The sequence below is a fragment of the Paenibacillus phytorum genome (assembly GCF_013141715.1).
Classification (GTDB): Bacteria; Bacillota; Bacilli; order Paenibacillales; family NBRC-103111; genus Paenibacillus_E; species Paenibacillus_E phytorum.
In genome coordinates this window covers 1-115,343 of the sequence record NZ_WHOA01000030.1, presented here as the reverse complement: position 1 = coordinate 115,343, position 115,343 = coordinate 1, and the positions used below count along the sequence as shown (strand labels likewise).

The window sequence follows — 115,343 nt, the reverse complement described above, 5'->3', positions numbered from 1 at the left end:
ATCATATTCTGGGCAGACCCGATGTGAAATTGACAGAGCTGGCGGTAGATACCATTTTGGAAGCTGAGATGGATTATTTAATGAAAAAGGGATTTGCCGGATACATCGATTAAATATGTGATAAAAGGAACGGGACACCTCTGAGATGAGGTGTTCTTTTTTTATCGTAACTTGAAAGTTAATTGAATAACGCATATTGACATTAGATGGGCTTGATATGATAATAATCTAAGAGTTATTCATGTTATTTAGTTAACTTTTAAATTAATTATATGGAGGCAATGATGACCGATGACCAACCAACCACGAGCTGAGTACCCTAGACCTCAATTTGTAAGAGATAGCTGGATCAACCTGAATGGCGAATGGGAATTTGAATTTGATGATGATCGTGTAGGCAGTAAAGAGAAGTGGCATTTAGGGAATAGAAAGTTATACAAGACCATTCAAGTGCCATTCGCTTTTCAAAGTAAATTGAGCGGCATTGGGAGCAATGAGTTTCACGATGTTGTATGGTACCGCCGAGATCTAACTTTACCCGATGATTTTCAGAATAAGCGGATTCTGCTTCACTTTGGAGCGGTGGATTACGAAGCTTCGGTTTGGGTGAATGGGGTGCTGGTTGCTAAGCACGAAGGTGGTCATACCCCTTTCCATGCAGACATCACGGATGCGCTTCAAGCTGGGACGAACAAGCTGGTTGTCAAAGCGGTCGATTATAGCAAAGATGTTACGCTGCCGAGAGGAAAGCAATATTGGCATACGGATTCCGCAAGTATTTTTTATACAAGAACGACAGGCATTTGGCAAACCGTATGGATGGAAGCGGTATCTAACGACGGCTATTTGGACAAAGTGAAAATTACCCCGGATATCGATGAGAAACAAGTGGAATTCCAATTCTTTATCCAGGGTTCTGATTCAAATGCTAAGCAGCAGATGAAAGTAGAGATATCTTTTAATGGAGAACTCGTGTCGGAAGATACGTATGGGATGAGAAGCAGCTCCGGTGCGAGAAAAATTCGTCTTAATGATTTCAACGATCATGGGCTCGGTGCTTGGTGGACACCGGAGCATCCGAATTTATATGATGTCACGTTCACGCTGCTGGTTGATAATAAAGCTGTAGATGTGGTAACGAGTTATTTCGGCATGCGTAAGGTATCCATCGAAGACGGTAAATTATGCTTGAACAATCGCCCTTATTTTTTGAAAATGGTTCTGGATCAGGGGTATTTCCCAGATGGCAATTTGACGCCGCCAAGTGATGAAGCGATCAAGGAAGATGTCGAGCTAACGAAGGCAATGGGCTTTAACGGCGCACGGAAACATCAAAAGCTGGAGGATCCAAGATTTCTATACTGGTGCGATAAGCTCGGATTGGTCGTTTGGAGCGAGGCGGCTAATGCGTACGAATATACAGAGAAATATGTTAGTCGATTTACGAATGAATGGATAGCTTCTATCGATCGCGATTACAATCATCCTTCGATTATTGCCTGGGTTCCCCTCAATGAGAGCTGGGGAGTGCCTAATATTCAAATCGATAAATTGCAGCAGCAGCATGCCCTGACCATGTATCATTTGACCAAATCGCTTGATCCGATGCGTCCGGTTGTGTCTAACGATGGGTGGGAGCTAGTGAAAACGGATCTGTTCACCATTCATGACTATGAGTGGCGTGAAGGTGTGCTGGAAGAGCGCTATAGTTCTAGCGATAAAGCTGTTCATGCGATGCCAGCGAATCGCCGCTTATTTGTTGAAGGCTTCCCTTATGAAGATCAGCCGATTCTTGTAACCGAATTTGGCGGTATTGCTTACAAGAAAAGCGAATGGGAGGGTTGGGGATATTCAGGAGCGGATAATGACGAGGATTTTGAGAAAAAGCTTCGCGTCGTCATACGTCCTCTGCTAAACTCAGGCGTTGTACAGGGATACTGTTATACGCAGTTAACCGATGTTGAACAGGAAATTAACGGTCTTCTTACGTATGATAGAAAGCCGAAAATTCCAGTAGAAATCATTAAAGCTATTAATGATCGTAAGTAATCTGGCTTACGCTGATTAAGAAACAAGGGAATCTTTAGGGGTTCCCTTGTTTGCTTTTAACCTTGTTGACAAAAGCAAATAAAGGGAATAAATTCATTTTATATATGTCTAATAGACATGTCTACAAGAAGCAAGAGGAGGTCCATCATGCAGGACAAAATCATTCTGGGTTTGCTGCTGGACGGGGATAAGTCGTCATATGATCTTAAGAAAAGCATGGAGACAAGCACCGGATTTTTCTATAATTCCAGCCAAGGGAGCATACAGCCAGCCTTAAAGAAACTCGTTCAGAATGGGCATGTTCATTTAACGGAGGTGCGTCAAGGGGGAAGGAACAAGAAGGTTTACTCAATCACCGAAGAAGGAGAAAAGGAATTCTTGAGTTGGGCAAGTGAGCCGATCGCATTAGACAAACCAAGGGATCCGGCACTCGTCAAAATGTTCTTCTTCAACTACGTCGAAGATTCCAGAAAACTCGAACTCATTGAAACGTACTTGAATGAGATCGAAACGGTCCGGTCCACTTTGAAGATGTTTCAGCAAATGAATCGGGAACAACTCGGGAAAAACCAAGAGCTACTCAACAACCCGAGGGTGAGAAGTAGGTTGGATACGCTGGATTTCGGAAGTGATTATTATGATTTCTTGAAGGCGTGGTATGGGAAGTATGCACAGAAAATAATAGAGGAGCTGGGACCTTGAACGTAAAGAATAACAAGACGCTGAGAAACGTGATTATTTTCTCGCTTGTTGCGTTAAGCTGCGGCTGGATCGGACGACTGGTTGATTTGCAGGCCAGAACGGATGAAAATGGCAGTCTTGGACAATTGATTTGGATTGTTTCTCCCCTCCTGATGATGGTCATTTTGCGCAGTTGGATGGGAGATGGGTGGAAAGATTTCGGCATCAAACCTCGAGTCAAAGGAAATGTATTTCTCTATATATTCAGCCTGCTATTCTTTCCCTTCATGACCATGGTGATTGTCGGAATCAGTTCAAGCTTGGGGTGGACGGATATGTCCCCAATGTCTTCTCACTATTTGACGGCAGTCGTTTTAGCTCTTGTACCAAGCCTCATCAAAAACATTTTTGAGGAATTTGCATGGAGGGGCTATTTGGCTCCAAAGCTTTATTCGCTTGGTTATCATCGTGTTGTCGTTCATATTGCCGTGGGGTTAATTTGGGGCGTGTGGCATTTTCCTTATTTATTTCTATTCGTGGAGACTACAGAAAGCATGATCACCTATATCCCTCGCATGATGCTTGGTGTGATTGTTATGGCGGTTCTGTATGGTGAGATTCTGCTGATGACTCGAAGCGTTTGGCCAGCCGTCTTCATGCACATGGCTGGAAATGCCTTCATTGATACATTGATTCTAAAAAAATTCGTTCTCGTGCAAGCGGAATTTAGTTATTTGGCTATGCCTAGTCCGGAAGGAATCCTCGCCATTGTCTTAACGGCACTTGCCGGACTATGGATGTATAAAAGAAGAAAAAGAGCATCGCTACGGCAAAGTCCTCCTGGCTTCCCAAAACAACCACAGTTCCCGGTTTAGCACAAAGCAATCGCCGTTACCTCGTTTAAGAGGCGTACGGCGATTTGTTTTACCCTTTGACAGCGCCAATCATGACGCCTTTGACGAAATACTTTTGCACGAAGGGATACAAGATCAGAATAGGCACAGAGGCTATCATGATAGTTGCATATTTGATCGTTTCCCCTATTTGAAATTGTTCGGCCGCATTAGCCCCTGATGACATGGAATCGGTATTATTCGCTATTAGTATTTCTCGCAAAGTGAGCTGGAGCGGGTAGAGGTCACGATCCTTCAAGAAGATAGAGGCATAGAACCACCCGTTCCATTTCTCAACAGCATAGTACAAGATCATTACGGCAATGACAGGCATAGAGAGTGGAATGATGATGCGAAAAAGAATTACGAAATGATTGGCGCCGTCCATTTTCGCTGATTCCTCTAAGCTTTCAGGAACAGCCATGAAGGCTGTACGCATGATGATCAGATTAAATGTGTTAACGGCAAAGGGCAAAATGGTCGCCCATAGAGAGTCGATTAAACCGACGCCTTTTACAACCAGATAGAGCGGAATAAGTCCACCGCTGAAAAACATCGTTAATACGACAACGAAGATGAAGACACGATTCCACATCACATTTTTACGGGAGAGCACATAAGCGCCTAAAGCAGTAACAATAAGATTCGTAATGACGCCGAAGAAAAGGATAAACAACGTATTTTGGTAGCCTTTTAGAATAGCAGGGTTATGAAAAACGCTTTTGTAAGCTTCTAAACTGAAGCCCAGAGGCTTAATCAGGAACCCTTTATGCGTGATCAATTGGCCGGCGTCGCTAAACGAAGCAAAGGTGACATAAAGAAGAGGATACAGGGTAACAACAACAAGCATAAGCAGCAAGACGTGGATTAACGTGACGAATACTCTGTCCGAATAGCTCGTTTTCATTTCAACATCACCTCCATCACCATAAGCTGTTTTCACTTATCTTTTTACTTATTTTGTTTGCTGCAATGAGTAAGGCTAGATTAATCACAGAATTGAACAAACCAACCGCTGAGCTGTAGCTCCAACCAAATTCTATGAGCCCTTTACGATAAACGAAAGAAGAGATGACGTCCGCCGTATCGTAGGTGCTGGGGTTATAGAGTAAAATAATTTTCTCGAAGCCTACGTTCAACAAATTCCCCATGCGTAGAATGAACATGATCGCAATGGTTGGGAGAATACCCGGCAAGGTAATATGCCAAATTTGCTTGATTCTGTTAGCCCCGTCCATTTTCGCCGCTTCGTACTGCTCCTGGTCAATGCCCATGAGTGCGGCTAGATAAATAATGGATTCCCATCCGATTTTTTGCCATATTTCAGATAAGATATAGATTGTTCGGAACAATTCCGGTTTCTGCAGCATAGCCGTATCATTGAAGCCAAAATTAGTCAGAAAGTTATTAATTAAACCGCCGTTATTTGTAAAATCTTTGATCATCCCGACAATAACGATGAGTGAAATAAAATACGGCATGTAGGTGACCGTCTGAACGAAGCGTTGAAACTTTTTATTCGTAAGCTCATTAATAAGAACAGCCAAAATAATCGGAGCTGGGAATTCAAAACATAGCGAGTAAAGGGAAATAATGACGGTATTCTTGAGTATTCTCCAGAAATAATAGCTGCTGAAGAAATCATTAAAGTGCTGGAAGCCAACCCAGCTACTACCCAGAATGCCTTTATTAGGGGTATATTCTTTAAACGCAATCAAGGCTCCATACATCGGCGCATAATGGAAGATAAAGTAGTAAGCCAGAACGGGAACCATCATCAAGTATAAATATTTATTCAGCAGAAAATCGCGCTTGAAGCGTATTTGGAAGGTTGCTTCCCCTGCTTTACGCATGATATCTCTCCTTTCGCCGTGAGATTCTAGTAAAGTGGGGAGAGCCGCTGCCCTCCCCCTGGCCTGTCATCTACCTTTTGTTATAACGATCTAAGGATGCCTTTTTAATTTCGAGAGCACGGCTTAGCTTAACGGATTTGAATTTTTCCATGTATTTATCAAAGCTATCGACTGGCTCTGTTCCTAAAATAATTTTGAGCGTCATTTCATCGACTAGTGTATTGAGGTCAGTCATGATTTTGGCAAGCTCTGTGCTTTCTTCCGGTGTAGCTGTAATAGGAGGCAATTTGTGTTTATCAACATCCGTTTTTTGCCAAGTGGAAACGGCATCGCGTTGTGTTTGCAAAGCCAGATATTGCTCGATATAGCGTTTATCCTGAACGAAAGGACCATTATAGTTACCGCGGATGTACAGTGACAGGGCTTGTGCCGGTGCCAATTTATCCGGGTTTTTCATGAGAAGGTCCGTATATTTCGGGTAACCGTTCTCTAATTTATGAGCAACGCCTTCCGTTCCGAAATTGAAGAACATATGACCTTCTTCGGAGTAGCCATAGTCAAGAAGCTTCGCTGCGGTTTCAATATTTTTGGAAGACGCAGTGATGGCAACCATACCTCCGGGCGCACTAGCGGGATCCTTCTGGCCGTACATCGGGATGTCGCCTTTTTTGAGAACCGGATATGGAGCTCCGATGAGAATGCCTTTAGGATCTTTAGCTGTAATTAGCGGCTGCCATTTACCGATGCCTCCACCGGCGTTCTGTACGGTCACACCAGTCGCACCGGAAGCCATGTTGGCGTCTAAGGATTTGCCATCCGCAGTTGCGAAGTTTTTATCAATCAGCCCTTCTTCGTACCATTTGTGGAAGGTAGCTAGGAAATCTTTGTAGCCTTTTTCAGCTGGGCCAAACTTAATTGTGCCATTGTCGATAAAGAAATCACGCGTCACACCGAAGGCACCGGCAAAAGCGCCGTTTGCTAATTCATTGAAAGGTCTGGGAACACTTACGACGGAGAAGGCAGCCGTTGCGCCTTTTTTCTCCTTAAAGGCTTTGAGTGTTGTGTACCACTCATCGATGGTTTGAGGAATAGGTAGACCCAGATCATCCAGCCAATCCTTCCGTACGATGGGTCCCTGGAATACACGCAGGTAATCATCGCCGCGGATGAAAGGGAAGACATAATAGCTGCCATTATCGGTTTTTACTTGTTTATCAACTTCCGGATGCTCTTTGAGGAACTTCTTCAAATTCGGTGCAAATTTATCGATCGTATCATTAAGTTTAAGAATGTACCCATCTTTGATCGCTTTTTCAGGCCCGCCGGGAAATGCTCCCTGCCAATCAAACTCAATCATATCGGGCAGATCACCTGAGGCAAGCATGACATTTAGGGTTTGTGCGGCTTGGTTTGTTGGCGGAGCACTGAACTTTAAATTAACACCCGTTTTCTTCTGCCAATCTTGGAAAAAAGGTACATCTGCATGGGCTGCTTTTACTCCCGTTAGGTTACCTGAAAGCTCACCCCAGTAGGTTAGAGTTTTGTCCACTTTTAGCGGATAAGTGACAGCGGCTCCGCTCGGAGCGGTCGTGCCCCCAGTTGTTGCTTTAGGACTAGCGCTGTTGACAGTAGTCGGTGTGTTGGATGAGCATGCAACGACTAAGGTCCCCATCAATGATGTTGCAACCAGCATGGTGAACATTTTTTTTCTGTTCTTTTTCATAGGTTGACCTCCTAAGAGTTTTTCGCCAGAAAAACTGGCATCGAAAGCGATACTGATTTTTCTGCTTATCTAACCCAACTATATGACAACGCTTCCATTTTAACTATCTGCAAAATATCCAATTGCTTCTCGAAATCTGTGTGTAGACTCTACAAAATATCCAATTGCTTCATCAAAATAGCCAATATTCCGTCGATGACCGGCAGAATTGCCTCGTTTAAGCCAAAATAGTAGGCATTGAATAGATCAATGAAGGAGTGGAATACTACTGATGAAAAAAGGGATGGTCAATATTTCCAACCTGTAAATTCAAACATAAGGAGAGTGCATCAAGTATGTTTACTGAAATTGATAACTTAACGAATAAGCTTCATCAAATGGAAATGACTTGGTGGCTTAATCATACTTTATTCACTTTTAATTGGTGGTTCATTTTATTGGTTAATCTATTTTTTTTCATAGCATTTCTTATTTTTATGGATAGAGGTAGTGTTCTAAGAATCACATTAGCCTTATTGTTTTGCTTTATAATCGTAGGAACAGTTGATCAAATAGGGCAATTCATTTCGCTCTGGAGCTATCCACATGAGTTCTTTGTATTTACTGAGAATTTCAACGCAGTTGACTTTCTTGCTGTGCCAAGTATCTTCGCTCTGATGTATCAAATGTTTACAACTTGGCGAATGTTTTTAGTCGCAAATTTATTCATTTGTTTGATTAATGCCTATATAGCCGAACCCATTTTTGTTGCGCTCGGTATCTACAAATTAGATCATTGGAGCTATTTTGGATCATTGGTTACTTTATTCTTCATCGCCATCGTGGTCAAAGCTTTAACAGACTTAGTCGCTAATAGTAGAGATAACTACACCAGAGAATACAGCCCAACTCAAAAGGTATGGAATCGTAAACAAAAAGCACGTTAAACAAACAAATATTGGCCTAGAAATTGTTGTGCATCATATCGAAAAAGGGCGGCCTTACGGCTGCCCAAATAAAAATTTTGCATCTTAAATGTGGTTCATTTATTTTTCAATCAGCTCTTTGTATTTCCCCGGTGTGATGCCCTCTACCTTTTTGAAAACCCGAATAAAAGCATTAATATCATTGAAGCCCACACCGTAAGCCGCATCGCCGACCGATTGTTCTTGCCGCCCCAGCAGCTGCTTGGATTTCTCGATTCTGACCTTATTAATGCGATCGAGCAGCCCCTCTCCCACATAATCCTTGAATAGCTTCGAGAGGTAGGTGGCTTTGCGGTTAAAGTGGCTGCCAATCATCGTGACATTCAGATTAGCATCTGTGTAGTTATGTTCGATGTAGGCATTCACTTCATTTACCAATTGCTCCAGCGCTTTCTGTCGTGTAAGTGAAATCGTATGCTGCCGTTTGGCGGATGTGTAGACACACACTTGTTCGAGCATATCACTGAGCTGAAGCTGCATGTCATGAACGGTTTTACTGCATAGAAGGCGGTCGAGAAGCTTAGGGTTGCGTATAAAGAAGCTTTCCTGGATATCTCCGGTTTCGCTAATGCTTTTCATCATGGTGGTTACCAGGTTGAGCATGAGGCACTTCGTTAAGGAGACGGAAATGCCAGGATTATCAAAGTTTTTATTCATAATCTCAGTAAGAATCATCTGCGCTTCTTCAAGTTCCCCCAACTTCACGGCATACATGAATTGCTGCTCAATCTGCGCCGGATAATAATAGCCGGTATTAGACTCGCAAGTGGTACTTGTTTGCAAATCGTCATACGATAGAATCTCTGGCCCACCCATAACAAGCTTAAAGGCCATGGAATCTAGAGCTTCTAAGAAAGCTTGAGGTACATTAGCGAGGTGTTCATGGATACTGCTTATTGAAATTGTTAAGTTTATGTCGTAGGTGGAAGAGAGGAAAGTTTGCGCTTTGTCTGCGATTCTAAGTAACTCCAACTTGGAGCTATTTCCATCTTCCATAGTTAAATTGACTAAACAGGCGAGGGTATCATCAATCTCGGCTGCATAACCGCGGTGCCTCTCCGATATCAGATCCTCCACGACATTCATAATAATAAATTGAAGAAGCTTCCATTTATCCTCTTCAGGCGTATGGTTAATTCGTTCAAAGAAGGGTTCACTCTTATCGACAACAAAAAGCATGACGGCAAAATCCTGCCGATCTAGCTTCATTTCAAAGGTGGTTAAGGCCTCATCGATAGGAATCTGGCTGTCTAATTTTCCTTTCAGCAGCTTTTCGATAAAGTGGGAGCGGACAATGTGCCGCTGCTGCTCCATTTTACTCTTGAAATTGGCAATTTCGATCAACGTACTGTCCACGGCTTCTTGTAGGAAATGAAATTCATTGTATCGTTTACTAGATTGTAAGGTCTGTTTTTTGGAAAATGCATGAACTAAGCGACGTACTGGATTGTAATTTCTTCTTAGAAATACGTAGGTTAGTATACCCCCACCAAGCAAACTGATCGCCATGCTCGTATAAGTCAGGTTACGGATGTGAGCGGCTTTTTTCCAATATACGGTGCTGGGCATCATAGACACATATTTTAGTTTGGAAAGAGGTGACTGGATGTTGAAAACTTCATATTTCTCGGCATTAGAATCGGTGTAATAGAAGTTAGACGAGCTCTCTAATTTATCAAAAGGAAAATCGGCAGGAAGTGAATCTGCGGAGTTGGAAGCTAGAATTTGATTTTCATTATTTAGGATAAGTACGTGACCTTTGTTGAAAATTTCCATATTTTGAATGGCGCCAATTATACGTGACTGATCGACCATAATGACATTGGTAGCAAGTGGTTTATTATGCTCTTCGGGGTATGTGCTGATGTAGGCTACCGTTTTTTGCAGTTTATTATCGTCACCAATCCGGTACATGGGAATAAAGCCTTTGAAATTGCTTCTTGTTACAATAGCTTGCCAGGAAGAGAATGAAAAAGCATCGCTCATATGTAAAGTTTCATAGGCAAAGCTATTTGTTCTAACGGTGGTAGGAAGAATTGCAGATTGATCTTTATTTAAATAAATATAGAAAGAGTCGATCAGCGGGTAGGAGGTTTTGTACATAGAAAGAATGCGTGCGATTTGATAAGCATCATATCTATATTCTTTGGGAAAAGCTTCATACTTATTCGAATAGAGCAGCTCCTGGACGCTTACATTCCACGTAATCTCGAAGTTCAGTTGTTCCATGGTTTTAAACTGATTGTCCATAATTTCCCTTACTTGTTTTAATAGGGAATCATTGGCTTGCTGAATTTCTTCCTTCAGTGTTTTACTGGATTCCACATACAATAATAAGCCGATTGCCACGGGTAAAAGTAGAATGACGATATAGGAGATCATCCACGTTAAGACGATACTTTGTCCATTAAAGAAGATTTTATTCCGCATAAGCAAATCCCCTCACAATCGATCATCGATGATGAGCACTAGGCTCGGAATGAATACGCTCTCATGTATTGTATTTCCTTTCCATCGTTCAAGTCAACGATAGAAAGAATCAATTTTTCATGCAGATTCCTCAACGGGTTTAAACCGATTTTTCCCGAAAAAGAAGTAGAATAAATAGGAGATTACTGTATAGACTACAGCTGTGATGCAGAAAGCATACGCGTAGCCGTAGTAAGAGCCATAGCGGAAAACAAGGCCCGTACTTACTGGTGAAGCAAGGAACCAACCTAGATGAAAAACGGCTTCCCCTGAACTGGACGCTAATCCCCGAAGCGATCGGTTGACGTAACTCATTTTGATCGAATTATAAAAAGGATTAGCGGCGTTCATTAAGGCTTGCCGGAACAAGTACCCACCCGATGATAAGTAAAAGTTAGCAGAAAAAGCGGTTAGGAGGAGAAATGGAATGGAACATAACTGCAGGTATACGACAGATTTAACTTCTCCGAATCTCTTTACAATCATGGGTCCAATGAGAAAAGCAATCGCTGTTGCGGCTTGACCTAAAGCTACAACGATGCCTATTGCGGATTTCGAAGCTTCAAAGCGATCTTCAAAATACACATTTAAATAGGGGACAATCATTCCCCCACCCATGGATGACAACAGGCCTAATAAACAAAAAATGCCAATAACCTGTAAGGATGGTTTATGTACGCTCCACACTTGCTTCCACTTTAGTGATTCGCCACGTTGATGAATTTCTTGCTCACTCTTTTCAAAAAAAGCCATAGGTATAAAACCAAGTGCTGCGATACCAACTCCAGTTAATAAGGTAAATCTCAAGCTTCGAATTTCGTCTAAACCGATAATGAATTGAAAAAGATCACAAAGAACGCCGCCAAGTGCAATACCGACTACATTCGCTAGCATGACAAGAGCCATGTTAAAGCTGAACAGGTGAACACGCTGCTGTGGAGTAGAGTTGTTGGCCATAAACGGTAGAATGGTTGCAGAAACAACAGCAAGAGCCATACCGCCCAAGAATGACGAGATGAGCATACCCTCTTTGACTTCAATAAGAGAGCGAGCCGTCAATGTTACGATGGTAAAAATGAGACCAATTGTAATGACGCGCTTAGGTCCGAAGCGATCATTCATTAAACCCGCGGGAATGAGAATAATGGCCGCTGCAAGAGATGCCATACCAACCATGCTGCCAACAGTTGTTTGGTCATAGCCGAGACTTCTGACATAAAGGTTATAGACGAGACCAAACATACCTAAACCTAAGTTCCATACAAAATTAAACCAAAAGAAGAGCATAATATTTCGGCTGTAGCCATGAAATTGTGACTTCCATTCACTTAGTAAATTTGTCATAAATTATTCCTGCCTTTGTATTCTGTGTCTAAATTGTAACCGCCTTATCCATTCTACCACTGGTAAATAATTTTGAACACGGGAAAGACTTGATATTCGATCTGATCTGTATAATAATAAGTAGTCTAATCTACGAAGCAGGGAGCACATAACTGAATGTCTACACCAACGAGTACCGTGACCGAAGATCAAAAGCCAGAAGTCGAACAGATAGAAATTTGGAAATGTAAAGAGACAGATTGTAAAGCATGGGTTCGCAAAGAATTCGTTACGGAAGCTTTACCAACTTGTCCATTATGCAAAAATCCGATGGTGCGCAGCTACAAGCATGTGCCTGTAACAGCTAAAAAAGGAAATAAAAAGTTTTTAGTTGGGAAAAAACGATTCTAGTAAAATTCAAAAGATCAATAGCATCTTCGCCTTGCGTGAAGAGAGATGCTCTTGGTCTTTTTTTTTTGGAAAGAATAGCAGTGTCCAAGCATAAGATGCTAGAGAGGGGGAGTGCGTTATGCAATGGCCTGAACTTAATCTAAGTGACGATGCGATCAAGATACTTTACAAACTTCGGGATAGGAAACAGGAATGGGACAAGCTCAAGGAGACTCAACCTTTATTCTCTATATTGACTGCGTGTTTGATTCTCTATTTCATATACGTTTTCTATCAAAAGGTATTATTGACTTCTGGCGGGAATGCACTGTCCATCCTCGATTTGCTTATTTCAAACAAGTTCCTGTCGGGCTCTCTTCTGGCTTGTATATCATTGTTCCTATTTACAAGAAATCGCGTGACTAGGATAGAAAAAGCGAAGACGAAATACGAGGATTTAAGAAAGGAAGTCATCGAGAAGTTGGACGCTTCTTGGTTAAAGGACGTAAAGTCGGAATCTCGGGATCAAATTTCTAGCTTTCTAGATAACGAATATGATATTAATATTGTATACAAGAGTTAATGCTCCTTATAGAATATGACTTTTGTGTATTTCAATTAATCTTACCCACACTTTACCCACAAACGGTAAAACCCCACCAAACCATTACGGTTGATAGGGTTTTACCGTTTGTTTTCATTCAGTCGCATCAAGCAATGCGTCCAGACGATCCACGTCGCGTTTCTCGCGCGCTTTTGTTATATGTAGGTAAATGGAACGAGTGACGTCGCTGCCCTTCTGGTGACCGAGCTGCTCCTGTATGGTGTCGAGATCATCGCCAGCTTCAGCCATTAGACTTCAGTGAAATTGGATGTCACACGATGAGGAAGACTTGGGGATACCGATTGTATGTCCAGAATCCGGCTAATTTAGCGTTCCAAATGGATATGTTCAACCATGGGAAACAAACGACTACATTGCGTTATTTAGGGCTTACACAAGGTGCAATGGACAAGGTTATACTACGACTGAGCTAAATACAACGACCATTAATGATGCACTCATTTTCATAAAACGGAAAAAATCCAATAAACATTTACAGTTATTAGTAGATTTCAGCTTATTTTCAGCTCAAAGAAATTTGAAAGCAATCTGCAAAAAAAGCCGTCAAGAAGAAAAATAGGAATTCAAACTCAAATAATAAAAGAGCGCCTTAGCTAGGAAATAAATGCTAAGGCACTCTTTTATTAAAACAACATTATTACCATGCAAAAGACATTGTAATGATAACCAAAAGGATAAAGAGAACTAAAACTTCGGCCATATTATTACGACGATGTCCATGTCCTTCTACTGCATATCCCATATAAATGCAACTCCTTTTAAATGGATTTAACTACACCTTATACTATGTCAGTATCTATCCTTTGATTGGACAGGTATATAAGGCACATGCACATTTCGTTAGTGTATATAACCGTTAAAATGATTCCCCTGATTGAATAATAGTTGCATAAATGTCCAAAATTACTGTTTGCAAATGCAAATTTGATGATCAGCATGAAAAAAGAAAACCCCATAACCATGCGCCTTCTCGGTGTTTTGCATAAATGATGCATAAAGGCCTATTCTGTATTTACCGAAAAACATGCATGGTCGAGGGATTCTCCGCACCGTTAAAGGAAAGTACTTCTGTATAAAATATTGAATTCTATACATATCTCCTTGCATAAAAAATACATACTTGGGGGTGGGTGATTTGAATGTCACGGAAACGCAGTCCAGACAGAGAAAAGGCGTTAAAGCTCTGGCTCAAGAGCGGCCGGCAGATGAAGCCTGTTCAGATTGCGGACAAGTTAGGTGTCAGTGCTGCAATTGTCCGTAAATGGAAAAGTATGGACGGTTGGGACAAGCTGCCTAGTCCTAAGCCGGGCCGAGCTCTTTCAGCTCAAACGGCTGCAATGGGGATGGTACAATGAGTCGGTGTGCGGAAAGATTGCGAAAATCGATACCGCATAGCGATTTACTATGATTCATGATAAGTTATCTAAAGGGTGAAAAACCTTATAGAATTTGAGTCATTGTGAGTAATCTTGATTTTACCTAGAGGACTCAATGTAATAAGATATTAATATTGTATATAAGAGTTAATAGGAAGCGAGGATGTCGGAACGGATGAGATATGAATGTCGCTATATAGATGCAGAGAACGGAATATGGAAATGGGAAGATATGGAGGTTGAGGCCCCTTATTTAAGGGAAGTTGTAACGGGAGAGAAGCCGCGGCTCAAGACTCGCTTTCGCGCGTGTTGGACAGCGGATGCACTGCATATACGATTCGAATGTGAGGATGATCACGTCGTGGCAACGATGGAGCGGCGAGATGATCCTATTTATTTGGAAGATGTGGTTGAGGTATTTATTGATAAAAGCGGTACCGGAGCGGTTTATTACGAGTTCGAAGTGAGTCCGCGCAATGTCGTATTCGATGCTTTGATCCATTATAACGGTGGGGATAAAGAGATAGATGTTGCATGGGATGCGAAGGGAATGCATACGCAAGTTTTGGATGGGTCCGATGGGTGGAGGACTTACGATCTGCGAATTCCTTTTGCTGATTTGGATTGGGAGCGGGGGCAAGAGCAAGAGCTGATGCAGGAGAATGGCGAAAACTGGACACCTCAGCATGGCGCTGAGTGGCGTTGGAATTTATATAGAATTGATGATGATCTAGAAGGTAATCGGCATTATTGGGCTTGGTCACCCACCGGTAAAGTCGATTTCCATATGCCGCATCGATTCGGGACACTTGTTTTTGTGAAAGAATAGAATAGTCGGGGTGCTGTAACGTTGTTTTTCATCGCTAAATTGGCAGCAGTTCGTAAAAGTGGCTCTATAACGATGAAAAACAATCTTAAAGCAAATTTAAAGCAAAGCCCTCTAGCTTCAACAAAAGCTAGAGGGCTTATTATGCTTGATGAACTAGGCTTCATTCAGCACGTCATTTACTTGCTGCCAAGCCCAATCGAGCTCTTCCTTCGTAATCGTAAGAGGCGGAGCCAAGCGAATAATGTGCTCGTGTGTCTCCTTGCACAGTAGACCCTTGGCTTTCAGCTCTTCACAGAACGGACGAGCTGAAACCTTAAGGTCAATACCGATGAACAGCCCGCGGCCGCGAATCTCCGTAATCTGTGGAGATTGAATTTCCTGAAGTCGCTTCAGGAAATAAGAGCCAAGCTCATCCGAGCGCTCTGCGAGCCGCTCGTTCAGGGTGACCTCCAGCGCCGCGATCGCGACGGCGCAGCCGAGCGGATTACCCCCGAACGTCGAGCCGTGGGAGCCCGGCTCGAAAACATCAAGAACCTCTCGATCACCGGCGACCGCCGAGATCGGGAACACACCGCCGCCGAGGGCTTTGCCCATGATGTACAGGTTCGGCGTTACGCCTTCCCAGTCGCATGCGAAGCGGCGACCCGTACGGCCAAATCCTGTTTGGATTTCGTCCGCGACGAACAACACGTTATTCGCCTGGCATAGCTCATAACATTCCCGCAGGTAACCAGCCTGCGGAATCACAATACCGGCCTCACCTTGAATAGGCTCGAACAGGAAACCCGCCGTGTTCGGGCCGATGGCCTCACGCAGCGCCGCCGCATCCCCGTAGGGAATAATGCGGAACCCCGGCGTAAAAGGCCCGAAGCCGCGTTGATATTCCGGCGACGAGGAGAAGGAAGTGATCGTCACTGTCCGTCCGTGGAAATTCCCTTCACAGACAATAATTTCGGCTTGATCGGCAGGGATTCCTTTCACTTCGTAGCCCCAACGGCGAATAGCCTTTACTGCGGTTTCGACCGCTTCGGCACCTGTATTCATCGGTAAAATCATCGGCTTACCTGTGTAATTCGCTAATTTTTCATAAAACGAACCTAACGTCTCACTATGGAAAGCTCTAGATGTCAGAGTTACCTTCTCGGCTTGCTCATGAAGCGCTCTCAGAATGTGAGGATGACGATGTCCTTGATTTAAGGCGGAGTAAGCGCTAAGCATATCCATGTAACGGTTTCCTTCTGGATCCTCGACCCAAACGCCTTCCGCTTTCGATATCACGATAGGCAGCGGATGGTAATTGCGTGCCCCGTATTTTTCCGTTTTTTCAATAATCATCGAACTTATCGTATCCATAACAATTCCTCCCTGACGTGCAGCTTGTAAGCCAAACTCGCCGGCATTCCCTGTATCTTTCTAATTGTCTCACATAGCGAGCTTGTTTAATCCATTGTATTCGTCAACTCATGAACGTTGCAAATATAAATCCTATGAGGTAAATCCCCTATGCGTTTGTGCTTCTCCTAGCATATATAAATACATAGCTTTAGACAGTGATACAAGTCTTCACGAAATTGGCCAAGTTCAATCATTATGTGCAAATCCATTTATAATGTTGCAAATATGAGAAGACTTGAATTGTCGAAATAGGAAATATTATTAGAAGCGGGAGAATTGATCAGTGGTCAAAAATTTATTACAGAACGTGTCAGATATTGCAGGATTCTCGAAAGCGGTCGCGAATTCTTCAGATGAGCGCTTATGAATGCCATGCATTGCGTTCAATTGGTCTAGCGGCAGAGAGTTAGAAGGATTTTCGGAACACCTACTTAGCAACTTCGAGCAATATACTTTGTAGAAAAAAGGAATGGTGTCTACGATGACTCATCGCATTGAAAAAGACTTTATAGGTGAAAAACAAGTTCCATCCCAAGCTTATTATGGCATTCAAACGATGCGTGCATTAGAGAATTTCCCAATTACGGGAGTTAAAATTCACGCAGAGCTCATTACAGCTTTGGCAGAAGTAAAAAGGGCAGCTGCAATTGCGAATATGGAAACACATATGCTGCCAAAAAAAATCGGTGAACAATTAGTCAAAGCAGCTGAAGAAGTTAGACAAGGTCAGTTACTTGAGGAATTTATTGTTGATTCTATTCAAGGCGGAGCGGGAACCTCCATCAATATGAACATGAACGAAGTGCTTGCTAACCGGACTTTGGAGCTGCTTGGCGAGGAAAAGGGCAATTATTTCCATTGTAATCCGAACAATCATGTCAACATGTCGCAATCCACAAACGACGTTATCCCTACCGCCATCAAAATTGCCGCGTACCGTTTATCTGAGCAATTGATTGAAACTATGATTTCACTCCAGAGTGCTTTTGCACGTAAGGAAACGGAATTTGATGATGTCATTAAAATGGGGCGAACGCATCTTCAGGATGCAGTTCCTATTCGTATGGGCCAAGAATTCGGCGCTTATGCACGTGTCATCCAGCGTGATATTAATCGTATTCGCCATGCTTCTAAGGGACTTTTGACCGTTAATATGGGGGCTACTGCTGTAGGAACAGGGCTTAATGCAAAGCCTGAGTATGTGGAACGGGTTATGTTTCATCTAAAAGGGCAAGTGGGAATACCCATTGAACTAGCCGAGCATTTGGTCGACGGCACCCAAAACATGGATGCCTACACAGAGCTTTCCGCTTCCTTGAAAGTATGCGCCGTGAACCTTTCGAAAATATGCAATGATATCCGATTAATGGCTTCAGGTCCTCGCGTAGGCTTAGGGGAGCTGAAACTGCCACCGAGACAACCAGGATCTTCCATTATGCCGGGTAAAGTAAACCCTGTTATGCCAGAGGTCGTGAATCAAGTGGCGTTCCAAGTCATTGGCAACGATCATACCATCTGCTTGGCTTGCGAAGCCGGTCAATTTGAACTAAACGTAATGGGACCCGTACTTGCGTTCAACCTTCTACAATCGCTGAAAATACTGCGGAACGCGGCTGACGTGTTCGAGCGCTTTGCGATTGAGGGCTTGGAAGCCGACCGCGAGCGCTGTGCGACTTATGTCGAGCAAAGCTTCGGCATCGTCACAGCCTTGAACCCGCATCTCGGCTACGAAGTCGCCGCGCAACTAGTGAAAGAAGCTGTGCGCACTGGCATGACGCTCAAAGAGCTGATCCTAGAGCGTGGGCTGCTTACAACTGAGGAGATTGAAGAAATCCTCAATCCGATTCAGATGACCACGCCGGGCATCGCTGGCGAGAGATTGCTGCAACCTGCCGACTAGGGCTGCTGGGTGAAGAAGCTTTGCAGTCTACGACAGCTGGCTAAAGCCTGCTCATAAAACGAACGCCCCCGACCCATCGGTAGATGAGTTGGGGGCGTTTTTAGCATCATTTTTCTGGATTGCTGCTTGCGACGTCTTAATCCACATGGTCGTTCAACGATTCATAAAAGGTAAGCTTATTTCCGAATGGATCTGTGACGCAAACTTCTCTGGTATGCCATGGGCTCATTTCTAAGCCAGGACGAGAATAGGTATATTTTTTATTTTTCAAATTAGAATGAAAAGCTTCTATATCCACGATTTCTATTCGAACCGCTGCACCCGGGCTGCAATCCCCATAATGCTCAGAAAGGTGCAATTTACATTCGCCTAAACTAACCTCCATGTAAAGCGGCATCTCACTCTCAAAACGATGCTCCCAACCTAACGAAAAACCCAAGTAATCGATGTAGAATTCCTTTGCCTTCCTCTCGTCGAACATTCTAAAAATGGGCGTCACACCTTTAATAGTTGTTATAACAATCATCTCCTTGTTTTTTCGTTTGTGTACGCACTTGAATTTCTTGAGCTGCCTATGCCATTTACGAGTACATAAAAGGTTATGTAAACCGTCATGATAACAAATCCGACTAATAAGCAGAAAACGAAGGCCTCTTGATGCAGAGTTTCTCGCAGGATTTCCAGTATTCCGTTATTGAGTAAAGCATCCCAACTGTTTAAGCGATATTCTCTTCCCAAAAGTATGCCATACCCGGATAGAAGCGCGGTCAATGCGATGATCAGCCATGAAACAAAGTGATTGAATCGCTCTTTCCATATCTTTTGAATGATGTACATGGAGCTGCATCCTAGCAATAGACCGTTCCATGCAAATAAGAAGATGATGAAAAAATCATACCAATATGTAAAGGAGAGCGCTCCTTTTTGTACATAAGAGTCCTTCAAAATCGTTAAATGAATGAAGTCCGTAATGACATACGGAGAGTTTGGCAGGAATAATAACCAAGCTAATCCGACTACGATTAAAATGAATTTTTTCAAGATCATAGATTTACGAGTGTGTATAAAATGGGCTATCACAGCAAGGATATACGGAATCCAAGCGAGGAATAAGTTCCAAAGTAGAAATTCATAATAGGTTTGGTTTTTGAACAAAAAGTAGACCCCAATTGTGGAAAGCGAGAGCAAGATCAGAAAGAGATGCAGGTACCAGTGATTCAAGGTTTTCATTGTAGGCTCCACACTTGGTCTATGTATTTGGCAGTGAGTGATGCCACCCCACCCAAGATTATGTCTATATCTTACATTTATTTACTACCTGTAACAAGCAAATAACCCGTTATCCTCGCAGTTAGCGGGGACTAACGGGTTTTTGTCTCAATCTATAGAATCTGCTTGCCCAACAAGGAGCTAATTAAGCCAACGGCTAATTGGGATGTTTTGTTATTGTCGTCGAGAAGAGGATTCACCTCAACGAATTCGGCTGATGTCACAATGCCTGCTTCATGCAGCATCTCAACAGCTAAGTGAGCTTCGCGGTAATGAAGTCCACCTTTTACAATCGTGCCTGTTCCAGGTGCTTCAATCGGATCCAATGAATCGACGTCAAAACTAAGATGCACGCCGTCTGTTTTACTGCTTATATAGTCAATGGCATCTTGCATAATGGAAGCCATTCCTTTGCGATCTATATCATACATGGTATAGCATTTGATTCCCAATGAGCGAATGAGTTTCTTCTCGCCCTCGTCGAGAGATCTTGCTGCAATCAGGACGATATTCTCCGCTTTCACTTTATCATGACTGCCCATAATGCTGGTCAATAAGGGATGCCCCATCCCTAGACTGACGGCCAATGACATCCCATGAATATTACCGGATGGACTTGTATCGGCTGAGTTTAGGTCGGAATGAGCATCGATCCAAATGACACCCAAGTTTTGATAATGGCCGGATAATCCAGCTAAAGTCCCGATAGCTATACTATGATCGCCGCCAATGACGAGAGGAAAGCGTCCTTGTTCCACGACCTGAGAGACTTGCTTAGCCAGAAGTGTATTTACCTCGAGAACCTCTGCCAAATACTTAAGGTTGGTTTGATCAACTTCAGCTGCCAAGGGAGTCGCTTTATCATCCGGAAGACGGATATCAGCGATATGATCGATTGTAATATCCATTTGCTGTAGACCTCGAATTAACCCTGCTTGTAAAATGGCTTTCGGTCCTTTGCTGGCTCCGCGTCGACCTGCTCCAAGATCAAATGGCACAGTAATCGCAGCAATAGTCGGTTTGGTACTCATACGATCAGCTCCTCTGGTCTGGACTTTGATACAAGAAACTCGTTGCGAATCTTTAAGAGGCATCCTTTAATCGCTTTCATTGGAGTGAACGCTTCGAATAAAGCTCGTTTGTAATTAGGTTATCATAACCTAGCTCATAATTGGAGATTTTAATTTGGTTCTTGTGGCAATTGCTGCCGCCTGTTAGGACGCATCATTTCGTGATCTTCATGCTCCAGTATATGACAATGGTACTACGCTCGGTGAAGGATCTGAAACTAGCTATAATGGATGTTACATAACAAAAGTGAACTTGACATTCAATGAAGTTGATGTGAAAATGAATTAACTGATTGTTTTTAATTCATGTAAATTCATTGACGAGAACGAGTACGCTAATCCCCTTGATTTCCAGAGAGTTGGCCTAGAGCTGAAAGCCAACATTCAAGACTTAGCCGAAAATCCCCTCTGAGAAGGAAAGCTGAAGGAATTTTAGTAAGCTGACCCGGGATCCCGCCGTTACAAGGGCCGCGTATGATAGTACGTAGAACGAGAGCTATAATGATCATATCCTTATGATCGTTATGGAACTAGGGTGGTATCGCGAGATGTAATCTCGTCCCTTACGGGACGGGATTTTTTTGTTTTTTTACAACAAATTTTCACGATAAGCCCCAATCATTTTATTAGAGGAGTGTGAGTTACACATGAGAAAAATTGATGTGAAAGAAAAAGCGAGAATCCGCGAACTGCGCATTTTAGAGCAATGGAGATTGAATGGTACGTTCCGCAAGTCGATTGAAAACCGCAAAGGTAAAGCGAACTTCGTCTTTTACGAAGGACCGCCGACGGCAAACGGATCACCCCATATCGGACACGTGCTTGGTCGTGTTGTGAAAGATTTTATCTGCCGCTATAAAACCATGTCTGGGTACCAAGTCATCCGCAAAGCTGGTTGGGACACGCATGGATTGCCCGTCGAGCTTGGCGTGCAGAAGCAGCTTGGTATCTCGGGAAAACAAGAGATTGAAAAATACGGCGTAGCCGAATTTGTTGAGAAATGCAAAAGCAGCGTATTTGAATATGAAAAGCAATGGCGTGAACTGACGGAAGCTATCGCCTACTGGACGGATATGGATAACCCCTATGTTACGCTCAATAACGGTTATATCGAGAGTGTTTGGCATATTTTATCCAATATCCATAACAAAGGACTATTATACAAGGGGCACCGTGTAAGCCCTTATTGTCCCGACTGCCAAACAACACTCAGTTCTCACGAGGTTGCGCAAGGCTATGAAGACGTGAAAGATTTAAGTGCCACTGTGAAATTCAAGAGTAAAAACGCGAGCGAAATCTTTCTGGCTTGGACGACGACCCCATGGACTCTACCTGCGAATGTAGCGTTGGCAGTAAATAAAGACATAGATTATGTCAAAGTGAAACAAAAAGGCGAAGTTTATATCGTTGCGAAAAATCTCGCGGAAAAAGTATTCAAACAAGACTACGAAGTTTTATCTGTGCATAAAGGATTGGAATTCGTCGGCACCGCCTACGAGCCTCCTTTCGGCTATATTAGCCCAACCAAAGGACATATCGTCGTAGATGCTGACTATGTCATGGATACGAGTGGTACGGGTATCGTCCATATTGCTCCTGCGCATGGTGAAGATGATTACCGAACTGCTCGCCGACACGAACTGGATTTTGTGAATGTAGTGAACTTGGCAGGACGTTACAATGATCAGATCACAGACTTCGCTGGACGCTTCGTCAAAGATTGTGACGTCGATATCGTGAAACACTTGTCTGAACGCAGCCTGCTATTTTCCAAAGAGCGCTATGAGCATAGTTACCCTTTCTGCTGGCGCTGTAAATCCCCGCTGCTCTATTATGCGATGGAGAGCTGGTTTATCAAAACGACCGCAATTAAAGAGCAATTGATTGAGAACAACAGTAAAGTCGACTGGTATCCCTCCCACATCCGCGAAGGGCGCTTCGGTAAGTTCCTTGAAGAGCTTGTCGATTGGAACATCAGCCGTAATCGTTATTGGGGTACCCCGCTGAACGTTTGGTTATGTGGGGATTGCGGAACGGAATATGCACCGGGAAGCCACAAAGATTTGCGGGAAAAATCAATAACGCCAATTGACGAAAGCTTGGAGCTGCATAAGCCTTACATCGATGAAGTGAAACTGCGCTGCTCTTGTGGAGGCATCATGGAAAGAACCCCTGAGGTGATCGACGTCTGGTTCGATAGCGGTTCTATGCCTTTTGCGCAGTATCATCATCCATTCGGGGATGAGACGTTGTTCAATGAGCAGTATCCCGCGGATATGATCTGCGAAGGGATTGACCAAACAAGGGGCTGGTTCTTCAGTCTACTTGCTGTTTCAACGTTGTATAACGGCAAATCGCCTTACAAAGCCGTTCTTTCTACCGGACATGTATTGGATGAGAACGGACAAAAAATGTCTAAAAGCAAAGGAAACGGCATCGATCCATGGGAAATCATAGATGAATTTGGTACGGATGCGTTTCGATGGGCCCTGCTGTCAGACAGCGCACCTTGGAACAGCAAGCGCTTCTCTAAGCAAATTGTTGCCGAAGCGAAATCCAAAGTGGTCGATACGATCAATAACACACACGCTTTTTATGCGTTATATGCAACGATTGACCAATATAAGCACGAGGATCATCCGGCTCACAAGCATACGAACGAATTGGATCGCTGGATATTATCAAGACTAAACAGCACACTGCAAAATGTAGGTAAGGGCTTGGAGATTAACGACTTCTTAAACCCAGCGAAGCAAATCGAAAGTTTTGTCGACGAGTTGAGTAACTGGTACATCCGTCGCTCTCGCGACCGTTTCTGGGGCAGTGAAATGACCGTTGATAAAGTCTCAGCGTATCAGACACTGCGTGAAGTGCTGCTGACACTCTCGCGGATGATAGCGCCGTATGCGCCGCTCATTGCCGAGGACATTTACGGTAACCTCGGAGGAGAAGGCAGCGTTCATCTGGCTGATTATCCAAGTGTGATTCATTCAGCCATCGACTTAACGCTCGAGAGTGACATGGAAACCGCACGGCAGATCGTTGAGTTGGCTCGAAATATTCGGAATGATACAGGTATCAAGACACGCCAGCCTCTCTCCGAGTTGATCGTTTCGCTCGATAGCAATTTCGACCTAAGTCGTTTTGAGGAAATCATTAAAGACGAAATAAACATTAAAGGAATCCGTGTAGAACAAAGTGACAGCGGCTTTGTTGACTTCAAAATGAAGCTGAATCTTAAGGTGGCCGGGAAAAAGTATGGCAAATTCGTTGGCCCTCTGCAAAACCACTTTAAACAATTGTCTACTTCAGATACCAAGCAAGCGGTCGATAGTGGTTTTCTTGAAGTAACGATCGACGGAGAGGAACTTCATATCACACTCGATGAGATGCTTGTGGAAAAACAAGCCAAAGAAGGGTTTGCTTCTGCTTCCAGTAACCAGATCACGGTAGCTTTAAACACATCAATAACGGAAGAATTGGAGCAGGAGGGTCTTGTACGAGAAATCATACGTGCAATTCAGGATTATCGTAAAAAGCTGGAGCTGCCTATTGATAAACGAGTCGATCTTGTTCTCGATGTCAATTCGACGTTGAAAGAAGCGTTGGAGCGTTTTGATCATGTTCTGCAAGAGAATGTACTGCTTTCCAGTGTAAGATTCGCTAAGGAAGAAAAAATGGAATCCATCTTGATTGGGGACAACAATTTACGCCTGCTTATAGAATAACTGAAAAAAGGGTAGCACTTAGAGACATGGTTATCATGACTCTCAGTACTACCCTTATTAATTTCTAGAATGCCCAATTCCCCTTGCGGAAAATGGGTTCAATCGTGCCGTCTGCATGTTCGCCGTCAATATCCATTTCGGCAGAGCCGATCATAAAGTCCACGTGAATCAGACTGTTGTTAAGGCCGGCGCTTTCTTGCTCCTCCTTGGACATCGAAGTTCCGCCCTCAATACATGTGGGAAAGGCTCTTCCGAGTGCCAAGTGATTTGAGGCGTTCTCATCATACAAGGTATTAAAGAAGATTAGGTTGGAGTTCGAAATTGGTGATTCGTGCGGCACAAGTGCGATTTCACCCAGATAATGTGCTCCTTCATCCATTTCGATCATGGCTTTTAGAGACTCGAAGCCTTGTTCAGCCGTGTAGTCAACAACACGTCCATTATCGAAGGTGATGGAGAAATTGTTGATCAAATTACCTTGATAACTCAACGGTTTCGTGCTGCGCACTGTGCCATGAGTACCCATTCGATGAGGAGAAATAAAGACTTCCTCTGTCGGGATATTCGGGTTGAAATCGAAGCCTCCCGTCTCATTGGTGGCGGAACCGCCTCGCCAAATATGGTTGGCAGGAAGCTCGACAGATAGTTCAGTGCCTGGGGCACGGTAATGGATCTTACGAAATTGCTTCTCGTTAAGCTGTTCTCTTTTGCTCCGAAGTGTCGCGTTGTGATCGACCCAAGTCTGGATTGGATTTTCTTGATCTACGCGTGTCGCTTTGAAAATGGCGTCCCATAGGGCGCTGATCGCGGCTTCCTCTTCCAAATGAGGAAACACTTTCTTCGCCCAAGCAGAAGAAGGTGCCGCGATAATCGACCATGTCATCTGATAGGAGGACATGCTTTCTCTCCATTTCACTAATTTCGCGCCTGCGGCTTTGGAATTTGCGGAAATGCGAGATGGATCGATATCCTTCAGCAATTCAGGATCATCGGCATCGATCAATAAATAGGCGCCGTTATTATCGGCTAGCTCATCGAGCGCTTGCGCTCTCCATGATGGATATTCATGAAACGCTTCATCAGGCGCGTAGGTATATTTGATTTGTGTGCAGATTGCATCCTGCCATTCAATATGTACGTGTTTAGCTCCAGCTTGATAAGCTTTACGGGCAATAAGTCGAACGAACTCGGGATGATGAATGGGTGCGTTAATCCAAAGTGATTGGCCGGATTGAATGTTCACAGCGACGCGGACGGTTAGCTCCGCATATTTATCAAGATTACTTTCAAAAGTCATAGGAATCCTCCTCTTTTTTCTAATCTTGCTTGCAGTTTATCCTGCCAAGAGTCAACTGTCAAATAAATTTTACCGTCGTTCTTTCATGAATGTACTTGGGTTCATGCCATACCATTTGCGGAATTGATTGGTGAAGTGATTATAGTTTTGAAAACCAACATCATAACAAACTTCCGAAGCGCTCCGTCCGGTATGTTCTAGCATTAGCACGGCTTGTTGTATCCGCATCCGATTGAGCGTATCGATAATGGAATACCCTGTACTGGCTTTGAAAAGATGGGACAGTCTCGAAGGAGAGAGCCCGACAGTCTGAGCCAAATCCTCAATCCGAATAGGTTGACGCATCTGTTGGGACAACAGGTGGAGAACCTCCTCGATTCGTGCATCAACTTTTGTGTTTGTTTTCTGAGCCATGATTAGGAGGATTTCCCGCAAAGAGCTGCTGCACAATTCGAACCAATATTCACCGCGCTCTCTGGAATCCTCCAGCATGCGTGTGAAAGCTCGGTGGATGCGTTCGCGAATCGACTCACTTTCGATGGTAAGGATAAGCTGCTCTTCATCCGGCAGCAGATTGGTTTCTGTGAAGATCGAAGGAAAGTGTACCCAGACAAACTGCCAGGTATGGTCTTTTTTCGTACCGTAGTGCTGCGGTGTTCCTGGCTTCAGCAGGGTGAGGTCCCCCGGCCTGCAGATTCGTTCATTCCCTGAATTGATAAAGTAACCTTCACCTTCGAGCGTGAAAGTAAGAAGCCAATCGCTTCGTCCTTGGGGCCGCTTGGTTACATACGTATCTTGCTCTATAAAATGTCCGGATAAAAAGGTGAAATCATCGAATATCATGGCCCTGTGGTCCCTTTCGTCATCTGCAGCAATTTACTACAAGTATATCAGGAAATAGCAGGATTGTATGAGTAATTAGCATCATCCTTACTTCAATGTTTGTGGGGCTTTCGATATGATTATGTCATAAGGGAACACAATCCTAACTTACTCATGGAGGGGACCAACATGTCACGGACGATGCTTAAGCTTTCAAATGAACAAAAACTGCAATTCGAATCGGAAGGTTATTTAATTGTAAAAGGATTGTTTTCGGAGCAAAATTTGACCGAAATCGATGATACTTTTGAAGAGATTAGTCATCAAACGGTACCAGGCTTATTTGAACCGGATTTACAAGCGGATGGATCAGATCCGTTAAAAAGATATCCGCGAGTCATGCATCCGCACCGCTTTAATGAGACGGCAAAGAAATATATGCTGCACCAGCCGGTTATGGATGTATTAGCAGATTTGTATGACGAAGAGGCGCTAGCTGCGCAAAGCATGTTTTATTACAAGCCGCCGGGCTCTCGCGGCCAAGCGCTTCATCAGGATAATTTCTATCTGCAGGTCGAACCTGGTAATTGCATAGCAGCTTGGACGGCCATAGATGCTGCAGATGATGAGAACGGTGGCTTACTCGTTGTGCCCAAAACGAATACATTCGAAATTGCCTGTCCAGACATCGCGGATGACAAAGAATCATTTACGACTCACTACGTGAAGCCGCCGAAAGATGAAAAAGCGATTCCTGTCATCATGCAGCGAGGCGACGTTCTCTTTTTTAACGGGAATCTTATCCATGGCTCTTATCGAAATAAAACGAAGGACCGATTCCGCCGAGCGTTCATTTGTCATTATGCGAACCAATCGGCAACCCATATTAGCGATCATTATCGCCCTTTGTATCGTCAGAATGGAACGACCGTTGATTTAGAGGTCAACCCAAATGGGGGGCCGTGCGGCGAAGAGTTCCAAGCGGTTTATCCTCACTAATCTTTCATCTAGTCATAAGGGATCGGTCTGACATCCATGGATGTTGGCTGGTCCTTTTTTAGTAGATAAGAAAGTATAAGTTTTATACTTTTGCTTCGCATCTACCTTGACAAACGCGCTCGTCCCAGGAGGACGACGGAGTCGTTTATCCTTGCATAGTATGGAATCATTTCAATTGTTTACACTAGAGGAGGGGGTGATAGCTTTAATGAGTTATAGTTGGATAATGGGTTTGCTGCTTCTTGCGCAGCAAAGTGAAGTGCCATTTCGAATAACGAATGACAATATGGGTCATAGCATAGCAAATGTGCAGCGGGAATCGTACACGGTCAATCTTCTTGATATACCGATCGTTGATAAAGAACGATTAGATCGGCTTACGGACATGATCGATAAGAATATGTATCGCAAACCGATTAATGCTACCATTAATGATGAGGGAAGAATCGTGAAGGAGATTGCAGGCGCAAGGCTGAATCGTCAAGCTTTTGTTGAGCAATTTTATGAGCATTACTATCAAGAGGGTCCGATGAAATTTGAAGTGCCTCAGTTATCTGTTTATCCCAAAGTAGACAGTGAGCTGCTAGCGAGTATTCGTGTGCGTCCCATTGGTTATTATGTGACCTATTTTAACTCGAATAATAAATATCGGTATACGAATATCAAACTTGCCACCCAAGCGATTAACAATTATGTCGTTCAACCGAATGAAACGTTCTCCTTCAACCGTGTTGTTGGCGTTCGGACGCGTGGGAAGGGATATATGCCGGCAAAGATCATCGTGAGGGGAGAATTCTCAGAAGGGATTGGCGGAGGCATTTGCCAAATTTCTTCTACTTTATTTAACGCGGTGGATCGCGCTGGTCTCCAAATTGTAGAAAGATATTCGCACAGCAGATCTGTCCCCTATGTTCCGCCAGGTAGGGATGCTACGGTGAATTGGGGAGGTCCTGACTTCAGTTTTAAGAACAACTACAATCAACCTATCTTGATAAGGGCTCAGGCCTTACCTGGCCGGGTCTACGTAAGTATTTCGTCTTCTGATGTCATTAATTATAAGCCGCGGCATGTTCCGAGTGCATCTGATGATCTGCCAGAGGAAATACAAGCTGGAACCAATGTAGGTCAGTCTGTGCCGTAAATGATAAGCTCCGTTCCAACGTGATTGTTGGTGTATGGGGCTTTTTATTTGTCGGAGGCTGAGTTATGCCGGAGATGAGGTCAATATATGCATATTTTACAAAATGAAAGCAAAAAATCACAAGATTTTCAGGTCACCTTTCGCTAGAATAGAGGGCAGATCATTCAGCTTGAGAAGGGTGGAATTTAGCTTTTATGAAAACATTTTTAGATGAGAATTTTATGCTTACCAACGATACCGCGGTTCATCTATTCCACGAATTTGCCAAAGATCTGCCGATTATTGATTATCACTGCCATCTTAGTCCTAAGGAAATTTATGAAAATAAACAATTCAATAACATAACGGAAGCTTGGCTGTACGGAGACCATTATAAGTGGAGAATGATGCGTGCCAACGGTGTGGAGGAAGCGAAAGTTACAGGTGAAGCTAGCGATTACGATCGTTTCTTGGCATGGGCTGGAACGGTTCCTATGGCTATTGGCAACCCGTTGTACCATTGGTCTCATATGGAACTTCGAACATATTTCGGTGTTCATGAGATTATTAACGAGCAGAACGCGCCTGTCATCTGGGAAAAAGTGAACGCAAAGCTTGCAGAGGGCGGTTCCCGCGCCAGAGATCTTATTACGAATTCCAAAGTAACCGTTATTTGCACAACGGACGATCCGGTGGATTCACTGGAATATCACATCAAAATTAAAGAGATCAAAGATTTTAATACGCAAGTCCTACCTTCGTACCGTCCTGACAAAGCGCTTGAAATCAATCGCGCCACATTCCTTCCATGGATCGGCCAATTGGAGCAATCCGCTGGCATCACGATCAGCTCCTACGATGACCTGCTGGCAGGATTAGAAAGTAGAGCGCAGTTTTTTGATTCAGTTGGTTGTAAGGTGTCTGACCATGCTTTGGATTATGTGCCATACGCTGCAGCAACCAAAGAAGAAGTGGATCAGATTTTTAAAACGGCTCTGGCTGGCAACGCGGTTAGTTTGGAAGAAGAGAAGAAATATAAAGCGTACACCTTGCTGTTCTTAGGAGGCGTGTACAAGAAGTTGGATTGGGCGATGCAGTACCATATTAATGCTTCCCGCAACAATAATGGACGAGCTTTCGCAAAACTTGGACCGGACACCGGATTCGACTCTGTTAATGATAGCCCGGTAGCGAGCGCCTTGACAGGTTTGTTATCCTCGCTTGCTGTTGCTGATTCACTGCCTAGGACGATTCTGTACTCCTTAAATGCACGTGACAATGAAATTCTCGCTTCCCTCATGGGCAGCTTTCAGGGCGATGGTATTCCCGGCAAAATTCAATTGGGATCCGCTTGGTGGTTCAATGATACCAAAGACGGTATGGTTTCGCAGATGAAATCACTAGCGAATTTTGGACTGCTTGGCCGATTTGTTGGTATGTTGACAGATTCCAGAAGCTTCTTGTCCTACACAAGACATGACTACTTCCGCAGAATCCTCTGTAACATGCTAGGCGAATGGGTCGAAGCGGGAGAATTCCCGAACGACGAACAGCTGCTGAAACAGCTGGTTCAAGGGATTTCCTATAATAATGCTAAGCAGTATTTCGGTTTTTAAAATGAAAACCTTCGTGCGGGTTGTTACCTGCTCGAAGGTTTTTTTCGACATGTAAGAATTTATGTTTTGGGTTTGGGGTAAGCAAAGCTTCGCACTTAATAGTTTGGGGGCTCCTGAATAAGCGCGTTTCCGCGCTTATTCAGCGTGGACGCGCAGGATGGTCTGCTGAGAAGTCAATTTTCGGTTTCTCAGACTCTGTCGGCTCGGCGACTCTCACTGAAAGCGCGTTTTTCGCGCTTATTCTGGAGCAGGATGGTCTGCAGAGAGGTATATAGCTGGGCGTGAGATAAGATCGGAAAACGAGCTTAAGTCTGGCGATTGGTTAGGATAAGCTCGGAAACCGAGCTTACGGCAGTGGTGAGTAGCGGTGGAAGGTATCTCAGCCCTTTTTACAGACTATGGCGCATCAATTTGCGGCATTCCAGTGGCGTCTGTGTGGTCACTTGTTTGAACACGCGGCCGAAGTGAGCGACGCTATCGAATCCGGATTGCTCGGCAATGTGGATGACTTTCAACTTCGTTTCCCGCAGGAGCCGCTGAGCCTCGCGGATTCGTACGTTGTTCAAGTATTCGATGAACGAAAAGCCGGTCGTTTCTTTGAAAGAACGGCAAAAGTAGCTTGGACTGATATAAAAGCTTTCGGAGATCGAAGCTAACGTCAAACGGTTTCTATACTGTTCGTTGATATAAGCGACGATTTCGAATATTTTGGGATTGTGCGCTTGCTGGTGTTCCTGAGCAGAGCTTATCTTATCTGTGAGACGCGAGCAGAAGATGAGTAGTTGCGTGAGCAGGGCTTTGCTGTTCAGCTGCCAGCCGCCAAGCGTCTGCTGCTGTTCGCGTAATAAGCTAAATAGAAGGTTCTCAACGAAAGTGCGATTCGTTCCTGTTAAGGAAAAGATATGCTGTTTCTGTTGAAAAGGAACGAGTAAATGTGTCGATGCATCCTCATCAATAGAACGTATCCAACTATCATCAAAGCTAAGTAGAATGCGCTCGTGATGAAGGACATCCGCATTTCGTGTTTTATGAAGCTCGTTTTTATCGATAAAGACGAGGTCGCCCTCTTGAATCAGATAGGAACGGTCCTGTATAAAATAGTAGCGTTTCCCGCTAAGTAAATAATAAATTTCATAGTGATCATGAAAATGATTCACTGTCATAGAGTAAGGGCGATCTCTTCGTAGTCTTTCAATTTCGTAGAGTACCAAAAGTGGACACCTCTTCGTTCGATCTTTTATAACTATTATATAGCAAGATATGCAAGGAATAAAAGTGATTAAGCAAGATTTGATTAGAAACACAACAAATATTGTATTAATCTTGAGATAGGACATTCGAACATGAAGACATATCCAAACTCGAGAGGGGTTCACTTTTTATGAAAAAGCGTTATGCACTAGTCGGTACCGGAGGAAGAGCAGAATTTTTCTATGGCGCTATTGTGAAGGATTTTCAGGAAACGTCAGAGCTAGTTGCGATTTGCGATATAAATCAAACGAGAATGAATTTTACAAATGGCTTACTCGTCAATAAATATGAATATAACGCTGTTCCCACGTATAAAGCAGATCAGTTCGAGGAAATGATTCGCAAAGAAAAGCCTGATTATGTCATTGTCACCTCCGTTGATCGCACGCATCATACGTATATTATCAAGGCGATGGAGCTTGGTTGCGATGTTATTTCGGAAAAGCCGATGACAGTGGATGAAGAGAAATGTCAAGAAATTCTCGATACCATTAAACGCACAGGGCGGCAGCTTCGCGTGACATTCAATTACCGTTACGCTCCGCACAATACGAAAATTCGTGAGTTAATCATGGACGGTACGATAGGTGATGTTCATTCTGTCCATTTCGAGTGGCTGCTGAACACCGAACATGGGGCGGACTATTTCCGCAGATGGCATCGCGATAAACGTAATGGCGGAGGCTTACTTGTACACAAATCAACGCATCATTTTGATCTCGTGAACTTCTGGTTAGGGACACGTCCGGAGACGGTATTTGCGATGGGCGGCTTGATGTTCTATGGCAGAGAAAATGCCGAGAAGCGCGGCGTGACCAACTTTTATCAACGTGCGACAGGGAATGAAAACGCGAAGGGTGATCCTTTTGCGCTCCATTTAGATAAAAATAAAAACCTCAAGGGTCTATACTTAGATGCGGAACACGAAGATGGCTACCAACGTGATCAGAGCGTTTTCGGCGATGGAATTAGTATTGAAGATACAATGGGAGTTATGGTCCGATATAAAAACAAAGCCATTCTCACCTACTCACTTAATGCTTATATGCCTTGGGAAGGCTTTAGTGTACAAATCAATGGCAGCAAGGGTCGTATTGAAATGAAAGTTGTTGAGAAATCCTACGTAAATTCTGGTGGCCTTAAAGAGGATGAAGGTGCATTGAAGGAAAAGACGATCAGGGTATTTCCGATGTTCGCGGCTCCTTATAAAGTAGAAATTGAAGAAGGTGTTGGCGGTCATGGTGGCGGTGATCCTGTGCTCTTGAAAGATATTTTTGATAAGCCATCCGACGATCGCTTTGAGCGAGCTGCTTCTCATGTTGATGGGGCGATGTCGATTTTGACCGGTATTGCCGGGAATATTTCCCTGCGTACGGGGCAACCGGTTGCGGTGGATAAGCTGGTTACTTTTTAAGAGGTGGACGGAGGTGGGAATGCTTGTGGAATCCAGATTCAATCATGGAAAATCTTTATCACTCCTACGAGAATAGACGTCTGCAGCAGAAACGGGCCGAGAATACTGAACAGACCAAGATTAGGTTGAAGGGGCGCCTGATCAAGTCTCTAGATATAGCTTTGGAAGAACAAGATGAGCTTCGTCCTGTTCTCCTAGAGCGCACTGAGCTCGAAGATCATATTCGAGAGCGTATCGAATTCGGTACGGTTTGGGGATTTCGAGTTCCGGTCTATGTGTTGTTACCTAAAGGAATGACCAAACGGACGGCAGCAGTGCTGGCTTTGCACGGACATGGTTACGGTAGTCGGCAGATTGTTGGGCTCCATCCGAATGGAACTGAAAACACAGGTAAGCCGGATCTTCACGGCAATTATGCCTTGGAATTAGTGAGACGCGGCTTCATAGTGGTCGTACCTGAGATCATCGGATTTGGAGATCGAAGACTGGCTGCGGATCAGAAGGATGGGCAAGTCGGAAATTCATCCTGTCAAACACTTGCTTCACATCTGCTTTTATATGGCATATCGTTGGCGGGATTGCGTGTGCATGAAGCGCGGCGGGCGCTCGATTATGTGTTGTCACGCGAGGATGTGGATCCAGCAAGAGTGGGATGCTTCGGTTTCTCAGGAGGCGGACTAATCGCCGCATATACTGCTGCAATAGATGAACGAATCAAAGCTATTGTACTCTGCGCCTTTGTGAATACGTTCAAAGGAAGCATTATGCATGTTCACCACTGCATTGATAATTACTTGCCTGGTGTTTTGGAATATGCAGAGCTCCCCGAATTACTCGGGTTACTTGCTCCTCGTCCGCTGTTCATTGAATCTGGCCAGCAGGATCCTATTTTTCCGATAGAAACAGTGGAAGTGGCGATTCAGTATTTGCGGCAGGTGTACGCTGAAGCTGGTGCAGCTGAAAAGTTGGGGGTTCATCTCTTTGAAGGTGTTCATGAAGTGAATGGGAGTCACGCCTACCCTTGGCTGATTGAGGCTTTAGAATCTTAATGGTACAGAAAAAGAAGAGCTGAGGCTCTTCTTTTTGCGTTACTCACATGCGCGATGTTTGATTCTTATTCCGTCCCGTTCATTCGCAATGTATCATATTTGCGGATCTCTTCACGCCAAGCCAGAAATCCACTCTCCATGGCCTTAATTAACATTTCAGCAGTTCAATCTTGCATTTTATAACCGCTTTCTTTATATCGAGGCCTATCTATGTTAACCTGATAGATAGAGTTAACAAGGTGGTGTACCTCTTTTGAAACGAGTCTTAATAACGGGTTATAAAGCATCAGAGCTGGGCATTTTTTCATTAAAGCACCCAGGCATTCCGATTATCAAAAAAGCGATCAAAAAGAGACTCATCGCACTTATGGATGAAGGTTTAGAATGGGTCGTTGTGAGTGGACAATGGGGGGTCGAATTGTGGGCGGCTGAGGCTGTGCTTGACCTTAGAGGAGGCGCCTACCCAGAGTTGAAATTAGCTATCGTTACCCCTTTTCTGGAGCAAGAAGAAAAATGGAGCGATGATAAAAAAAATAGCTATAATAGCGTCATGGAACGCGCGAATTACGTGAACAGCGTGACAAAAACCAAATATGAAGGACCTTGGCAGTTTAAGGAACGAGACAAGTTTCTGCTCCGTAATTCGGACGGCATCATTCTTGTTTATGATGAAGATACAGAGGGGTCACCCAAGTTTATGAAACAGCAGGCAGCGCAGATTGCTGCGAATCATGCCTACCCGATTATCACGATTAATGCCTATGATTTACAAAATATTGCCGAAGATGAACAGGGGGACCAGTCGGGAGATCTGGCTGGAGACTTCGATTTCGCCGACGCCGGTAACCCTACGGATTTTGAAGAAATATAAACAAAAAATAGCCGTCTCAAAAGGGTATAGACCTTGGGAGACGGCTATTTTTTCGTAATGGTGTATAGCTTACTTTGTAAAAGTAGTCAGCAGCAGTTCAATATTCCTCCTAGCATAACTGACATGCTTGTTGTCATGGGTCAAACGGCTTGCCATGATGCCGCCTTCAATGGATGAGAAGAGGAAAGAAGCGACGGATTCGGTGTCGAGATCAGATCGAAATTCACCGTCTTCGACTCCCTTTAACAAAATCCCTTGGATGAAGGCTAACATTTGCTCATAAGCCCCAACCGCACGATCTCGCAGAATTGGAAAGGAATGATCACTTTCTACCGCTGTATTGAGAAAAGGGCATCCACCTTTAATAGGGGGATTATGCACGGTATCGCTGTACACGTCACACATCGCAAGGACTTTATGCGTTGCTGTAGACGCACCTTCAACCGCTTCAGCAAAATGTCCCCAGAGCACTTGTCCAGCGTAAGCGAAAGCTTCAATCGCAATCTCATCCTTATTCGCGAAGCTCCGATAAATCCCGCCTTTGGTTAGGCCGGTTACCGTCATAATATCCTGTATGGTTGAACCCGCGTAGCCCTTTTCGTTGAATAGTTCAGCGGATTTCATAATAATATGCAATCGTGTTTTTTCACCCTTACGCATGTGCAATATCCTTTCTCAGAGACAATGACACTCTCGTAATATTGTAACATTTTATAAGTGAATCATAGCATAGATCGTTGTATAATAAAAAAAGACCGTACGGTTCGGTCTCTAAAATATCTATTCAGCTTACATATTAACGAGAAGGATGAGGTTTCTATGGCTAAAATGGCAAAACCGACTAAGAGCTACGCGTATCCGCTGCTCCTGTCAGCTTTAATTATTTACATGGTATACGTTGTGTTGGCGAATTTATTTTTTGATCCACAAGCTGCTGCTTTTCTTACTCATAAAATGAATCTCAAACGTCCTATGAATCTTCCAATTTGGCTAAACGTTATGCATATTCATGTAGGTGCTGCTTGTTTGGCTATGCTGACAGGGGCGCTTAATTTCTCAAGCAAGATCTTACGCAACGCTCGCAAATTTCATAGAGTCAATGGTTATCTATACGTTATTTTTGTTTTTGTCGTTGTTCTGACCTCGGGTTACATGGCTCCGTATTCAACTGGCGGAAAAATCAATAGCATGGCTTTCAATCTGGTGAGTATCGTCTGGTTCGCCATGACCATTACAGCGATTGTCCAAATTAAACGCAAGCAAGTCAGCAAGCATCGGAAGTGGATGGTTCGCAGCTATGCTTTCTGTTTCACAAATCTGTTCATTCATCTTATTAGTTTTATTCTCCATGAAGGAGTTGGTTTGAGGTATGAGTCGAGTTATACGTTTGGTGTTTATGGAGCAATCCTACTTAATTTCATTCTAGCGGAACTTGTGATTCGTTATGTGTATATCAAAGCACCGAATGTAACAGTTAAATAAAGGATGGAGATGATTTATTATGCATGTACAAATCGTTTTATTTGATGGTTTCGATCTGCTTGATGCGATTGCTCCTTATGAAGTGTTCTGTGCGGCTAAAATGTATGCAGGGACTTGTAAATCAACCAGATTGAGCAGGCCAAAAGAGGAAGTTGCTTGTACATTTATCGTGTACGAGCAACCATCCTCTTTTTCTATTCCTAATGGGGCAACTCATGATGGAATTTCTAATCTTCAAACAATATGATAAAATATACATAATATAGCATGGTTGTCGGGAGTTCTTCGTATATCTACGGTTTCAGTCATCAAGCATCAGGGGGTAAACACATGGCATTTTCCTGGAAACGTAATCTCATCACTTTATGGATCGGTGTATTTTTCTGCGGCATGGCGTATACGATTTCGGTTCCTTTCTTACCTATCTTTCTGCACACGGAGCTCGGCATTGATAAAGGACTGGAAGCATGGTCAGGTATTACGTTTGGCATCACCTTTTTGGCTAGTGCTTTAATCGCGCCCTTTTGGGGCTCTTTGGCGGACAAGTATGGCCGCAAACCAATGCTGATTCGCTCAGGCTTCAGCCTAAGCGTTCTTTATTTTGCGACTTTTTTCGTCCATGATCCTTACGTATTTCTTGTAGTTCGTATTCTTCAGGGATTGCTTGCCGGTTTTGTTCCTGCTTCCATTGCCTTAGTAGCCACGAACACGCCTGAAAAAGAAGTGGGTTATGCGCTGGGGGTTATGTCAACGGCAGGAGCCGCCGGAAGTGTCATCGGTCCGCTGGTAGGCGGATTCGTCAGCCACTGGGTGGGAAACCGAGAATCGTTTCTAGTTTCAGGGTGTGTCGTCTTAGTCGCAGCCTTTATCGGGCTGTTTGGGGCTAAGGAAACGAACTTTAACCGCTCGGCTACGAGATCGGGTGTTATGGATGATTTGAAGTCGGCTGCTCATAATCGCCCTTTCATGATGATTCTAGGTGTCACCATGTTGGTAGCGACTTCGGTCATGATTGTCGAGCCGCTGCTTACCATCTATGTGCTGCAAATGGGTGGCAGCCAAAGCTCAGCTTCGCTGAGTTCAGGCATTATTTTCTCTGCTGTCGGAGTCGCAACCGTCATTGCAGCACCGAGATGGGGGAAACTCGGACAGAAAATCACCTACTCCAAAACACTGTTCATCGGCCTAATTGGCGGAGGAATAGGGAATCTGCTTCAGTTAGGCACTCACCACTTGCTAGCCTTTGGCATTCTGAGGTTTAGTTATGGGTTGTTTTTTGCTGCCGTCTACCCGGCGTTAAACGCGCTCATCGTGAAATTTACGGATTCCAGCTTTAGAGGCCGAGCGTTTAGCTTAAATCAATCCGCTACGCAGCTTGGAACCATGAGCGGTCCGATTATCGGTGGCTTTTTGGGCGGCTGGATCGGTATTCCGCTCGTTTTTGCCATCAACGGCTTGGCGCTTATCTGTGTGGCGTTCTTCTTTAAATACCGCGGCCCCAAAGTGGCGGCCGTTCCATCATCTTCACCAGAGTAAGGGCTGGCTAAATATACTCGGTCATTCCTTTTTCCTTCAGTAGGTCGACGATATCTTTAACAGATTGTGCTTTGTCTTTGGGACATATCAACAGTGCATCCCCCGTATCGGCAATGATGAAGCCGTCTACGCCAATTGTCGTGATTAGTCTGCCATTTCCATATATGATCGAATTTCGTGTATCTATGCCCATATGATTTGCTTTAATAATGTTTCCAGATGAATCCGGAGGGAAGATCGCGCCGAGCGCATCCCAGCTGCCGATATCATTCCAGCCAAATTGACCAGACAGAACAACGACTTCATCGGAGCGCTCAAGGATCCCGTAATCAATCGAAATGTTTTGAAGCGTTGGATAGATGTTACTAATGATTTCCTCTTCCTGATCCGTGCCCAAATAATCGCTGATTGGAAGCATTGTCTTATACAACCGAGGCAGGTAACGCTTGAAATTATCAATAATGACGGAAGTTTTCCAAATGAATATGCCGCTATTCCATAAATAATTACCTGATGACAGATAGCCTTGTGCTTTCTGAAAGTTAGGTTTTTCTACAAATTCGGCTACTTCGTATACGGCAACAGGATTTGAAGAGATAGGTTCCTTATCAAAGGCGATATAACCGTACCCGGTCGATGGAAATGTCGGTTTAATTCCGATGGTAACGATTTTGTCCGTCTTCATCGCGACCGTACAGGCTTCGTCTAAGGTGAGCCGAAATTGTTCTTCATCGGTTATATAATGATCGGAAGGCAATACGACCATTAAGGAATCTCCGTGTGATTTTTCTATAGATAATGCCGCGAAAAGTATGCTTGCAGCCGTGTTTCTAGCAACGGGCTCGATCAAAATGTTGCTTTTCGATACACTGCTATGCATGATGCTCTCCAGCAGAACCGCTTGAGAACGATTCGTTACAATAACGGTATTTTCTTGAGGGATAATGCCTTTGAATCGTTCGATCGTATCGTTTAGCATAATATCATTTCCACTAATATTTAGAAGCTGCTTTGGAATCTCTTGCCTAGACAGCGGCCAGAAACGAGTTCCGCCCCCGCCTGCAAGGATGGTAGCAAATTTATTCATGATGCATCACCAAATGGGCAATGGAGAAGGAAATGATGCTCTCAGAGCCTTGATTAAGGTTCAGCCCTGTGGCATGGATGCCATCATAACAAGCTCCTGTTTGAGGATCTATAAGAGAAATTTTTAACGAATTATGGCCTAAATACCATTCGTAGCATAAGGCTGCTTTCTTCAGATAAGCAGGGTCTTGGAGTACGATCGCGGCTTCTTTGCAAGCAAGAAGCATTTCACAGGCCTCAATCGGCTGTTCGTCGTAGAGAGCGGCTTTTTCACCTCGCAACTGCCAGCCATGGCTGCCAATCGGCTTATAATATCCTTCTTTAGCAAAGGTTTTGGATACTAGAAAATCCAGACTCTCCTTAGCCGTTTCCTTCAAACTAATGTTTTCTAAAATATGTGATGCTTTTAAAAGTGCCCATGGAAGCATAGAGTTTCCGTAAGTAAGGCTGTCTTCAAACCAATTCCAATCGTTACCCTTATTGCGAACATATTGATTGTGCAGTCGGACCGCTATTTTTTCGATCACATTGATGATGAATGCTCTTGGTAGAAAAGCCTTTTCTTCTGCGGTACTTGGCGCGTGAGGATAGGGGAAGGAGTAAGTTAAAGCATCAGGGGTTTCTATTAAATAACTTAGACCGATTATCGCATAGGCTCCAGCACGGGGAGAACCTAGCTTTTCAATATGCGGTAATGCCTGATTGATTAAATAACGGCAGGTATTAAGTACATTATCGGGGAGCAAGGAGGAATGAGCGAGAGCGAATCCTAATGCCCATAGTGTGCGTCCTTGACAATCCTCAGAGCCGCTATCCTCCATGAATGAACGGTTATAATCCATGAAGTTTCTAAAATTTCCATCTGTATTCTGTGCGTGGTGAATGAAGGAAATATAAGTATGAATGAGGTCTAACGTGCTGGAATCTTTTTGGCTGCTGTACAATAGAACGGCTGCGATTAATGCCCGTGCGTTATCATCCGTCGTATAACCTTTCGACCGGTCGGGTACTCCAAACTTGGTATGTTGAAAAATGCCTGTATCATCGGTTATCCTGCGCATGTAATCGGACTTAAACTGCCGTATCGTTTGTACTTGCATTAAATCACTCCTAAATGTTTTACTTTAGCAAAACTGGCATCGTAAGTATTTACATTAGTTGACTCTGAAACTAGTATTTTTTCTTGGAAGATGGCGGCATAGGTTTTGGCAATTTCGTTCCACAGCATGGTTCTTCCGAGTTCGAGCGTACGATTTTCCATTTCAGCTATTCTAGTAGGGTTATTCAGTAATTGAAGGATGCAAGCTTCCAAGGAGGCTGAATCGCGGAAGTTTGCCAGTAAGCCCCTGCCCTCTGCCAGCATTTCCTCGGCATATCGGTAAGGTGTGGAGACAATAACCCTTCCGTAACCGACTCCGTATGCCAAAGTTCCGCTAACGGCCTGATCCTTGCCTAAATAAGGAGTTATATAAATGTCTGACATGACCAGCGATTGAATGACTTCATCCTGCGTCAAAAGCTTGTCGACGAAGCGAACGTTACGAGTTAAATCAAATTCTTCCACAAGACCCATCAGCTTTTGTCGGTATACCTCGCCTGTTTCTTGTTTAACGACAGGATGTGTTTTCCCCCAAATGATATAGAGAGAATCCGGATGCTGTTTGACCACTCCGCGCATGGCCTCAATGCTGTATTCAATTCCTTTACCAGGACTTAAAAACCCAAAGGTGGATAATATTTTTCGATCTGCAAAGCCATATTGCTCTTTAAGTTCTGATCTTGATCCGGTTTTGACATGAGGTACGCCATGATGAATGAAAGCGATTTTGGCAGCATCAACGCCATATATGGAGATCAAATCGGTTACTGTAGATTGCGCCATCGTGACAACTTTAACACTTAGCTCTGCAACTCGGTTCATGATGTGACGCTGCTTGGCAGAAGGTTTGGTTAACACGGTATGAAAAATGACGACATACGGAATAGTCAGTCTTTCGACGAATGGAATCAAGTATTCACCGCTTTCTCCGCCGTAAATACCGAATTCATGTTGGATAACGAGAAGATCAACGTCTGACGAGCTAAGATAATCGGACGTTTCTATATAATCTGATAGCTTATGTTGGTCAATTTCCCTCATCACTTGCTCTTGATAGTCGTAAGTTTCGTTGTTATTGATTGCAATGATACGAGGCTTGTTAAAGCCTTTGATGTGCTGGAGTTCATCTAATAAATCTTGTGTAAATGTAGCTATGCCGCATTCTCTTGGCTGGCTAGTGCCTAGAAAAACGATATTCCTATTGCTGCTTGTATACTTCATATAATGAGCCTCCATGTTGGTTCGAGATTTTTTGGAACACAAAAAAAAGAATCTAAAGATAGATCTTTAATTCTTTTGGGGGAAGGGGTATTTTATTTTCAGAAAATTCCAAATTATTTCCTGTTTTCACTATAACATGACCATTTTTTCTTGTCAATTCATTGACTCTCCTTTGCATACCCTATATATTTATGGAGGAGGTGTATGTGTGTCAGTCATACGCAGTAAACTAAAAGAAGTCATGGAAAATCACGACCCCAAATTATCTATACGCAGGCTCGCTAAAGAGATTAACTACCACTTTGACTCCGTTCGGCGGATGTATAAGGATGAGATGGTACAGTATCCTAGGGATTTATTACTGAAGCTTTGTCTGTATTTTAATGTCCAGCCTGGGCAGCTCATTGGCATCGAAATGGATGAGGAAAGTGATTGGACGATAGATGCATCGATGGATTATCAGGAGGACGTCAATGACAAGGAAATCGATAACAACAGAGAGCTGTAAACAGCTTCTGGAAGCTTTTTATGCAAATCCCAGATTAACAAAAGTGCAGAAACTAGTGTTCTCTGGAGTTGGAAATCGCGATGTATACAATATAACGGCCCCGTTTCAGTACGACGGGGAGGAAGTCATCTTAGGAAGAGTTGAGGAACGGGATAGTGAGTTCTCTCAAGTCTTCTTTTTTACATGCAAGAATCAGGTTTGGAGTCCCCGAATACATACTCACACTTATAACTTGCAGGATCCATGTATGACGATCATCAAAGGTGAACTAATAGTTGGCGGAGTTGAAGTCATTACGGCTGTCGATAATCCGAGTAAGATTGTGTCGTGGGTTACCCAATTTTATCGTGGGTTTCACATAGATTCATTGTGTCACTTCTCATCTGGACCCGGTACGATGAAGGATATTCGTCTAATTGAGCTTGCCGACGGTAGAGTAGGTGTATTTACTAGACCGCAAGGAGCAAGAGGTGGAAGAGGGCAGATTGGATTTACAATCATCAACTCGCTGGAGGAGCTCAATGAGCAAACCTTCATCAATGCGGAAATTCTTAGTGAGCAATTTGTGTCTGAAGAATGGGGCGGTGCAAACGAAGCGCATTTACTGGGGAATGGTCATGTAGGCATTCTGGGACATATAGCCTGCTTCGATACCGTAGGAAACAAGCATTACTATTCCATGGTCTTTTCGATAAATCCTGAGACCTGTGAGAAAACACCCATGAAAATTATTGCAGCAAGAAGTGATTTTCCTAGAGGTCCTGGCAAACGGCCTGATCTTGAAGATGTTATTTTTAGCGGTGGGCTTATACGGTCAGGCAATGGGCGAGCCGTACTTTCTGTTGGCGTTAGTGATGCTGAGGCTTATCAGATTGAGATCCCTGATCCATTTATGGAGTATGAAGAGTAACGAGTGGGTTTTCATCAAAGTTTGACTAGATTTTATGGTCATGTTATAATCGGTGTGACAAGAATTTATGGTCAAAGAGAGCGGGAAACAAACAAATGAGTAAATTTATTCAATTGAACAAGCGCACTGGTGAAACAAAGTCCCACATGAATCAAGCAAGAAAACAGGGGCGCATCCCGGCTGTGTTGTATGGGATTGGTAAAGATACTTTATCATTAGAAGTAAATGAAAAAGAAATGCTGGATATTTTGAAAAAAAATCCACGAGCTATCCTGCAAGGCAATACATCCGATGAAAAAGTAATTCCGGTCATCGTTCAGAGCGTCCAAAGGGATGCTATGTCTGGCAATCTGCTGCATATCGACTTTCATCATGTGAACATGACTGAAATCATGGACAGCAAAGTGACCATCCAGTTTTCTGGAGAGGCAATTGGCGTTAAATCTGGCGGGGTACTGCAAATCGAAATCTATGAAGTAGAAGTTCGTTGTATGCCTGGTGATTTGCCGACTTCGATGGAAGTGGATATTAGTAGTCTAGATGCTGGCGACAAGCTTCTCGTCTCCGACCTGATTTTCAAGGATGGCATTGAAGTGTTGACGGATCCGAATACGGTTATGATTCAAATCAAAACCGTGCATGAGGAAGTCGAAGCAACAGCCTAGAAAAAATCAATCAAACATTAAATATAGATAGCATGGTTACATCCCCTTACAGCGGGAAGTGTCTAAGTTCATGGATTCATGAGCTTAGACACTTCTGCTTGCAAGGGGATTTTTTGGTTTCCTTCATGTATGCCATATGAGGCAGAATAGAGAATTTTATCCCTACAGTCTCGAAATGACAGACTATAATTTACCAGCTCCCATTTCTATAATCAAAGTGTAAGCAAATAGTTAACGATCTGTAGGAGGTCAAGAATGAAAAAGACGAAAAGTGCATTATCTTTGGCGATGATTATGGCAATGGCTGCAACATCAGTAGCGTGCGGTTCGGGCGGGGACACAAAGACGGCATCATCTTCAACCGCTCCTGCTTCAGCTGCTCCCGCTGCTTCGGTTAAACCGGCTGAAACGGCAAAGCCGAAAGAATTCAAGATGGTTCTGCGCCACATAGAAATCAAAGATACGGCGAAATCGAACCTTGCTATCTTGCAGGATGTAGTTAAAGCAACAGAAGCTGAAGTACCTGGGTTGAAATTTGAGCTGGATGGCGTTGAGGATGTTGTCAATCGCGATACGAAGCTTAAAGCTGAGATGCAGGCTGGCAGCCCGCCGCCTATTTTTGACCTTTTCGGTGGAGCGGATACCCAGAACTATTCCAAAGCAGGCCGTCTTCTTGATTTGACGCCGATTCTCGCTGAGCTTGGTTTGAAAGACAAATTCATGAACTTGAACGAGTTCACCGTTGATGGCAAAATCTATGGTCTTCCTAGAGCGGGATATGTTGAAGGCGTATTCTACAACAAAAAAATGTTTGCGGATGCAGGTGTTCAGGTTCCAAAAACGTGGGATGAATTCTTGAAAGTTTGTGAAGCGATTAAAGCAAAAGGGATAACTCCGATTGCCATGGCTGGAGGCGCTGGCGATGGTTGGGTCATTAACATGCTTGCGAACACATTGTTCGTACGTCTTGGCGGACCACAAATCCAAGAAGGCTTCGCGGCAGGGAAAACGAAGTGGACGGATGCTCCAGTCGTCGAGGCGTTCAAGAAGCTGGATGAGTTGAAACAAAAAGGTTATATCGACAAAAACGTGATCGCGACGAAATATTCGGACGGCCAAGCCAAATTCTACACAGGTCAAGCTGCGATGCTGTTTGATGGCAGCTGGGCGGCAGGTGGAATCATGGGTAAAAACTCCACAGTCGCTGCAGACGCAAGCTTCTTTAACTTCCCGAACCTGGGCGGTGCAGGGGATGATATGATCAACGGCGGTTGGTCAAACGGCTACGGTTTCTCTTCCAAGTTGAATGACAGCGAATTAAAAGCAGTTAAAGCGTTTATTAAAAACTTCTATACGGAAGCTAATCAGAAGCGTGCTTTGAAAGAATCGGGCAACATTCCAGCCATGAAACTAGCTGATATCGGTGATGCTTCAGGTTTAGTTGCAGAAGTCGTAAAAGGTCAGCTTTCTGCTAAGAAAGGCGCTTTCCCAGCATTTGACGCATTGGTTTCACCGGCTGTTAAGAAAACGCTGGAAGGTACAATGGAAGAGCTGATGGGCGGTAAAGTAACGCCGCAGAAAGCTGCCGAGAAAATGCAAGCGGCACAAGATGCTAAATAAGATTGAATAAGCGCAGGGCACCACACGTACGCGGTGGTGTCCTGATTTATGGTCATTGAAGCTGCGCCTCCGCGACAGATCAAGTCATTATTATCGAAAGATGGGGGATTACATGAATAAAGTATTACGCAATCCGCTTGCCTACGCGCTGTTCGTCGTTCCAGGCGTGGTGCTCTACATGGTCTTTTACATCTTACCAATGATCAGCTCTTTGAAGTATTCGGTGACAAGCTGGAACGGTATTAACGACCCGATCTTCAATGGTTTGGATAATTTCATTAAGGCTTTCCATGATGAGAAATTTTGGATCTCTCTCAAGAACAATATTTATTTCGTCCTCTTTTCCGTGTTTGTACAAATCCCAATCATTATCTTTTTCTCGATTTTGATAAGTGGAGCTCGTAGGTTTCTTGACTTCTATAAAACAACCGTGTTTTTGCCGAGTGTGCTTTCGACGGCCATTGTCGGTGTGATCTGGCAATTCATTTATCATCCTGACGCGGGTTTAGTTAATCAGCTGTTACGCGCGATGGGGCTTGAGAAGTGGACGCATCTATGGCTTGGCGAAGAGGGATATTCGATGCTGGCCATTCTGGTCACGAATGCTTGGCAGTGGACTGGATTTTATATCGTTCTCGTATTGGCAGCTATTTTTGCAATATCCAAAGATGTTCAAGAAGCAGGAGAAATTGATGGTGCCGTCGGTTGGTTAAAGGCGCGTCATATTACAGTTCCACTTATTCGTCCGGTCATCTTAGTCGTCATGATGCTATCCATTACAGGTGCGATGAAAGCTTTGGATATCGTGTTTATTATGACGAAAGGCGGCCCTTTCGGCAGCTCTGAGGTTATGGCTACTTACATGTACAAACAGGCCTACTCCATGTCCTTATTTGGTTACGCCAATGCGATATCTATCATCATTTTCTTATTCACTGTCCTATTGACATTAATCTTCCATTTCATTACCAAAAGGTCAGAGGAGGTCGAATACTAATATGAGAAGAAACACAAGCGGCATACTCCGGCATCTGATTCTTTTGGTTTACCTGCTTATCGTCTTATATCCGCTCCTATTTATACTCAATTCTTCATTTAAAAATAATTCAGAGGTCTTTCTTAATCCTTGGGGCTTTCCAAAGAAATTTGAATTGGATAATTACATTGACGCATTCACAAGCTCTAATATTGGTATTTATTTTATTAATAGCTTATATGTGAGTACGATTTCAACAACGGTAGCTATCTTGCTGGCGACTTCAATCGCTTATGCCTTAACGAGAATGAAATTTTCTAAAGTGAGCAAAATTGTTTACGGCATTCTATTGTTATCGCTGCTCATATCGCCGGCGTCGCTGCTCATTCCTTTGTATATCATGATCAAGAATATGGGGATCTACAACACGCCTCTCGCCTTGATTGTTCCTTATACAGCTTTCGGCATTCCGCTATCCGTGTTTGTCATTGCAGCGTTCTTGAAGTCTATCCCCAGGGAACTGGAGGAAGCGGGCATCATGGACGGACTTACTGTATATGGCTTGCTTTCGCGCATTATCATGCCGCTTACAATGCCAACGCTTGTGACGGTATTTATTCTGAACTTTATGGGACACTGGAATGAATTTATTATGGCAAATCTGTTTTTGTCTAGTACAAACCTGCGGACTTTGCCAGTTGCGGTTGTTTCATTTATGGATAAATTTCAAATGAACTATGGAGCTCTTACCGCATCCGTGATGATCAGTGTCATACCGGTCATTGCGATATATAGTATTTTGCAGCGGCAAATTATTCAAGGTGTTACAGCAGGCAGCGTGAAGGGCTAACGAATCGAAAATCCTCGTATATACGAATAGGAATGCAGATTTCCTGGCTTTTGAAGAAGGGAGATGTCTTTGATGTTGAAAGCACTGCTTGTTGACGATGAAATTAACATTTTACGTAATTTGGGGCGTGTTATTCCATGGGAAGATATCGGTATTGAAATCGTTGGGTTAGCTGAGAATGGCGCCAAAGCATTGGAACTGGTGGACCTTTATAAGCCTGACATCGTGCTGTCGGACATCAGTATGCCAGTCATGGACGGTATCACCTTCGTTCAAAAGCTGCGAGAGCGAGACGATTCTTGTGAATGTATTATGTTAACGGGATATCAGAGCTTTGAATATGCTAGATCGCTTATGCGGTACGGGGTCAAGGAATATTTGATGAAGCCTATTGATTATGAGGAGCTGGAGCGAGTTGTAAGACGTGTTGCGCATTCGATCCTTGTCAGACGACTGAAAGCCAAAAAAGAGGAGAAGGCGTGGGGGAACGTCGTCAGCTTGGTTTACGAAAAAATACTGTATGACTTTCTGATGGATTACACGTCCGTTGCAACGCATCCCCTTCTAACTGCGGAGGGACCACATCTGGATGAGACCGAATATATGCTGCTTCTTGTTGATCTTGAGCACTATGCCCAGCTGTCACTCGGTTGGGATGAGAAGGAACAGAGACTGTGGAATTTCGCGATCTATAACGTACTTCGGGAAGCGCTGATCTTGGAGAAGCGAACATATACGGTCCTGCAAATACGTCAGGGAGAATGGTGCTTATTGATCGAACAAGCTCGTGGCGAGAGGTCGGATGTGGAGATCAATCAGGCTAAAAAATGGGCGAATCACATTCGTGAGTGTGTTAAAAGCAATGTTAAATTGGAAGTAAGTGTAGGCATTCATTCGCATTATCTGCCCGTAACTGGGTTAGCGGCAGTGTATAAGCGTGTGCAGTGGGAAATTCACTTGTCTCCAGGCTGCAACACCATTGTGACATCAACGAATCCTAATTGTACATCGCAATTGCAGATTGATTTACTGTGGCAAATAACGGAGGATATGGTCTTTGCTCTTAAACAATGCAACCGTATTAAAACGAAAGAATTGATGGAAGCGCTCAATGATCAATTGAAAAAAATTCCCGATTCACTTATGCTGCGTGTACAGCAAATTTTGCATTATCTGGTGCTCAACCTTCTTCGCGAAATGCGTGAATTCAACATGTTTAAACAGCTCGAAGAGGAGAGCATATGGGATAAGCTCAGTTACAGTATCAGCGCGAAAGATTTACTCGTTGTTTTGGATGAAATGGTCAGTAAGTATCTTGAAGTATTTGTAAGTAAAAAATCAAGCGTCGCACTTATGGAATCGGCCAAGGCTTATATCCATGAACGAATGGCCAAGGATCTTGGCATCGATGAGCTTGCAAGCACACTAGGCATCAGCAACAGCTACTTTAGTTTGCTATTCAAACAGCATTTCGGAGTCACGTTTGTCGAGTATTTGACGAAGTTGAGAATGGAGACGGCAAAGTCCATGCTCGAAGAGAAAGAGCGCAGGGTCGCACAAATCAGCGAGTCTGTCGGTTACTTGGATGGTCGCTATTTCATGAAAATATTTCACAGATATACGGGGATGACGCCTTCCGAATATCGAGCCAGCAGGAAGAATATCGCCTGTTTTCACAAATGAAAGGAATCAAAGGGGTTGTCTCACAAGTAGATCTACTTGTGGGCAGTCCTTTTTTTCTTTAAATTAGACGTATTCTTTCTTCAGCAGATTATGCCCTCACGTTCCGCTAATTCAATTTTTAGCAGATTTCATCCACTTTAGCGGCTTGTCGTTCCGTTAAGTGCAACTCTGCCCCAAATGGACCTCCCCCTTATTGGCGGAAGTCCTCATGGATACGTGTAACCAAGTTTAAGGAGATACCCCTCAAGGTTTATAACTCTTTTGGGATGGCTCCTTTTTTTTGGTTTTGATTTAAGTTTTAAAGTCCGTTATGTTTTGTTTTCTCATTAAAACAAATACAAAAATAAGTATTCAAAAATAAACAAAGATGTGTTACGATGAATCCATCAAGAACAAACACATACTCATGGGAAGTAAGCGTAAGCGGAGAGACTTTGAGCTACGCTCAAAGATCCCTATATTAGGAGGATACGTATGGTTGCGAATTTGTGGGAAGCGGAAAAAGCGAATGCAGTATCAAAGGGCGTAGAGGAATTGGTGTACCGTTCCAATTTATTAGGGACAGATCGTGCAGTTGCTAACTGGGGCGGCGGTAACACTTCGTACAAAACAATCGAGAAGGATTTCCGTGGTCGTGATGTAGAAGTGATGTGGGTAAAGGGCAGCGGTTCTGACCTTGCTACAATGAAAGCAAAGAATTTCACAGGTCTTCGTATGGAAGACATTCGTCCTTTATTCGAGAGAGATGAAATGTCCGACGAAGAAATGGTTGCTTACCTTGTGAATTGTATGATCGACAGCAAACATCCGCGTGCTTCTATTGAGACGCTTTTACATGCATTTTTGCCTTTCAAAAACGTTGACCACACGCATCCTGATGCGATTATCGGTCTCTGCTGCGCTCACAACGGACGTGAGTTGGCGAAAGAAATTTACGGCGACCGTTTCGTATGGGTACCTTATGTGCGTCCTGGTTTTACACTTTCCAAAATGATCGCAGAAGGCGTTAGAAACAATCCAAAGGCTGAGCTCGTGCTAATGGAGAAGCATGGTCTGGTTACTTGGGGCGAAACGTCTGAAGAGAGCTACCTCAAAACTTTGGCTATCATTCAAGAAGCAGAAAGCTTCATTGAAGCTCGTGTGAACGAGAGCAGCCTTTATGGTGGAGCGAAGTACGAGTCCCTTTCTGAATCCGAGCAAAAAGATATTTTGGCACAAGTCCTGCCAATCGTTCGCGGAGCAGTGAGCAATGAGAAGAAAATGATCCTGACTACTGACAGCGCAGATGATGTTCTGAAGTTCGTGAACAGTAAAGATGCTGCTGTGTTATCCCAAGTAGGAGCGGCTTGCCCGGATCACTTGGTTCATACGAAAATGAAGCCTCTATACATCGGTTGGAATCCAAACTCTCGTGATGTAGCTTCCTTAATTGAAGCTTTGAATGCTGGAATCGCGGCTTACAAAGAAGAGTACAAAGCTTATTTTGACCGCAACAAAAATGAAGGCGACGTGATGAACGAAGCGGCACCTCGCGTTATCCTGATCCCAGGTATCGGGATGATCAACACAGGCAAAAGCTGGTCCAATGCACAAGTAAGCGGAGCTCTCTATCACCGTGCGATTGCCGTAATGAGAGGCGCAACAGCTCTCGGAACGTTCGTTTCTTTAAGCGAAAATGAATCCTTTAATGTCGAGTACTGGCCTCTTGAACTTTATAAATTAACATTGGCTCCGGCTGAAGCGGAATTTTCCCGCAAAATTGCTTTCATCACAGGCGGCGCAGGTGGAATCGGAAGCGTAACGGCTCGTCAATTTTTAAAAGAAGGCGCGCACGTCGTTCTAGCTGACCTGAATCTTGAAGGCGCACAAAAATTAGCAGCCGAACTGAACGAGCAGTATGGCGAAAACAGAGCCATTGCCGTTAAAATGGATGTAACGAAAGAAGAGGAAGTGGAAGCAGCTTACCGCGAATCGATTCTCAGCTATGGCGGTATCGATATTATCGTGAATAACGCAGGTCTTGCGACTTCTAGTCCTTTTGACGAAACATCACTCAAAGAGTGGAACCTGAATATGAACGTGCTCAGCACGGGTTATTTCCTTGTAGCTAGAGAAGCTTTTAAAATTATGAAAAAGCAAAGCATCGGCGGCAGCATGGTATTCGTCGGCTCCAAAAACTCGGTATTTGCTGGTAAAAATGCCTCCGCCTACTCGACAGCCAAAGCGGCTGAAATTCACCTTGCACGCTGTATCGCTGCTGAGGGCGGGGAATTCGGCATCCGTGTGAACTCGGTATTGCCAGATGCGATTCTTCAAGGCTCCGCGATTTGGAATTCCGGCTGGCGCAATGAACGGGCTGCAGCTTACGGTATTGAACCGGATCAGTTAGAAGAGCACTACCGTAAAAGAACGACGCTGCTCGTTAACATTTTCCCGAGAGACGTTGCGGAAGCTATTGTATACTTCGCTTCTTCCAAAGCAGACAAAACGACAGGTTGTATGATCACAGTTGACGGTGGCGTTCCGGCTGCCTTCACACGTTAATTCACCTAATAGGAGGATACAAATCCGATGAGCGATAAAGCATATGCATGGTTTGAAGAGCAGCAAGCAAATAGAGGTATTGATTTGGCTACCGTTAAAGCTAGGATCAAAGCACTGAAAGTCGAAACCCCTTCATGGGGTTACGGCGATTCAGGTACCCGTTTCAAGGTGTATAAGCAAAATGGTGTGCCGCGCAATCCTTTCGAGAAATTCGAGGATGCTGCACAGGTTCACAAATTGACGGGTGCTTGCCCGTCGGTTGCGATCCATATTCCTTGGGACAAAGTGGACGATTACGCAAAGCTTAAACAGCATGCAGCTGATCTCGGTGTTTCTATCGGAGCTGTAAACCCTAACCTTTTTCAAGAGGATGATTACATCTTTGGTAGTGTGACGAATTCTAACGAAGCTATTCGCCGCAAAGCGACGGATCATTTGCTAGAGTGTGTGGACATTGCTAAGACTGTAGGTTCTGATGTGTTTAGCCTATGGTTCGCAGACGGTTCCAACTACCCTGGACAAGTCGATATTCGAGCTCGTAAAACATGGATGTATGAAGCGCTTAAAGAAATGTACGGAGCAATGACGCCAAACATGCGTATGCTGATTGAATACAAGTTCTATGAGCCTGCGTTTTATCACACGGATCTAGCGGACTGGGGAATGGCATTCAATTTGGCGAACAAATTGGGGCCACAAGCTGAAGTGTTAGTTGATACGGGGCATCACCCGCAAGGAACGAACATTGAGCATATCGTGACTTATTTGTTAGATGAAAATAAACTGGGCGGCTTCCACTTCAACTCCCGCAAATATGGGGATGATGATCTGATCGTTGGCTCGGTAAATCCGTATGAATTGTTCCTGATTTTTTACCAAATCATTGATGCAGCGAACGATAAAAATCCACAAATCCGTCAGGCTGCTGACAATATTGCCTATATGATCGATCAAAGCCACAATATCGAGCGTAAGATTCCAGCGATGCTGCGTTCCGTGCTTAACGTTCAAACACAGTATGCAAAAGCTTTGTTGATCAACCTCGATGAAGTTAGAGACGCTCAAGAACGTCAGGACGTTCTAGGTGCAGAAGATGCAGTCCGTAAGGCATTCGAATTCGACGTGACTCCGCTTCTGCAAGCCGTTCGTGAAGAGATCGGTGTACCCGTAGATCCGATGAAAGCTTACCTAGAAAGCGGCTACGACGAAAGCATTAATGCTCGTGGCAAAGGCGGTGCCAGCTGGTGAGTAAGCCCTCCTGCGTACTGGCCTTTGATTTGGGAGCAAGCAGCGGCAGAGCGATCGTCGGACGACTTGATTCCGAAGCGGGCATCGTTACGATCGAGGAAATTCACCGCTTCTCGAATGATCCAGTGAAGGTGGGAAACCACCTTCATTGGGACATTTTGAGATTGTTTCATGAATTGAAACAAGGTATTTTACAGATGAAGCATCTGGGTTATACGGATATCGAAAGCCTGGCGATAGACTCATGGGCAGTAGATTTCGGTCTGCTTGCAGCAAATGGTGAGCTTCTCGGTAATCCCTACCACTATCGGGACCATCAGACGGATCATGTCATGGATAAGGTCATTGATCTTGTTGGTCGTGAAAAGCTGTATGCCAAAACAGGTCTTCAGTTCCTTCAATTTAATTCGATTTTTCAACTATATGCGTTAAAAGAAAGAAATCCAGAGCTTCTGCAGCGTGCAGATACGTTCTTGATGATTCCTGACTTGCTCAGATACTTCTTAACGGGAGAAAAACACAGCGAGTACACCAATTCCACAACGACACAGCTGTTTAATGCAACAACGCAGACGTGGGACACGGAGCTCATAGATCAGCTTGGCCTTCCTGGTGAGTTATTACTGAAACCGGTTTCGTCAGGGACTAGAGTTGGTGCCTTAACCAAAGAGATTTGTGATGATCTTGATGTTCCTTCGATTCCTGTCATTGCCGTAGGCGAGCATGATACAGCATCTGCTGTTGTCGCGGTTCCCGCTTTAGAAGAAGATTTCGCTTTCTTAAGCTGCGGTACTTGGTCACTGCTCGGAACTGAGACGTTGGCGCCGGTGCTAAGTGAACAGGCATTAGTTTGGAATTTCACCAATGAAGGCGGCGTTTATGGGACGAACCGTTTGCTGAAAAACATCATGGGTCTTTGGTTAATTCAGGAATGTAAGCGTACATGGGATAAAGAAGGCAAAAATATCAGCTTTGCTGAGTTAGTGAAGCTTGCCGAACAGGTGAAGCCTTTCCAATGCTTCATTGATCCGGATGATGACATGTTCTTGAATCCTGAGCATATGCCGAAGCAAATTCAGCAATACTGCCGGGAAACGGATCAGGTTGTACCGCAAACGGAAGGTGAAATTGTTCGTTGTATGTTGGAAAGCTTGGCTTTGAAGTATCGATTTATTTTAGAAAGAACGGAACAGCTATCGGGGAAGAAGTATCAAGGTCTTCACATCGTTGGTGGCGGCATCCAGAACGAGTTGCTTTGTCAATTCACGTCAAATGCTACACAGCGCGAGGTTTGGGCGGGTCCTGTTGAGGGTAGTGCCTTAGGTAACCTTGTAGTACAATGGATATCACTAGGGTATATCGCGAATTTGCGCGAAGCCAGAAAGCTGATTCGGAATTCGTTCCCGGTCAAAACGTACCTCCCTCAGGATGGAGCGGGTTGGCAGGCAGCGTATGCAGCATTTTGTCAGGTGGCGTCCCGATCGACGGTGAAATGAGGGAATACGATGCTGGTAGCGGAAAGATGGCAGAGAATCGTTCAGTTGGTGAATGAAAGAGGAAGTATTCGCGTAACGGAACTCAGCGAGCTGTGTCAAGTAACGGAAGAAACGATACGACGTGATTTGGATCGGTTAGAAAGCGAAGGCAAGCTGATGCGCAGCCATGGCGGCGCTGTTAGTGTGAAGGAAGCGCAGTCGGAAGTCCCTTTCATGGAAAGGGAAACGGCGCAGTCGGATTTCAAGAACAGCATCGCGAAGGAAGCGGTATCGCATATTCGGGAGCATGATCGGATCATTTTAGATGCAAGTACAACGGCTTGGTATATGGCCAAAATTATTCCCGATATGCCACTGACGATCATCACGAACTCGATGAAGGTTGCGCTTGAGGTGAGCGGTAAGGAGAAAATTCAGGTCATATCTACAGGTGGACTCCTTTCGCCAAAATCGTTGTCCTATGTAGGACCACTTGCGGAAAGATCCTTAGATATGTATCACGTTCATAAGCTGTTCTTGTCATGTAAAGGGGTTCATATCCAACGTGGAATTAGCGAATCCAACGAGCTGCAAGCGCTTATTAAACGCAAAATGATCAGTATCGCTGATGAAACGTACCTGCTTGCTGACCATAGTAAATTCGGCATGCAATCTTTGACGCAAGTAGCCGGCTGGCCCGAAATTAAGCACTTGATTACAGACGGGCAAACAAACAAGGATGATGTGGACCAGATTCGGGATAAAGGTGTGCACGTCCTCCAATTAGATAAAGGTTAAAAATGATGTTCCTCCCATCACCAGTATGTTCTCTCTACTGAGGATGGTTTTTTGTATAACCAAATACCTCTGAGGAGGGAACGATTAAGGAAGGGAGTTAGCTGCAATCATGAAAGTATCCTTATTCATTACGTGCTTAAGCGACCTTGTTTACCCCAAGGTTGGTGAGTCTATGGTTCATTTACTTGCAAAATATGGAGTCAAGCTAGACTTCCCTGCGACTCAGACATGCTGCGGTCAACCAGCCTTCAATAGTGGCTATTGGGATGAGGCGCGAGGTTCCGCGTTGACACTGCTTCAAGCGTTTGAAGACAGTGATTTCGTGATATCACCTTCGGGTTCATGCACAAGTATGATTCATCATTATTATCCGAAGCTTTTTGAAAATGACCCTATCAATCTAGCGAGAGCTAACCGATTAGTAGAAAAAACATATGAATTCACACAGTTCCTCGTGCAAGTATTGGGCGTTACGGATTTGGGGGCCGTGTTCCCGCACAAAGTGACCTATCATCCGTCCTGCCACGGCAGCCGACTGTTAGGTGTCAAAGAGGAACCGATGCAGCTGATGCAAAATATTCGTGACTTGGAGTTGGTTCCCCTTCCACATGCAGAGGACTGTTGTGGGTTTGGCGGAACTTTTGCAGTGAAAATGTGCGATATTTCAGGTGCTATGGTATCCGAAAAATCGGATCATGTGCTGGAAACAGAAGCAGAAGTACTTGTTGGACTGGATATGGGATGTTTAATGAATATTGCAGGCAATTTATCCTACCGTGGAAAACCCGTGAAGGTCATGCATCTAGCGGAATTACTGGCCGAGGGAGTGAAGCTGGCGCATGAGCGATCATAAACCTACTGGGACCGTCAAGGAAAGATCCAAGGTCGCGCTGAACAATGACTTTCTTCGCAATGCGGTTAAGTTCACGACCGAACGGCTGAAGAACGGAAAGCTAGCTGCGACTGAAGAGCATGGGAACTGGGAAGAGTGGCGTGAGCGAGGCAGGCAAATTAGGCTGCATACGATTGCACACTTGGACTACTATCTTGGCAAATTCGTTGAAAATGCGAGAGCGCAGGGCGTACACGTTCACTTCGCAGCCGATGCAGCTGACGCTGTTCGTTTGACGATGCAAATCGCCGAGCATAAGAAGGCGAAAAGTGTAGTAAAGTCCAAGTCGATGGTTTCCGAAGAATTGCATATCAACCATGCGCTTGAGCAAATCGGTGTCGAGGCGATTGAAACGGACCTTGGCGAATATATTATTCAGCTGGCAGGCGAGACGCCTTCGCATATTATTATTCCTGCGATTCACAAAAATCGCTATCAGATCGCCGATCTGCTTTCTGAGGATGCAGGCGAGAAGCTTGAGCCGGACACGGGTATATTGGCTGGCTATGTAAGAAGGAAGCTGCGTGAGAAGTTCCTTGAAGCCGACATTGGGATGACGGGCTGTAATTTTGCAATTGCGGATACGGGGTCTATCGTTCTTTTCGAAAATGAAGGCAATGCGCGGATGGTTAGTACCATCCCTAAGACTCAAATTACCTTCATGGGCATGGAGCGAATCATTCCAACTTTAGACGATCTCGAAGTGATGGCGACCTTGCTGCCGCGTTCGGCTACAGGACAAAAGCTCACGGTGTATATGTCTGTGATTTCTGGACCGAAGCGGGAGCAGGACGGCGATGGACCGGAAGAAATGCACGTCATTATTTTGGATAATGGACGTTCCTTGCAGCTTGGAGATCCGCAATTCCAGGAATTGCTGAACTGTATTCGCTGTGGTGCATGCTTAAACGCTTGCCCGGTTTACCGTCACATCGGCGGCCACGCTTATGGCGGTGTGTATAGTGGTCCGATCGGCGCTGTGCTTACGCCTGCCCTTAACAAAAACGTCGACCAATGGGACGATATTGCGAGTGCTTCGAGCCTGTGCGGTGCCTGCTATGAGGCATGCCCAGTGAAGATCCCACTGCATGATATGCTCATTTATCTCCGTCAACGCAAAGTAGAACGCGGGGCGACGGATTTTGTTGAGAAGGTCGGCATGAAGGGCTTTAATTTCTTGATGTCCGACGCGAAGCGGGTTAAAGCGTTAATTAAACTCGGCCGCATTGGGCAGAAATTGTTAGTTCGCGATGGTCATATCAAAGCGAAGATAGGTCCGTTAAAAGGTTGGAATTCCTACCGCTATGCGCCAAGCATGGCGAAGAAGACGTTCCGTGAATCATGGAAGGACATCGAGCAGGGATTAGAAGGCACCTTCCCTGAACTTGATTCCGTGATGAAAGCCCGCATGGAGAAGCTAGTGGCAGATCGCAAAGACGGCGGAGGAGGACATCATCATGGCTAAATCAGATGCAGCATTTCTCCAGAAGCTTCACCAAGAAGCTCTGAAGGATCAGGAGGCCTTCTTTGCTAATATTTCTAATCGGCTAGGCAGAGCTAAGCCTTTACAAACAGCGCCCGCGCACCCTATGAAGGGGGCTCCTGAATTCTGGGAGCAGGTGGATCTCCCGCTCGAACAGCGCATTCAGTTGTTCATGACGAACTGGCAGAAGGCCGGGGGCCATACGAAGCGTCTTGCGAGTATGGTGGAAGCAGAGGATTTCATTGCAAACTTCATCGCAGAGACACAAGCCAAACACTTGATCATTCAGGATCAACCGGAGCTAGAGTCTCTTCGTGCTGTGCTTGCTGGCTCGGAAACGGACATCACGGTGTGGAACGCAGAAGGTGCTGATCCTACTGCCAAAGATGAGCTTGTCGCGAAAGCGGCTGGAGCGGACATAGGCATTGTCGCCGTTGAGCACGCTGTCGCATACACAGGTTCACTAGTGGTCACTTCCGATGCTACTAGAGGCAGAAGTGTCAGCTTGCTGCCAACCACGTTTATTGCCATCATCCCGGTGGATCGAATAAGAACAAAGCTGGGCGAAGTTTTGCGCCCATTCGATGAACTTGCTGCTGAAGATAGACCGGCAGGTATTCATTTTATCTCGGGTCCGAGCCGCTCGGCCGACATCGAGAATGATTTGACCATTGGTGTCCACGGACCCGGCATCGTTTATGCACTTATCATTGAGTAACCAAAGAGCTGTGAGGGAATGATTTCCCTTGCGGCTCTTTTTTAATTTATCAAGTGAAGTATTCCGGATGCATGCACCATCACTTGGAAAGTGATGGTGTTTTTCATGTTTCTCTGTTTGCTGGATTGTTGAGTGGTAGTGGGAAGAAGTGGAATTGTGGAAGTGTTGGAATCGCTGGAAGTAGTGGAAGTGGTAGATGCTAGTTGAAATGGTGGAAGGTGTTGAGAGTGCTAGAAGTGTTGGAGGTAATGGAAGTATTGAAGTAGTAGTGGAATTTGTGGGAGTGGTTGAAGTAATGGAATTGCTTGAAGTAGTGGTAATGGTGAAAGAATTTGAAGAGTTCGAAATAGTGGAAGTGATAGAAGTATGAGAAGTAGAGAGCAAGTTGGAAGGGAAGTTGTACTCCGTACAACAATTTCCTTGATTTTTCTCTAGAAAGCTGAAGATGTTGTATGTTGTGCAACAATTTATCCGTATTTCCTGCTATTTAGCTACTTTCTCGTGAAATTGTTGTATTTTTACAACATTCGCGGGGAAAACGAGGATTAGCTAGCCAAATCTTGTACAAAATACAACTCCACACGTATGGAGCCATCGATACTACGAATATTTAAACAAGTGTTGACCACCGCCATACGGCAGTGCTACAACGAGCGCTTCGCGCGTGTTTGAGAACTATCTTCGGCGTAACTTTTGCACAAATGAAATAAACGCTCGTCCAAGGACGGCGTAAGCCGAGATAGCTGTAGGTTAAAATGTTGTCAACATTATTCATGACGAAAAGGGATTTTGATTTGATTGAATATGTAAGCGCTTTTGCATTACGATAGTAACATGAAACAGACAAAGGGAGGTTATCTTAATGAGTGCAACTTCTGCACACAAGCAAGCATCCTCCGGAGGATTCCGGGTGAAAGTACAAAGTTTCGGTCGTTTCTTGAGTGGTATGGTGATGCCAAATATTGGTGCATTTATCGCTTGGGGATTAATTACGGCTTTATTTATTCCGACAGGTTGGATTCCAAATGAATATTTGGCTAAGCTCGTCGGCCCCATGATTACTTATCTACTCCCTGTCCTAATTGGTTATACGGGAGGTACGATGATACACGGAACACGCGGCGGCGTCATCGGCGCTGTAACCACGATGGGGGTCGTCATCGGAACGGATATCCCCATGTTTCTTGGGGCGATGATCGTAGGTCCGTTCGCTGCGTGGGTACTCAAGAAGTTTGATAAATCGATTGAAGGTAAAGTTAAATCCGGCTTCGAAATGCTCGTCAACAATTTCTCTTCAGGCATCATTGGCGCTATACTTGCCGTTCTTGCTTACTCGGTAGTTGGTCCTGCGGTTCAGGTCGTGAGTAAAGCTCTTGCTTCCGGAGTTCAAGCACTTGTGAATGCCGGTCTGCTCCCGCTTGCAAACGTTTTGATTGAACCAGGTAAAATATTGTTCTTGAACAACGCGATTAATCACGGTGTGCTAAGTCCGATTGCGTTGGATCAAGCCTCCAAAACAGGTAAGTCGATCTTGTTCATGCTGGAGTCCAATCCGGGTCCAGGTCTTGGTATCCTGCTCGCGTATTGGATGGTGGGACGTGGCGCAGCGAAGCTTTCGGCTCCTGGCTCAGCTATTATTCACTTCTTTGGCGGTATCCATGAAATCTACTTCCCATACATTCTCATGAATCCGCGTCTGATCCTGGCTGTTATCGCGGGTGGCGTAACGGGTACGTTCACATTCTCCCTGTTCAATGCAGGTCTAGTTGCTCCGCCATCACCGGGAAGCATTTTCGCTTACATTGCCATGGCTCCTAAAGGAGGTATGCTGCCGATTTTCACTGGGGTTATCACATCTACGATTGTCTCTTTTGCAGTCGGTGCATTGTTGTTGAAAACGACGAAGCAAACCGAGAATGAAGAAGATTTGGAGCAGGCTACAGCGAAAATGAAAGAAATGAAACAAGCTCCCGCTGCCGCGGCAGCTGAAAAAGTCAGCACCTCAACGTTGACGCCAGCTTCTGAGGTACAAAAAATTGTGTTCTCCTGTGATGCAGGCATGGGGTCAAGCGCGATGGGAGCTTCCATTTTAAGAAAGAAAATGAAAGAAGCTGCTATCGACGTCATCGTGGTCAACACAGCCATTAGTGAGATTCCACCTGATGCAGATATCGTTATCACTCATAAATCATTAACTGATCGAGCACGTAATAAGGCTCCGGAGGCTGAACACATTTCCATCGATAATTTCATGAAAAGTCCAGAATACGATGAACTTGTGAAACGATTATCTTAATATACCTTTCTAACGCTGGCTATTTGCCGGCGTTATCTCCATTTTGTTCGCGAGGAGAAATATCATGAGCCTGTCTAACAGGATTCGTCAAATCCTAGAGCTGTTAATGAATCGAACCGATGATATTACAGCAGGAGAAATCGCTGCCGAAATCAATGTAAGCACAAGAACGGTTCATAGGGAGCTGTCCGAGTTGGAGACGATTTTGGCAGCTTATGGATTAACTTTGCAAAAAAAATCGGGGAAAGGGATTCATCTACAAGCAGAACCGGAAAAGATTGAGGCGTTCCGGCGATTGTTATATGGGATGACGGACATTGAATTTTCTGCCGAGGATCGCAAAATCATGATTCTGTGCACCTTGTTGCAAGAAGAGGAGCCTGTCAAACTATTCACTTTGTCTCATGAATTGGGCGTAACGATCCCAACCATCACGCACGATCTCGATGAGCTGGATAGCTGGATACAGAAGTCTGACCTAATCCTTGTACGTAAAAGAGGATATGGTGTTGGTTTGAGCGGTTCCGAGGCGAATAAACGCAGGATGATTGCACAGCTTGCCAAAAACGGTCTCGATGAAGCTGATCTATTTGGGAAAAATGTGAATTCGCATTCGCCAGTTACACAAAGGTTGTTGGAACTCATTGGGAAAGAAAACTTTACGAAGGTGGAGGCCGCTCTTTGGCTTGCTGAAGATGAAGGTTTAAGTGAACTATCCGAGCAAGATTACACCAATCTGCTCATTCAGATTTCGATAACTATTGCTAGAATTCAGCAGGGTAGACAGATCGAACTGCACCCTGAACCTTACTCGCTTCGATCAAATAAGCTGCTTACGCATACGATTGAGCAGCTATCTAAGGTAATTCCAATTGAATTAATAACAGCAGAAATTTTCTATATAGCCGAACTACTGGAGCCCAAGTCACTCAAACATCCGAATCAGCTGCTTCCGGTGGAAGAGCTAAGCTATATGGAAATCGTGTGGAAGCTCATCCGGAACATGGAGAGCAGTATCGCGGTCCGTTTCAGCGATGATCGTTCATTACGAGAGGGGCTGCTTAGCCATTTGGAGTCCGCTTTGAGGCGGCTTCAAGCAGGTGCAACCATTCGCAATCCGCTTTTATCGCAAATCAAGAAAGATTATGAAGCTCTATTTGAAGCTATACGGAAAGCAGTAGATAAAACAATAACCGAAATTGCCGTGCCCGATGAAGAAATTGGCTTTCTGGTTATGCATTTCGGAGCTTCTATCGAGAGACAAAAGCAATTTAGGCGTAATGTTAAAGCGATTCTCGTATGTACAAGTGGGATCGGGACTTCCAAAATGTTGGCCGTAAGACTTACCAAGGAGCTTCCGCAAATTGATATTATCGGTCATGCTTCTTGGTTTGAAGCAGCGCGCATCCCCGAAAAGGAATACGATTTGATTATATCTACAGTGGATTTGCCTTTGGATGAAGATCAGTACTTGAAGCTAAGCCCCCTGTTAACGAAGGAAGAAGCCGAGCGGCTAAGGCTATTTATTCAAAATGTTACACTGCAAAAAGAAGCTGGAGAGCGTACTGAATCGCTTCAAGAGGCTGATTCCACGAACAGATTGCATCGAATTCAACACTATGTCAACGAAATTGTAAGCATCATCGATCCATTTACGGTGTATCCTATCGAGCAATCCTTTCACAGTCTGAGAGAAACTTTGGAGGTCATTTGTGGATATGTTAGACACTCAGGTGTGATCGATGAAGTGGAGCCAATCGTCAACCTGCTGCTAGAAAGAGAACGATTAAGTAGTCAAGTTATCCCAGACACGGGTCTTGCCCTCTTTCACATTCGAAGCGAGCAGGTTAGGAAGCCATCTTTCAATTTATTTCGATTAAAGGAAGACCTGCTGTTAGACCAAGGTATGGCGTCAGATGTAAAGCAGCTGCTGCTCATGCTTGGTCCGAAGGAGCTTTCGAAAGAAAGCCTTGAAGTGCTCAGTGAAATAAGCTCTTATCTATTGATTCCAGAAATGATCGAACTATTGAAATCGGGGACTCAGTCGGAGATCAAGCATTTTTTATCCCAGGAACTCGCTGCCTTTTTAGAAAATAAAAAATAAATCGGATATAGGGAGAGATAACCATGACTATCTTATCAACGAATAAAATTAAACTAAACGCTAAGCCCAAGGATAAATTCGAGGCCATTCGGATGGCAGGCCAACTGTTAGTAGATGCAGGTCATGTGTCGGCTGCTTATATCGATAAAATGCTGGAACGAGAACAAACATTGTCCACCTATATGGGAAATGGTCTGGCTATCCCTCATGGTACGCAGGATTCCAAATCACTGATTTTATCGACAGGATTGTCGATTGTGCAAATTCCGGAGGGTGTGGATTTCGGTGAAGGTGAAAAAGCCACCTTAGTCATTGGTATTGCTGCCGCGGGTAATGATCATCTGGATATCTTAACGAATGTCGCGATGATTTGTTCCGAGGATGAGAACATGGAGATGATCATGAAAGCGGCGACGCCTGAAGAAATGGTGAAAATTTTCGAAAGCGGGATGGAGTCATGAGGGCTGTCCATTTTGGTGCAGGAAACATCGGCAGGGGGTTCATTGGTTTAATTTTGTCCCAGGCCGGTTATGAGGTGATTTTCTCCGATGTGAATGATAGCTTGGTTGAGCTATTGCAGGAGAGGAAGTCATATACAGTACGCTTAGCAAATGAGGATCAAGAAACGTTCACCGTTTCAAATGTTACGGCTATTAATGGTAAGAATTTAGAAGATATAGCTAGAGCCGTTGCTGAGGCCGATTTGGTTACAACAGCCGTGGGCGTAAACATTCTGAAACATATTGCTGCTGGGATCGCCAAAGGGATTGAAATGCGGATCGAACGCGGAGCGGCGCCACTACACATCATTGCATGTGAGAATGCCCTTGGTGGAAGTACGCAGCTCAAAGAACATGTATACGCTCATCTAAGTGAAGATCTGCACGATAAAGTAGACGCAAGCATCGCATTTCCTGATGCTGCTGTCGATCGGATTGTTCCAATCCAACATAATGAAGACCCGCTGCAAGTCACGGTTGAGCCCTTCTACGAATGGGTTGTTGACGAGTCCCAAATGCTGGAGGGCTTCCACCGCATTGAGGGTATCCATTATGTGAAACATCTGGAGCCGTACATTGAGCGCAAGCTGTTTACGGTCAATACAGGACACTGCAGCGCGGCTTATCTTGGATATTTACATGGCTTTACTACGATTCAAGATGCGATGGCGAACTCGCAAATTGCTTCGCTTGTGCGTCATGTTATGCATGAGACTGGCGCCCTGCTTATCGAAAAACACGGCTTCGATCTTGCTCAGCATGAGCAGTATATCGATAAAATTTTGAACAGATTCATAAACCCCTATTTGATAGACGAGGTTACTCGAGTAGGTAGATCGCCGATTCGTAAGTTATCCAGCAATGATCGTCTTGTTCGTCCCGCTTTGCAGGCCTATGAGCTTGGGATGAAACCGACCTATTTAGCTATGGCGATGGCCGCTGCTTTCTTGTTTAATGATCAGGAAGATCCTGAAGCCGCCCAGATTCAAGCTGAATTGCGAAAGCTCGGAGTTGCTCAAACGATAACGAAGTATACGACCATCTCTGAAGACCATCTGATTCATGAAATGATTAGAACCCAATATGAACAATTAAAACAATCAGATCTATCTTGAGAAAGGGGAGTCCCCAAATGGCTAAAATGATGACAAAACGACTTACCGGCATTGCTGCTTCCCCCGGCATTGCAATAGCGAAAGCTTTTCGGTTGAACAATGCTCATTACGAACCTGCCCCTGAGAAGGTGGCAGACGCTCCTATAGAAGTAGAACGATTTCGCAAAGCTGTCGAGGAAGCGAAACAAGAGTTAGAAGAGATTAAAGATTTGACTGAACAGCGCATGGGTGCAGCAAAAGCTGAAATTTTCGAAGCACATTTGATGCTTTTGGAAGACCCGGATTATATTGATGCAATTATCGAGGGTATTGAAAGCGAAGGCTTGAATGCTGAATTTAAGCTGCATGAAGTTGCGAGCAGCTTCATCGAAATACTGAGCTCGATGGATAACGAGCTGCTCCGGGAACGCGCTAGTGATGTGCGTGACGTCACGGGTCGAATTATGAGCCGGCTTCGAGGTGTCTCTTATGCAGCGATTGCGGCCATTAACGAGCCTTGCATTTTGATAGCCGAAGATTTGACACCGTCCGATACCGCACAGTTAAATCTCGATTATGTGCTTGGCTTTGTAACTGAGATCGGCAGCCGTACTTCGCATTCGGCGATCATGGCTCGCTCGCTTGAGGTACCAGCTATTGTTGGAGCAGGAGCAGCGGCAGTGGAAATCAAAATGGGCACCATGATTATTATGGATGCCGTAGAGGGCACCGTACTCATCGCTCCAAGTGATGAAGAGATGGAGACCTACAAAGCTCGTAAAGCAGCATACGATCAGCGAAGAATCGAACTGCGCAAGCTGTTGGATCAACCTTCAATCTCAGCAGACGGGCGCCGCGTAGAATTGGCTGCCAACATTGGCAGTGTGGAAGATTTGCAGAAGGTGTTAGCTAACGGGGCGGAAGGCATCGGTTTGTTTCGGACCGAATTTCTTTATATGGGGCGCAGCTCTCTGCCTAGTGAAGAGGAACAGTTCCAGGTCTATAAGCATGTGTTGGAACGAATGAACAGTAAACCTGTCGTTATACGTACACTCGATATAGGCGGAGATAAAGAACTGCCTTACATGAAGCTCCCTGTAGAGAGCAATCCGTTCCTTGGTCTACGCGCGATTCGTCTATGTCTGAGCAAGCAAGATCTGTTTCGTACACAGTTAAGGGCGCTTCTGAGAGCAAGCAGCTATGGACAATTGAAAATTATGTTCCCGATGATTGCCATTGTGGATGAGCTGCTAGCTGCCAAACAATTGCTTCAAGAAGAGAAAGAGAAGCTAGTTCAAGAAGGAATTGCCGTATCCGAAACCATAGAGGTCGGCATTATGATTGAAGTGCCGGCTGCAGCGCTAGCAGCGGATTTCTTGGCGAAAGAGGCCGATTTCTTCAGTATTGGAACGAATGATCTTATTCAATATACAATGGCGGCAGATCGGATGAACGAAACCGTTTCTTACTTATACCAACCTTGTCACCCCGCCATTTTACGCTTAATTCAAATGGTTATTCAGGCAGCAGCCAAAGAAGGTAAATGGGTTGGCATGTGTGGAGAAATGGCCGGTGACGAAACGGCGATACCGATTCTTCTCGGCATGGGACTCCATGAATTTAGCATGAGTGCCAGTTCGATTTTGCCAGCGAGAGCGTTAATTAAACAAACTTCACATAGAGAGTGGGCAGGCTACACGGAGCAGGTTTTATCCATGAGCAGTCAGACCCAAATTAAACAATTCGTAGAACAGAAAACAAGGAGTGACTTGAAATGATATCCCAAACATTTACTGTCCTAAATCCATCCGGCTTTCATGCCCGTCCGACAAAAGTATTCGTTCAGAAGGTTGGTACGTTTCCCTGCAAAGTGAATGTAATCAAAGGCGATAAGAAGGTTAACGGAAAAAGCTCACTTAGTATGCTCACACTTGGCATTCAACAGAATGACGAAGTAACTTTGGAAGTGGACGGCGAGCAAGAGGAGCAGGCAATTAAAGAGCTAGGGGCTCTACTGACTCACATCTTCGAAGAATAAGCGAGTGACAAACCCAATCCATTTCAATTGAAAAAGCCAGCAGGTTAGTGCCGATAGTCATGGCACTTACTTGCTGGCTTGTTTGACCACATAAGAAAGTATAAGTTTTGGGTTCACGAAAACCGTTTTCTTATTGGCGATAAAACCTACCTCTAAACGCAGTCGCTCATCTTTGAATGGCCTCGATAGAGGTTTTCTCATTAGTTACGAACGTACCATTCACCGGACACCCAATCGGTTGTTTTCCAACGCAATACATCCGGCGTTGCGAGATGGGCAATTTCTTTGAGGAACTCAAGCTGCTCAAGCTCAGTCATTGGCTTAAAGCTTTTAGCAATGGCTAGATTTTGTTCCAGCTGGGCCATGGATTCCATCCCGACAATCGCTGTAGATATCGGCAGCGAGAACGTATATTGGAGTGCTTTCTCGTACCAGGGTGCCAGCTTACCGAGCGCCATAACCTTCATGCCGATGACAGCGACACCTTTCTCGTTCGCTTTAGGTAAAAACTCATGAGCGAAGCTGTAGATGAGATGATCCGCTGCGGATAAAGCAACAAGTGCGCTGTCGAACGGAAACCGTTCAATCGCTTCCAGCTGAACTCTAGGATTCGTGTGGCCGCTGATCGAGATATGCTTGATCATCCCTTGTTCCTTGGCCTCAAGAAGCGCTTCTAGCGCTCCGCCTTTGGCGAAGCATTGATCAAGCTCTTCCATCGTCATGATATTATGCAATCGCCATTCTTCGACGTGATCCGTTTGCAGACGCTTCAGACTTGCTTCCAGCAGCTTCAGGGAACCGTCTCTTGTGCGATCATGTGTTTTGGTAGCAATCCAAACTTCATTCCTTCGTCCATCGCGTGCTAATGCTTTACCCAGTCGTTCCTCGGATTGCCCATCCGAGTAGCTTGGTGCTGTATCGAAATAGGTAATCCCTTCGTCAATCGCACGATTCACAATTTGAATCGCTTCTTCTTCTGTACACTGGTGTTCGTCGACAATGCGCTGAGCGCCAAAGCTCAGAACAGGAAATTGCTGCCCGGTCGAACCAAACGAACGTTTCTCCACATGATTCACTCCTCGTATGTAAGATGGCGACTTTCATTCTTTCCTATCGTTTCCAAAAAGGATACCTGATCATACCAAATTGGTATATGAAACATGTTTTCCTTCATACTGATATCGGTTCAAGCAGGAATTAGTTCTCCTCAAGTATAAAATAAGTAAGAGAAGGACGCTAGCATTCGTCAAATTGTTTGTATATTCACAAAAAAACATGACTTTAGTCCTATTTTTCGACAAAAAATGATTGTATTAAATAATAAATAAACTTATTATATGTACATATACAACTTTTTGTTGAATTATCGGAGGGTCAATGACAATTGAGCAAGGAAAGCCTTATGACAGCCCAGGATTTCATCTTTGGCAGGTTACGAATCTATGGCAAAAAAATCTTCGTTATGCCCTGCATGATTTGGATCTCACGCATGTTCAATTTATTTTGCTGGCAACCACAGAATGGTTAAATTCTCAATCCCCTCTTGGGGATGTGACACAGGTTCAAATTGCCATGCATGCGCACATTGATCCCATGATGGCATCACAAGTGCTTCGTAGCTTAGAAAAGAAAGGGTTCCTCATTCGCAAGGAACATCCGACGGACACGCGGGCCAAATCAATTTCTTTAACGCCAGCTGGAGAGATGTTGATATCCAAGGCAATAGACATTGTCGAGCAAGCCGATCGCCGTTTTTTTTCTAAACTGGGGGAAGAACAGGAAACGTTGGCAAGCTTGTTGAGATCTTTAGGAAGCATGACAACTCATGAAAATTAGATCATAGGGAGAGGTGCCTGGAATATGGAGAAGTCATCACTAATCGGAATTGTATTAGCTTTTATATCCATTGGTGTGGGTATGGTATTGAAAGGGGCAAGCCTGGTAGCACTGCTGAATCCTGCCGCTGCCTTAATTATTTTCGGTGGTACAGCATCGGCCTTATTTATTGCTTTTTCAATGGCAGAAATGAAGAAGATTCCGACCTTAATGAAAATTATTTTTACCGAACAGAAATTAATGCCTAAAAAAGAACTGATCGAGACATTCATCGATTGGGTATCCATCACACGCCGTGAAGGCTTACTTTCCTTGGAAAAGCAAGCAGAAGAGCTGTCAGACCCTTTTATGAAAAGCGGCATGCGCCTCATTATTGATGGAAACGACGCAGATTTTGTCCGTGATGTATTACTAGAAGATATTGCTGAAATGGAATCAAGACATAAGAAATATGCAAGTATTTTTACGCAAGCTGGTACATATGCACCGACACTCGGCGTACTTGGCGCCGTTGTTGGACTCATCGCTGCTCTCGGTAATTTGAATGAAGTAGACAAACTAGGTCATCTGATTTCAGCGGCATTCGTTGCAACGATGTTCGGGATTTTCCTTGGTTACGTTATTTTCCACCCATTCGCAAATAAGCTGAAGCAGAAGTCTAAGAAAGAAGTAGAAATTAAGCTTATGATCGTAGAAGGGCTACTCTCCATTCAATCCGGTGTATCTGCCAATTCCGTGAAGCAAAAAATGATGATCTTCGTTGCCAACAGTGAACGTGCGTCGTATGACGAAGATTCGAAGGAGGCCGCTTCACAGTGAGTAAAAAGAAGAAGCATGAGGATCATGAAGAACATATTGATGAAACCTGGCTCATTCCCTATGCGGATTTGCTTACCTTGCTTCTAGCCCTCTTTATCATTCTGTTTGCATCTAGTCAGGTGGATTCTAAGAAATACGACTCGATTATGCGGTCTTTGAACAATGCCTTCACGGGAGGAGAAGCACCCTTCGCGATGTCGAATATGGTTCCAATAAATGATGCGGGGAATTCTACGAAAAACAATAATAAGAGCCAGAATCCTCCGCCGAAGGACGATAGTAAAACCGACAGTCAGCTGGCCGCCAAGCTGCAAAAAGAAGAGAAGGATCTCAAAGAGTTAAAGCAAAGCATGGATGCTTACATTAAAGAAAACAACATGAGTGAGCAGCTAACTACGAAGCTGGATAATGAGAAGCTGACCATTACGATTAGTGACCGTGCACTGTTTGATTCAGGGTCGGCTACTATTAAACAAGAATCCCAAAAGCTGGCTGTTTCCATGTCAAATTTGCTGGGCAGTTATCCAGGATATGAGGTTGAAGTAGCAGGTCATACGGATAATATCCCGATTCGCCGAGCGGACTTTGAAACGAACTGGGATCTAAGCGCCAAGCGTGCGGTCAATTTTATGAAAATACTTCTGAATAACAGTAAAATTGAGCCTGCTTCCTACTCTTCGGTTGGATTTGGTGAATACAGGCCGATTGCAGAAAATGATACGACAGAAGGTAGAGCGAAGAACCGCCGTGTTGAAGTGAGCATCTTGCGTAACATTAAAGCAACGGATGAGATTGCGAAATAATGGCTATTACATAGAAGACTTATTTTGAAAGATAGGCTAAGAGTCGCTAGACTCTGGCCTTTTTTTTGTTCAATAACACATTTCATATCGAGAAATACGGAGTAATTTAACAGCGAAATGGGGATAGTAACGTGGAATTTGTGAGTGATGAGGAGAGGTTTACATGGAGCATACATATGAACATACGTATATCCCGCTAACTACATTATCAAGCGGTGAAGGCAAAGAAATTGCCATTGATATATATGGTTACTGCATTCAGATCGTGAATATTTGTTTCATTGGTAACCCAACGAGCAGGGAGAAAGAATGGGTTTTAGTTGACGCTGGTATGCCGCAATCGGCAGATGAAATCATTCGTGTCGCTGAGGAGCGTTTTGGAGCACATAAGAAGCCTACGGCGATCATTTTGACGCATGGACATTTTGACCATGTCGGGGCCATAGAGAGTCTTTTGGAATACTGGGATGTTCCGGTATATGCTCATGAGTTGGAAATCACTTATTTGACGGGAAAATCCAACTATCCTAAAGGGGATTCTACGGTGGATGGCGGGCTTGTAAGCGAGCTATCGCCCCTGTTTCCAAACCACGGTATTGACATAGGTAATCATGTACATCCCTTACCCGCTAATGGTATCGTTCCTGGACTGACGGGATGGCAATGGATTCATACACCGGGACATACACCAGGACACATTTCTCTTTTTCGAGCCAAAGATGGTTCATTAATAGCCGGAGATGCCTTCGTTACCGTTAAACAAGAGTCGCTTTACAAGCTGTTCACGCAAGAACAAGAAATAAGCGGACCACCTAAGTATTCCACGACAGACTGGCAAGCAGCCTGGGATTCGGTTAGAAAGCTTCAAGATTTACATCCATATTTAGCGATAACGGGACATGGAAAAGCGATGAACGGTGAAGAACTAAGCCGCGAACTAGGCCGTTTGGCGGAGGATTTTGAGAAGATAGCGATTCCTGAGGAAGGTCGGTTTGTGCATTAGGCAGTAATGATTGGATGGTCCTCCACAATTAGGTTAGCCTTAGTAGTAATACTCGAAATTATAAATCCCTCTACGCTTCCAAATTAGGAGGAGTAGAGGGATTTTTAACGTTACTATTATTTTCCTACAAGAGCAAGCTCTTTGTTTTCTTTCCTAGATTCACCTTTGTTCAGGTCATCCTGTGGTGTTTCCGTTGATAAGCTTTCTTGTTCCTCTTCAAACAGTTCCATTTGATAATCTTCCAAAACCTCGGATTGCTCCTCATTCATGACATGGATGGTCTCCGATTGAAGATCAAAATTCTCCTGACGATTCTTCGCATCAGTCTCACTAATCTGGAATTTGCTAATCTCCGCAAATAACTGCTGAGCAAGATCAAGGATATCATCCGACTCTTCGGCGATCCGGCGGATGGATGCATCTTGCTGAATCGAGGTTGAGCTTACTTCCTCGACCCCGGCAGCTGTTTCTTGCGCAATGGCCGCTACGAACTGAACGGAATTTACTAATCTGTCGTTCTTGGATTGGACATGTTCAATTTTTACATGGATTTGTTCAATTTGCCCGATAATTCCTTTCATCGATTGTTCGATGCCCTCGAAAGAACCGAGCGTATCTGCTACCCGATGGTTTTGTGCAACCGCAGATTCGCGAGCTTCGATCAGTGAGCTCTGTAATTCTTTGATTTGCTTCTGAAGCGCTTGAATGATGCTGCCGATTGTCTTGGAGGAATCATTCGTCTGCTGAGAAAGCTGACGAACTTCATCCGCAATCACAGAGAAGCCGCGGCCGTGTTCGCCGGCTCTTGCTGCTTCAATCGCAGCGTTCAAGGCAAGCACGTTCGTTTGCGTAGAAATTTCCGTGATCGAGTGAATAATAGCGCCAATTTGCTTGGAGCTGTCAGACAAGGTCATCATGGCAGCATCGACCTTCTGCAGGACAGCTTGTGACTGATCTGACGATGATTTCAGCGCCCTTACGGATGCTGTCCCTTGTATTGTACCGGACGCAGCCTCTTCACTGGTACGCTTCATTTCATATGTATAAGCGGTAATTTCACGAATCTCCGCTTCCAGCTCTGCAATGATCATCGAGCTTTGCTCTGTTTTCATGGCTTGCTCATCAGCACCCGTCGATATCTCTGTAATTGCCTTCAAGATATCTGTGTTGGCCGATGCCGTAAGCTTAGAAAAGCGGTGAAACTCATGGGAGTGCTCTGATAATGACGAAGCAATCTGCATCGTAGCATTCAGCATCTGTCGAACTTGAATGATCATATGGTCGAAGCTATTACTTAGCTTACCTAACTCATCACTGGATTTAGAATTAATCGTATGGGACAAATCACCTGCGGCAATAAGAGATACGGCATTTTGTAAAATTTTAATAGGACGTGTGAAGGAGCTAATGATTAGAAAAGCAATAATAATGGTTACAATAACGACGATAGCAAAAGCAATCAACATGACTCTACTGCTTTCATTAAGTGCTTTCGTTGAGTTGGCTATTGCTTGTTCGGCAGCCTCTGCATAGGTGACATAGAATTTATCAACAAGTTCAAAAATCTTATCCTTCAATTCCTGAGACTCATTATATAGGTAAAGGAGGTTAATTTGCAGATCTGTCGGTTTCAAGTTGGGGTCTTGGACCATTTTGGCCGCAGAGTCGAAGTTATTTATGTAATCAACGGATAATTGAATTAATTGGCTTCGCCACTTCTTTTGATCAGCTGTTGAAGCTGTATCGCCAATCTTTTGAATGAAATCGTTATAAGGCTTTCGCTTATCATTGTATTTTGCGATGTATTCCGGTTTCTTGGAAATCTCTAGCCCTGAGGCAATGATGTTCATTTCCTGTACCATATTTTTAAGCTCTAGCGCTAGCACCTTAAGTTCGACTTTATCGTTCTGGTCCGTCATATGTTTCTTGATTTGATGCACTTGATTCAGATTAAACAAAGCAACGGCAAGGAAAATGAGAAGCACTCCGCTGAAACTGGCAATTAATTTTAATCGCATGGTCATATTGATTTTGATCTTCTTCATAAGTCATTCCTCCTATATATTGCTTGACAATATTCGACTGTTTTCGTGTTTATACTTATTAATATAGGGTGCTTCTATTAACTAAAGCATCAAACTATGTTAAAGATATGTAAATTTACCCATACTTCTAATGAATGAAAGAACAATTAAAAGTTTTACATTACGTTTACGTTTCGTGGGTTTGGATTTTACATTCGGTTGTTACGATAGGTAAGTAAGTTAGTTCGACAGACAACAAAGTGGAATCGATACTAACATAACAAGTAACATACAAATCAAAGGAGGACATGCTAACTATGTTTAAGTTCATGTCGAAAAAAGGAATTACATTCACACTTTCCGCGGTATTAATGATGGGGTCATTGGTTGGTTGCGGCGCAAAAACAGATACTAAAAATGCTGCTTCTCCAACACCTGCTGCTAGTGCAGCTGCTTCTGCTGCTCCAACAAAAACAGAACTAAGCGGTACGGTTACTGCTTCAGGTTCAAGCGCGCTTCTTCCATTAGTTAAACAAGCTGCTACTGAGTTTATGGAAAAAAATCCAAAAGTAACGATCAACGTTACTGCAGGCGGATCAGGCACAGGAATTAAAAACGTAGCAGACGGTACTTCAGACATCGGTAACTCCGACGTTGAGCCAGCTGCTGAATATAAAGATAAAGGTCTTGTTGACCACCAAGTAGCAATTGCTCCATTCGCATTAATCGTAAACAAAGATGTAAAAGTTGATAATGTTACGAAACAACAAGCAGCAGACATTTACATGGGTAAAGTTACGAACTGGAAAGAAGTTGGCGGCAATGACGCGAAAATCGTTCTTGTTCACCGTCCAGATAGCTCAGGTTCCCGTACATTAGTTAAACAAATCATTCTTGATGGCAAAGAATTCACGAAAGACGGTATTACACAAGAAAACAGCGGTGCAATGAAAACAGCTGTTGCTGGTCAGTCCAGCTCCATTGGATATGTAGATACACCTTACATTGATGACACAGTAAAAGCATTGAAAATTGATAATGTAGCGTTCTCTGAGGACAACATCAAAAACGGTACTTACAAATTGTTTGGTGTTGAGCATATGTACACAAAAGGTGAAGCGAAAGATCCTGCTAAAGCATTCATCGCTTACATCACAAGCAAAGAATTCCAAGGTAAACAAGTTCGTGACTTGAAATTCTTGCCTGCAGATTTGCTTAAAAAATAATAAATAGAACAAACTAAGAGCGCTGGCATCCTATGCCGCGCTCTTTTTTACTTTGAAAAACGAAACTTTTACATTCTCTTAACAATTCATTAACGATCCAATTACAATCATGTTCTATCATAAAAGTAATGTGTATTTAAGAGAAAGGGGAATTACCCATTGAATTCCGTAGCAGACAAACTAACGAACGCGAAATCAGACGAAAGTCGTCCAATCGTCACGAAATGGACCCAAGGACAACATAGACAAGATAACATCATGAGGTGGGTGTTTGTTGGAAGTGCTGCCCTAGTGTCTGCCATCATTTTTTCTATCATTGTTTTCGTGGGAATGCAAGGGATTAAGACTTTTCAAGGAGTCAGTCCTTTTGAATTTTTCTTCTCTACAGACTGGACGCCAGGTCAAAATAAATTCGGAGCCTTTCCTTTTTTATACAGCACGCTGCTCATGACATTGGTTTCAGTTGTGTTTTCAGTGCCGCTTGCATTGTCAGGGGCATTATTCATGGCTAAAATTGCTCCGAGATGGATGCGTGAAATCATGCGTCCTGCGACAGATCTGTTCGTAGGTATCCCTTCGGTTGTTTATGGCCTAATCGGCATGACAGTTATCGTTCCTGCACTCGGTAAAATTACAGGAGGGGTTGGATACGGTATTTTACCAGCTTCAATCATTCTCGCAATCATGATCTTACCAACTATTCTCTCTATCTCAGAAGATGCTATCCGCGCATTGCCGGGACGTCTGGAGGAAGCATCACTGGCATTAGGAGCAACACGTTGGCAAACCATGTGGCGTGTCCTCTTGCCAGCAGCTAGACCCGGTATTCTAACAGCAATCATCCTTGGCATGGGGCGTGCAATCGGTGAAACCATGGCTGTTTTCATGGTTATTGGTAACTCGCCGCAAATGCCAAAATCACTCCTTGACTCAACAACGGTATTAACGACCGCGATTGTGAAGGATATGGGGAATACGAATTACGGAAGCACTTGGAATAATGCGCTTTATTTGATGGCGCTTCTTCTACTAGTGATCTCCTTATCCTTAATTCTCATTATCCGTATCGTAGCCAAAAGGAGTGAACTTAAATGAAGAGCAAAACAACGGATCGTTTGGCCACGATGTATTTCTGGGCATCGGGCATTGTTATTATTTTGATTCTGGCTTGGTTTCTATTTCGAATATTAGGTGATGGAGTTCCACATTTATCATGGAATTTCATCTTTGGGAAGTCTGAGGAGATCAAAGCTGGCGGCGGTGTAGGCCCGCAATTGTTCAACTCCTTCTATGTCCTATTCTTATCCCTGCTGATATCCATTCCAATCGGTTTATTCTCGGGGATATACTTGGCGATATATGCACAAAAAAATTGGTTCACTGATCTCGTACGAATCTCGGTTGAAGCTCTGGCTTCTGTTCCTTCTATCGTATTTGGATTGTTCGGTTTCTTACTTTTCGCCAATTTGCTCGGTCTGAAGTTTTCAATTATTGGTGGGGCCGCGACGGTTGCTCTGCTTAATTTACCTGTTATGGTAAGGGTCACAGAGGTATCGATCCGTACGGTTCCTGAATCTTATTGGGAGGCAAGCCTTGCACTTGGCTCAACCAGATGGCAAGCCATTCGCAAAGTGCTCATACCTGCTTCGCTACCAAGCTTAATTACGGGGATTACTTTGATTGCAGGACGCGCGCTAGGCGAATCTGCGATTCTAATTTATACAGCCGGCTTATCGGTTTCTCGCTTCTTTCCGGATTTCAATCCACTGAAGATGGGGGAGACACTATCCGTTCATCTCTGGTATGTTGGCGCTGAAGCGTTAGTTCCGGATGCCAAGGAAATCGCTAAAGGAAGTGCTGCGCTGCTCCTAATCGTCGTGCTCATCTTTAACCTACTTGTCAGCATACCAAGCCGAATTTTACAAAAAAGACTTTCCGGGGGGAAATAAATCGTGGCGACCAAGCATAAGATTAAAGCGGACAAATTAAATTTATTTTACGGAGATAATCATGCTCTCCACGATATTGAATTGGCTATAGAAACGGGTACAATAGCTGCTTTGATCGGTCCTTCAGGCTGTGGGAAATCCACCTTCCTGCGCACCTTGAACCGTATGAATGATCTCATTGATAGTGTGCGTATTACTGGAAATGTAGCTGTGGATGGTCACAATATCTATGATTCCGATTCCGATGTTGTTTCACTGCGTAAGCGCGTAGGGATGGTATTTCAACGTCCAAATCCATTTCCGATGAGCATTTATGACAACATTGCATACGGCCCTCGCATCCATGGTACGAAGAAGAAAGCCGTCCTAGACGAAATTGTAGAGCGCAGTCTTGTACAAGCGGCTTTATGGGATGAAGTAAAGGATCGTTTGCATAAATCTGCTCTAGGCCTGTCCGGCGGACAACAACAGCGTTTATGTATCGCACGGTTGCTAGCTGTAGAACCCGATGTACTTCTTATGGATGAGCCTACGTCGGCGCTAGATCCCATCTCAACGCTCAAAGTTGAAGAGTTGACACAAACTTTGAAAGAGAAATACACCATCATCATCGTTACGCACAACATGCAGCAGGCAGCAAGGATTTCGGATATGACCTCTTTCTTCCTTAATGGATACTTAGTGGAAACGGACAAGACGGATAAGATTTTTACCAATCCGAATGATCAACGTACGGAAGATTACATTACGGGAAGATTCGGTTAACTACAACTGAGGGGAGAGACGCAAAATGGACGCAAGACCTGGGTTTCATCAATCATTGTCAGTTTTGCAAAAAGAATTGCAGGATATGGGGGAAAGCGTAAAGGATTTGATTCTTAAGTCCGTGGAGTCGTTGGCCAAGTTCGATGAGAATGCGGCACGGCAAGTCATTAAGAATGATGATCTCATTGATGATTATTTAACAACTATCGATGAGCTTTGCCTTCGATTAATTGCTTTACAACAACCAATGGCAAGTGATCTGCGAATCATTGGAACAGCTATGAAAATCGCTACAGACTTGGAACGAATTGCTGATCATGCCGTAGATATTGCAAAGACTACGATCCGTCTTGCTGGAGAAGAGCTTGTTAAGCCGCTCGAAGTCATTCCTCAAATGGCCGATATTGCCATTGAGATGCTGCATGAGAGCCTAGTCTCTTATACAGAACGCGATGTTCACAGGGCTGCTGCGCTTGCCGAGAAAGATGACCGCGTGGATAAACTATACAGCTCGGTGATGCAGGAATTGATGGGGATGATGGGCTCTGATTACAATCGTAACCGTCAGTTGACCCATTTATTGTTTGTTGCTCATTTCTTAGAGCGTGTAGCTGATCACACAACGAATATCGGTGAAGGTGTTATTTATATGGTCACGGGGAAACGCAAAGACTTGAATGTGTAAGTAATTCCAATATAGAAGGGACGCTCCTAAGTCATCATGACTTGTGAGCGTCCCTTTTTCATGTTTGTGAGGCGGTAATTGGAAAGCGAATAAGGAAGGTTGTTCCTTTCTCACTTGATTGAACTTCAATCGAAGCATGATGCCTGGCAGCGATGCTGTAGCAAATAGCTAAACCAAGCCCCGTACCTTCATCTTTGGTCGTGAAGAAAGGTCTTCCTAGCTTCTCCAGATGTTCCTCATTAATTCCTATACCTTCATCAGCAATAAGTAGAACGACGTGTTCTGTCTCGGTGTAGGTTTCAATTCTCAGCTTACCGCCGAGGCTCATTGCTTCCAAACCATTCATACACATATTCAATATGAGTTGACGCATTTCTTTATCGTCGAGTTGAATAACAGGACAATCCTTGAATTGGAAATGAACATGCTTGCCGGACATGACGGCTTCAGCTTGGATGAGGGGGATGAGCATTTCGATAATACGATTGATATTTTCAGGTTGTTGATGGGATTGCTTATTTTTGGCCAGAGATAAATATTCGGTAATAATCTCGTTCGCTCTGTCCAACTCTTCTAGCATGATAGGGATGTATTCTTTTTGCATATGACGATCGTTCTCTTGAAATAATTGGAGAAAGCCGCGAATGGTCGTCATCGGGTTGCGAATCTCGTGGGCAATACCGGCGGCCATTTCCCCAACTAGATTGAGTTGAGCTAGACGAGCCATTTCCGATTCAAATCGCAAGCTTTCCGTGATATCGACGGCAACTTCGAGCAAGCAGCTTTCATTTTCAATATCGATAATTTCCGTTGAAAGCAGGGCTGTTCGAATTTCCTTGGACTTGGTTTCATACTTGACCTTGCAATTATGGATGACATCATTACAGTTCCTTGTATCACCCACTTCAGCTCGTAAGAGATCTAGTGTTGTTCCAATGATTTCATCGCCATAGCCTGTATATTGTTTCCAGCTTTCATTAATTTCGAGATAGGTGAGATCAGGTAGACGGCGAATAGCCATCAAAGAAGGAGAGAGTATGAACATTTTCTTGAAGTGTTCCTGTGATTTTATGAGCTTTTCATGGGCATCCACTAATTCGGAGGTTCTCTCTTCCACCCATTGTTCCAAAAGAAAATTTTGCTGCTTTAATTTCTCTTCCGCTTCAGCTAACTTGCGGTTGGTCTCTTCGAGATCTAGCGTTCGCTTATGCAGCAGTTCACTTTGATATTTGATTTTTTGATGATTGAGGTGCATGTTAACGAAGCCATCGACTTTCATGCGCAGCATTTTAGGATGAATAGGTTTGAATAAATAATCAATAGAGCCCACATGGTAGCCCTTCAAAACATGCTCAATAGAGGTGCTGAGAGCCGTTAGGAAGATGATGGGAATATCCTGACAAGCTTTTCGCTGCTTGATCAGTTCGGCCGTCTCGAAGCCGCTAAGTCCAGGCATTTGCACATCCATCAAGATTACAGCGATGTGATCAGCGGGTTCTTTTAATAGATATCTCAGAACTTCCTCGCCCGATTGCAGAGAAATAACGTCATAGTTGGAAGAGGCCAGAATGCTATTCAGAGCCAGCAAGTTCTCGTAGCGGTCATCTACCGCCAAGATTTTTACTTGTTGTTCCATTTCAAATCCTTTCCGTGCTTGTACATTGTACGCACCTAACAATCCATCCTTCTCTTTTTCGGGAAAAAGATTGAATTCCCTCTTTTTTTTTTGAAGTCTTTACATACATTTTACATATGGATAATAAAGCCAGTCATTTGATTTGATAGACTAGAGAAATAAGTATATTCAGGTAAGGGATGATGGACATGAAGGTTCAGTCAGAAATGCTGGAACAATTCTATAAGATGATAGATAAAGAGTACATATATTCCGTTTATCAGCCTATTATCTCGCTGCAGGATGGTCAAGTAATGGGGTATGAAGCGTTAACGCGAGGTCCCAAAGATAGTCCCTTTCATTCACCTTTGGCCATGTTTCAATTCGCAGAGCAGCAAGGGGAGCTCTACATGCTTGAGCAGCTTGCTCGTGAAAAAGCGATTAAAGGATCCATTTTGGAGCATCCGCAGCAATTGCTTTTTATCAATATTTCATCACAAGTGCTTTACGATCCTGGATTTGTTCCTGGTAAAACGCTTGAGATTTTACAGAAATACGGACTCCGTCCAAGCAATGTCGTTTTTGAAATTACGGAAAGAAGTTCGATTGAGGATTCCTCCTTAGCTCAAAAGATTCTGGAGCATTACCGTAAACAAGGCTATCGAATTGCCATAGATGATGCTGGTGCGGGATATTCCTCCCTACAAGCGATTGCGGAACTTCAGCCTGATTTTATTAAGATTGATCGTTCTCTCATTGAAAATATACATAAAAACAAAGTAAAAGAGTATATCCTTGAAACATTCGTTACTTTTGCCCATAAAATGAACATTTCCCTCATCGCTGAAGGCATTGAACATGCGGACGAACTAACCAAATTAACTCGGCTCGGCGTGCATTATGCCCAAGGCTATTTGCTTGGAAAGCCAAATGAATCTCCCGCGCTGGTGCAGGACATCCATAAAATGTTGATTTGGCAGCATCGCAAAGTACAAGGAAGCAGTATGACTTGGAGCATTGGCGACCTGAAAACTCCTGTGAAAGTGTTTGACAAGAAAAAACTGATTTCGGAAGTGGTGGATTACTTCAAAAAAAATCAAGAGGCAGTGGGTGCTGTCATCGTGGATGAAGAGGTGCCGATTGGCCTCATGATGAGAGACCGCTTATTTCAACAATTAACTGGTCAATACGCCTTCTCCTTGTTCTGGAATCGAACCATTGACAGTATTATGGATGAATCGCCGCTAATCGTGGACGAGTTGATGCCTGTTGAAGAAGTATCACAGATGGCTACCTCACGCGCAATAAACCACTTGTACGACCTAGTCATCGTTACAAGCAATGGGAAGATGGGAGGAGTAGCATCCATCAGAACGATTCTTGAGAGTATAACGAATGTACGAATGGAGTCTGCGCGCGTGGCCAATCCACTAACAGGACTGCCAGGGAATTTGCAAATCAATCGCGAATTGAACAAGAGGATAAGTGAGAACAAGCCGTTTCATGTGGTATATGCGGATTTGGATTACTTCAAATGGTTCAATGATCGGTTTGGATTTCAAAAAGGGGACCAACTGATTCAATATACAGCTGATATTATGCAGCAATCCATTGCGGTTTGTGGGACTCCGCATGATTTTGTCGGGCATGTAGGAGGCGATGATTTTATCGCGATCTCTTCCACGTTTTCTCCAAAACAACTGTGTCAGGAAATCATTCGCCGCTTCGAACAAGGTGTGCAGATGTTCTATGAGGATGAGGAGTGGGAGTATGTATGGGATCGGAGCGGCAACAAGGTAAAGAGCGAGGGAGTTACGCTTTCGCTCTCTTTAGTCGTTTGTGTATGTGAATCTCCCATTTCACTCGAACATATTTCCCAAACAGCCGCCCTACTTAAAAAGAAAGCAAAAGCGCATCAAGGAAGTATTTATTATTTTGAAAAAATTGGCTCAAGTGGCCTTGAATTAGAAAGTGTATAACAATTGTTTAAAAGAACGGATAATAATGACCTTCTGTTTACCGATTCGGCGCTCGGATATTTTCTTGATATTCCCCGGATGTATCCAAATCGCATCCATGCCGCTTGACGCGGCCCCCACCACATCGTTACGCCACGAATTTCCAACCATAACACTTTGGTTTGAAGCCGTGCTCATCGTCTTTAGGGCTCTCTCAAAGATAGCGGGGTGCGGCTTTCGCGGTCCATCCTTCTCTGAACTAAATAACCGATCTTGATCGATCCACCTGGTGAGTTTCATTTTCTCCAAGTTACTCTGCAACCTTTTCCGATTTCCATTACTGATGATAGCCAGTTTATAGTTATGTGATAATGCCTCAAGTGTGTCTTCAACGCCGGGAAAGAGGGCAACGAAGTTATCTTCCTGTTCTTCTACCTGTTCGAAAAAAGATCGTGTAAAGGCAGGACTGACGTTCACCGGCATAGGTTGAAGAGCTTTACGTAAACAAATGTGGCGCAGCTCATCAGGGGATATGGGGCTCCTAATCGGTGCCTTTCGGTGACGGCTCCACTCCATCTTATAGCTTTGCAGGGCTTCTTGGCTGGTAAAAAGCATTTCGCCTGGATCCCATCTCGCCGTAAAGTCGTTCATGACTTCAAGGAAAGCCGAATCAAAGCATTGTCTGCGATCCAGAATCGTATTATTCATATCGAAAAAAATAACCTTTTTGCGTATTGGTGAGAAAAAAGGGCTCATATGGAGAACCTCCTTCTGAAGAGCGGCCCATTGAATAATGGATTCCATACATGTTTATGTGCGGAACCGTTTTTTTATTTTAATTTCGTATGCTATGATGAAGGAAGTATGTCAAAAATCGGGGTGCGAACTTATGGATAAGCTTATTATTATTGATGGTAACTCTATCGCGAATCGAGCTTTTTATGCTTTGCCTTTGCTCAGTAATTCCAGTGGTTTACACACGAATGCGGTTTATGGATTTACAACGATGCTGCTGAAATTAATAGAAGAAGAAAAGCCTACGCATTTTCTCGTTGCGTTCGACGCTGGGAAAATAACGTTTAGACACAAAGAATATACGGAATATAAGGGTGGACGTGCCAAAACGCCGTCTGAGCTCTCCGAGCAGTTTCCGTTGATCAAAGAGCTGCTTAAAGCTTTCAAGATTCCACAGTTTGAGCTGACAGGCTACGAGGCTGACGATATTATTGGAACCTTGACCAAGGCAGCTGATGAAAGAGGCGAGAAGGTGCTTCTGGTTTCGGGAGATAAGGATATGCTGCAGCTGGCTTCCGAGCATGTGACCGTTGCGATCACACGTAAAGGAATTAGTGAAGTTGATCTTTATAACCCTGCTGAAATAAAAGAGAAATACGGCCTCACGCCAGCGCAAATCATCGACCTCAAAGGGTTGATGGGCGATACGTCGGATAATATTCCAGGTATTCCGGGTGTTGGGGAAAAAACGGCACTCAAGATGCTGCATGAGTTTGGAACCGTAGAAGAAGTGCTTGCTAATGCATCAAGCCTCAAAGGCAAAATGAAGGAAAAAGTCGAGGAGCATGCGCAAAGTGCCATTATGAGTAAGGAACTTGCGACGATTTTCCGTGAAGTGCCGATGGAAACCGAGTGGGATGTTTTCCGCTACGATGGCTTTGATGGACAAGCTTTATCCAGTATGTTCCGCAAGCTGGAGTTCAAATCCCTCCTGGAGAAGATGGATTTCGGGCCAAGCAGTGTGGATGAGGAACAAGTTGTCGAGAGTTTGGATGCGGTTGTTGTCACGGAAGACAACATGGAAGAACTGATTGGCAAAATAGGCGATAACGCAGCGATCCATGTTGAGGCTGTTGGGGAAAATCCCCATCAAGCTGTGGGGGTTGGCGTTGTCTGGTTTACGTATGATGGAGATACGAATACATCTTACTTCGTGCCCTTAGCGCTGCTGAAGAGTGAAGCGGGCGAGCCGCTGCGCAATTGGCTAAGCGATGATTCCAAGAAGAAGCAGCTCTTCGACCAACACCGTGCCCAGCTGGTGCTGGCTTGGCAAGGTATCCACCTCAAAGGTGTGGATTTCGATGCTCTGTTGGCCGCTTACTTACTCGATCCGACAGAGTCGAATCTTAGCTTGAGCGGCTTGACGGGCAAGTACAGCCTGCCGGGCGTTAAGACCGACGAGGAAGTGTTTGGCAAGGGGGCGAAGTTTCGCTTGCCTGAGCTTGCTGCGCTTAGCGACCACTTGGGTCGCAAAGCGATGGCCATTGCGCGCATCGTGCCCGTGCTGCGCGAAGAGCTGGAGAAGAGCGAGATGCATAGCCTCTTCTACGAGCTAGAGCTGCCTCTAGCGGGCGTGCTCGCGGAGATGGAGCTGCGCGGCATAGCGTTGGATGCCGAGGGGCTTAAAGCGTTCGGCGTGGAGCTTGTAGGCAAGCTGGATGCGATCATGACCCGCATCTACACGCTCGCCGGCGTAGAGTTCAACATCAACTCGCCGAAGCAGCTCGGCGAGATCTTGTTCGAGAAGCTGGGGCTGCCAGCTTGGAAGAAGACCAAGACCGGCTACTCGACGGATGCCGAGGTGCTGGAGCGCCTTGCGCCCTACCACGAAGTCGTAGGGGAGATTTTGAACTACCGTTCGCTTGCGAAGCTGCAATCGACGTACGTCGAAGGGCTGCTCAAAGAGGTGCGGCCGGAGACCGGTAAGGTGCATACCTATTACCGGCAGACGATTGCCGCCACGGGCCGGCTCAGCAGCCAGTTCCCGAACCTCCAGAATATTCCTATTCGTCTGGAGGAAGGTCGTAAGATCCGCAAGGTATTCGTTCCATCCGAGCCTGGATGGTACATTCTTGCTGCGGATTACTCACAGATCGAGCTGCGCGTGCTTGCGCACATCTCGCAGGATGACAATCTGAAGGAAGCGTTCCTTCAGAATATGGACATCCACACGAAGACAGCCATGGACGTCTTCGGGGTGGAAGAGAGCGCCGTCGACGCGAACATGCGCCGTCAGGCCAAAGCCGTTAACTTCGGGATCGTGTACGGCATCAGCGACTACGGCTTGTCCCAGAACTTAGACATTACCCGCAGGGATGCAGCTCAGTTCATTGAACAATATTTTGCTGTTTTCCAAGGGGTTCGCAAATATATGGATGAGATCGTGAAGGATGCTCGCAGGGACGGTTATGTCACGACCTTGCTGCAGCGCCGCCGCTATCTTCCCGAGATCACGGCATCGAACTTTAATCTGCGTTCCTTTGCAGAACGAACAGCGATGAATACGCCGATACAAGGTACGGCTGCTGATATCATTAAACTTGCCATGGTCCAGATGGCCGACCGTTTGAAACAAGATGGACTCAAGAGCCGCATGCTGCTTCAAGTACACGATGAGCTCGTCTTTGAAGTCCCAGAAGAGGAGCTTGAGACCATGCGCAGCTTAGTACCGGAAGTCATGGCTGCAGCCCTTAAGCTGGATGTCCCGCTGAGCGCGGATGTTGACTTCGGCCTTACTTGGTACGATGCTAAGTAAGTAAAGCACTAGTACTTATAAATGTGGCTCCCGATTATCAGCGTTAAATATGGCTCAGATGTGTCAATCGTCACATTAACGCTGAAAAACAATGCTAACTAGGGCTAAGCTGGGGGTTATGGGTGAATTTGTTGCTAATAGCGTTGTTTTTCAATACTAGTTCCTATATTTTGCTCGATGAGGTGTGATAACGCTGAATAACAGCGTTAACGGACAATCTCAGCACCGATATCGGTGAATCTGGTGGTATTGTCGCTGAGCGGTCCAAATCGACGCTCTCACCGACTCCGGCGATGCTGTGAGATGCTGAGAGGAACATTTCGGTCCTCTCAGCACCTGAAATCAGCAAATCTGGTGTAAATTTCCGCTGAGCGGTCCAAATCGGCGCTCTCAGCGGCTCCGGCGATGCCGTGGGTGCTGATAGGATCATTTCGGTCCTCTCAGCACCTGAAATCGGCGAGGCTGGTGGATTTTACCGCTGAGCGAGCCAATCTGGCTCTCTCGGTCTCTCCATCTCGCACGCTAGGTCAATCATCACACAAAGAAGAGGTGAACATCCGTGCCTGAACTACCCGAAGTCGAAACGGTCAGACGTACGCTGAACAATCTAATCACCGGTAAAACGATTGAGCATGTTCAGGTCAGACTGCCTCGCATCATCCAAAAGCCGGACGATATTCATATGTTTGAGGTTCTGCTGCAAGGTCAGACGGTGGAGACGATAGAACGCAGAGGGAAATTTCTGCGCTTCATATTTACCGATTACGTCATGGTTTCGCATCTTCGGATGGAAGGACGGTACGGTCTATATGACGGTGAAGATCCGTTGGAGAAGCACACCCATGTGTTGTTCCGCTTCACCGATGGCAGCGAGCTCCGCTATAAGGACGTTAGACAATTTGGTACGATGCATTTGTTTCCCAAAGGCGAAGAGCTCACGCAGCCTCCGCTGCATAAGCTCGGACTTGAACCTCTTGATGAAGGCTTCACCTTCGAGGCTTTCCGAGACCGGATCGCTCATCGTTCGACCAAGATTAAACCGCTGCTGCTCAATCAAGAATATATCGTAGGTATTGGGAATATTTATGTAGACGAGTCCCTTTTCTTGGCTGGCATCCATCCAGAACGTGAAGCCTCCTCGCTGAGCAAGAAGGAACTCGTACTCCTTCACTCAGCTATCATTCGCACACTTAGTGAATCAGTTGAAGTTGGAGGATCCTCCATTAAATCGTATGTGAATGGACAAGGCGAAATTGGCTTGTTCCAGCATCAACTGAACATTTATGGCAGACAGTCTCAAGCCTGTAAAACATGCGGGAGTGAGATCTACAAAACCGTTGTTGGCGGCAGAGGAACGCATATTTGCCCAACCTGCCAACCGTTAAAGCAGACTAGAATTCGAAAGAAGTCAGAGAAATAGGCACGTGAAGCCTCCCCTCCCCATATGATATGGAGTACTTAGCCTAGACAAACGGCTTATAAGCTAGTTTCTAGGTAAAACTCTTAGGAGGGGTATTATGCTTCCTGTAGTTTCACTACTTATTCTTGCTTTCGCAGTTTCTTTGGACGGCTTCGGTGTCGGTGTGATGTATGGATTACGTAAAATACGAATTCCACTCCTATCCATTGGGATTATATCGCTTTGGTCTGGTATCATTATCTACATCTCGATGCAGATCGGTGTACTGATGTCTTCCTTCATGTCTCCCTTGGTAGCTAAGCGTATCGGTGCTCTCATCTTGATTGGGATTGGCATCTGGGCATTAGCTCAAACGAGACAACAAAAGCCTCAAGAGTCTCAGGAACGAGGGGGAGTCGCATCTTTAGATCAAGCATCGATAAGCGGTGTTCATCCTTCACAAGAGGGTAAGCATCCTGGTTCTGGAGAGATTCTCACGTTTGATACTTTGCAACGAACGAAGGAAATACTGAATATCGAGCTGAAACGCTTCGGACTTGTTATTCAAATTTTGCGAACACCATCCATTGCAGACGTTGACAAATCGGGTAATATTTCGGCTTCAGAGGCTACCTTGCTTGGTTTGGCGCTATCATTGGATGCGTTCGGTGCAGGCATTGGAGCAGCATTAATCGGTTTCGTTCCACTGTTAACGGCTTCCGTCATTTCGATATCAAGTGGTTCATTTATTGCATTAGGTTTGCGGTTTGGTTTACGGTATGCGGAGATGAATTGGATGAAGAAACTGTCTATACTTCCGGGATGTGTACTCATTATTATGGGTCTTTTGAAAATGTTGTAGGACGCACGTTAGGAGAGATTTGCCCATGAATATCGGGTTAACAGGAGGAATCGCTTGCGGCAAAAGCACGGTTAGCGCCATGCTGGTTAGCCGCGGCGCCCTATTAGTAGATGCGGATACCATAGCCCGCGATGTCGTCGAGCCCGGCAGCCCTGTTCTTGAACAGGTTGCTGCACATTTTGGACAAGTCGTTCTTCAGGCTGACGGATCGCTCCATCGCAAGAAGCTTGGCGAGATCATTTTTGGTAATACCGAGGCACGCAAGCAGCTGGAAAGTATTCTGCATCCGCCAATTCGTGCACAAATTCGTGAACAGATGGAAGCCTATGAACGGCAATTTCCAGACAAACTTGTTGTGGTCGATGTCCCTTTATTAATCGAATCTAATTTATCCTTCATGTTTCAAGAAGTTATGGTTGTTTATGTGCCACGTCCAGTCCAGTTGGAGCGGCTTATGCATCGAGATGGACTGACGGAAAGTGCGGCGAATAATCGCATAGATGCTCAGATGTCCATAGAGGAGAAACGCAAATTCGCGGATGTTGTCATTGACAACAGTGGTACATGGGAAGAAACTAACGCTGAATTGGAGCGGTTTTGGCTAGAGAAGGGGCTTTCATGACCTTTTTACGTAAAAAACGAGTTTTTGCCCTGCTTCTTGTCTGTTTTGTTCTGGTTCTCTTTATGAATAGCGATTTTATCGGAAGAAAGGTGTACCCGATCTACTTTGAGCAGGAAATTAGGCAGAGCGCGGCGAAACACAATATAGATCCATTTTTAATTGCTGCGATTATTAGGGTCGAGACGAATTACAAATATCATTTGGAGTCAAGAAAAGGGGCATTAGGCCTTATGCAGCTTATGCCTGACACCGCAGAGTGGATTGTTGAATCCACGAATTTAGGGCCTCATGTGCAGGAAGATTTATTAAAAGTGGACGTAAATATTAATCTTGGTTCTTGGTATTTAAGCTGGCTTAAGAAGCATTATAATGGTAATTTAATTTATGCGATTGCGGCTTATAATGCAGGTCAAGGGAATGTGAATAAATGGAAGCAAAATGACATTTGGGATGGTTCGGAAGAGCATATTAATCAAATTCCATTCGGAGAAACACGTCATTATGTACAGCGGGTGCTCTATTATTACGAAAAATACACGAAGCTTTATTCTCAGCAATGGGGTAAATAAGGATTAGGATTCCGATTCCTCTTCAAAAACAAAGAAGCATTGGACTAGCTCCTTTTGGGGGCTTAGAGTCCAATACTTCCTGTTTTTGAGCTTCAGTAGCTAGGATTCAAGATTACTTGAATTGACCAGCCAAGGATTGCTCAGCGATTTGTACTAGTCGACGAGTGATGTTACCACCAATAGAACCAGCATCACGAGTAGCCATATTGCCCATATATCCATCTTGAGGGATGGCGATACCTAGCTCTTGAGCTACTTCGTATTTCAACTGATCCAACGCTGCGTTAGCTTGAGGAACGACTAATGTATTGCTGCTGCGGGATTGTCCTGCGCCCATGTCTGTTCACCTCCTTGTCGTTTGGTAATAGTATTGTGTGCATATCTCTCAAGTTCATGACATGTAACATATGGTAATAGATCAAAGAAGAGAAAGGAGAGATAGCGAATGAAGTGTCCGTTCTGTGACTATTCCGGTACGAAAGTTCTTGATTCACGTTCAGCCAATGAAAACAAATCGATTCGTCGTCGTCGAGAATGTGAGAAGTGCGCGAGAAGATTCACCACATTTGAGATGGTGGAAGAAACGCCGTTAATCGTGATTAAGAAAGATGGAAGTAGGGAAGAATTTAGTCGAGAGAAAATATTAAGAGGCTTGATTCGAGCTTGTGAGAAGCGCCCGGTATCGATGGAGAGGCTTGAGATGATGGTATCTGAAGTGGAAATGCAGCTTCGCACCACGGCTCATGCTGAAGTGGATAGTTTAAGCATTGGAGAAATCGTCATGGAACAGCTGTACCCCGTCGATGAAGTGGCGTACATTCGCTTTGCCTCCGTATACCGACAGTTTAAGGACATTAATATGTTCTTGAAGGAGTTAACGCAAATATTGGGAAAGCATGACACCGGACTGCTCCGGGATAAATAAATCAAAAATTAATAATTTAATCTCTAAATATGACAAAAAATAAGAAAAAGACAGCGGGATTCCCGTTGTCTTTTCTCATTTTTTCCCATAATATCAACAATCGTGCGATTAAAATTTATTTAAAAAAAGTAAATCTTTAGACATCAACCGACTGTATTTTTGTATGCTTTCGTGCATAATTCCTTTATTGAGTGCGTTTGTCCAGTTCACTTCTGAGAAAATGAATAAACCGAATAGCTTCATCAGGGGTTAAAACGTTGTTATCAAACTTAAAGGAGAACATATTCAAAAGATCACTTTCTGGAAGATGCAAGTTATCAATCAATTGTTGTACATCTAAACTCATATTACCATCCACCGTAATTTTTCCTATCATCTTTGTTCCCTCCTAGTCTTTCTACATGAATCGGACGGAGGCGGTAGCTGGCTGACATTTTGGACATTCAAAGAATGCCATTTTAGTCCCTGTAGCTTTGCGTCGCCACTTTTCAGTGGTTTTGCCTTTATCGTACCGATTTATGCTTGTAAGAAAACTATATCATATTTACAGATTGATTTACCATTAATTACATTATTCGAAGGATGGTTGAAGCATATGTCCGTCAAGTCCAATCAAATTCCAAACATTTCTTATGAATTAGATATCGTAAAGGTGGCTAGCTCTCTCGGAATTGATCAAGATCGCTTATTGGCTTATGTGTATGCAAACTCGGACTCGAAGAAACAATATGAGGTAAAGGAAACCTTTCCCGACTACAAGAGTGGTTGATCCTATAAAAAAAAGCACTACAACGTAATAGTTGTAGTGCTTTAATCGTATTAAACCATGATTTTGCAGATATCGTTCGTAAATTCAACCGGATCTTGAAGAGGCAATCCTTCGATTAAGAGCGCTTGATTGTAGAGCAGGGCCGTATAAAGATTCAGCTTCTCTTTGTCTTTGTCAAAAGCGTCTTTTAAGGAAGCGAATACTTCGTGATTGACGTTGATTTCCAGTACTTTCTCAGCCTTCACGTTAGGATTATTCGGCATTGCATTTAAGATTTTTTCCATTTCGATCGTCACATCGCCGTCGGTGGATAAGCACACAGGGTGCTTTTTAAGACGCTTGGATGCTTTTACATTTGTAACTTTGCCTGACAACAGGTCTTTCATATAATCGAAAAGCTCTTTGTTGTCATTTTTGTCAGCATCGGTTTCCGTTTGGCTGTCATCCATTTCAATACCAAGATCACCGCTTGAAACGGATTTAAATTCTTTTTCTTTGTAGGTCATGATCATTTTGATCGCAAATTCATCGATATCATCAGTGAAATACAAAATCTCATAGCCTTTATCTGTGACTAGCTCTGTTTGTGGAAGCTTATCGATTCTTTCCATCGATTCTCCAGAAGCATAGTAAATGTACTTCTGATCTTCCGGCATTCTTGCCACGTATTCGTCCAAGGTAACCAGCTTTTTCTCCTTGGAGGAATGGAACATCAATAGATCCTGCAGGACGTCCTTATGGCTTCCGTAATCGCTGTAGACGCCGAATTTGAGCTGTCGGCCGAAGGATTTGTAGAATTGCTCATATTTCTCTCTTTCGTCCTTCAGCAGGCTTTGCAGCTGGCCTTTGATCTTGCTCGAAATGTTTTTGGCAATCAGTTTCAATTGACGGTCATGCTGCAGCATTTCTCTGGAAATATTGAGCGATAGGCTTTCGGAATCAACCATTCCTTTAACGAAGCTGAAATAGTCAGGAAGCAGGTCCGCACATTTGTTCATGATCAATACGCCATTAGCGTAGAGCTCTAAGCCTTTTTCATATTCTTTGGAATAATAGTCAAAAGGAATATTTTCTGGGATAAAGAGGATAGCTTGATAGACCACAGCGCCATCAGCGCTAACGTGAATATGTTTGAGCGGCTTATCGAAGCCGTAATGTTTCTCGTGGTAGAACTTCTCGTAATCTTCCGGAGTCAGTTCACTTTTGTTTTTTCTCCAAATTGGAACCATGCTGTTGACATGCTGCTCTTCTTGGTAATCCTCGAATTCGCTTTCGCTGCCTTCTTTCAGCCTTTTTCCGGTAATGTCCATTTTAATAGGGTAACGGATGAAATCGGAGTACTTTTTGATGATCGCTTTTAAACGATACTCGTCTAAATACTCATCGAAGTTCTCATCTTCCGTATTATCCTTAATTTTCAGGATGATCTCCGTGCCCACTTCGTCTTTCTCAGCTGTTTCGATTGTGTAGCCATCAGCGCCAGTGGACTCCCACTTGTAAGCAACATCGCTGCCTAAAGCTCTACTAGTAACCGTAACGACATCTGCAACCATAAACGCTGAATAGAAGCCAACACCGAACTGGCCAATGATATTGTGACCGTCTTTTGCTTCATTTTCTTTTTTAAAGGCCAAAGATCCGCTCTTCGCAATGATCCCCAGGTTATTCTCCAAATCTTCCTTCGTCATACCAATACCAGTATCACGCAGCGTCAGTGTGCGATTCGTTTTGTCAGCAACCACTTTAATGAAATAACTATCTTTGTCAAATACCAACGTGTCATCGGTTAAAGCTTTGTAGTAAATTTTGTCGATAGCATCGCTGGCATTGGAGATAAGCTCTCTTAGAAATATCTCTCTTTGCGTATAAATCGAATTGATCATCATTTCCAATAAGCGTTTGGATTCAGCTTGAAACTGTTTCTTTTCCAATGGGAGATCTCCTTTCAAATATGTAGAAATTAGTCAGAGATGATTATTAGCACTCTCAGTCTTCGAGTGCCATCCCTATCTTTATAACATTCCTTTTTTTCAATGTCAATTGGTATGGCAAAGCGGAGCATTATTTCGTAATAATCCGCATGAGAATATCCACGCTTGGAAACCCATACTCCTCATATTCTTGTTCTTGCATAATCAGACTGTTGATGATGTTAAAATACCACGACAACAGTTCCCGGGGATCACCTTCAGAGAATTCTCCTGCTTGCTGCCCTTTGATAAAAATAGGGACTAGCTGATCAATAAGAACTTTCGGGGAATGCTGTTCAAGGGCTTGCTTCACCTCTTCGGGTACATCATCCGTTTTTCGTGCCTGTTGAATAAGCATGAAAGCATGCTTATTGTCCTCATCCAGCATTCCTTGAGTCAACGCATTAATTTGTTCCACGGGAGTGCCAGGTATTTGAGCAATGTAAGCAATTTCCTTGCCTGCTTCTTCCATGAGTTCTTGAACGAGTGCAGTGAATAGCGAATCTTTGGAGCTATAGTAACGGTAGAAGAGGCCTTGACTGATGCCAGCTTCTGCCGCGATCATGCTCATTTTGGTTCCTGCGATTCCGTGGCGGGCAAATACGGTAAGAGCAGCTTTCTTGATCTGTTCTCTGCGATCATCACGTATCTGAGTTAATTGTTGTTCATTTAATGGGGACAATGGCTGTCAATCTCCGATCTGCATAATTTCATTTCAATAAACTTATTATATAGTCTTCTTAAGTTGAAGTGAAACATCATCCTTCTTGCTTGCCGAGTCTACTAGTGGACTTATCCTCATCCTAAGTTCATCTAGAAATTGCTCCGTTCGTGCAAAGGCTGCGAGATGGCCTGCATTTTGGATAAGAACCATTTCTTTGTGAGGAGCAATAATATCATCGAAAAAGGCTTGGGCTAAAGCGGTTGGTGTTATGGCATCAGTATCACCTTGGAAGATGAAGAAAGGTATGTCAAATTCCAACCCGAGTTTGCGGACGTCAAAGGTCATGAGTTCATCAAAAAGAAAGTCCAAGGAGAAGTTCATGCCTTTGAAAATGTCTATAATATCACGTATGGTGTGGCCCGGCGACGACAGAATAGCAGGCAGCATGATGTCCATAATCATATTAGGAACCGTTGTAATAGATTTAATGATCCATTGGTTCATTTCATCGAAGTCTTTGCGGCTCCACTGCGAGGGATCAGGTCCAATTCTCTCGATCGCCAGCATGCCCTTTTTGTTCCCAGCAGTTCGAAGTCCTTCCAGTGTCATCTGATACGACAAATGATCCGGATCTGGGCCGACATTCTGATCAGTCCCTACATAGGCATGGAAGAGGTCTGGTCGGCGCTTAACCATCATGACACCTATACAGCTGCCCACAGAGCTGCCAACAAGAATAATTTTTTCTTGATTGAGATGTTCGCATAGGAATTCGGCAACCTCAAGCCCATCATGTGCGAGGCTGTCAAAAGTAATTTCTCCGCTTCCATTCACACCATTCCTGCGGAATGTCTTACCTGCACCGCGCTGGTCCCATTGGACGATGGTAAAGTGCTTCTCCCATGAACGCAGCAATGGAGAGAAGACGGTATAAGTTGATGCGGGACCGCCGTGAATGAAGAACAGGACGGGCTTGCTGCGATCCTCCCCGCGAATGGTGATCCACTGATCAATGCCGCCAATCTGAATGAATCGTTCCTGGGCGATGCCATTTGGCGTATGGAAGTTAAGTTTCTTAGCATTTTTACGCTGATTTAGCTTTCGTAGGAGCAGATCCCAAACTAAATGTTTTTTATTCATTCGTGCACCTCGTTCTTATTTTTAAATGAATAATTCATTCATCGATAAATCATATGTGTAGCTTAAATCATTTTCAATTCGCAGTCAATAGGCTATTGACTATGCAAACAATAAAAAAACGCTTGGGTTTCCAAGCGTTAAGCAGCTGTTTATGTAAGTTAATCTTGTTTTAACTCTTGCCCTTTTTCATTAAAAGCTTTTACGACCTTCTTAGGAGCTACAAGACTCCAGGCTAGCGTAAGCATATTACGACATTCCTCAGGATGGACACGATCCATTCGTAAAATCATGAACGCTAAGTTTTGGAAGCTGTCTGGCATCTGATAAGCATCAGGATCCATCGTGGTGTAAGCCGCTCGATCCTCTTTGGTCGTTTTAATCACGAGTGATAAACCATCTGGTTGGATAACCGCGTAAATTTTGCTGCGTACACGAAAGGAAGGTTTTTCCCAATGGTCTTGTTCTTCCGTTTCCGGTAAAGACAGCGCGATGCTTCTAATTTCATCAGCAGTAACCATGATCTTCTCCTCTCGTGAATGTAACCATTTATTATATATGTAGTAGCTCTATCATACTCATAATCGCCAATTCCAAGGGAATGTCACCCGAGCTCTAGTTAGCGGAACGTCGATTCGTAATTTTGGGAAATCTGCGCTTGAAACCCAATAAGGGGAACGAGAGGGCGCTATTTGATCAAAATAAACGATCCGGAGGCAAAAAAGAGTGAAATAACGCCTTGTCGTTCCTCTTCCTCATGAATCCGGGTGTTTTTCGTCCAAATAGCGAATCGACGTTCACTTGGGGACTTCTGGCTACCCTAGAAAAGGACAGAAAAGGGAAGAGAGGCATAATATTCACTTTGGACAGCCCCACATTTATGGGAGATTCATCAAATGAGATTGATATCACTACTCTCAATGATTGATTTTGGATAACCTTGCTTGGCAATTTTGATCATTGCGCGTCCGATCTTTTCTGAAGTCGTAATCGAATTTGGGAACCATTTTTCTAACAAAGGGTAGAGAGGTTTCGTTATGGTGTAAATGCTCTGGTACAGTTTGGTCTTGGACTTGACGCCATGCAATGGAAGAATACCTCCTGGACGGAACATGTAAGCCGCCTTAAATGGAAGCTTAAGCAAATCATTCTCCGTTTTGCCCTTCACCCGTGCCCACATACTGCGGCCATTTTCCGTACTATCTGTTCCCATTCCTGTTACATAGAAGAACGACATGTTAGGGTTCAATCTCACTAATGTCTCAGCAACATGCATGGTAATATCATAGGTTATTGCCCGATAGCGATCTTCGCTCATACCCGCGGAAGAGACACCAAGGCAGAAAAAACAAGCGTCGAAGCCCGATAGTCTATGCTCAATGTCAGTTAGATCCAGAAGATTAGCATGAACCTGTTCGTGCAATTTGGGATGATTCTGACCGGTGGTGTTTCTACCTACGGCTAGCACGCTATGAACTTGAGGATCGAGAAGGCATTCGCGCAGCACGCTCTGTCCGACCATGCCCGTAGCTCCGAAAAGAAGGACGTTCAATCTATCACACCTTTCCATTCAGTTATATCGAATTTGCATTAATGGTTATTGCTTTCCCATCTCTTGGCCCATTTATCCATTTCTTTGAGAGCGGTCTGAAAATCAATTCCTTTTTCCGTCAATGAATATTCTACCATGATCGGTACAGTAGGAGTTACTTGACGTAGAACAATCCCGTTCTGCTCTAAATGCCGCAGCACATCCGTTAAGGATTGTGTCTTGACGATCACTAAATCTCTATGAAGCTGTTTAAATCGTTTCGGGCCTTTAGATAGCTCTGCGATCACTAGGAACGGCCCATTTCGCACCAAGTATGGTCAATACGGAACAGATGTTGGAGAAGTCATGCACTTCTTCTTGTAAGGTTCCATGTTCGTGACCGGTCCAGCTATCCAAACGTATTTTATTCTACAAGCGCCGCTATCATCCAATCTCGTTCTCAGTTGAAGCAGCCCGAGCGGGAGAACATGGCCGAGGATTCCAGGTCGTTGCCAAAGAGGTGAAGAAGTTATCGGAGCAGACTGCAAGGTCGTCTAATCAAATCATCGATATGATTCAAATTATTCAAACCGAGTCGCAGCAAGCCGTTAAATCCATGGATGAGACATACACAGAAGTGACGGGAGGAATTACTATCATGAATAGGGCAGGAGAGTTATTTCGCCAGATTCAGCATTCCGTCGTAGAATTAGAAGCACAAATTCAGACAGTTTCGGCATCTTCGCAGCAACTTTCAAGCGGTGCAGAGCAAACGATTATGGCTATGGATACTATTTTCAATGTTGTGGAGAAAAGCGCATCGGCTACTCATAATGTCTCCGCAGCGGCACAGGAACAGCTGGCATCGATGGAAGAAATCGCAGCATCATCAGAGTCATTATCTAAGATGGCTATTGAACTTCAAGAGATAAATGAGAAATTCAAAACATAAAACGGAACAAGGACAACCTTTAAAGGGTTGTCCTTGTTTTGTGTATTAATTCCGAATAATTCTTTTGGCCGTAGCCTCTTTAAGCCATAACGGGAATTCATTCAAAAGAAGATTATATAGCGTTTCATCGGAAATCGAAGCGATATCCTCAATGTGAATAAAATTAGCGTTGTCTACGATTCGTCCTTCCATCGTGTCCAACTGCTTAAGCACTTCAAAATCAGAATCGCCAATGCCTACGAATTGCCAGAAAATCGGTTGTACAGCAGATTCGGTGATGACTTTCTTGATGGGTTTTACGACTCCACCGTCATTGATGAACACCATAAATACGGGTATGGAGGAGTCTTCTTCAACCGTATATTTACGAATCACGTCCTGCATGACGGGTGGCTCATTATTTCGGCCAAACTTATGTATCGTCTTGTTATTCATAATTTGCTTCTGCACATAGTGCTCGAAATCAATCTCCGTAGCGGAAGGCAACCTGCTGAATTCATTGTCGTAGATCCAGACGTCTAGTGTTGCATTATCATCAAACTTACAAGCGACAGCCAGTATGCGCTCAACCACTTCCTGAACCGTTCCGTTCTTGTACAATGTCTGCATCGATCCTGAGATATCGAGAACTAAGCCTACTCTGGCGGTAAAGTTGGTCAACTTCTTCTTTTCCAACGTGATCTGAACGATTTTCTTGCGTAAATCGATAGATGTTAAGATCGTTTTCTCCGCTGCTGCAGCAACTTCTTGTTCGGCTTCCTCTGCGATCTCAAGTCCGAAATTCGTGCATAATGCCTCTAATCCTCCATAAAATCCGCTTCCAATTGCGTTGAATTTCCATTCCCCATTGTGCCTATATAACTCGCCGACTACAATTGCAGTCTCCTTGGAAAGATCTGAACCATATTCAAACCGGAATAGTTCTTCACCATTATCGGCATTAACGAGTCGTAAATAGGAATTCGATATATCCTTCATCATATGTCCATGCTTCTCGCCCTCGTGAATCGTTAGGGTAAAAGCCATTTTCGCAACGCTATTCGGGAGCTTGGATAAAGAGATGCTGATTGCTTCCTTGTCTATGCTATCTAATTGTTTATGATTCACTGCCCCGCTCTGCGCAGACGAATTGCCGTAAAATATAAAATCCTCATCCCGTTCACATCGGTTATTGTCCGATAACATAAAACAGGCAGCGTCAATGTTCATTGCGGCAGCTGACGATGACCACCCGAATTGCAAGCTAAGGTTAGACAGACTTGTTCCTTTTGTAATATCAATTTTTTGTCCTTTCAACAGTAACATGTGTTCATCTCCTCAAATCATGACCTTTAGATAAGCTGTCATTCAAGCATGATATATATTTTCGACAATTTACTACCGTTTACCTCTTGATATCCTGCGTTAACACAAGTTTGGTAGCAACTACCAGTCAACATAAGCGTGCTCAGTTCTTTAATTTTTGGACATTTTATTGAAATGCGGTGCTATTTTCGGTTCTGATTCACACCTATAATATTTTGTAGATCGTATTTGTAAGCGCTTTACAACTGAAATAATAATACCGGATCGTACCGGAGAGGGGGAATTTCATGCAAGCCAGCAAGTTGACCATAACGGGACAAACTGTCGTGCCGCCCAAAGATGCAAGGTGCGGTTTTTGGCGGACGATTGCAAAGTATCGCTGGCTTTACATACTTGCAGCGCCGGGGCTGCTCAATTATTTAGTGTTTCATTACGCGCCGATGGTCGGCTTAGTTATTGCTTTCAAGGACTACAATCTGATCAAAGGCTTCTGGGGTAGCGACTGGATAGGGCTGGACAATTTTCGTAAAATTTTTAACTCGCCCGAATTTCCTCTGCTGCTCAAAAACACGGTATTGTTAAGCACTTATCGGATTTTATTCAATATGTTTCCCGACGTTATCCTCGCACTGCTGCTGAACGAAGTACGGGTCAACTGGTTTAAACGGATCGTCCAGACAATCACATATGGTCCGCACTTCTTGTCGTGGATTATCGTCTACGGCCTTGTGTTCTCGTTCTTTGCACCGGGATCAGGTCTGGTGACGACACTTTTTCGTGATATGGGCTGGGGCAGTATCGACGTCATGACGAATTCCAATGCGTTCCGGCCGATGCTGTTGATAACGGACATATGGAAAAACACGGGCTTCGGGGCGATCATTTATTTGGCAGCCTTGTCATCGATCAATCCAGAGCTGTACGAGGCGGCTGTTATGGATGGAGCAGGCAGAGGGCGCCAAATGTGGCATGTTACACTTCCCGGCATCCGTGATGTGTTCATGCTGATGATCATTTTGCGAATCGGGCATATTCTGGATGCGGGCTTCGATCAGGTGTACATTTTTCTCAACGCCAGGGTGTACGACGTTGGAGACATTCTCGATACCTGGATATTCCGGCGAGGCATTGAGCAGCTGGATTTCAGCGTCCCAACCGCAATGGGCGTATTTAAGTCGGTGATCGGGCTCATCCTGGTGCTCGGCGCAAACAAGCTCGCCAAACGATTCGGTGGATCGGGCATATGGTGACAGGAGGATGCTGACATGTCGATTGTATTAAAGAAGAGCTCATCCGACAGGATATTCGATGTCGTTTTGTACGCAGGGCTAGGCTTGTTCTGTCTAGCGACTCTTTTCCCGCTTTACTATGTTTTCATCGTGTCCGTTACGCCCTATACGGAGGTGCTGCGCAGTGGTGGATTCGTGCTTTTCCCCAGTGTTTTCACACTCGATGCATTCCGGACTGTGCTGGGCAGCAATGTTGTGCCAAAGGCACTGCAGGTGACCATATTTATTACCGTAGCCGGCACCATGCTCAATTTGATCGCCACAACAGCGCTTGCTTACCCATTGTCCAAAAAGTTTTTGCCGGGCAGGAACGCCATGCTGCTTGCTATCATCTTTACGATGCTGTTCTCAGGAGGTCTTATCCCCGTTTATATGATCGTCAAAGCGCTCGGAATGATGAATACCTTGTGGGCACTTGTCATTCCCGGAATGATTTCGTCATTCAATCTGCTGATCATGAAGACATATTTCGAGGGACTACCGCACGAGGTAGAGGAGGCGGCGAAGGTGGACGGCGCCGGAGATTTGGCAACGCTGCTTCGCATTGTACTGCCGCTCTCGCTGCCGATTCTCGCGACGACGCTCATGCTTTTTTTCGCAGTCGGGCATTGGAATACCTATTTCGCCGGCATCATGTATTTGCATGAGCGCGAGCTGTACCCTCTTCAAGTCGTGCTGCGCAACATGATCATAGCGCCAAGTGTCAGTCAAGAGCTGTCTGTGCCGCAATCGGAGTTGCAATCACTTCCTCCAGAAACCGTCAAAATGGCAGTCGTCGTCATTGCTATCGTACCGGTACTGGTCCTGTATCCGTTTCTGCAAAAATATTTCATGAAGGGCATGCTGATTGGTTCGATCAAAGGATGACATGTCATCCTTACCGGATTGCGTCCTTAAGAAGCAAACGAAGGGAATACATAAAAAAGCATTAGGAGGTCTATATGCGTATGAAAAAGACAACGACAATAACGGCAGTTTTACTGGCAACGGCACTCATCGCAGCAGCGTGCAGCAGTAAATCGGACGGTGGAACGAATGCCTCTCCCTCCGTTTCAGCGGAAGCAGGAGAGTCGCCTGCTGCCTCGGTGAAGAAAGAAAAGCTGGCTCTCACTTGGTTTGTCAACGCGGCGAACAGTTCGCAATTGCCAGCAGCGGACAAAGATTCCGTTAAAAAAGCAATCGCTGAAAAATTCAACGTCGATTTGAAGCTTTTGTATATGGCGTCGGGGCCTGACTATCTCAGCAAAATCAATACGATGATCGCATCCGGTGACATCCCGGATCTGTTTTATATGGACGGACTGGAGTCGGTCAAGTACATAAAGGACGGCATAGCACGAGAAATGACGAATCTCGTCACCCCTGAAGCTATGCCTAACTACTTCAAATATTGGATTACGCCGACCGATCTCAAGCAATACCAGGTGCAAAACGTTTTCAAGCGCGCTCCAGTTCCGTATACGAAGAAGGTGTCTCGCTCGTATTACGTCCGTAAGGATTGGCTTGATAAGCTGGGCATGAAGATGCCGGAAACGTACGATGAGATGGTTACCGTCATGAAAGCATTCACTGAAAAAGATCCGGACGGCAATGGCAAGAACGATACATTTGGCTTTTCGACAAGCGGTAACGGCACAACATTGCCCTTCGATTTCCCGGAATTCATTAAGAACGGACTTGTAGGCGATTTTGTGCTCGAAAACGATCAGTTTGTCGATGTCCGTACCGATATCCGGATGCAAAAAGTGCTGGATGACGTCCGCAAATTGCTAGCAATGAATGTGGTCGATCCCGACTGGCTGTTAAATAAAAGCGGACAACACATCGAAAAAGCAACGCAGGGCAAAGTCGGCATCGTGCTTTCCGCAGGGGGCAACGACGCCTATGACAATAATGCAAACGGCTTACAGGTGAAAACGAAGGCGGTAACCGGCGTGGCCAACGTCGATTGGCAGCCGTTCCATATCGGAGACAAGACAGGAACATGGGTCGAGCTGCTTCCAAGCAACCCGTTCCTGATTAGCTCCAAAACATCGGAGGAGAAGGCGAAGCGATCGATCGAGATTTTGGATTGGCTGGCTAGCGAAGATGGGTACTTGCTAACTCAATATGGTATAGAAGGCGTTCACTACAAACGTAATGGAAAGCAAATCGAACGGATCGAAGATGCTTACAAGAGAGATGTTCTTGATAACGGGAATTTCCTCAGTATCTATAATTGGTTTGCAAATTTTGTGCAAGGTCAGACCGATAAATTCGGCCTTGAGATTATCGACAAAAGCATCACGGAAAGGGATAAAGCGATTTCCGAGAAGCTGAAAACATACAAGCTGCTGCCATCGGTTGGAACCAGCCTGACGGTCAAGGAAGGTATGGATTTGGCGACACTCCGTAAAAAAATGAGCGAGTATCATATCCAGATTTTATTTAAGGAAAAAGATGCTTCCAATTGGCCACAATACCGGGCTGAGCTGATGAACAAATACGGCGGCAAAAACATCTTCGGTTATTACGCCGAGCAAGTGACACAGGCATCCGGCAAATCGATCAAATTTATGAGCGATAACTGACACGCCGTTTGACATTGGAAGGGACTGTTTAGCAATGTGGCTATTGCGTAGGTTAAGGAACGGAAAATATACGGGGATTAGCACAAAGCTTTTCGTACTTGTCTTTCTATCGGTGGTGGGGCTGTTTTTCGTGATCGGGTTGTTCGGCTATCAACGGCTGTTCAATCCGATCAAACAAAACAACGAGGCCGTGCTTCAGGATTCAGTCGTACAGGTGGAAAATTATTTGAAAACGTTCATGAACAATATTCTAGGCCTACTGCTGCTTTTGTCCAATCCAGTTATTAACGATAGTCTCGGGAAAGAGGATATAGACAGGTTGCTGGAAACCATGATGACCCAGCACTCGGAGGAATTCGAAGCTATTTTTTTGATTGAGGGAGAGGCGATTTCAAGCAGCTCTCCTTTTTCGTATCAATTTTTTGTCACGGAAAAGCAGGTTGCTGATATTGTGCGTCAAATGTCCGGTGACAGTGGTGTTTGGTGGAGTCCACCTTATCAATCGGGGGGAAGGCAGTCGCTATCGGTTGCCAAACGGATCGATGCGAAGCGGATTATCGTGTTCGATTTGAATTTGTCCTCATTGACGGGTCCTTCGGTGGTACAAAACAAGGAAAAGGCTGTATTTCTGTTTACCGGCCCCGGTCAGCCTATCGCCTTTAATATGCCGTTAACATCTCTTGCCGCAATAAAGGAATATGAATCTATTGTCAGTCAACTGCAATCTCTTACCGCTGCCAGTCAAACCTCTTACGATAGGGTCCACACGGAAACCTCTGCATATAAAGTGCTAAGGAGCGATCAGAATCGCTGGAATTGGGTTGTTTTCTCGATCGTCAAGGAATCTGAAGCGTATCCGTTGCTAGCCTTACTGGAGCAGCAGATGGTGGTGGTGCTTCTAGTTGCGGTTATCCTTGCGGCTTTCCTGTCCATGTGGATCGCTAGGTACATCCAGGTGCCAGTTGGCGCAATTACTCAGCAAATGAAGGCGGGGGCACGAGGGGCGCTGGACGCGAGGGTATCGTTCAAGCGCAACGATGAGTTCGCCTACATCGCCGATGCGTTCAATCGGATGATGGACAGTATTCAGACGTTGTTTGATGATTTACGGCTGGTGGAGGAGAAGAAGCGGCAGCTCGAATTGAAAGCTCTACAATCGCAAATTCACCCGCATTTCCTTCATAATACGCTAAGCGCGATTTATTGTTTGGATCAGGCGGGACGTGCGGCTGAGATGGCAGAAATGCTTTGCGCCCTGACTGGCTTGCTGCAGTATTCGACGGACAAGAAGGGGGATATCGTAACGGTGGAGGAGGAATTGCATCAGCTGGAGCAATACGATGTACTCATGAAGTTGCGGTACGGGGACGTTTTCCGGCTCGATCTCGTTGTACGCGACGAGTCGCTCATCGCCCCGATACCTAAGCTCACGCTGATTACGCTCGTCGAGAATAGCATTTTCTACGGACTGGGAACAGGTGAAACGAATCATATTATCGTGGCAGGTATGGCGTTTGGTGAAGGAGCAACAATGCTCGAAGTTTCGGATACAGGCCCTGGCATCGAGCCTTCCAAGCTTAAATGCCTTCTCGCCGGTGTTACTTCATTGGGACGTCATAAAGGACTGAACAATTTGGGCTTGCGCAACATACACGAGCGAATTCGGCTTCATTTCGGCGAGTCGTACGGTCTAAGCTTTCCCAAAGAAGCGGAGGAGGGGTTGCTCGTTTGCGTCAGGCTGCCCGAGCCGGATGGTCCTGAAGCGTTCCGGATAAAGGGTGAAGGGGGAGAGAAGCATGCTGAGGCTGTTGCTGGTGGACGACGAGCAGTGGGTAAGGGAGCATTATTCGCAGCGGATTGACTGGGCTTCTGCTGGTTTTACGCTGATCGGACCAGCCTCCAGTGCGAAGGAAGCGATCCGCATCATGGAGCAGGAAATTCCCCACCTACTGCTAACCGACATCATGATGCCTGATATGGACGGACTAGAGTTAGCCGGCTATGTACGAGAGAGATATCCGCAGGTCCATATCATGATCTTGACCACCTATGGGGAATTCGATTTTGCCAAGCGCGCCATATCGATTGGTGTGTCAGGCTACATGATCAAACAGGTGCAGGAGGCTGATCAGCTTCTGACGGCTTGTCGCAAGGTCGCCGAAGAGATCTACCGTGACATGGATGTGGCGCATCGGCTGCAGCTTCAAGGGCTTCAGCAGCGGCAAAGCGACTGGCAAGAAAGACGACACTGGCTGGAGCGGATGCTATCTGCTCCGGCTTCCTTGGATGCCCACCCACTGCCGCCGGGACTTGGCACAATCGAAAGGCAGTTGGGCTTCGTCGCTTTACTGTCCGTCGGTTGGAGCGGGCGCGAGTTGTTCGGAATCGCGAGTCAGCAGGGCGAGCAGGCGGTACGTCTGCAGGCGGAAGCCGGACAAGTTATCGAGCGTCGGTACGGAGATAACGTGGGTGATGGCAAGGTCGTCGCTGTCACTATGCCTTGGAGAAGCGACAGGCTGTTTGTGTTTATGCGCTTGCCGAATATCCATAGCGCTGCCGCTAGGCTCAGCTTTCTTCGCTCGGAAGCAGGGGCTGCTCTGGATGATGTGCGAGCGGTAACTGGCGTTCGGGGGCATGCGCATGTCCTGCTTAGGCAGACAGGCGAAGTGGCTTGGGCGGAGTTGGTCCGCTCGGGAGCGGATGGTTTGGACGCTTTCTTCTATGATCCAACGCCGATGATTTCCGACGCGGCGCCTGAGCGGTTCGAGGTGATTCCCCCCTCGCAGTATCGGGAATGGGCTGCAGCGGTACGAAAGGCAATGCAGCAGCGTTCGGCCTTCTCGTTCCGCGAGGCGATTACGCCACTGCTGCAAGAGAGAGTTCCGCCCTTACGTCCTGCGGAGCTGATACATGTCTCGCACAAGCTGCTCGATCCGGCTTTTTCGGAAATTCCAGTTTCCGTAATGGAACGAATGGCCGATCTTGCATCGGTCGAGACCTGGGATGAATTCGGCAGCTGGTGGGAGCAAACGGTTAGCGAGCTGGAGCGGGTATTCGGGGAGCATATGAGGATGTCCTACCGCAAGGAAGTTCAAAGCATGTGCCGCCTTATTCACGAAAGATATGCAGAGGATATTCAGATTTCCGATCTTGCGGAGCTCGTACAGCTTCATCCTTCTTATGCGGGGCAATTGTTCAAGCAAGAAACGGGTGAGCATTTTACCGATTATTTAAACCGGTACCGAATGAAGAAGGCTGAAGAACTGCTGACGCAGACAACGATGAAAATATATGAGGTGGCGGAGGATGTCGGCGTAGACAATTATCGTTATTTTTGCAAGCTGTTCAAAGCTTATACCGGGTTTACGCCGACGGAATATAAAAAAAACCAATAGTTAGGAGACCGTCTTGAAATGATCGCCAGTCACAGTGGAAGCGGGTTTTATGTTTAATTCTGTAGAATTCATTCTTACATTGCTCAAATTGGACGTAAAAAAAACGGGCTTTCGCCCGTTTTTGAAATCGTAGTTTTCTTAATTTATTTTTTGGTTACTGACGTGAACCACTCGTTGACTTCTTTCGTTGTCTGATCACCGCCATTAGCTTTCCAGCTGGCGACGAATTCATCAAAGGCATTGACTGGCAATTTGCCATAGATGATTTTGTTGAATGTTTCCATTTCAGACTGACGCAGAAGGTTCCATTTCGAAATCATGGTCGGCGTAGCCGCACCGGTGAAATAGTTTTGTTTGCGAATGTCCATTTGTGACATGACGACTTTCGCAGCATACCAGTTTTCAGGTTTGCGGAAATCCGCGATTTGTTTCTCATAAGGAGTTTCCGGCTTTTTGCCGTCTGCAAGCTTAACAAGCGTCTTCATATACAGGTCCGGAATCCGCGCTGGTCCAGTTATGAATGTGAAGTCATTGCTGAAGTCCTTGATTTTGTCTTTATCACTGGTTGGTTTTCCATCCACGATGTCCCAATCATAGCCTTGGGCAAATCCGTTTTCGAATTTGCTGCCGATTGGAGGGTTGGCCAAGTTATCAAGCATGTAGTTGTAATACAGGAAGATTGCTTCTGGATGCTTAGCATCTTTATTAATCATGAAGCTGCTGTTCACGCCAGAGTTCTGCCATTTCGTGCCTGCCAGTCCATCGGGACCCGCAGGAACCGGATAGGCTTTATATTTCGAATTTTTTACGTTCTTGATCAAATCTGGAGCTGGCCAGTCAGGAACCCAGTTTGCTCCAGGCAATACGCCTGCATTTCCTTTTGTCCAGATCTCGGCAGATTTACCTTCATCCCACAAAGCGGCATCAGGATGAATATAGCCTTTGTTCATCCATTCTTGAAGCTTCGCTAGCGCTTTCTTGGCCCCCGGATTGATAGAACCATACTCAAGCTTGCCATTCGCATCTTTATTCCATTGCTCCTCAACGGATCCATATGCCCCGAACAGCCAATCAAGTCCGCCCATCCATGTGTTCGTATTGTTTTTCAAGGAAATCGCGAGCGGATAGACGTCCTTCGGAGAAAGCCCGTCCGGGTTCTGATTCTTGAATTTATCCATCACGTTCTCTAAATCTGCGATCGTCTTAGGAGCCGTAAGATTCAGCTTCTCCATCCAATCTTCCCGGAGCCATAACATCGTATCGTCATTGTCGGTATATTCCAGAATTGGCAGGTTGTACTTCTTGCCATTTCGCGTGAAAGGATACCATAGTTCTGGATGTTGAGCGGCATGGTCTTTCCAAGTTTTGTTTGCGTACTTATCAAACAACGTATCAATGGCAACAAACTGGCCGGAATCGATCAATTGGTTGGTTAGTACGGGGTCAGTTGGTACGAATACGAAATCTGGCAGTTTCTCGCCGGAAGCAATAGCAAGCTGAAGTTTTTGCTTATATTGATCCCCGCCGGCAGGGTACCAGGTATCTTTGTGCTTAATACCTAGCGTCTCCAGCATCCAACGATCGTGGACATTGTTTTCTTTGGTGTCGCCTTTGACGTACTTCTTTGGCGGGGTAAACATGACGACGGTGCTAATCTCAATTGGCGGGTCGTATTTGCCTTTGGTGAATCCAGCATCGGATGCAGCAACGTCTTTCGAACCGGTAGTGTCTGGTTTTCCAGTCTCACCGGTCTTTGAACTACAAGCCGAGACTACGATGAGTGAAGTGGCCACGAGCAGCAGCCATGATTTTTTGAATGTACTCATTTTTGTTTTCCCCCTACGATGTAAGATTACTACATGCTAACTCTACCAACTTATTGGGGAAGGTATCTATAGGATTATTTTAGTTTCCGTAAGACTTTGTTAGGCAATTATATGCCGTCTCTAAATTCTTGCGGCGTTACACCGAACTGACGTTTAAACACTTTTATAAAGTAAGCTGGATCCAAATAGCCGACTTCCATGCTGATTTGATACACCTTTTTGTCGGTTGTCCTTAGCAAATGACAAGCACGCTCCATTCGGAGAGAGGACATGTAATCGCTTATTCCTTCACCGGTTTCAATCTTATAAATTTTGGATAAATGTGTCGGATGCAAATTAACATGGTCTGCAAGCGCACGCAGCGATACATCAAGATGAAGGTTTTTCTCCGCAAAATCCTGGACTTTCTTCACATACAGGGATCGTATATCTTTGATTTCATTCGATGCATTCTCTTTTAGCTTGCCAAGTACGCCCAGAGACCACTTTCTAAGCTTGCTAATGGAGGAGAAGGCCTCTCCGCTCTGCAAGGGATCAATCTCTGGTCCAATTAAATTGGCCAACGTGTAGCCATTCCGATGCGCTATATGCGTGAAGGAAGAAGCGATTGAAAATCCAGCCTCCATGCAGTGCTCCCAGGATTCGGACCATCTCTCATCAAGTTCCGCGAACACGGTCCCTAGTTTATCCTCCGCCGCATCCCAACGCCCAACCTCGAGCAGGTTAATCAATGTTGGAGGCATATGGATAGCGTCCAAGGTTCCCTTCGAAACGTTTTGCTCGAAATCACCAACCCGCATGACGAACTCCCGTTCATCTCCTACAATTTGCCGGAAATAGGCCGAAGCCTGCTTATAATAGTCCGATAACTGGTCCGGAAATTGGAACCACTCCGTAATCACAATGGACAGAGATCCTTTCAAGAACTGTTTCACTTTATACTGAAGCTGCATGGCAAGCTTTTCTAAAATAGTTTCTTTCCCAACGTCAGAATGATCTTCCTTGAGCTGAAGCAGAAAGGCAAGATACCCATGCTCCTCCTTAACACCCCAGACCTCGGTAAATTCTCCAATAATCTCTTCGGCCATATTGATGATCGCATATTCCATCAACTGCTGCCCATTGTTTTTATATTGCCCGAATTCTTCCTCCATTCGGACGAGTAGGAGGGCACAGTCACCATAACGGAACGGTAACCCGTAATTCTCCAGCTTCCGACTCCATTCGTCGGCGGACATGCGATGACCCCGGAAGGCGTCAAGAAGCAATTGGCCACGAAGAAGCGGCAAGTTTTCACGAAGAGTGTACTGGGTGCGCTCATAGGAGCTGATGCTTTCCCATTCCGCATTCAATTGATCAATCGCAGCCTTGACTGCGTCAAACAATTCGTTGTCGGTCGGCGGTTTAAGCAGGTAGTCCACTGCCTGGTGCCGGACGGCCTCTTTCGTAAACTCAAAGTCGGAATGACCGGATAAAATAATGCATTTTATTTTTTTATCAAACATACGGATTCGCTCTATCAGCTCTATGCCGGTCATTTCGGGCATGAGAACATCTGATATGACAATATCGATAGGATGCGTCTCGAGAATTTGAAGCGCCTCATGCGCAGAATAAGCTTTATGAACCTGTTCAATGCCGAGTGTATGCCAAGGTTTGTGCATGGATAGGTTGTCTACCCAGTGAGCTTCATCGTCTACTATGATCATTTGCATGTTACATGTCTCCTTGTATGAAGGGATGATGGCGATGTTCTTCTCCAGAGCTTATTTCCCAAATAATCTCTGTTCGAAATCCCCCTAGAAGCGATTTCGTGAAATAGAGATAAGATTTATCACCAAATTGGTGAATGATCCGCTGGTTGGTATTCCAAAGGCCGCAGCCCATTTTCTCTTGTAAGGGCTCCCGCATTTTATGATTTAACGCTTTTTGCTGATCCTCCGTCATACCGGGACCATCGTCATCGATATAAATCCTGCAGTAGCCGTTGGATATCTCGCCACTGATTCGAATTTCACCTGATGAATACGATTTCCCAACCCCATGAATGACGGCATTTTCCACGATCGGCTGCAACAGCAAGCGCGGAACTTGTTGATTCATCAGCTCTTCGGGTATATCGATATGATATTCAATTCTGCCGTTACGCAGTTTCTGAATGTCCAGATAGTTGATGATCAGTCGAATTTCTTCGTCGAGACTAGCCGTTTCCCGCTCCATTCGGGTCGTGTAACGGTAGTATGCGCTCAGATTATACGCCATTGAAACGACAGCCTCTTCATTCTTCATCTGGGCCATGTTAACAATGTAGCCTAGGCAGTTATAAAGAAAATGCGGATTAATTTGAGCCTGCAATTGCTTCAAAGTCGCATCCCTGGCCCGTAGTCTCTCATTGAGCACGTTTTCAATTAAACCTTGAATTTGCTGAGACATATCATTAAATCGATAAAACAGAAAAGAAAACTCATTATGTGCATTGGCGTTGATCCTTACTGAAAAATCCCCCCGCTGCACGCTCTGTAATCCGCGAATCAGCTTTCTAATCGGACGTTGAACGTTCCGGTAAAGCAGCACGGAGGAAGAAATACCGACTACAAAAAGCAGGACCATCGATAAATAGAATAGATTGCGGCTGAACGATATCGGACCCAAGATTTGATCCAGTGGAACAATGTCAACCAGATGCCAGTCCAATAGGGGAGATTTCACAGCACTAACCAAATAATTTTTATTTTCTAATCTCACGACCTTCTGCATCGTATCTGCCAGAGACTGCCCGTCCAAATAATGGATGAGGTCACTTGATAGCTGCGTGGACGCGCTGCGATTCAGAATAGGAGTCTCTCCCTTGTGGTAAAAGAAAGGATCTCCTTGACCGCCTGCCTTATAAGTGTCCAGCATATTTTGAATATTTTCATGACCGAAGCTGGCTTCAACCACCAAATTACTTCCACTAAGCGTATCCTGTTGGCCGAAAGAATCCGTATAGAACCAATAGAAGGACTTCGGATCACCTTTAGGCACCGTTTCGCCATCCCCATAAGTCCATTTTCCGGTCATATTCCTTTTCAAATAATTCTCATCGTACTCGGATGTTCTGATGGCATTAGAAATGGCTTCTTTGTTCTGTTGGGAATATACCGTGTATTTAACCGGCCAAATGTTCATAATACCGGACTGCAGCACCATTTTTTCCTGCACCGCATATCTAGTCTGCATGCGATCATAGCGATCTTCCCAGATGTTTAATCCATTGAATTTCTGAACATTCGGATCTTTGGAAAAGGTCATGACAAAGTCCATCATCTGATTGATCCTCGAGTCAATTTGGCTGGATAGAAAAGAGAGCTGTTTAATATTAGATACCTGTAGCTCTTTGCCTATAACATCGAATGCGATTCTATTGGAATATGTAAAAACGATAATGATCGGGATGAACAAAATGATAATAAGACCGTTCATTTTGGCAAACAGACTAAACCTGGTACCGACCCTTTTTTTGACAAACGCAATACCTCTTTGCAGCTCCATAACGATCCCCCCCAGAAGATATCCCTAACAAAACCCTATCCATCCTAACATTGTCATATAGTTTATGGGTAGCGTTTGTTGATACTATATATATCAGGGTTTCTCAAAATATACAAATGAGTTTTTATGGAACGGGGTAGAGAGCTATGGACGTAAATACAGTACATCAAGTGACCCACAAGGCCACCGAAGGCGTGAAAAGGAAAAGCAGCTACAAGCAACCATGGATGCTTCATCTCATGGTGCTCCCGGCTGTCATATTGGTTTTCATTTTTTCTTATCTTCCAATGTCGGGGATTGTTATGGCGTTTCAGGATTATAAATCAGGATTGGGAATAACCGGCTCCCCGTGGGTTGGCTTGAAGCATTTTCGTTATATGTTGGAGAATGATTACTTTTTGAAAATTACGTGGAATACCCTGTTCTTTGCTTGTGCCAAGATCGTGCTGAACTTAATCATCCCATTTATCTTCGCCCTGTTATTGAATGAGGTAAGGAACGTAGGGCTCAAAAGGTCGATCCAAACACTTGTCTACTTTCCCCATTTTCTTTCCTGGGTTACACTCGCAGGAATTCTAATTGATTTGCTTGCCCAGACTGGGCTTGTCAACCAGTTCCTTTCCAGTGTGTTCGGCATTAAGCCGATTTTCTTTCTGGGCGACGGCAGTTGGTTCCGATTTACCATTATCTTCAGTGATGTCTGGAAAGAATTTGGGTTCAATACGATTTTCTTCCTAGCGGCGCTTACGGCTATTAATCCAGCGCTGTACGAAGCAGCTGAAGTTGACGGAGCGAGCCGCTTCAAGCAAGCGTTTTATGTTACGATACCATCCCTTATACCGATCGCAATCGTAGTTGCAACTTTGGCTCTCGGCAATGTGCTGAATGCGAACTTCGACCAAATATTTAACTTGTATAGTCCTCTGATCTATCAGCAGGGAGATATTATTGACACGTTTGTGTATCGGGAAGGTCTCCTTAGTGGACAATTCAGCTTCGCAACGGCAGTCGGTCTATTCAAATCGCTTATCAGCTTAATCTTAATCATCATATCCTACCGTCTTGCTTATCGATTCGCTGGGTATCGAATTTTCTAAGAGAATGCTTACGAAGCAAGTTTTCTTGCGAAATCTCTAAGGAGGACAACATATGTACCACAAAACGTTATCTTATCGCATATTTACCGTGTTTAACAATGCGCTGTTGATCATAATCTCTATTCTTTGCCTACTTCCGTTAATCCATTTACTGATGGTGTCTTTAAGCTCAAACGCCCCTGCCAACGCTGGGTTAGTTACGTTTTGGCCGATCGGTTTTACATTTGAAGCCTACGAAAAAACGTTCAACAATGCTCAATTTCTTACATCACTTGGGGTATCCATCAAACGGACTGTCCTTGGAACGGTGCTTGCGATGTTCGTTAACGCAATTGCAGCTTACGCGCTCTCTAAAGAAGCTCGCGTCTTTCGCGCTCGCACCGGCTATCTCTGGTATTTTGTCATAACTATGCTGTTCAACGGGGGCCTGATTCCCAACTATATCCTTGTCTATAAGCTTGGTTTGATGAATACGCTGTGGGCGCTTATTTTGCCAGGAATGGTAGCAGTCTATAACCTCATTCTGCTTCTTAACTTCTTCCGTAACGTTCCTAAAGATCTTGAGGAAGCTGCCTTTATTGACGGAGCTGGACATATTCGAACCTTTTTCATGATTTACTTGCCGATCTCATTACCAGCCATAGCGACGATTACCTTGTTTACGATGGTGGGACATTGGAACGCTTATTTTGACGGCTTGATCTATATGAAAGATGCTGAGCATCTCCCGCTTGCAAGTTTCATGCAAACCATCATTGTTCAAGCGGATATGTCGAAAATTGATCTGTCAGCGGTTGCGAGTCAATCGCAACGAACGATTCGGGCATCTCAGATATTTATAGGCGTGCTGCCAATATTAGTGGTCTACGCCTTTCTGCAACGATTCTTTGTTAATGGAATTTCCATCGGTGCCGTCAAGGAATGATGGGATGGACCAGACAGGTACATTGCTCTCTAAATTGAAGTTCCAAAAAAAGAAGAACACTGTAACCATGATGGCTACAGTGTTCTTCTTTTTTTGCCTTCTTACTCCTTAGGCATCTTACTCATATCCTTGTACAACACATTCCACCGATGACCATCCAAATCAATGAAACCGGCGCCGTACATCCAGCCCTGATCATGAGGCTCACCGTAAATAGTGCCGCCAGCCTTTACCGCTTTATTTAACATTTCATCAACTTCTTCTTTGCTCTCGGCATCAATAGAAAGCAATACTTCGGTGCCTTGCTTCGTATCTGAAATATCATTTTTCGTAAAACTTTTGAAAGTGGACTCCGGAAAGAGCATCACGATAACATTGCTATCTCCTTTAAATTTAGTAGTGATTATCTCTGAGCTCTTATCGTTAATAGTAGCATAAAAAATGGAAATCGTGCATCTTCCTTAGTTGGACGCTTTCGGAACCGCGTACAACAAGTTCTCCCGAGCCGTCGCGTCTTTTTCTTTTAACAATTTTTCGGCAGTTGCTCGGAATTCCGGTTTGCCGTACGCTTTCGTAGCAGTAGCCATCGTGGGGAGTGCCGAAGAGAGACTTTCGGCTTTGATTTGTTCAAATTCCCATTCTTTCTGCTTGCTGATGTATGGGTTCAGAAACTCCAAAGCTTTAAGGATACTGCGCCCGTCTTCCGTCTTGTAATTCCACAGATCGACCCCAACTTTACTGCCTAACCGTGCGACAATGGTGATGGCTTCCATATTGTAAGTCGAATAATGCAATGAACGAGTTCTGGCAATTTCAAGCGGCATGCGTCCGTCAGGCTCGATTTGCGATGCAATTCGCTTCTTGTTGTCTTCGATTACTTTCTTGGCAATATCGGGGTGTCCGCTGAATAAGGCGTAGGCGGCGACTTGTGCGTCATACCAATTGCCATGATTGTTTTTGGCATTCTTTTCATCAATGCCGATCGGACTTTCCATCAACCACTTCATATAATCGCCGATCCATTGCTTAAATTTGACTAAGTCTTGATCGGGCAAATACTTCGTCCCATTTAAGATCGTCGCAGGATCCAGCGTGTTCAAAATATTTAACGTTTCGATAATGCCTGCTGCCCTGCCATCATTAACGCCTGGAACAGCTTGGCCGTAATTTAAGCTTGGATTCATTCTTGTCGCAGGGTCCAGATACCAAACTCTTAGTAATTTGGCCGCATACTCGGCATAAGCTTCGTTCTCGGTATAGAAATAAGCTAATGACAGTGTGCGGATACCCGAGCTTGTCGTACCGAAATTCGTACGGTCGAAGGCGTTTGTATTGACTTCAGGATTTTGCTGACCGTCTTTTTGTATATAGGGCAAACCATTGGGCGTATCGGGATTTGGCCACCAATACACACCGATCGAAATATAATCGTGCTTATCGCCGCTAGGAGCTATTTTGGTCTTATCCAAGACCGAATAGGGACCTTTTTGCATTGCTGCGTCTGCATCTTGCTTCAATTGATTGACACTTTGTGTGATTAGCGGATCTCCCGCCAAATATTTGCGCTTCGCCTCGTTCAAGGTGGCAGCATCTAGAGTAAGCAGCTTAGAAGCATCGAGTGCCTCTGTGCTTTTGCAAGCAGCTTTCTTCGCTTCCTCGCCAGGTTTACTTCCGATAATGATTGCTCTGCAAGCGGAGTCCCACTCAACGGTCTTACCGAGCAGTTCCCCGACCATACGGACGGGAACATAGGTCGTATTCTGATATATCAACGATTCCGGCACCTTGTCACCCTGATTATTGTACAATCCGTTTGGAGCGCTTTTATTCACCCCGTCAACGAATAATCTTAGTTTTTTCAAGCTGATGTCTGTCGATGTTGAAGCCGCAAAGCCAATGCCGGAGAAAAACAATGATCCACACAAAAACGATACAGCCACATGCTTGAGCGAATACTTCCTACTCATCCTTTTTTCACTCCCTTAGTTATAAATTCAGAATCACTATGAATACGTTTGCAATTCCATACTATCTTTTACATAAACAAGTGGCTATGGATTTATTTAAGATGCATATGTGGAAATTTATTATAGGAACTTCTTTCCCTGATTTCACAACAAAAATCCGCAACCTTAGAGGTTACGGATTATCTAACTAGTTGCGTGTAGCTCGTAACTAGGATTCAATTGAACCGGTGATTAAACCGCTTTCAAATTATTTCACTTTTAACTATGTAGGGAAGAAGATCACAAGACATATCCGCTTTGAAATCAAGGATACATTGCAAAGCTTGCTGCTCATCTATGCCCAGAATACTCGTTAAGTAAAAAAGCATGTGTTCATAGATCGAGCCGAAATTCTCTAGTTCGTTGGGGTTATCGGACAAATATTTTTGATGTTTCTTAACGAAATTCTCGGTGACAGGATTCAAATGGATATACCTCCAACTGGTTATAAAATCAATCTAACACAATTGGTTAGAGGTGAATAGGATTTTTTTTATATCTATGGATGATCATACATTTTCTTTATTTTTTTGAAAAACCACAGATAGTAACCGTATGAAATTAATAGAGTGAAGGTTAAGGTAATGAAACTCCAATACCAAGCCCAATTTAAGTATTTAATCAGTTGTGTATACTTTACTAAATTGACTTCAAGTATTGTAATAGCTGTTGGAAAACTAAGGATGTAAATAGATTTAACAAACCATGTTTTGTCTTGAGGGAAATGAACATTAAAAATGGCACTTACGGAAGGGAAGACGAAAAATTCAAAAGTAAAACTTGATTTGTAAACCGTCTTTAAAAAACCTGCAGGGTATTCGATTAATCCTTTTTGGACAACCCAAGCCCCAAATAGCCAACTGGGTATTTGCATAAATAAAAAACTTACTTGTGCTCTGATCGAATTTTTCCGTTTAATAAATATCACTAAAAGAACAATAGTAATGATCCAAACTGAGTAAAGAATGACCATATCCATAAGTATCAGTCCCGTTATTTTAATACTTGAATTATCGGCAAAAGTAAAGATTTTTAATCTTTAATTCAGAAGTATTAAACATGAATGAACTGAAATTTTGGGCGACATCGCGTTATTTTCGATCCTTTGATAAGTTCTTAAATGATAAACCACCTAAATGGAAGTAGGACAGAGCCGCACGAGAAATTCGCCCGACTCTGTTACACATTTACTTCTGAGGTTGTTCTCCTCTATGCCCACCTTGCCAATTACCTTGATGCTGCCCTTGCGATCCACCCTGTTGGCCGGTCCACTGTCCACTATGACCGTGGCTTCCTTGCCATTGACCACCGTGCATACCATGATAAGGCATTGGATAGTGATGTGGATGATGCGGATATGGGACAGGATAAATGATCACTGGATGATGATGCATATGAGGATGATAAGGGTGATATGGGTGATGCGGATGATAAGGGTGGTGTGGGTGATGTGGATTAACATAATGACTTTGGTTGTAACTCATTGAGCAATCTCCTCCAAATTTTGATACATCAACCTATGTAGAAATGTAATAACTGGATGCTTGACTATATCGATTTGGGCTTTCTTTTGGCTACTCAGCTTCGAGGTTTGAGGAAGAAGAACTGTAAAACATATTAAGAACTACGTATACGATGCGGATTAATCCAGTCCTAGAATCATTAATTGTTGAATTCCAAAAGTAACATAAGCAGCATACAGTGGGGCCTGAGGATAAGTTCCCTAGATGCAAGAATAGGGAGTTGACGAAAAAGGAAGGACCGCGTTTTTACTAGTGTGGAATCAAGGGGATGTCCCAAAAGTCATAATTGGAAAAAGTAGCTCCCATTTAGTGAATTAATGCAGTCTGCCTGCTACTTCCATTGGATTAATCCAATGAAAGTAGGGGATTTGCTGCCTAAAAGTCAATTCCATTGGATTATTTCCAATAGAAGCACGAATTTCGAAGCCTGAGAGTCGATT

General features: G+C 44.5%; 103 protein-coding genes, 3 pseudogenes, 1 riboswitch and 1 other annotated feature (1 of these 108 running past the window's edge). Of the genes and pseudogenes, 67 read left to right on the top strand and 39 right to left on the bottom strand.

Going from position 1 to position 115,343, the window contains the following annotated elements; all coding sequences use genetic code 11:
- The 4 genes from GC098_RS05245 to GC098_RS05230 all read left to right on the top strand — a co-directional run.
- On the top strand, positions 1-113 hold the final stretch of the coding sequence (locus GC098_RS05245; RefSeq protein ID WP_171641599.1) for a hypothetical protein. Its footprint begins 166 nt before the window's first position; the window shows 113 of its 279 coding nt (coding positions 167-279); its start codon lies beyond the left edge, outside the window; it ends in the stop codon at positions 111-113.
- A 178-nt stretch (positions 114-291) separates the two neighbouring features.
- Positions 292-2,049: a glycoside hydrolase family 2 protein gene (locus GC098_RS05240; RefSeq protein WP_171641597.1), complete on the top strand. Its 1,758-nt coding sequence runs from the start codon at positions 292-294 to the stop codon at positions 2,047-2,049.
- A gap of 147 nt (positions 2,050-2,196) precedes the next feature.
- On the top strand, positions 2,197-2,751 hold the full coding sequence (locus GC098_RS05235; RefSeq protein WP_171641595.1) for a PadR family transcriptional regulator: 555 nt from the start codon (positions 2,197-2,199) through the stop codon (positions 2,749-2,751).
- A complete protein-coding gene (locus GC098_RS05230) occupies positions 2,748-3,605 on the top strand; it encodes a type II CAAX endopeptidase family protein (RefSeq protein ID WP_171641593.1) in 858 nt (285 codons plus the stop codon). The genes GC098_RS05235 and GC098_RS05230 overlap by 4 nt, the downstream gene beginning before the upstream one ends.
- A 49-nt stretch (positions 3,606-3,654) precedes the next feature.
- On the opposite strand, the gene GC098_RS05225 is transcribed toward GC098_RS05230, so the two are convergent.
- The 3 genes from GC098_RS05225 to GC098_RS05215 all read right to left on the bottom strand — a co-directional run bounded on the left by GC098_RS05225 (position 3,655) and on the right by GC098_RS05215 (position 7,199).
- Positions 3,655-4,530 carry a carbohydrate ABC transporter permease gene (locus tag GC098_RS05225; RefSeq protein ID WP_171641591.1) on the bottom strand — a complete coding sequence of 292 codons (876 nt, stop codon included), beginning with the start codon at positions 4,528-4,530 and terminating at the stop codon, positions 3,655-3,657.
- A gap of 16 nt (positions 4,531-4,546) precedes the next feature.
- The gene (locus GC098_RS05220) at positions 4,547-5,476 is read right to left on the bottom strand and encodes an ABC transporter permease (RefSeq protein ID WP_171641589.1); all 930 of its coding nucleotides are present in this window, start codon (positions 5,474-5,476) and stop codon (positions 4,547-4,549) included.
- Between the two features lie 70 nt (positions 5,477-5,546).
- A complete protein-coding gene (locus tag GC098_RS05215) occupies positions 5,547-7,199 on the bottom strand; it encodes a type 2 periplasmic-binding domain-containing protein (RefSeq protein ID WP_171641587.1) in 1,653 nt (550 codons plus the stop codon).
- Between the two features lie 335 nt (positions 7,200-7,534).
- On the opposite strand from GC098_RS05215, the gene GC098_RS05210 reads away from it, so the two are divergent.
- Complete coding sequence (locus GC098_RS05210; protein WP_171641585.1) at positions 7,535-8,125, top strand: CBO0543 family protein; 591 nt, start codon at positions 7,535-7,537, stop codon at positions 8,123-8,125.
- Positions 8,126-8,224: 99 nt separating this feature from the next.
- Here the strand turns inward: GC098_RS05210 and GC098_RS05205 are convergent, their stop codons facing one another.
- Positions 8,225-10,594: a helix-turn-helix domain-containing protein gene (locus GC098_RS05205; protein ID WP_171641583.1), complete on the bottom strand. Its 2,370-nt coding sequence runs from the start codon at positions 10,592-10,594 to the stop codon at positions 8,225-8,227.
- A 117-nt stretch (positions 10,595-10,711) separates the two neighbouring features.
- The gene (locus GC098_RS05200) at positions 10,712-11,977 is read right to left on the bottom strand and encodes an MFS transporter (protein ID WP_171641581.1); all 1,266 of its coding nucleotides are present in this window, start codon (positions 11,975-11,977) and stop codon (positions 10,712-10,714) included.
- 156 nt (positions 11,978-12,133) lie between these two features.
- On the opposite strand from GC098_RS05200, the gene GC098_RS05195 reads away from it, so the two are divergent.
- From GC098_RS05195 to GC098_RS05170, 5 genes are all read left to right on the top strand, one after another.
- Complete coding sequence (locus GC098_RS05195) at positions 12,134-12,367, top strand: cold-inducible protein YdjO-related protein (protein WP_052229221.1); 234 nt, start codon at positions 12,134-12,136, stop codon at positions 12,365-12,367.
- Positions 12,368-12,485: 118 nt separating this feature from the next.
- The gene (locus GC098_RS05190) at positions 12,486-12,929 is read left to right on the top strand and encodes a DUF2663 family protein (protein ID WP_171641580.1); all 444 of its coding nucleotides are present in this window, start codon (positions 12,486-12,488) and stop codon (positions 12,927-12,929) included.
- A gap of 299 nt (positions 12,930-13,228) precedes the next feature.
- A complete protein-coding gene (locus GC098_RS05180) occupies positions 13,229-13,384 on the top strand; it encodes a site-specific integrase (protein WP_171641576.1) in 156 nt (51 codons plus the stop codon).
- A 726-nt stretch (positions 13,385-14,110) separates the two neighbouring features.
- Positions 14,111-14,326 (top strand): phage terminase small subunit-related protein, encoded by a 216-nt coding sequence (locus tag GC098_RS05175; RefSeq protein WP_171641574.1) that lies wholly within the window; start codon positions 14,111-14,113, stop codon positions 14,324-14,326.
- A 196-nt stretch (positions 14,327-14,522) separates the two neighbouring features.
- Complete coding sequence (locus tag GC098_RS05170; protein WP_171641572.1) at positions 14,523-15,176, top strand: carbohydrate-binding family 9-like protein; 654 nt, start codon at positions 14,523-14,525, stop codon at positions 15,174-15,176.
- Positions 15,177-15,329: 153 nt separating this feature from the next.
- Here the strand turns inward: GC098_RS05170 and GC098_RS05165 are convergent, their stop codons facing one another.
- On the bottom strand, positions 15,330-16,529 hold the full coding sequence (locus tag GC098_RS05165) for an ornithine--oxo-acid transaminase (protein ID WP_171641570.1): 1,200 nt from the start codon (positions 16,527-16,529) through the stop codon (positions 15,330-15,332).
- Positions 16,530-17,052: 523 nt separating this feature from the next.
- On the opposite strand from GC098_RS05165, the gene GC098_RS05160 reads away from it, so the two are divergent.
- Positions 17,053-18,471 (top strand): aspartate ammonia-lyase, encoded by a 1,419-nt coding sequence (locus GC098_RS05160; protein WP_246321078.1) that lies wholly within the window; start codon positions 17,053-17,055, stop codon positions 18,469-18,471.
- A 136-nt stretch (positions 18,472-18,607) separates the two neighbouring features.
- Here GC098_RS05160 and GC098_RS05155 read toward each other — a convergent pair whose 3' ends face one another.
- From GC098_RS05155 to rocF, 3 genes are all read right to left on the bottom strand, one after another.
- Positions 18,608-18,997, bottom strand: a complete 390-nt coding sequence (locus tag GC098_RS05155) for a glyoxalase superfamily protein (protein WP_171641566.1) — start codon at positions 18,995-18,997, stop codon at positions 18,608-18,610.
- On the bottom strand, positions 18,994-19,701 hold the full coding sequence (locus GC098_RS05150) for a DUF1361 domain-containing protein (RefSeq protein ID WP_171641564.1): 708 nt from the start codon (positions 19,699-19,701) through the stop codon (positions 18,994-18,996). The genes GC098_RS05155 and GC098_RS05150 overlap by 4 nt, the downstream gene beginning before the upstream one ends.
- A 152-nt stretch (positions 19,702-19,853) precedes the next feature.
- Complete coding sequence (gene rocF, locus GC098_RS05145; RefSeq protein ID WP_171641562.1) at positions 19,854-20,771, bottom strand: arginase; 918 nt, start codon at positions 20,769-20,771, stop codon at positions 19,854-19,856.
- 347 nt (positions 20,772-21,118) lie between these two features.
- Positions 21,119-21,377, top strand: a binding site (T-box leader).
- 80 nt (positions 21,378-21,457) lie between these two features.
- Between rocF and ileS the strand changes: the two genes are divergently transcribed.
- Entirely contained in the window at positions 21,458-24,538 is a 3,081-nt protein-coding gene (gene ileS, locus GC098_RS05140) for an isoleucine--tRNA ligase (RefSeq protein ID WP_171641560.1), read from the top strand.
- Positions 24,539-24,602: 64 nt separating this feature from the next.
- Here ileS and GC098_RS05135 read toward each other — a convergent pair whose 3' ends face one another.
- Positions 24,603-25,835 (bottom strand): aminopeptidase, encoded by a 1,233-nt coding sequence (locus GC098_RS05135; RefSeq protein WP_171641558.1) that lies wholly within the window; start codon positions 25,833-25,835, stop codon positions 24,603-24,605.
- A gap of 69 nt (positions 25,836-25,904) precedes the next feature.
- Positions 25,905-26,678: a helix-turn-helix domain-containing protein gene (locus tag GC098_RS05130; protein ID WP_171641556.1), complete on the bottom strand. Its 774-nt coding sequence runs from the start codon at positions 26,676-26,678 to the stop codon at positions 25,905-25,907.
- A 168-nt stretch (positions 26,679-26,846) separates the two neighbouring features.
- On the opposite strand from GC098_RS05130, the gene GC098_RS05125 reads away from it, so the two are divergent.
- The 3 genes from GC098_RS05125 (at position 26,847) to uxaC (ending at position 30,392) form a co-directional block, all read left to right on the top strand.
- Positions 26,847-27,656 (top strand): phytanoyl-CoA dioxygenase family protein, encoded by an 810-nt coding sequence (locus GC098_RS05125; RefSeq protein WP_171641553.1) that lies wholly within the window; start codon positions 26,847-26,849, stop codon positions 27,654-27,656.
- Between the two features lie 208 nt (positions 27,657-27,864).
- Complete coding sequence (locus tag GC098_RS05120) at positions 27,865-28,797, top strand: VanW family protein (RefSeq protein ID WP_171641551.1); 933 nt, start codon at positions 27,865-27,867, stop codon at positions 28,795-28,797.
- A 194-nt stretch (positions 28,798-28,991) separates the two neighbouring features.
- Positions 28,992-30,392: a glucuronate isomerase gene (uxaC, locus tag GC098_RS05115; protein ID WP_171641549.1), complete on the top strand. Its 1,401-nt coding sequence runs from the start codon at positions 28,992-28,994 to the stop codon at positions 30,390-30,392.
- Positions 30,393-30,781: 389 nt separating this feature from the next.
- Here uxaC and GC098_RS05110 read toward each other — a convergent pair whose 3' ends face one another.
- Positions 30,782-31,729, bottom strand: a complete 948-nt coding sequence (locus tag GC098_RS05110; protein ID WP_171641547.1) for a helix-turn-helix transcriptional regulator — start codon at positions 31,727-31,729, stop codon at positions 30,782-30,784.
- A 44-nt stretch (positions 31,730-31,773) separates the two neighbouring features.
- Here GC098_RS05110 and GC098_RS05105 point away from each other — a divergent pair, with 44 nt between their 5' ends.
- The 3 genes from GC098_RS05105 to GC098_RS05095 all read left to right on the top strand — a co-directional run bounded on the left by GC098_RS05105 (position 31,774) and on the right by GC098_RS05095 (position 34,977).
- Positions 31,774-33,057 carry a Gfo/Idh/MocA family protein gene (locus GC098_RS05105; protein WP_171641545.1) on the top strand — a complete coding sequence of 428 codons (1,284 nt, stop codon included), beginning with the start codon at positions 31,774-31,776 and terminating at the stop codon, positions 33,055-33,057.
- A 23-nt stretch (positions 33,058-33,080) separates the two neighbouring features.
- The gene (locus tag GC098_RS05100) at positions 33,081-34,106 is read left to right on the top strand and encodes a dienelactone hydrolase family protein (RefSeq protein ID WP_171641543.1); all 1,026 of its coding nucleotides are present in this window, start codon (positions 33,081-33,083) and stop codon (positions 34,104-34,106) included.
- A 253-nt stretch (positions 34,107-34,359) separates the two neighbouring features.
- On the top strand, positions 34,360-34,977 hold the full coding sequence (locus GC098_RS05095) for an SLOG family protein (RefSeq protein WP_171641541.1): 618 nt from the start codon (positions 34,360-34,362) through the stop codon (positions 34,975-34,977).
- Positions 34,978-35,046: 69 nt separating this feature from the next.
- Here GC098_RS05095 and GC098_RS05090 read toward each other — a convergent pair whose 3' ends face one another.
- Positions 35,047-35,637 carry a TetR/AcrR family transcriptional regulator gene (locus GC098_RS05090; protein WP_171641539.1) on the bottom strand — a complete coding sequence of 197 codons (591 nt, stop codon included), beginning with the start codon at positions 35,635-35,637 and terminating at the stop codon, positions 35,047-35,049.
- A 159-nt stretch (positions 35,638-35,796) separates the two neighbouring features.
- Between GC098_RS05090 and GC098_RS05085 the strand changes: the two genes are divergently transcribed.
- The 3 genes and pseudogenes from GC098_RS05085 (at position 35,797) to GC098_RS05075 (ending at position 37,995) form a co-directional block, all read left to right on the top strand.
- Positions 35,797-36,459 (top strand): DUF2306 domain-containing protein, encoded by a 663-nt coding sequence (locus GC098_RS05085; RefSeq protein ID WP_171641537.1) that lies wholly within the window; start codon positions 35,797-35,799, stop codon positions 36,457-36,459.
- A 16-nt stretch (positions 36,460-36,475) separates the two neighbouring features.
- Positions 36,476-36,568 (top strand): annotated as a pseudogene (locus GC098_RS05080) (DJ-1/PfpI family protein); the annotation flags it as partial.
- A 221-nt stretch (positions 36,569-36,789) separates the two neighbouring features.
- Complete coding sequence (locus GC098_RS05075) at positions 36,790-37,995, top strand: MFS transporter (RefSeq protein ID WP_171641535.1); 1,206 nt, start codon at positions 36,790-36,792, stop codon at positions 37,993-37,995.
- 7 nt (positions 37,996-38,002) lie between these two features.
- Here the strand turns inward: GC098_RS05075 and GC098_RS05070 are convergent, their stop codons facing one another.
- The 3 genes from GC098_RS05070 to GC098_RS05060 are packed head-to-tail and all read right to left on the bottom strand — an operon-like array spanning position 38,003 to position 41,401.
- Entirely contained in the window at positions 38,003-39,082 is a 1,080-nt protein-coding gene (locus tag GC098_RS05070; RefSeq protein ID WP_171641534.1) for a mannose-1-phosphate guanylyltransferase, read from the bottom strand.
- Positions 39,075-40,181, bottom strand: a complete 1,107-nt coding sequence (locus tag GC098_RS05065; protein ID WP_171641532.1) for a glycoside hydrolase family protein — start codon at positions 40,179-40,181, stop codon at positions 39,075-39,077. Before GC098_RS05065 ends, GC098_RS05070 begins: the two co-directional genes overlap by 8 nt.
- Entirely contained in the window at positions 40,181-41,401 is a 1,221-nt protein-coding gene (locus GC098_RS05060) for a glycosyltransferase family 4 protein (RefSeq protein ID WP_171641530.1), read from the bottom strand. Before GC098_RS05060 ends, GC098_RS05065 begins: the two co-directional genes overlap by 1 nt.
- Positions 41,402-41,609: 208 nt before the next feature.
- Here GC098_RS05060 and GC098_RS05055 point away from each other — a divergent pair, with 208 nt between their 5' ends.
- The 21 genes from GC098_RS05055 to GC098_RS04955 all read left to right on the top strand — a co-directional run bounded on the left by GC098_RS05055 (position 41,610) and on the right by GC098_RS04955 (position 65,803).
- Positions 41,610-41,909 carry a helix-turn-helix domain-containing protein gene (locus GC098_RS05055; RefSeq protein WP_312879989.1) on the top strand — a complete coding sequence of 100 codons (300 nt, stop codon included), beginning with the start codon at positions 41,610-41,612 and terminating at the stop codon, positions 41,907-41,909.
- Positions 41,875-42,819 carry a DUF1861 family protein gene (locus GC098_RS05050; protein WP_171641526.1) on the top strand — a complete coding sequence of 315 codons (945 nt, stop codon included), beginning with the start codon at positions 41,875-41,877 and terminating at the stop codon, positions 42,817-42,819. Before GC098_RS05055 ends, GC098_RS05050 begins: the two co-directional genes overlap by 35 nt.
- Before the next feature lie 95 nt (positions 42,820-42,914).
- Positions 42,915-43,484, top strand: a complete 570-nt coding sequence (locus GC098_RS05045; protein ID WP_171641524.1) for a 50S ribosomal protein L25 — start codon at positions 42,915-42,917, stop codon at positions 43,482-43,484.
- 255 nt (positions 43,485-43,739) lie between these two features.
- A complete protein-coding gene (locus tag GC098_RS05040) occupies positions 43,740-45,104 on the top strand; it encodes an extracellular solute-binding protein (protein WP_171641522.1) in 1,365 nt (454 codons plus the stop codon).
- Positions 45,105-45,216: 112 nt separating this feature from the next.
- Positions 45,217-46,101, top strand: a complete 885-nt coding sequence (locus tag GC098_RS05035; RefSeq protein ID WP_171641521.1) for a carbohydrate ABC transporter permease — start codon at positions 45,217-45,219, stop codon at positions 46,099-46,101.
- Position 46,102: 1 nt separating this feature from the next.
- Complete coding sequence (locus GC098_RS05030) at positions 46,103-46,930, top strand: carbohydrate ABC transporter permease (RefSeq protein ID WP_171641519.1); 828 nt, start codon at positions 46,103-46,105, stop codon at positions 46,928-46,930.
- Positions 46,931-47,002: 72 nt separating this feature from the next.
- Complete coding sequence (locus GC098_RS05025) at positions 47,003-48,613, top strand: response regulator transcription factor (protein WP_171641517.1); 1,611 nt, start codon at positions 47,003-47,005, stop codon at positions 48,611-48,613.
- Positions 48,614-49,087: 474 nt separating this feature from the next.
- Positions 49,088-51,157, top strand: coding sequence for a bifunctional aldolase/short-chain dehydrogenase (locus GC098_RS05020; protein WP_171641515.1), 2,070 nt, complete (start codon positions 49,088-49,090; stop codon positions 51,155-51,157).
- A 27-nt stretch (positions 51,158-51,184) separates the two neighbouring features.
- Positions 51,185-52,405 carry an L-rhamnose isomerase gene (gene rhaI / locus GC098_RS05015; RefSeq protein ID WP_171641512.1) on the top strand — a complete coding sequence of 407 codons (1,221 nt, stop codon included), beginning with the start codon at positions 51,185-51,187 and terminating at the stop codon, positions 52,403-52,405.
- On the top strand, positions 52,402-53,901 hold the full coding sequence (rhaB, locus tag GC098_RS05010) for a rhamnulokinase (protein WP_376773833.1): 1,500 nt from the start codon (positions 52,402-52,404) through the stop codon (positions 53,899-53,901). Before rhaI ends, rhaB begins: the two co-directional genes overlap by 4 nt.
- A gap of 9 nt (positions 53,902-53,910) precedes the next feature.
- Positions 53,911-54,678: a DeoR/GlpR family DNA-binding transcription regulator gene (locus GC098_RS05005; protein WP_171641510.1), complete on the top strand. Its 768-nt coding sequence runs from the start codon at positions 53,911-53,913 to the stop codon at positions 54,676-54,678.
- Positions 54,679-54,787: 109 nt separating this feature from the next.
- Positions 54,788-55,531, top strand: a complete 744-nt coding sequence (locus GC098_RS05000) for a (Fe-S)-binding protein (RefSeq protein ID WP_029194752.1) — start codon at positions 54,788-54,790, stop codon at positions 55,529-55,531.
- Positions 55,518-57,035 carry a LutB/LldF family L-lactate oxidation iron-sulfur protein gene (locus tag GC098_RS04995; protein WP_171641508.1) on the top strand — a complete coding sequence of 506 codons (1,518 nt, stop codon included), beginning with the start codon at positions 55,518-55,520 and terminating at the stop codon, positions 57,033-57,035. Before GC098_RS05000 ends, GC098_RS04995 begins: the two co-directional genes overlap by 14 nt.
- Positions 57,028-57,771, top strand: a complete 744-nt coding sequence (locus tag GC098_RS04990) for a LutC/YkgG family protein (protein WP_171641506.1) — start codon at positions 57,028-57,030, stop codon at positions 57,769-57,771. The genes GC098_RS04995 and GC098_RS04990 overlap by 8 nt, the downstream gene beginning before the upstream one ends.
- A gap of 196 nt (positions 57,772-57,967) precedes the next feature.
- Positions 57,968-58,141 carry a hypothetical protein gene (locus GC098_RS04985; protein ID WP_171641504.1) on the top strand — a complete coding sequence of 58 codons (174 nt, stop codon included), beginning with the start codon at positions 57,968-57,970 and terminating at the stop codon, positions 58,139-58,141.
- Positions 58,142-58,633: 492 nt separating this feature from the next.
- On the top strand, positions 58,634-60,067 hold the full coding sequence (locus tag GC098_RS04980; RefSeq protein ID WP_171641502.1) for a PTS mannitol transporter subunit IIBC: 1,434 nt from the start codon (positions 58,634-58,636) through the stop codon (positions 60,065-60,067).
- Positions 60,068-60,131: 64 nt separating this feature from the next.
- On the top strand, positions 60,132-62,171 hold the full coding sequence (locus GC098_RS04975) for a BglG family transcription antiterminator (protein ID WP_171641500.1): 2,040 nt from the start codon (positions 60,132-60,134) through the stop codon (positions 62,169-62,171).
- 23 nt (positions 62,172-62,194) lie between these two features.
- Positions 62,195-62,632 (top strand): PTS mannitol transporter subunit IIA, encoded by a 438-nt coding sequence (locus tag GC098_RS04970; RefSeq protein ID WP_171641498.1) that lies wholly within the window; start codon positions 62,195-62,197, stop codon positions 62,630-62,632.
- The gene (locus GC098_RS04965) at positions 62,629-63,786 is read left to right on the top strand and encodes a mannitol-1-phosphate 5-dehydrogenase (RefSeq protein ID WP_171641496.1); all 1,158 of its coding nucleotides are present in this window, start codon (positions 62,629-62,631) and stop codon (positions 63,784-63,786) included. The genes GC098_RS04970 and GC098_RS04965 overlap by 4 nt, the downstream gene beginning before the upstream one ends.
- 29 nt (positions 63,787-63,815) lie before the next feature.
- Positions 63,816-65,543, top strand: a complete 1,728-nt coding sequence (ptsP, locus tag GC098_RS04960) for a phosphoenolpyruvate--protein phosphotransferase (RefSeq protein ID WP_171641652.1) — start codon at positions 63,816-63,818, stop codon at positions 65,541-65,543.
- Positions 65,540-65,803 carry an HPr family phosphocarrier protein gene (locus GC098_RS04955; RefSeq protein WP_029199314.1) on the top strand — a complete coding sequence of 88 codons (264 nt, stop codon included), beginning with the start codon at positions 65,540-65,542 and terminating at the stop codon, positions 65,801-65,803. The genes ptsP and GC098_RS04955 overlap by 4 nt, the downstream gene beginning before the upstream one ends.
- Before the next feature lie 200 nt (positions 65,804-66,003).
- On the opposite strand, the gene GC098_RS04950 is transcribed toward GC098_RS04955, so the two are convergent.
- Positions 66,004-66,870 (bottom strand): aldo/keto reductase, encoded by an 867-nt coding sequence (locus tag GC098_RS04950; protein ID WP_171641493.1) that lies wholly within the window; start codon positions 66,868-66,870, stop codon positions 66,004-66,006.
- Positions 66,871-67,180: 310 nt separating this feature from the next.
- Between GC098_RS04950 and GC098_RS04945 the strand changes: the two genes are divergently transcribed.
- The 4 genes from GC098_RS04945 (at position 67,181) to GC098_RS04930 (ending at position 70,264) form a co-directional block, all read left to right on the top strand.
- Positions 67,181-67,639 (top strand): MarR family winged helix-turn-helix transcriptional regulator, encoded by a 459-nt coding sequence (locus tag GC098_RS04945; RefSeq protein ID WP_171641491.1) that lies wholly within the window; start codon positions 67,181-67,183, stop codon positions 67,637-67,639.
- A 24-nt stretch (positions 67,640-67,663) separates the two neighbouring features.
- Positions 67,664-68,458 carry a flagellar motor stator protein MotA gene (gene motA / locus GC098_RS04940; protein ID WP_171641489.1) on the top strand — a complete coding sequence of 265 codons (795 nt, stop codon included), beginning with the start codon at positions 67,664-67,666 and terminating at the stop codon, positions 68,456-68,458.
- A complete protein-coding gene (motB, locus tag GC098_RS04935; RefSeq protein ID WP_171641487.1) occupies positions 68,455-69,261 on the top strand; it encodes a flagellar motor protein MotB in 807 nt (268 codons plus the stop codon). The genes motA and motB overlap by 4 nt, the downstream gene beginning before the upstream one ends.
- A 163-nt stretch (positions 69,262-69,424) precedes the next feature.
- Positions 69,425-70,264: an MBL fold metallo-hydrolase gene (locus tag GC098_RS04930; protein WP_171641485.1), complete on the top strand. Its 840-nt coding sequence runs from the start codon at positions 69,425-69,427 to the stop codon at positions 70,262-70,264.
- Between the two features lie 116 nt (positions 70,265-70,380).
- On the opposite strand, the gene GC098_RS04925 is transcribed toward GC098_RS04930, so the two are convergent.
- Positions 70,381-72,309, bottom strand: a complete 1,929-nt coding sequence (locus GC098_RS04925; protein WP_171641483.1) for a methyl-accepting chemotaxis protein — start codon at positions 72,307-72,309, stop codon at positions 70,381-70,383.
- A gap of 296 nt (positions 72,310-72,605) precedes the next feature.
- On the opposite strand from GC098_RS04925, the gene GC098_RS04920 reads away from it, so the two are divergent.
- The 5 genes from GC098_RS04920 (at position 72,606) to phoU (ending at position 76,913) form a co-directional block, all read left to right on the top strand.
- On the top strand, positions 72,606-73,514 hold the full coding sequence (locus tag GC098_RS04920) for a phosphate ABC transporter substrate-binding protein (RefSeq protein ID WP_171641481.1): 909 nt from the start codon (positions 72,606-72,608) through the stop codon (positions 73,512-73,514).
- Positions 73,515-73,673: 159 nt separating this feature from the next.
- Positions 73,674-74,609 (top strand): phosphate ABC transporter permease subunit PstC, encoded by a 936-nt coding sequence (pstC, locus tag GC098_RS04915; protein ID WP_171641479.1) that lies wholly within the window; start codon positions 73,674-73,676, stop codon positions 74,607-74,609.
- Positions 74,606-75,463 carry a phosphate ABC transporter permease PstA gene (pstA, locus tag GC098_RS04910; protein ID WP_171641477.1) on the top strand — a complete coding sequence of 286 codons (858 nt, stop codon included), beginning with the start codon at positions 74,606-74,608 and terminating at the stop codon, positions 75,461-75,463. Before pstC ends, pstA begins: the two co-directional genes overlap by 4 nt.
- The gene (pstB, locus tag GC098_RS04905; protein ID WP_036635822.1) at positions 75,464-76,228 is read left to right on the top strand and encodes a phosphate ABC transporter ATP-binding protein PstB; all 765 of its coding nucleotides are present in this window, start codon (positions 75,464-75,466) and stop codon (positions 76,226-76,228) included.
- Positions 76,229-76,253: 25 nt separating this feature from the next.
- Positions 76,254-76,913: a phosphate signaling complex protein PhoU gene (phoU, locus tag GC098_RS04900; RefSeq protein ID WP_171641475.1), complete on the top strand. Its 660-nt coding sequence runs from the start codon at positions 76,254-76,256 to the stop codon at positions 76,911-76,913.
- 58 nt (positions 76,914-76,971) lie between these two features.
- Here the strand turns inward: phoU and GC098_RS04895 are convergent, their stop codons facing one another.
- Positions 76,972-78,549, bottom strand: a complete 1,578-nt coding sequence (locus tag GC098_RS04895) for an ATP-binding response regulator (RefSeq protein ID WP_171641473.1) — start codon at positions 78,547-78,549, stop codon at positions 76,972-76,974.
- Between the two features lie 179 nt (positions 78,550-78,728).
- Here GC098_RS04895 and GC098_RS04890 point away from each other — a divergent pair, with 179 nt between their 5' ends.
- Positions 78,729-80,507, top strand: coding sequence for a GGDEF domain-containing protein (locus tag GC098_RS04890; RefSeq protein WP_171641471.1), 1,779 nt, complete (start codon positions 78,729-78,731; stop codon positions 80,505-80,507).
- On the opposite strand, the gene GC098_RS04885 is transcribed toward GC098_RS04890, so the two are convergent.
- On the bottom strand, positions 80,493-81,242 hold the full coding sequence (locus tag GC098_RS04885; RefSeq protein ID WP_171641469.1) for an HAD family hydrolase: 750 nt from the start codon (positions 81,240-81,242) through the stop codon (positions 80,493-80,495). The two genes, GC098_RS04890 and GC098_RS04885, sit on opposite strands and share 15 nt — an antisense overlap.
- Before the next feature lie 133 nt (positions 81,243-81,375).
- Here GC098_RS04885 and polA point away from each other — a divergent pair, with 133 nt between their 5' ends.
- Positions 81,376-84,036, top strand: coding sequence for a DNA polymerase I (gene polA / locus GC098_RS04880; RefSeq protein ID WP_171641467.1), 2,661 nt, complete (start codon positions 81,376-81,378; stop codon positions 84,034-84,036).
- Between the two features lie 163 nt (positions 84,037-84,199).
- Here the strand turns inward: polA and GC098_RS04875 are convergent, their stop codons facing one another.
- Positions 84,200-84,466: a hypothetical protein gene (locus GC098_RS04875; RefSeq protein ID WP_171641465.1), complete on the bottom strand. Its 267-nt coding sequence runs from the start codon at positions 84,464-84,466 to the stop codon at positions 84,200-84,202.
- 129 nt (positions 84,467-84,595) lie between these two features.
- Between GC098_RS04875 and mutM the strand changes: the two genes are divergently transcribed.
- The 4 genes from mutM to GC098_RS04855 all read left to right on the top strand — a co-directional run bounded on the left by mutM (position 84,596) and on the right by GC098_RS04855 (position 87,488).
- Positions 84,596-85,456, top strand: a complete 861-nt coding sequence (mutM, locus tag GC098_RS04870; RefSeq protein WP_171641463.1) for a DNA-formamidopyrimidine glycosylase — start codon at positions 84,596-84,598, stop codon at positions 85,454-85,456.
- A gap of 97 nt (positions 85,457-85,553) precedes the next feature.
- Positions 85,554-86,297 (top strand): MntP/YtaF family protein, encoded by a 744-nt coding sequence (locus GC098_RS04865; RefSeq protein WP_171641461.1) that lies wholly within the window; start codon positions 85,554-85,556, stop codon positions 86,295-86,297.
- A 25-nt stretch (positions 86,298-86,322) separates the two neighbouring features.
- Positions 86,323-86,919: a dephospho-CoA kinase gene (gene coaE / locus GC098_RS04860; protein ID WP_171641459.1), complete on the top strand. Its 597-nt coding sequence runs from the start codon at positions 86,323-86,325 to the stop codon at positions 86,917-86,919.
- Positions 86,916-87,488 (top strand): lytic transglycosylase domain-containing protein, encoded by a 573-nt coding sequence (locus GC098_RS04855; RefSeq protein WP_171641457.1) that lies wholly within the window; start codon positions 86,916-86,918, stop codon positions 87,486-87,488. Before coaE ends, GC098_RS04855 begins: the two co-directional genes overlap by 4 nt.
- Positions 87,489-87,600: 112 nt before the next feature.
- Here the strand turns inward: GC098_RS04855 and GC098_RS04850 are convergent, their stop codons facing one another.
- On the bottom strand, positions 87,601-87,825 hold the full coding sequence (locus tag GC098_RS04850) for an alpha/beta-type small acid-soluble spore protein (RefSeq protein WP_090817514.1): 225 nt from the start codon (positions 87,823-87,825) through the stop codon (positions 87,601-87,603).
- Between the two features lie 108 nt (positions 87,826-87,933).
- Between GC098_RS04850 and nrdR the strand changes: the two genes are divergently transcribed.
- Entirely contained in the window at positions 87,934-88,413 is a 480-nt protein-coding gene (gene nrdR, locus GC098_RS04845) for a transcriptional regulator NrdR (RefSeq protein WP_029199331.1), read from the top strand.
- A gap of 184 nt (positions 88,414-88,597) precedes the next feature.
- On the opposite strand, the gene GC098_RS04840 is transcribed toward nrdR, so the two are convergent.
- The gene (locus tag GC098_RS04840; RefSeq protein ID WP_171641455.1) at positions 88,598-88,789 is read right to left on the bottom strand and encodes a hypothetical protein; all 192 of its coding nucleotides are present in this window, start codon (positions 88,787-88,789) and stop codon (positions 88,598-88,600) included.
- A gap of 39 nt (positions 88,790-88,828) precedes the next feature.
- A riboswitch (cyclic di-GMP riboswitch) is annotated at positions 88,829-88,925 on the bottom strand.
- Between the two features lie 83 nt (positions 88,926-89,008).
- Here GC098_RS04840 and GC098_RS04835 point away from each other — a divergent pair.
- Positions 89,009-89,182: a hypothetical protein gene (locus GC098_RS04835; protein WP_157036959.1), complete on the top strand. Its 174-nt coding sequence runs from the start codon at positions 89,009-89,011 to the stop codon at positions 89,180-89,182.
- Positions 89,183-89,232: 50 nt separating this feature from the next.
- Here the strand turns inward: GC098_RS04835 and htpG are convergent, their stop codons facing one another.
- From htpG to GC098_RS04805, 6 genes and pseudogenes are all read right to left on the bottom strand, one after another.
- The gene (htpG, locus tag GC098_RS04830) at positions 89,233-91,113 is read right to left on the bottom strand and encodes a molecular chaperone HtpG (RefSeq protein ID WP_171641453.1); all 1,881 of its coding nucleotides are present in this window, start codon (positions 91,111-91,113) and stop codon (positions 89,233-89,235) included.
- Positions 91,114-91,243: 130 nt separating this feature from the next.
- Positions 91,244-91,834, bottom strand: coding sequence for a TetR/AcrR family transcriptional regulator (locus GC098_RS04825; protein ID WP_171641451.1), 591 nt, complete (start codon positions 91,832-91,834; stop codon positions 91,244-91,246).
- Between the two features lie 45 nt (positions 91,835-91,879).
- Positions 91,880-92,956 (bottom strand): alpha/beta fold hydrolase, encoded by a 1,077-nt coding sequence (locus GC098_RS04820; protein WP_171641449.1) that lies wholly within the window; start codon positions 92,954-92,956, stop codon positions 91,880-91,882.
- Between the two features lie 158 nt (positions 92,957-93,114).
- A complete protein-coding gene (locus GC098_RS04815; RefSeq protein WP_171641447.1) occupies positions 93,115-93,474 on the bottom strand; it encodes an MmcQ/YjbR family DNA-binding protein in 360 nt (119 codons plus the stop codon).
- Between the two features lie 371 nt (positions 93,475-93,845).
- Complete coding sequence (locus GC098_RS04810; protein WP_171641445.1) at positions 93,846-94,505, bottom strand: NAD(P)H-binding protein; 660 nt, start codon at positions 94,503-94,505, stop codon at positions 93,846-93,848.
- 38 nt (positions 94,506-94,543) lie between these two features.
- Positions 94,544-94,856: pseudogene (locus GC098_RS04805) on the bottom strand (winged helix-turn-helix transcriptional regulator).
- Between the two features lie 148 nt (positions 94,857-95,004).
- On the opposite strand from GC098_RS04805, the gene GC098_RS04800 reads away from it, so the two are divergent.
- The gene (locus GC098_RS04800; RefSeq protein WP_312879988.1) at positions 95,005-95,436 is read left to right on the top strand and encodes a methyl-accepting chemotaxis protein; all 432 of its coding nucleotides are present in this window, start codon (positions 95,005-95,007) and stop codon (positions 95,434-95,436) included.
- 45 nt (positions 95,437-95,481) lie between these two features.
- Here GC098_RS04800 and GC098_RS39790 read toward each other — a convergent pair whose 3' ends face one another.
- A complete protein-coding gene (locus tag GC098_RS39790; protein WP_312879990.1) occupies positions 95,482-96,156 on the bottom strand; it encodes a vWA domain-containing protein in 675 nt (224 codons plus the stop codon).
- A gap of 69 nt (positions 96,157-96,225) precedes the next feature.
- Positions 96,226-96,741 (bottom strand): annotated as a pseudogene (locus tag GC098_RS39785) (TerD family protein); the annotation flags it as partial.
- 287 nt (positions 96,742-97,028) lie between these two features.
- Between GC098_RS39785 and GC098_RS04790 the strand changes: the two are divergent.
- From GC098_RS04790 to GC098_RS04770, 5 genes are all read left to right on the top strand, one after another.
- The gene (locus tag GC098_RS04790) at positions 97,029-97,991 is read left to right on the top strand and encodes an ABC transporter permease (protein WP_171641440.1); all 963 of its coding nucleotides are present in this window, start codon (positions 97,029-97,031) and stop codon (positions 97,989-97,991) included.
- A gap of 15 nt (positions 97,992-98,006) precedes the next feature.
- Positions 98,007-98,897 (top strand): carbohydrate ABC transporter permease, encoded by an 891-nt coding sequence (locus GC098_RS04785; protein WP_171641438.1) that lies wholly within the window; start codon positions 98,007-98,009, stop codon positions 98,895-98,897.
- 80 nt (positions 98,898-98,977) lie between these two features.
- On the top strand, positions 98,978-100,600 hold the full coding sequence (locus GC098_RS04780) for a type 2 periplasmic-binding domain-containing protein (RefSeq protein WP_171641436.1): 1,623 nt from the start codon (positions 98,978-98,980) through the stop codon (positions 100,598-100,600).
- A 43-nt stretch (positions 100,601-100,643) separates the two neighbouring features.
- Positions 100,644-102,461, top strand: a complete 1,818-nt coding sequence (locus tag GC098_RS04775) for a sensor histidine kinase (protein WP_171641434.1) — start codon at positions 100,644-100,646, stop codon at positions 102,459-102,461.
- Positions 102,397-103,995, top strand: coding sequence for a response regulator transcription factor (locus GC098_RS04770; RefSeq protein WP_171641431.1), 1,599 nt, complete (start codon positions 102,397-102,399; stop codon positions 103,993-103,995). The genes GC098_RS04775 and GC098_RS04770 overlap by 65 nt, the downstream gene beginning before the upstream one ends.
- Before the next feature lie 143 nt (positions 103,996-104,138).
- Here the strand turns inward: GC098_RS04770 and GC098_RS04765 are convergent, their stop codons facing one another.
- From GC098_RS04765 to GC098_RS04755, 3 genes are all read right to left on the bottom strand, one after another.
- Positions 104,139-105,821 (bottom strand): type 2 periplasmic-binding domain-containing protein, encoded by a 1,683-nt coding sequence (locus GC098_RS04765; protein ID WP_171641429.1) that lies wholly within the window; start codon positions 105,819-105,821, stop codon positions 104,139-104,141.
- Positions 105,822-105,928: 107 nt separating this feature from the next.
- Positions 105,929-107,536 carry a response regulator transcription factor gene (locus tag GC098_RS04760; RefSeq protein WP_171641428.1) on the bottom strand — a complete coding sequence of 536 codons (1,608 nt, stop codon included), beginning with the start codon at positions 107,534-107,536 and terminating at the stop codon, positions 105,929-105,931.
- Position 107,537: 1 nt separating this feature from the next.
- Entirely contained in the window at positions 107,538-109,352 is a 1,815-nt protein-coding gene (locus tag GC098_RS04755; RefSeq protein WP_246358429.1) for a sensor histidine kinase, read from the bottom strand.
- 146 nt (positions 109,353-109,498) lie between these two features.
- Here GC098_RS04755 and GC098_RS04750 point away from each other — a divergent pair, with 146 nt between their 5' ends.
- Positions 109,499-110,449 (top strand): ABC transporter permease, encoded by a 951-nt coding sequence (locus GC098_RS04750; RefSeq protein WP_171641426.1) that lies wholly within the window; start codon positions 109,499-109,501, stop codon positions 110,447-110,449.
- 52 nt (positions 110,450-110,501) lie between these two features.
- Positions 110,502-111,374 (top strand): carbohydrate ABC transporter permease, encoded by an 873-nt coding sequence (locus GC098_RS04745; RefSeq protein WP_171641424.1) that lies wholly within the window; start codon positions 110,502-110,504, stop codon positions 111,372-111,374.
- 101 nt (positions 111,375-111,475) lie between these two features.
- On the opposite strand, the gene GC098_RS04740 is transcribed toward GC098_RS04745, so the two are convergent.
- The 5 genes from GC098_RS04740 to GC098_RS04720 all read right to left on the bottom strand — a co-directional run bounded on the left by GC098_RS04740 (position 111,476) and on the right by GC098_RS04720 (position 114,864).
- Positions 111,476-111,739 (bottom strand): VOC family protein, encoded by a 264-nt coding sequence (locus GC098_RS04740; RefSeq protein ID WP_376773835.1) that lies wholly within the window; start codon positions 111,737-111,739, stop codon positions 111,476-111,478.
- 96 nt (positions 111,740-111,835) lie between these two features.
- Complete coding sequence (locus GC098_RS04735; RefSeq protein ID WP_171641422.1) at positions 111,836-113,341, bottom strand: alginate lyase family protein; 1,506 nt, start codon at positions 113,339-113,341, stop codon at positions 111,836-111,838.
- Between the two features lie 242 nt (positions 113,342-113,583).
- A complete protein-coding gene (locus GC098_RS04730; RefSeq protein ID WP_171641420.1) occupies positions 113,584-113,805 on the bottom strand; it encodes a hypothetical protein in 222 nt (73 codons plus the stop codon).
- A 74-nt stretch (positions 113,806-113,879) separates the two neighbouring features.
- Positions 113,880-114,359: a CBO0543 family protein gene (locus tag GC098_RS04725; RefSeq protein ID WP_171641418.1), complete on the bottom strand. Its 480-nt coding sequence runs from the start codon at positions 114,357-114,359 to the stop codon at positions 113,880-113,882.
- 208 nt (positions 114,360-114,567) lie between these two features.
- Complete coding sequence (locus GC098_RS04720; protein WP_171641416.1) at positions 114,568-114,864, bottom strand: hypothetical protein; 297 nt, start codon at positions 114,862-114,864, stop codon at positions 114,568-114,570.
- Between the last annotated feature and the right edge of the window lie 479 nt (positions 114,865-115,343).

Excerpts from the sequence above, each read along its gene's own strand:
- GC098_RS05240 (WP_171641597.1), top strand. The coding sequence starts at position 292 with ATGACCAACCAACCACGAGCTGAGTACCCTAGACCTCAATTTGTAAGA.
- GC098_RS05235 (WP_171641595.1), top strand. The coding sequence starts at position 2,197 with ATGCAGGACAAAATCATTCTGGGTTTGCTGCTGGACGGGGATAAGTCG.
- GC098_RS05225 (WP_171641591.1), bottom strand. The coding sequence starts at position 4,530 with ATGAAAACGAGCTATTCGGACAGAGTATTCGTCACGTTAATCCACGTC.
- GC098_RS05220 (WP_171641589.1), bottom strand. The coding sequence starts at position 5,476 with ATGCGTAAAGCAGGGGAAGCAACCTTCCAAATACGCTTCAAGCGCGAT.
- GC098_RS05215 (WP_171641587.1), bottom strand. The coding sequence starts at position 7,199 with ATGAAAAAGAACAGAAAAAAAATGTTCACCATGCTGGTTGCAACATCA.
- GC098_RS05210 (WP_171641585.1), top strand. The coding sequence starts at position 7,535 with ATGTTTACTGAAATTGATAACTTAACGAATAAGCTTCATCAAATGGAA.
- GC098_RS05205 (WP_171641583.1), bottom strand. The coding sequence starts at position 10,594 with ATGCGGAATAAAATCTTCTTTAATGGACAAAGTATCGTCTTAACGTGG.
- GC098_RS05200 (WP_171641581.1), bottom strand. The coding sequence starts at position 11,977 with ATGACAAATTTACTAAGTGAATGGAAGTCACAATTTCATGGCTACAGC.
- GC098_RS05195 (WP_052229221.1), top strand. The coding sequence starts at position 12,134 with ATGTCTACACCAACGAGTACCGTGACCGAAGATCAAAAGCCAGAAGTC.
- GC098_RS05190 (WP_171641580.1), top strand. The coding sequence starts at position 12,486 with ATGCAATGGCCTGAACTTAATCTAAGTGACGATGCGATCAAGATACTT.
- GC098_RS05180 (WP_171641576.1), top strand. The coding sequence starts at position 13,229 with ATGAGGAAGACTTGGGGATACCGATTGTATGTCCAGAATCCGGCTAAT.
- GC098_RS05175 (WP_171641574.1), top strand. The coding sequence starts at position 14,111 with ATGTCACGGAAACGCAGTCCAGACAGAGAAAAGGCGTTAAAGCTCTGG.
- GC098_RS05170 (WP_171641572.1), top strand. The coding sequence starts at position 14,523 with ATGAGATATGAATGTCGCTATATAGATGCAGAGAACGGAATATGGAAA.
- GC098_RS05165 (WP_171641570.1), bottom strand. The coding sequence starts at position 16,529 with ATGGATACGATAAGTTCGATGATTATTGAAAAAACGGAAAAATACGGG.
- GC098_RS05160 (WP_246321078.1), top strand. The coding sequence starts at position 17,053 with ATGACTCATCGCATTGAAAAAGACTTTATAGGTGAAAAACAAGTTCCA.
- GC098_RS05155 (WP_171641566.1), bottom strand. The coding sequence starts at position 18,997 with ATGATTGTTATAACAACTATTAAAGGTGTGACGCCCATTTTTAGAATG.
- GC098_RS05150 (WP_171641564.1), bottom strand. The coding sequence starts at position 19,701 with ATGAAAACCTTGAATCACTGGTACCTGCATCTCTTTCTGATCTTGCTC.
- rocF (WP_171641562.1), bottom strand. The coding sequence starts at position 20,771 with ATGAGTACCAAACCGACTATTGCTGCGATTACTGTGCCATTTGATCTT.
- ileS (WP_171641560.1), top strand. The coding sequence starts at position 21,458 with ATGAGAAAAATTGATGTGAAAGAAAAAGCGAGAATCCGCGAACTGCGC.
- GC098_RS05135 (WP_171641558.1), bottom strand. The coding sequence starts at position 25,835 with ATGACTTTTGAAAGTAATCTTGATAAATATGCGGAGCTAACCGTCCGC.
- GC098_RS05130 (WP_171641556.1), bottom strand. The coding sequence starts at position 26,678 with ATGATATTCGATGATTTCACCTTTTTATCCGGACATTTTATAGAGCAA.
- GC098_RS05125 (WP_171641553.1), top strand. The coding sequence starts at position 26,847 with ATGTCACGGACGATGCTTAAGCTTTCAAATGAACAAAAACTGCAATTC.
- GC098_RS05120 (WP_171641551.1), top strand. The coding sequence starts at position 27,865 with ATGAGTTATAGTTGGATAATGGGTTTGCTGCTTCTTGCGCAGCAAAGT.
- uxaC (WP_171641549.1), top strand. The coding sequence starts at position 28,992 with ATGAAAACATTTTTAGATGAGAATTTTATGCTTACCAACGATACCGCG.
- GC098_RS05110 (WP_171641547.1), bottom strand. The coding sequence starts at position 31,729 with ATGTCCTATCTCAAGATTAATACAATATTTGTTGTGTTTCTAATCAAA.
- GC098_RS05105 (WP_171641545.1), top strand. The coding sequence starts at position 31,774 with ATGAAAAAGCGTTATGCACTAGTCGGTACCGGAGGAAGAGCAGAATTT.
- GC098_RS05090 (WP_171641539.1), bottom strand. The coding sequence starts at position 35,637 with ATGCGTAAGGGTGAAAAAACACGATTGCATATTATTATGAAATCCGCT.
- GC098_RS05085 (WP_171641537.1), top strand. The coding sequence starts at position 35,797 with ATGGCTAAAATGGCAAAACCGACTAAGAGCTACGCGTATCCGCTGCTC.
- GC098_RS05075 (WP_171641535.1), top strand. The coding sequence starts at position 36,790 with ATGGCATTTTCCTGGAAACGTAATCTCATCACTTTATGGATCGGTGTA.
- GC098_RS05070 (WP_171641534.1), bottom strand. The coding sequence starts at position 39,082 with ATGAATAAATTTGCTACCATCCTTGCAGGCGGGGGCGGAACTCGTTTC.
- GC098_RS05065 (WP_171641532.1), bottom strand. The coding sequence starts at position 40,181 with ATGCAAGTACAAACGATACGGCAGTTTAAGTCCGATTACATGCGCAGG.
- GC098_RS05060 (WP_171641530.1), bottom strand. The coding sequence starts at position 41,401 with ATGAAGTATACAAGCAGCAATAGGAATATCGTTTTTCTAGGCACTAGC.
- GC098_RS05050 (WP_171641526.1), top strand. The coding sequence starts at position 41,875 with ATGACAAGGAAATCGATAACAACAGAGAGCTGTAAACAGCTTCTGGAA.
- GC098_RS05045 (WP_171641524.1), top strand. The coding sequence starts at position 42,915 with ATGAGTAAATTTATTCAATTGAACAAGCGCACTGGTGAAACAAAGTCC.
- GC098_RS05040 (WP_171641522.1), top strand. The coding sequence starts at position 43,740 with ATGAAAAAGACGAAAAGTGCATTATCTTTGGCGATGATTATGGCAATG.
- GC098_RS05035 (WP_171641521.1), top strand. The coding sequence starts at position 45,217 with ATGAATAAAGTATTACGCAATCCGCTTGCCTACGCGCTGTTCGTCGTT.
- GC098_RS05030 (WP_171641519.1), top strand. The coding sequence starts at position 46,103 with ATGAGAAGAAACACAAGCGGCATACTCCGGCATCTGATTCTTTTGGTT.
- GC098_RS05025 (WP_171641517.1), top strand. The coding sequence starts at position 47,003 with ATGTTGAAAGCACTGCTTGTTGACGATGAAATTAACATTTTACGTAAT.
- GC098_RS05020 (WP_171641515.1), top strand. The coding sequence starts at position 49,088 with ATGGTTGCGAATTTGTGGGAAGCGGAAAAAGCGAATGCAGTATCAAAG.
- rhaI (WP_171641512.1), top strand. The coding sequence starts at position 51,185 with ATGAGCGATAAAGCATATGCATGGTTTGAAGAGCAGCAAGCAAATAGA.
- GC098_RS05005 (WP_171641510.1), top strand. The coding sequence starts at position 53,911 with ATGCTGGTAGCGGAAAGATGGCAGAGAATCGTTCAGTTGGTGAATGAA.
- GC098_RS05000 (WP_029194752.1), top strand. The coding sequence starts at position 54,788 with ATGAAAGTATCCTTATTCATTACGTGCTTAAGCGACCTTGTTTACCCC.
- GC098_RS04995 (WP_171641508.1), top strand. The coding sequence starts at position 55,518 with ATGAGCGATCATAAACCTACTGGGACCGTCAAGGAAAGATCCAAGGTC.
- GC098_RS04990 (WP_171641506.1), top strand. The coding sequence starts at position 57,028 with ATGGCTAAATCAGATGCAGCATTTCTCCAGAAGCTTCACCAAGAAGCT.
- GC098_RS04985 (WP_171641504.1), top strand. The coding sequence starts at position 57,968 with ATGCTAGTTGAAATGGTGGAAGGTGTTGAGAGTGCTAGAAGTGTTGGA.
- GC098_RS04980 (WP_171641502.1), top strand. The coding sequence starts at position 58,634 with ATGAGTGCAACTTCTGCACACAAGCAAGCATCCTCCGGAGGATTCCGG.
- GC098_RS04975 (WP_171641500.1), top strand. The coding sequence starts at position 60,132 with ATGAGCCTGTCTAACAGGATTCGTCAAATCCTAGAGCTGTTAATGAAT.
- GC098_RS04970 (WP_171641498.1), top strand. The coding sequence starts at position 62,195 with ATGACTATCTTATCAACGAATAAAATTAAACTAAACGCTAAGCCCAAG.
- GC098_RS04965 (WP_171641496.1), top strand. The coding sequence starts at position 62,629 with ATGAGGGCTGTCCATTTTGGTGCAGGAAACATCGGCAGGGGGTTCATT.
- ptsP (WP_171641652.1), top strand. The coding sequence starts at position 63,816 with ATGACAAAACGACTTACCGGCATTGCTGCTTCCCCCGGCATTGCAATA.
- GC098_RS04955 (WP_029199314.1), top strand. The coding sequence starts at position 65,540 with ATGATATCCCAAACATTTACTGTCCTAAATCCATCCGGCTTTCATGCC.
- GC098_RS04945 (WP_171641491.1), top strand. The coding sequence starts at position 67,181 with ATGACAATTGAGCAAGGAAAGCCTTATGACAGCCCAGGATTTCATCTT.
- motA (WP_171641489.1), top strand. The coding sequence starts at position 67,664 with ATGGAGAAGTCATCACTAATCGGAATTGTATTAGCTTTTATATCCATT.
- GC098_RS04930 (WP_171641485.1), top strand. The coding sequence starts at position 69,425 with ATGGAGCATACATATGAACATACGTATATCCCGCTAACTACATTATCA.
- GC098_RS04925 (WP_171641483.1), bottom strand. The coding sequence starts at position 72,309 with ATGAAGAAGATCAAAATCAATATGACCATGCGATTAAAATTAATTGCC.
- GC098_RS04920 (WP_171641481.1), top strand. The coding sequence starts at position 72,606 with ATGTTTAAGTTCATGTCGAAAAAAGGAATTACATTCACACTTTCCGCG.
- pstA (WP_171641477.1), top strand. The coding sequence starts at position 74,606 with ATGAAGAGCAAAACAACGGATCGTTTGGCCACGATGTATTTCTGGGCA.
- phoU (WP_171641475.1), top strand. The coding sequence starts at position 76,254 with ATGGACGCAAGACCTGGGTTTCATCAATCATTGTCAGTTTTGCAAAAA.
- GC098_RS04895 (WP_171641473.1), bottom strand. The coding sequence starts at position 78,549 with ATGGAACAACAAGTAAAAATCTTGGCGGTAGATGACCGCTACGAGAAC.
- GC098_RS04890 (WP_171641471.1), top strand. The coding sequence starts at position 78,729 with ATGATGGACATGAAGGTTCAGTCAGAAATGCTGGAACAATTCTATAAG.
- GC098_RS04885 (WP_171641469.1), bottom strand. The coding sequence starts at position 81,242 with ATGAGCCCTTTTTTCTCACCAATACGCAAAAAGGTTATTTTTTTCGAT.
- polA (WP_171641467.1), top strand. The coding sequence starts at position 81,376 with ATGGATAAGCTTATTATTATTGATGGTAACTCTATCGCGAATCGAGCT.
- GC098_RS04875 (WP_171641465.1), bottom strand. The coding sequence starts at position 84,466 with ATGATCCTATCAGCACCCACGGCATCGCCGGAGCCGCTGAGAGCGCCG.
- GC098_RS04865 (WP_171641461.1), top strand. The coding sequence starts at position 85,554 with ATGCTTCCTGTAGTTTCACTACTTATTCTTGCTTTCGCAGTTTCTTTG.
- coaE (WP_171641459.1), top strand. The coding sequence starts at position 86,323 with ATGAATATCGGGTTAACAGGAGGAATCGCTTGCGGCAAAAGCACGGTT.
- GC098_RS04855 (WP_171641457.1), top strand. The coding sequence starts at position 86,916 with ATGACCTTTTTACGTAAAAAACGAGTTTTTGCCCTGCTTCTTGTCTGT.
- GC098_RS04850 (WP_090817514.1), bottom strand. The coding sequence starts at position 87,825 with ATGGGCGCAGGACAATCCCGCAGCAGCAATACATTAGTCGTTCCTCAA.
- nrdR (WP_029199331.1), top strand. The coding sequence starts at position 87,934 with ATGAAGTGTCCGTTCTGTGACTATTCCGGTACGAAAGTTCTTGATTCA.
- GC098_RS04840 (WP_171641455.1), bottom strand. The coding sequence starts at position 88,789 with ATGATAGGAAAAATTACGGTGGATGGTAATATGAGTTTAGATGTACAA.
- GC098_RS04835 (WP_157036959.1), top strand. The coding sequence starts at position 89,009 with ATGTCCGTCAAGTCCAATCAAATTCCAAACATTTCTTATGAATTAGAT.
- GC098_RS04820 (WP_171641449.1), bottom strand. The coding sequence starts at position 92,956 with ATGAATAAAAAACATTTAGTTTGGGATCTGCTCCTACGAAAGCTAAAT.
- GC098_RS04815 (WP_171641447.1), bottom strand. The coding sequence starts at position 93,474 with ATGGTTACTGCTGATGAAATTAGAAGCATCGCGCTGTCTTTACCGGAA.
- GC098_RS04790 (WP_171641440.1), top strand. The coding sequence starts at position 97,029 with ATGCAAGCCAGCAAGTTGACCATAACGGGACAAACTGTCGTGCCGCCC.
- GC098_RS04785 (WP_171641438.1), top strand. The coding sequence starts at position 98,007 with ATGTCGATTGTATTAAAGAAGAGCTCATCCGACAGGATATTCGATGTC.
- GC098_RS04780 (WP_171641436.1), top strand. The coding sequence starts at position 98,978 with ATGAAAAAGACAACGACAATAACGGCAGTTTTACTGGCAACGGCACTC.
- GC098_RS04770 (WP_171641431.1), top strand. The coding sequence starts at position 102,397 with ATGCTGAGGCTGTTGCTGGTGGACGACGAGCAGTGGGTAAGGGAGCAT.
- GC098_RS04765 (WP_171641429.1), bottom strand. The coding sequence starts at position 105,821 with ATGAGTACATTCAAAAAATCATGGCTGCTGCTCGTGGCCACTTCACTC.
- GC098_RS04760 (WP_171641428.1), bottom strand. The coding sequence starts at position 107,536 with ATGCAAATGATCATAGTAGACGATGAAGCTCACTGGGTAGACAACCTA.
- GC098_RS04755 (WP_246358429.1), bottom strand. The coding sequence starts at position 109,352 with ATGGAGCTGCAAAGAGGTATTGCGTTTGTCAAAAAAAGGGTCGGTACC.
- GC098_RS04750 (WP_171641426.1), top strand. The coding sequence starts at position 109,499 with ATGGACGTAAATACAGTACATCAAGTGACCCACAAGGCCACCGAAGGC.
- GC098_RS04745 (WP_171641424.1), top strand. The coding sequence starts at position 110,502 with ATGTACCACAAAACGTTATCTTATCGCATATTTACCGTGTTTAACAAT.
- GC098_RS04740 (WP_376773835.1), bottom strand. The coding sequence starts at position 111,739 with ATGCTCTTTCCGGAGTCCACTTTCAAAAGTTTTACGAAAAATGATATT.
- GC098_RS04735 (WP_171641422.1), bottom strand. The coding sequence starts at position 113,341 with ATGAGTAGGAAGTATTCGCTCAAGCATGTGGCTGTATCGTTTTTGTGT.
- GC098_RS04725 (WP_171641418.1), bottom strand. The coding sequence starts at position 114,359 with ATGGATATGGTCATTCTTTACTCAGTTTGGATCATTACTATTGTTCTT.
- GC098_RS04720 (WP_171641416.1), bottom strand. The coding sequence starts at position 114,864 with ATGAGTTACAACCAAAGTCATTATGTTAATCCACATCACCCACACCAC.